Annotated in this window: 105 protein-coding genes, 12 tRNA genes, 3 rRNA genes, 3 pseudogenes, 1 riboswitch and 2 other annotated features (2 of these 126 only partly in view); of the genes and pseudogenes, 17 read left to right on the forward strand and 106 right to left on the reverse strand. The window is 39.7% G+C overall.

Going from position 1 to position 115,343, the window contains the following annotated elements; all coding sequences use genetic code 11:
• Positions 1 to 6, reverse strand: partial view of a YtpR family tRNA-binding protein gene (gene ytpR / locus ACSYTE_RS05150; RefSeq protein ID WP_491716392.1) — the start only. It extends 630 nt beyond the left edge of the window; the window shows 6 of its 636 coding nt (coding positions 1–6); the start codon lies at positions 4 to 6; the stop codon falls past the left edge of the window.
• Positions 7 to 28: 22 nt separating this feature from the next.
• Positions 29 to 349, reverse strand: a complete 321-nt coding sequence (locus tag ACSYTE_RS05155; RefSeq protein ID WP_491716393.1) for a thioredoxin family protein — start codon at positions 347 to 349, stop codon at positions 29 to 31.
• Between the two features lie 117 nt (positions 350 to 466).
• On the opposite strand from ACSYTE_RS05155, the gene ACSYTE_RS05160 reads away from it, so the two are divergent.
• Positions 467 to 778 (forward strand): hypothetical protein, encoded by a 312-nt coding sequence (locus ACSYTE_RS05160; RefSeq protein WP_491716394.1) that lies wholly within the window; start codon positions 467 to 469, stop codon positions 776 to 778.
• On the opposite strand, the gene trmB is transcribed toward ACSYTE_RS05160, so the two are convergent.
• Genes trmB through ACSYTE_RS05175 form a run of 3 tightly spaced genes read right to left on the reverse strand, consistent with a single transcriptional unit; the run spans position 765 to position 3,348 of the window.
• Positions 765 to 1,409 (reverse strand): tRNA (guanosine(46)-N7)-methyltransferase TrmB, encoded by a 645-nt coding sequence (gene trmB / locus ACSYTE_RS05165; RefSeq protein WP_491716395.1) that lies wholly within the window; start codon positions 1,407 to 1,409, stop codon positions 765 to 767. The genes ACSYTE_RS05160 and trmB overlap by 14 nt on opposite strands.
• Positions 1,410 to 1,420: 11 nt before the next feature.
• On the reverse strand, positions 1,421 to 2,617 hold the full coding sequence (locus ACSYTE_RS05170; protein WP_491716396.1) for an ABC transporter permease: 1,197 nt from the start codon (positions 2,615 to 2,617) through the stop codon (positions 1,421 to 1,423).
• Positions 2,617 to 3,348: an ABC transporter ATP-binding protein gene (locus tag ACSYTE_RS05175; protein WP_491716397.1), complete on the reverse strand. Its 732-nt coding sequence runs from the start codon at positions 3,346 to 3,348 to the stop codon at positions 2,617 to 2,619. Before ACSYTE_RS05175 ends, ACSYTE_RS05170 begins: the two co-directional genes overlap by 1 nt.
• A gap of 125 nt (positions 3,349 to 3,473) precedes the next feature.
• Here ACSYTE_RS05175 and ACSYTE_RS05180 point away from each other — a divergent pair, with 125 nt between their 5' ends.
• The 3 genes from ACSYTE_RS05180 (at position 3,474) to ACSYTE_RS05190 (ending at position 5,236) form a co-directional block, all read left to right on the forward strand.
• Positions 3,474 to 3,902, forward strand: coding sequence for an HIT family protein (locus ACSYTE_RS05180; protein WP_491716398.1), 429 nt, complete (start codon positions 3,474 to 3,476; stop codon positions 3,900 to 3,902).
• Between the two features lie 2 nt (positions 3,903 to 3,904).
• Positions 3,905 to 4,210, forward strand: a complete 306-nt coding sequence (locus tag ACSYTE_RS05185; protein WP_491716399.1) for a hypothetical protein — start codon at positions 3,905 to 3,907, stop codon at positions 4,208 to 4,210.
• 126 nt (positions 4,211 to 4,336) lie between these two features.
• Positions 4,337 to 5,236: a peptidylprolyl isomerase PrsA gene (locus tag ACSYTE_RS05190; RefSeq protein WP_491716400.1), complete on the forward strand. Its 900-nt coding sequence runs from the start codon at positions 4,337 to 4,339 to the stop codon at positions 5,234 to 5,236.
• A gap of 59 nt (positions 5,237 to 5,295) precedes the next feature.
• Here ACSYTE_RS05190 and ACSYTE_RS05195 read toward each other — a convergent pair whose 3' ends face one another.
• The 4 genes from ACSYTE_RS05195 to ACSYTE_RS05210 all read right to left on the reverse strand — a co-directional run bounded on the left by ACSYTE_RS05195 (position 5,296) and on the right by ACSYTE_RS05210 (position 10,576).
• On the reverse strand, positions 5,296 to 7,437 hold the full coding sequence (locus ACSYTE_RS05195; RefSeq protein ID WP_491716401.1) for a transglycosylase domain-containing protein: 2,142 nt from the start codon (positions 7,435 to 7,437) through the stop codon (positions 5,296 to 5,298).
• A 134-nt stretch (positions 7,438 to 7,571) separates the two neighbouring features.
• Complete coding sequence (gene argS, locus ACSYTE_RS05200) at positions 7,572 to 9,272, reverse strand: arginine--tRNA ligase (protein WP_491716402.1); 1,701 nt, start codon at positions 9,270 to 9,272, stop codon at positions 7,572 to 7,574.
• Positions 9,273 to 9,515: 243 nt separating this feature from the next.
• A tRNA-Gly gene (locus ACSYTE_RS05205) sits at positions 9,516 to 9,586 on the reverse strand.
• A 69-nt stretch (positions 9,587 to 9,655) separates the two neighbouring features.
• On the reverse strand, positions 9,656 to 10,576 hold the full coding sequence (locus ACSYTE_RS05210) for an L-lactate dehydrogenase (RefSeq protein ID WP_491716403.1): 921 nt from the start codon (positions 10,574 to 10,576) through the stop codon (positions 9,656 to 9,658).
• Between the two features lie 147 nt (positions 10,577 to 10,723).
• Between ACSYTE_RS05210 and ACSYTE_RS05215 the strand changes: the two genes are divergently transcribed.
• On the forward strand, positions 10,724 to 11,062 hold the full coding sequence (locus ACSYTE_RS05215) for a DUF1516 family protein (protein WP_491716404.1): 339 nt from the start codon (positions 10,724 to 10,726) through the stop codon (positions 11,060 to 11,062).
• Positions 11,063 to 11,101: 39 nt separating this feature from the next.
• Here the strand turns inward: ACSYTE_RS05215 and ACSYTE_RS05220 are convergent, their stop codons facing one another.
• Genes ACSYTE_RS05220 through asnB form a run of 4 tightly spaced genes read right to left on the reverse strand, consistent with a single transcriptional unit; the run spans position 11,102 to position 16,521 of the window.
• The gene (locus ACSYTE_RS05220) at positions 11,102 to 11,815 is read right to left on the reverse strand and encodes an aspartate/glutamate racemase family protein (protein WP_491716405.1); all 714 of its coding nucleotides are present in this window, start codon (positions 11,813 to 11,815) and stop codon (positions 11,102 to 11,104) included.
• A 5-nt stretch (positions 11,816 to 11,820) separates the two neighbouring features.
• A complete protein-coding gene (locus ACSYTE_RS05225; protein ID WP_491716406.1) occupies positions 11,821 to 13,071 on the reverse strand; it encodes a carboxylate--amine ligase in 1,251 nt (416 codons plus the stop codon).
• A 4-nt stretch (positions 13,072 to 13,075) separates the two neighbouring features.
• Positions 13,076 to 14,614, reverse strand: a complete 1,539-nt coding sequence (locus tag ACSYTE_RS05230) for a UDP-N-acetylmuramoyl-L-alanyl-D-glutamate--2,6-diaminopimelate ligase (protein ID WP_491716407.1) — start codon at positions 14,612 to 14,614, stop codon at positions 13,076 to 13,078.
• A 26-nt stretch (positions 14,615 to 14,640) separates the two neighbouring features.
• Positions 14,641 to 16,521: an asparagine synthase (glutamine-hydrolyzing) gene (asnB, locus tag ACSYTE_RS05235; RefSeq protein ID WP_491716408.1), complete on the reverse strand. Its 1,881-nt coding sequence runs from the start codon at positions 16,519 to 16,521 to the stop codon at positions 14,641 to 14,643.
• A gap of 249 nt (positions 16,522 to 16,770) precedes the next feature.
• On the opposite strand from asnB, the gene ACSYTE_RS05240 reads away from it, so the two are divergent.
• Positions 16,771 to 16,855 (forward strand) — tRNA-Leu (locus ACSYTE_RS05240).
• 37 nt (positions 16,856 to 16,892) lie between these two features.
• Here the strand turns inward: ACSYTE_RS05240 and ACSYTE_RS05245 are convergent.
• The 17 genes and pseudogenes from ACSYTE_RS05245 to ACSYTE_RS05325 form a co-directional block, all read right to left on the reverse strand.
• On the reverse strand, positions 16,893 to 17,414 hold the full coding sequence (locus ACSYTE_RS05245; protein WP_491716409.1) for an NUDIX domain-containing protein: 522 nt from the start codon (positions 17,412 to 17,414) through the stop codon (positions 16,893 to 16,895).
• Between the two features lies 1 nt (position 17,415).
• The gene (folP, locus tag ACSYTE_RS05250) at positions 17,416 to 18,483 is read right to left on the reverse strand and encodes a dihydropteroate synthase (RefSeq protein WP_491716410.1); all 1,068 of its coding nucleotides are present in this window, start codon (positions 18,481 to 18,483) and stop codon (positions 17,416 to 17,418) included.
• A gap of 1 nt (position 18,484) precedes the next feature.
• A complete protein-coding gene (locus ACSYTE_RS05255; protein ID WP_491716411.1) occupies positions 18,485 to 19,819 on the reverse strand; it encodes a bifunctional folylpolyglutamate synthase/dihydrofolate synthase in 1,335 nt (444 codons plus the stop codon).
• Positions 19,820 to 20,865 (reverse strand): annotated as a pseudogene (folE, locus tag ACSYTE_RS05260) (GTP cyclohydrolase I FolE).
• A gap of 5 nt (positions 20,866 to 20,870) precedes the next feature.
• Entirely contained in the window at positions 20,871 to 21,227 is a 357-nt protein-coding gene (gene folB / locus ACSYTE_RS05265) for a dihydroneopterin aldolase (protein ID WP_491716412.1), read from the reverse strand.
• 109 nt (positions 21,228 to 21,336) lie between these two features.
• Positions 21,337 to 22,587: a phosphoribosylamine--glycine ligase gene (gene purD, locus ACSYTE_RS05270; protein WP_491716413.1), complete on the reverse strand. Its 1,251-nt coding sequence runs from the start codon at positions 22,585 to 22,587 to the stop codon at positions 21,337 to 21,339.
• Between the two features lie 20 nt (positions 22,588 to 22,607).
• Entirely contained in the window at positions 22,608 to 24,140 is a 1,533-nt protein-coding gene (purH, locus tag ACSYTE_RS05275) for a bifunctional phosphoribosylaminoimidazolecarboxamide formyltransferase/IMP cyclohydrolase (protein WP_491716414.1), read from the reverse strand.
• A gap of 1 nt (position 24,141) precedes the next feature.
• Entirely contained in the window at positions 24,142 to 24,738 is a 597-nt protein-coding gene (gene purN / locus ACSYTE_RS05280; RefSeq protein ID WP_491716415.1) for a phosphoribosylglycinamide formyltransferase, read from the reverse strand.
• On the reverse strand, positions 24,713 to 25,747 hold the full coding sequence (gene purM, locus ACSYTE_RS05285) for a phosphoribosylformylglycinamidine cyclo-ligase (RefSeq protein WP_491716416.1): 1,035 nt from the start codon (positions 25,745 to 25,747) through the stop codon (positions 24,713 to 24,715). Before purM ends, purN begins: the two co-directional genes overlap by 26 nt.
• Positions 25,748 to 27,196, reverse strand: coding sequence for an amidophosphoribosyltransferase (purF, locus tag ACSYTE_RS05290; protein WP_491716417.1), 1,449 nt, complete (start codon positions 27,194 to 27,196; stop codon positions 25,748 to 25,750).
• Positions 27,172 to 29,397 (reverse strand): phosphoribosylformylglycinamidine synthase subunit PurL, encoded by a 2,226-nt coding sequence (gene purL / locus ACSYTE_RS05295; protein WP_491716418.1) that lies wholly within the window; start codon positions 29,395 to 29,397, stop codon positions 27,172 to 27,174. Before purL ends, purF begins: the two co-directional genes overlap by 25 nt.
• A gap of 5 nt (positions 29,398 to 29,402) precedes the next feature.
• Entirely contained in the window at positions 29,403 to 30,068 is a 666-nt protein-coding gene (purQ, locus tag ACSYTE_RS05300; RefSeq protein ID WP_491716419.1) for a phosphoribosylformylglycinamidine synthase subunit PurQ, read from the reverse strand.
• Positions 30,069 to 30,074: 6 nt separating this feature from the next.
• Positions 30,075 to 30,323, reverse strand: a complete 249-nt coding sequence (gene purS / locus ACSYTE_RS05305; protein WP_491716420.1) for a phosphoribosylformylglycinamidine synthase subunit PurS — start codon at positions 30,321 to 30,323, stop codon at positions 30,075 to 30,077.
• A 13-nt stretch (positions 30,324 to 30,336) separates the two neighbouring features.
• Positions 30,337 to 31,044 carry a phosphoribosylaminoimidazolesuccinocarboxamide synthase gene (gene purC, locus ACSYTE_RS05310; protein WP_491716421.1) on the reverse strand — a complete coding sequence of 236 codons (708 nt, stop codon included), beginning with the start codon at positions 31,042 to 31,044 and terminating at the stop codon, positions 30,337 to 30,339.
• A 13-nt stretch (positions 31,045 to 31,057) separates the two neighbouring features.
• Positions 31,058 to 32,179 (reverse strand): 5-(carboxyamino)imidazole ribonucleotide synthase, encoded by a 1,122-nt coding sequence (gene purK / locus ACSYTE_RS05315; RefSeq protein ID WP_491716422.1) that lies wholly within the window; start codon positions 32,177 to 32,179, stop codon positions 31,058 to 31,060.
• On the reverse strand, positions 32,163 to 32,648 hold the full coding sequence (purE, locus tag ACSYTE_RS05320; protein ID WP_491717302.1) for a 5-(carboxyamino)imidazole ribonucleotide mutase: 486 nt from the start codon (positions 32,646 to 32,648) through the stop codon (positions 32,163 to 32,165). Before purE ends, purK begins: the two co-directional genes overlap by 17 nt.
• Before the next feature lie 163 nt (positions 32,649 to 32,811).
• Positions 32,812 to 34,671 carry a S53 family peptidase gene (locus tag ACSYTE_RS05325; RefSeq protein ID WP_491716423.1) on the reverse strand — a complete coding sequence of 620 codons (1,860 nt, stop codon included), beginning with the start codon at positions 34,669 to 34,671 and terminating at the stop codon, positions 32,812 to 32,814.
• 314 nt (positions 34,672 to 34,985) lie between these two features.
• On the opposite strand from ACSYTE_RS05325, the pseudogene mscL reads away from it, so the two are divergent.
• Both mscL and ACSYTE_RS05335 read left to right on the forward strand, forming a co-directional pair.
• Positions 34,986 to 35,336: pseudogene (mscL, locus tag ACSYTE_RS05330) on the forward strand (large conductance mechanosensitive channel protein MscL); the annotation flags it as partial.
• 185 nt (positions 35,337 to 35,521) lie between these two features.
• On the forward strand, positions 35,522 to 36,157 hold the full coding sequence (locus ACSYTE_RS05335; protein WP_491717303.1) for a deoxynucleoside kinase: 636 nt from the start codon (positions 35,522 to 35,524) through the stop codon (positions 36,155 to 36,157).
• A gap of 67 nt (positions 36,158 to 36,224) precedes the next feature.
• Here ACSYTE_RS05335 and pepV read toward each other — a convergent pair whose 3' ends face one another.
• A complete protein-coding gene (gene pepV, locus ACSYTE_RS05340; RefSeq protein WP_491716424.1) occupies positions 36,225 to 37,631 on the reverse strand; it encodes a dipeptidase PepV in 1,407 nt (468 codons plus the stop codon).
• A gap of 115 nt (positions 37,632 to 37,746) precedes the next feature.
• On the opposite strand from pepV, the gene ACSYTE_RS05345 reads away from it, so the two are divergent.
• Positions 37,747 to 38,574: an NAD(P)H-hydrate dehydratase gene (locus tag ACSYTE_RS05345; protein WP_491716425.1), complete on the forward strand. Its 828-nt coding sequence runs from the start codon at positions 37,747 to 37,749 to the stop codon at positions 38,572 to 38,574.
• Between the two features lie 36 nt (positions 38,575 to 38,610).
• On the opposite strand, the gene ACSYTE_RS05350 is transcribed toward ACSYTE_RS05345, so the two are convergent.
• On the reverse strand, positions 38,611 to 40,287 hold the full coding sequence (locus ACSYTE_RS05350; RefSeq protein WP_491716426.1) for a putative polysaccharide biosynthesis protein: 1,677 nt from the start codon (positions 40,285 to 40,287) through the stop codon (positions 38,611 to 38,613).
• Between the two features lie 162 nt (positions 40,288 to 40,449).
• The gene (gene leuS, locus ACSYTE_RS05355) at positions 40,450 to 42,870 is read right to left on the reverse strand and encodes a leucine--tRNA ligase (RefSeq protein WP_491716427.1); all 2,421 of its coding nucleotides are present in this window, start codon (positions 42,868 to 42,870) and stop codon (positions 40,450 to 40,452) included.
• Positions 42,871 to 42,921: 51 nt separating this feature from the next.
• Positions 42,922 to 43,138 (reverse strand) — a binding site (T-box leader).
• Positions 43,139 to 43,202: 64 nt separating this feature from the next.
• Between leuS and mnmM the strand changes: the two genes are divergently transcribed.
• A complete protein-coding gene (mnmM, locus tag ACSYTE_RS05360) occupies positions 43,203 to 43,790 on the forward strand; it encodes a tRNA 5-(aminomethyl)-2-thiouridylate-methyltransferase MnmM (RefSeq protein WP_491716428.1) in 588 nt (195 codons plus the stop codon).
• 10 nt (positions 43,791 to 43,800) lie between these two features.
• Here the strand turns inward: mnmM and ACSYTE_RS05365 are convergent, their stop codons facing one another.
• From ACSYTE_RS05365 to ACSYTE_RS05440, 16 genes are all read right to left on the reverse strand, one after another.
• Positions 43,801 to 45,273 carry an MDR family MFS transporter gene (locus ACSYTE_RS05365; protein WP_491716429.1) on the reverse strand — a complete coding sequence of 491 codons (1,473 nt, stop codon included), beginning with the start codon at positions 45,271 to 45,273 and terminating at the stop codon, positions 43,801 to 43,803.
• A 62-nt stretch (positions 45,274 to 45,335) separates the two neighbouring features.
• Complete coding sequence (metK, locus tag ACSYTE_RS05370; protein ID WP_491716430.1) at positions 45,336 to 46,529, reverse strand: methionine adenosyltransferase; 1,194 nt, start codon at positions 46,527 to 46,529, stop codon at positions 45,336 to 45,338.
• 2 nt (positions 46,530 to 46,531) lie between these two features.
• Positions 46,532 to 46,613: riboswitch (SMK box riboswitch) on the reverse strand.
• 114 nt (positions 46,614 to 46,727) lie between these two features.
• Positions 46,728 to 46,812: transfer RNA gene (locus ACSYTE_RS05375), tRNA-Leu, on the reverse strand.
• 16 nt (positions 46,813 to 46,828) lie between these two features.
• A tRNA-Cys gene (locus ACSYTE_RS05380) sits at positions 46,829 to 46,899 on the reverse strand.
• A gap of 72 nt (positions 46,900 to 46,971) precedes the next feature.
• Positions 46,972 to 47,044 (reverse strand) — tRNA-His (locus ACSYTE_RS05385).
• Positions 47,045 to 47,056: 12 nt separating this feature from the next.
• Positions 47,057 to 47,127: transfer RNA gene (locus ACSYTE_RS05390), tRNA-Trp, on the reverse strand.
• 6 nt (positions 47,128 to 47,133) lie between these two features.
• Positions 47,134 to 47,216, reverse strand: a tRNA-Tyr gene (locus ACSYTE_RS05395).
• A 5-nt stretch (positions 47,217 to 47,221) separates the two neighbouring features.
• A tRNA-Phe gene (locus ACSYTE_RS05400) sits at positions 47,222 to 47,294 on the reverse strand.
• A gap of 46 nt (positions 47,295 to 47,340) precedes the next feature.
• A tRNA-Asp gene (locus tag ACSYTE_RS05405) sits at positions 47,341 to 47,414 on the reverse strand.
• 42 nt (positions 47,415 to 47,456) lie between these two features.
• Positions 47,457 to 47,528: transfer RNA gene (locus ACSYTE_RS05410), tRNA-Glu, on the reverse strand.
• A gap of 13 nt (positions 47,529 to 47,541) precedes the next feature.
• Positions 47,542 to 47,632 (reverse strand) — tRNA-Ser (locus ACSYTE_RS05415).
• A 5-nt stretch (positions 47,633 to 47,637) separates the two neighbouring features.
• A tRNA-Asn gene (locus ACSYTE_RS05420) sits at positions 47,638 to 47,710 on the reverse strand.
• 6 nt (positions 47,711 to 47,716) lie between these two features.
• A 5S ribosomal RNA gene (rrf, locus tag ACSYTE_RS05425) occupies positions 47,717 to 47,833 on the reverse strand.
• A gap of 71 nt (positions 47,834 to 47,904) precedes the next feature.
• A 23S ribosomal RNA gene (locus tag ACSYTE_RS05430) occupies positions 47,905 to 50,820 on the reverse strand.
• A 221-nt stretch (positions 50,821 to 51,041) separates the two neighbouring features.
• A 16S ribosomal RNA gene (locus tag ACSYTE_RS05435) occupies positions 51,042 to 52,617 on the reverse strand.
• The 16S, 23S and 5S rRNA genes sit together here with 10 tRNA genes alongside, the layout of an rRNA operon.
• A 301-nt stretch (positions 52,618 to 52,918) precedes the next feature.
• On the reverse strand, positions 52,919 to 53,509 hold the full coding sequence (locus tag ACSYTE_RS05440; protein WP_491716431.1) for a peptidylprolyl isomerase: 591 nt from the start codon (positions 53,507 to 53,509) through the stop codon (positions 52,919 to 52,921).
• Positions 53,510 to 53,684: 175 nt separating this feature from the next.
• Here ACSYTE_RS05440 and ACSYTE_RS05445 point away from each other — a divergent pair, with 175 nt between their 5' ends.
• Positions 53,685 to 54,323, forward strand: coding sequence for a VTT domain-containing protein (locus tag ACSYTE_RS05445; RefSeq protein WP_491716432.1), 639 nt, complete (start codon positions 53,685 to 53,687; stop codon positions 54,321 to 54,323).
• A 23-nt stretch (positions 54,324 to 54,346) separates the two neighbouring features.
• Here the strand turns inward: ACSYTE_RS05445 and ACSYTE_RS05450 are convergent, their stop codons facing one another.
• The 19 genes and pseudogenes from ACSYTE_RS05450 to ACSYTE_RS05540 all read right to left on the reverse strand — a co-directional run bounded on the left by ACSYTE_RS05450 (position 54,347) and on the right by ACSYTE_RS05540 (position 69,357).
• Positions 54,347 to 54,973, reverse strand: coding sequence for a TIGR01906 family membrane protein (locus ACSYTE_RS05450; RefSeq protein ID WP_491716433.1), 627 nt, complete (start codon positions 54,971 to 54,973; stop codon positions 54,347 to 54,349).
• On the reverse strand, positions 54,966 to 55,748 hold the full coding sequence (locus ACSYTE_RS05455) for a TIGR01457 family HAD-type hydrolase (protein ID WP_491716434.1): 783 nt from the start codon (positions 55,746 to 55,748) through the stop codon (positions 54,966 to 54,968). The genes ACSYTE_RS05450 and ACSYTE_RS05455 overlap by 8 nt, the downstream gene beginning before the upstream one ends.
• Positions 55,749 to 55,767: 19 nt before the next feature.
• Positions 55,768 to 56,340, reverse strand: coding sequence for a YutD family protein (locus ACSYTE_RS05460; protein WP_491716435.1), 573 nt, complete (start codon positions 56,338 to 56,340; stop codon positions 55,768 to 55,770).
• 14 nt (positions 56,341 to 56,354) lie between these two features.
• Positions 56,355 to 57,755, reverse strand: coding sequence for a bifunctional metallophosphatase/5'-nucleotidase (locus ACSYTE_RS05465; RefSeq protein WP_491716436.1), 1,401 nt, complete (start codon positions 57,753 to 57,755; stop codon positions 56,355 to 56,357).
• Positions 57,756 to 57,760: 5 nt separating this feature from the next.
• A complete protein-coding gene (locus ACSYTE_RS05470; RefSeq protein ID WP_491716437.1) occupies positions 57,761 to 58,369 on the reverse strand; it encodes a metallophosphatase in 609 nt (202 codons plus the stop codon).
• 102 nt (positions 58,370 to 58,471) lie between these two features.
• Positions 58,472 to 59,836, reverse strand: a complete 1,365-nt coding sequence (locus ACSYTE_RS05475) for an amino acid permease (protein WP_491716438.1) — start codon at positions 59,834 to 59,836, stop codon at positions 58,472 to 58,474.
• Positions 59,837 to 60,044: 208 nt separating this feature from the next.
• Entirely contained in the window at positions 60,045 to 61,238 is a 1,194-nt protein-coding gene (locus ACSYTE_RS05480; protein WP_491716439.1) for an acetate/propionate family kinase, read from the reverse strand.
• A 23-nt stretch (positions 61,239 to 61,261) separates the two neighbouring features.
• Positions 61,262 to 62,290: a class I SAM-dependent methyltransferase gene (locus tag ACSYTE_RS05485; protein WP_491716440.1), complete on the reverse strand. Its 1,029-nt coding sequence runs from the start codon at positions 62,288 to 62,290 to the stop codon at positions 61,262 to 61,264.
• 256 nt (positions 62,291 to 62,546) lie between these two features.
• Positions 62,547 to 62,987, reverse strand: coding sequence for a competence type IV pilus minor pilin ComGF (locus ACSYTE_RS05490; protein WP_491716441.1), 441 nt, complete (start codon positions 62,985 to 62,987; stop codon positions 62,547 to 62,549).
• Positions 62,953 to 63,138 carry a hypothetical protein gene (locus tag ACSYTE_RS05495; RefSeq protein ID WP_491716442.1) on the reverse strand — a complete coding sequence of 62 codons (186 nt, stop codon included), beginning with the start codon at positions 63,136 to 63,138 and terminating at the stop codon, positions 62,953 to 62,955. Before ACSYTE_RS05495 ends, ACSYTE_RS05490 begins: the two co-directional genes overlap by 35 nt.
• Positions 63,131 to 63,562 (reverse strand): competence type IV pilus minor pilin ComGD, encoded by a 432-nt coding sequence (comGD, locus tag ACSYTE_RS05500; RefSeq protein ID WP_491716443.1) that lies wholly within the window; start codon positions 63,560 to 63,562, stop codon positions 63,131 to 63,133. Before comGD ends, ACSYTE_RS05495 begins: the two co-directional genes overlap by 8 nt.
• Positions 63,549 to 63,860, reverse strand: a complete 312-nt coding sequence (gene comGC / locus ACSYTE_RS05505) for a competence type IV pilus major pilin ComGC (protein WP_491716444.1) — start codon at positions 63,858 to 63,860, stop codon at positions 63,549 to 63,551. Before comGC ends, comGD begins: the two co-directional genes overlap by 14 nt.
• Complete coding sequence (gene comGB, locus ACSYTE_RS05510; RefSeq protein ID WP_491716445.1) at positions 63,860 to 64,849, reverse strand: competence type IV pilus assembly protein ComGB; 990 nt, start codon at positions 64,847 to 64,849, stop codon at positions 63,860 to 63,862. The genes comGC and comGB overlap by 1 nt, the downstream gene beginning before the upstream one ends.
• Positions 64,842 to 65,822: pseudogene (gene comGA / locus ACSYTE_RS05515) on the reverse strand (competence type IV pilus ATPase ComGA). Before comGA ends, comGB begins: the two are co-directional and overlap by 8 nt.
• Positions 65,823 to 65,931: 109 nt before the next feature.
• Entirely contained in the window at positions 65,932 to 66,666 is a 735-nt protein-coding gene (locus ACSYTE_RS05520) for a YebC/PmpR family DNA-binding transcriptional regulator (RefSeq protein WP_491716446.1), read from the reverse strand.
• Between the two features lie 84 nt (positions 66,667 to 66,750).
• Complete coding sequence (locus ACSYTE_RS05525) at positions 66,751 to 67,308, reverse strand: cysteine hydrolase family protein (RefSeq protein WP_491716447.1); 558 nt, start codon at positions 67,306 to 67,308, stop codon at positions 66,751 to 66,753.
• A 20-nt stretch (positions 67,309 to 67,328) separates the two neighbouring features.
• Positions 67,329 to 68,336: a catabolite control protein A gene (gene ccpA, locus ACSYTE_RS05530; RefSeq protein WP_491716448.1), complete on the reverse strand. Its 1,008-nt coding sequence runs from the start codon at positions 68,334 to 68,336 to the stop codon at positions 67,329 to 67,331.
• Between the two features lie 139 nt (positions 68,337 to 68,475).
• Entirely contained in the window at positions 68,476 to 68,946 is a 471-nt protein-coding gene (locus tag ACSYTE_RS05535; protein ID WP_491716449.1) for a hypothetical protein, read from the reverse strand.
• A gap of 21 nt (positions 68,947 to 68,967) precedes the next feature.
• Complete coding sequence (locus ACSYTE_RS05540) at positions 68,968 to 69,357, reverse strand: DUF948 domain-containing protein (RefSeq protein ID WP_491716450.1); 390 nt, start codon at positions 69,355 to 69,357, stop codon at positions 68,968 to 68,970.
• A gap of 143 nt (positions 69,358 to 69,500) precedes the next feature.
• On the opposite strand from ACSYTE_RS05540, the gene ACSYTE_RS05545 reads away from it, so the two are divergent.
• Positions 69,501 to 70,388 (forward strand): mechanosensitive ion channel family protein, encoded by an 888-nt coding sequence (locus tag ACSYTE_RS05545; protein WP_491716451.1) that lies wholly within the window; start codon positions 69,501 to 69,503, stop codon positions 70,386 to 70,388.
• Between the two features lie 43 nt (positions 70,389 to 70,431).
• On the opposite strand, the gene ACSYTE_RS05550 is transcribed toward ACSYTE_RS05545, so the two are convergent.
• Together ACSYTE_RS05550 and murI are read right to left on the reverse strand one after the other, a co-directional pair.
• Positions 70,432 to 71,028 (reverse strand): XTP/dITP diphosphatase, encoded by a 597-nt coding sequence (locus ACSYTE_RS05550; RefSeq protein WP_491716452.1) that lies wholly within the window; start codon positions 71,026 to 71,028, stop codon positions 70,432 to 70,434.
• On the reverse strand, positions 71,028 to 71,840 hold the full coding sequence (gene murI, locus ACSYTE_RS05555) for a glutamate racemase (RefSeq protein WP_491716453.1): 813 nt from the start codon (positions 71,838 to 71,840) through the stop codon (positions 71,028 to 71,030). Before murI ends, ACSYTE_RS05550 begins: the two co-directional genes overlap by 1 nt.
• Before the next feature lie 154 nt (positions 71,841 to 71,994).
• Between murI and ACSYTE_RS05560 the strand changes: the two genes are divergently transcribed.
• Complete coding sequence (locus tag ACSYTE_RS05560) at positions 71,995 to 72,525, forward strand: YslB family protein (RefSeq protein WP_491716454.1); 531 nt, start codon at positions 71,995 to 71,997, stop codon at positions 72,523 to 72,525.
• 50 nt (positions 72,526 to 72,575) lie between these two features.
• Here the strand turns inward: ACSYTE_RS05560 and trxA are convergent, their stop codons facing one another.
• The 36 genes from trxA to ezrA form a co-directional block, all read right to left on the reverse strand.
• The gene (trxA, locus tag ACSYTE_RS05565; protein ID WP_491716455.1) at positions 72,576 to 72,890 is read right to left on the reverse strand and encodes a thioredoxin; all 315 of its coding nucleotides are present in this window, start codon (positions 72,888 to 72,890) and stop codon (positions 72,576 to 72,578) included.
• A gap of 77 nt (positions 72,891 to 72,967) precedes the next feature.
• Positions 72,968 to 75,331: an endonuclease MutS2 gene (locus ACSYTE_RS05570; protein ID WP_491716456.1), complete on the reverse strand. Its 2,364-nt coding sequence runs from the start codon at positions 75,329 to 75,331 to the stop codon at positions 72,968 to 72,970.
• Positions 75,332 to 75,344: 13 nt separating this feature from the next.
• The gene (locus ACSYTE_RS05575; protein ID WP_491716457.1) at positions 75,345 to 75,833 is read right to left on the reverse strand and encodes a CvpA family protein; all 489 of its coding nucleotides are present in this window, start codon (positions 75,831 to 75,833) and stop codon (positions 75,345 to 75,347) included.
• Positions 75,833 to 76,084: a cell division protein ZapA gene (locus ACSYTE_RS05580; RefSeq protein WP_491716458.1), complete on the reverse strand. Its 252-nt coding sequence runs from the start codon at positions 76,082 to 76,084 to the stop codon at positions 75,833 to 75,835. Before ACSYTE_RS05580 ends, ACSYTE_RS05575 begins: the two co-directional genes overlap by 1 nt.
• A 104-nt stretch (positions 76,085 to 76,188) precedes the next feature.
• Complete coding sequence (locus ACSYTE_RS05585; RefSeq protein WP_491716459.1) at positions 76,189 to 76,494, reverse strand: DUF1292 domain-containing protein; 306 nt, start codon at positions 76,492 to 76,494, stop codon at positions 76,189 to 76,191.
• An 11-nt stretch (positions 76,495 to 76,505) separates the two neighbouring features.
• Positions 76,506 to 76,940, reverse strand: coding sequence for a Holliday junction resolvase RuvX (gene ruvX, locus ACSYTE_RS05590; RefSeq protein WP_491716460.1), 435 nt, complete (start codon positions 76,938 to 76,940; stop codon positions 76,506 to 76,508).
• The gene (locus ACSYTE_RS05595; RefSeq protein WP_491716461.1) at positions 76,937 to 77,212 is read right to left on the reverse strand and encodes an IreB family regulatory phosphoprotein; all 276 of its coding nucleotides are present in this window, start codon (positions 77,210 to 77,212) and stop codon (positions 76,937 to 76,939) included. The genes ruvX and ACSYTE_RS05595 overlap by 4 nt, the downstream gene beginning before the upstream one ends.
• A gap of 182 nt (positions 77,213 to 77,394) precedes the next feature.
• Positions 77,395 to 80,040 (reverse strand): alanine--tRNA ligase, encoded by a 2,646-nt coding sequence (gene alaS, locus ACSYTE_RS05600; RefSeq protein WP_491716462.1) that lies wholly within the window; start codon positions 80,038 to 80,040, stop codon positions 77,395 to 77,397.
• A gap of 288 nt (positions 80,041 to 80,328) precedes the next feature.
• Positions 80,329 to 81,690: a DEAD/DEAH box helicase gene (locus tag ACSYTE_RS05605; RefSeq protein ID WP_491716463.1), complete on the reverse strand. Its 1,362-nt coding sequence runs from the start codon at positions 81,688 to 81,690 to the stop codon at positions 80,329 to 80,331.
• Position 81,691: 1 nt separating this feature from the next.
• Positions 81,692 to 82,648, reverse strand: a complete 957-nt coding sequence (locus ACSYTE_RS05610; RefSeq protein WP_491716464.1) for a DHH family phosphoesterase — start codon at positions 82,646 to 82,648, stop codon at positions 81,692 to 81,694.
• Positions 82,649 to 82,733: 85 nt separating this feature from the next.
• Positions 82,734 to 83,090, reverse strand: coding sequence for a preprotein translocase subunit YajC (gene yajC, locus ACSYTE_RS05615; RefSeq protein ID WP_491716465.1), 357 nt, complete (start codon positions 83,088 to 83,090; stop codon positions 82,734 to 82,736).
• A gap of 49 nt (positions 83,091 to 83,139) precedes the next feature.
• Positions 83,140 to 84,147, reverse strand: coding sequence for a Holliday junction branch migration DNA helicase RuvB (gene ruvB / locus ACSYTE_RS05620; RefSeq protein WP_491716466.1), 1,008 nt, complete (start codon positions 84,145 to 84,147; stop codon positions 83,140 to 83,142).
• A gap of 15 nt (positions 84,148 to 84,162) precedes the next feature.
• The gene (ruvA, locus tag ACSYTE_RS05625; RefSeq protein WP_491716467.1) at positions 84,163 to 84,780 is read right to left on the reverse strand and encodes a Holliday junction branch migration protein RuvA; all 618 of its coding nucleotides are present in this window, start codon (positions 84,778 to 84,780) and stop codon (positions 84,163 to 84,165) included.
• Positions 84,781 to 84,795: 15 nt separating this feature from the next.
• Positions 84,796 to 86,745: a DNA mismatch repair endonuclease MutL gene (gene mutL / locus ACSYTE_RS05630; protein WP_491716468.1), complete on the reverse strand. Its 1,950-nt coding sequence runs from the start codon at positions 86,743 to 86,745 to the stop codon at positions 84,796 to 84,798.
• A gap of 19 nt (positions 86,746 to 86,764) precedes the next feature.
• Positions 86,765 to 89,392: a DNA mismatch repair protein MutS gene (gene mutS / locus ACSYTE_RS05635; RefSeq protein ID WP_491716469.1), complete on the reverse strand. Its 2,628-nt coding sequence runs from the start codon at positions 89,390 to 89,392 to the stop codon at positions 86,765 to 86,767.
• A gap of 21 nt (positions 89,393 to 89,413) precedes the next feature.
• Complete coding sequence (locus tag ACSYTE_RS05640; RefSeq protein WP_491716470.1) at positions 89,414 to 90,217, reverse strand: TIGR00282 family metallophosphoesterase; 804 nt, start codon at positions 90,215 to 90,217, stop codon at positions 89,414 to 89,416.
• 92 nt (positions 90,218 to 90,309) lie between these two features.
• On the reverse strand, positions 90,310 to 91,869 hold the full coding sequence (gene rny, locus ACSYTE_RS05645; RefSeq protein WP_491717304.1) for a ribonuclease Y: 1,560 nt from the start codon (positions 91,867 to 91,869) through the stop codon (positions 90,310 to 90,312).
• Positions 91,870 to 92,049: 180 nt separating this feature from the next.
• A complete protein-coding gene (gene recA, locus ACSYTE_RS05650) occupies positions 92,050 to 93,120 on the reverse strand; it encodes a recombinase RecA (RefSeq protein WP_491716471.1) in 1,071 nt (356 codons plus the stop codon).
• An 85-nt stretch (positions 93,121 to 93,205) separates the two neighbouring features.
• The gene (locus tag ACSYTE_RS05655) at positions 93,206 to 93,682 is read right to left on the reverse strand and encodes a nicotinamide-nucleotide amidohydrolase family protein (RefSeq protein WP_491716472.1); all 477 of its coding nucleotides are present in this window, start codon (positions 93,680 to 93,682) and stop codon (positions 93,206 to 93,208) included.
• Between the two features lie 34 nt (positions 93,683 to 93,716).
• Complete coding sequence (pgsA, locus tag ACSYTE_RS05660) at positions 93,717 to 94,298, reverse strand: CDP-diacylglycerol--glycerol-3-phosphate 3-phosphatidyltransferase (protein WP_491716473.1); 582 nt, start codon at positions 94,296 to 94,298, stop codon at positions 93,717 to 93,719.
• Between the two features lie 53 nt (positions 94,299 to 94,351).
• A complete protein-coding gene (locus ACSYTE_RS05665; protein ID WP_491716474.1) occupies positions 94,352 to 95,230 on the reverse strand; it encodes a helix-turn-helix domain-containing protein in 879 nt (292 codons plus the stop codon).
• A 94-nt stretch (positions 95,231 to 95,324) separates the two neighbouring features.
• On the reverse strand, positions 95,325 to 96,614 hold the full coding sequence (gene yfmH, locus ACSYTE_RS05670; RefSeq protein ID WP_491716475.1) for an EF-P 5-aminopentanol modification-associated protein YfmH: 1,290 nt from the start codon (positions 96,612 to 96,614) through the stop codon (positions 95,325 to 95,327).
• Complete coding sequence (gene yfmF / locus ACSYTE_RS05675; protein ID WP_491716476.1) at positions 96,598 to 97,866, reverse strand: EF-P 5-aminopentanol modification-associated protein YfmF; 1,269 nt, start codon at positions 97,864 to 97,866, stop codon at positions 96,598 to 96,600. Before yfmF ends, yfmH begins: the two co-directional genes overlap by 17 nt.
• Before the next feature lie 89 nt (positions 97,867 to 97,955).
• The gene (locus ACSYTE_RS05680) at positions 97,956 to 98,807 is read right to left on the reverse strand and encodes an amino acid ABC transporter substrate-binding protein (RefSeq protein ID WP_491716477.1); all 852 of its coding nucleotides are present in this window, start codon (positions 98,805 to 98,807) and stop codon (positions 97,956 to 97,958) included.
• Positions 98,808 to 98,818: 11 nt separating this feature from the next.
• Positions 98,819 to 99,448 (reverse strand): amino acid ABC transporter ATP-binding protein, encoded by a 630-nt coding sequence (locus ACSYTE_RS05685; protein WP_491716478.1) that lies wholly within the window; start codon positions 99,446 to 99,448, stop codon positions 98,819 to 98,821.
• A 20-nt stretch (positions 99,449 to 99,468) separates the two neighbouring features.
• Positions 99,469 to 100,122, reverse strand: coding sequence for an amino acid ABC transporter permease (locus ACSYTE_RS05690; protein WP_491716479.1), 654 nt, complete (start codon positions 100,120 to 100,122; stop codon positions 99,469 to 99,471).
• A gap of 435 nt (positions 100,123 to 100,557) precedes the next feature.
• A complete protein-coding gene (gene minD, locus ACSYTE_RS05695; protein ID WP_491716480.1) occupies positions 100,558 to 101,370 on the reverse strand; it encodes a septum site-determining protein MinD in 813 nt (270 codons plus the stop codon).
• Positions 101,370 to 102,035, reverse strand: coding sequence for a septum site-determining protein MinC (locus ACSYTE_RS05700; RefSeq protein WP_491716481.1), 666 nt, complete (start codon positions 102,033 to 102,035; stop codon positions 101,370 to 101,372). Before ACSYTE_RS05700 ends, minD begins: the two co-directional genes overlap by 1 nt.
• A 12-nt stretch (positions 102,036 to 102,047) precedes the next feature.
• Positions 102,048 to 102,575, reverse strand: a complete 528-nt coding sequence (mreD, locus tag ACSYTE_RS05705; protein ID WP_491716482.1) for a rod shape-determining protein MreD — start codon at positions 102,573 to 102,575, stop codon at positions 102,048 to 102,050.
• An 11-nt stretch (positions 102,576 to 102,586) separates the two neighbouring features.
• Positions 102,587 to 103,438 carry a rod shape-determining protein MreC gene (gene mreC, locus ACSYTE_RS05710; RefSeq protein ID WP_491716483.1) on the reverse strand — a complete coding sequence of 284 codons (852 nt, stop codon included), beginning with the start codon at positions 103,436 to 103,438 and terminating at the stop codon, positions 102,587 to 102,589.
• A gap of 74 nt (positions 103,439 to 103,512) precedes the next feature.
• Positions 103,513 to 104,517, reverse strand: a complete 1,005-nt coding sequence (locus ACSYTE_RS05715; protein WP_491717305.1) for a rod shape-determining protein — start codon at positions 104,515 to 104,517, stop codon at positions 103,513 to 103,515.
• Between the two features lie 166 nt (positions 104,518 to 104,683).
• Complete coding sequence (locus tag ACSYTE_RS05720) at positions 104,684 to 105,988, reverse strand: bifunctional folylpolyglutamate synthase/dihydrofolate synthase (RefSeq protein WP_491716484.1); 1,305 nt, start codon at positions 105,986 to 105,988, stop codon at positions 104,684 to 104,686.
• Positions 105,989 to 106,062: 74 nt separating this feature from the next.
• Complete coding sequence (locus tag ACSYTE_RS05725) at positions 106,063 to 108,720, reverse strand: valine--tRNA ligase (RefSeq protein ID WP_491716485.1); 2,658 nt, start codon at positions 108,718 to 108,720, stop codon at positions 106,063 to 106,065.
• A gap of 51 nt (positions 108,721 to 108,771) precedes the next feature.
• Positions 108,772 to 108,986 (reverse strand) — a binding site (T-box leader).
• A 48-nt stretch (positions 108,987 to 109,034) separates the two neighbouring features.
• Complete coding sequence (thiI, locus tag ACSYTE_RS05730) at positions 109,035 to 110,252, reverse strand: tRNA uracil 4-sulfurtransferase ThiI (protein ID WP_491716486.1); 1,218 nt, start codon at positions 110,250 to 110,252, stop codon at positions 109,035 to 109,037.
• A 10-nt stretch (positions 110,253 to 110,262) separates the two neighbouring features.
• Complete coding sequence (locus tag ACSYTE_RS05735) at positions 110,263 to 111,408, reverse strand: cysteine desulfurase family protein (protein ID WP_491716487.1); 1,146 nt, start codon at positions 111,406 to 111,408, stop codon at positions 110,263 to 110,265.
• A gap of 118 nt (positions 111,409 to 111,526) precedes the next feature.
• Positions 111,527 to 113,263 carry a septation ring formation regulator EzrA gene (gene ezrA / locus ACSYTE_RS05740; RefSeq protein WP_491716488.1) on the reverse strand — a complete coding sequence of 579 codons (1,737 nt, stop codon included), beginning with the start codon at positions 113,261 to 113,263 and terminating at the stop codon, positions 111,527 to 111,529.
• Between the two features lie 142 nt (positions 113,264 to 113,405).
• Here ezrA and ACSYTE_RS05745 point away from each other — a divergent pair, with 142 nt between their 5' ends.
• The 4 genes from ACSYTE_RS05745 to ACSYTE_RS05760 form a co-directional block, all read left to right on the forward strand.
• On the forward strand, positions 113,406 to 113,867 hold the full coding sequence (locus ACSYTE_RS05745) for a GAF domain-containing protein (RefSeq protein WP_491716489.1): 462 nt from the start codon (positions 113,406 to 113,408) through the stop codon (positions 113,865 to 113,867).
• Between the two features lie 194 nt (positions 113,868 to 114,061).
• A complete protein-coding gene (gene rpsD / locus ACSYTE_RS05750; RefSeq protein WP_491716490.1) occupies positions 114,062 to 114,670 on the forward strand; it encodes a 30S ribosomal protein S4 in 609 nt (202 codons plus the stop codon).
• Positions 114,671 to 114,764: 94 nt separating this feature from the next.
• Positions 114,765 to 115,241, forward strand: a complete 477-nt coding sequence (locus ACSYTE_RS05755; protein WP_491716491.1) for a DUF1694 domain-containing protein — start codon at positions 114,765 to 114,767, stop codon at positions 115,239 to 115,241.
• A gap of 11 nt (positions 115,242 to 115,252) precedes the next feature.
• Positions 115,253 to 115,343: the 5' end (the start) of a replication-associated recombination protein A gene (locus ACSYTE_RS05760; protein WP_491716492.1), read on the forward strand. Its footprint extends 1,193 nt past the window's final position; the window shows 91 of its 1,284 coding nt (coding positions 1–91); its start codon is at positions 115,253 to 115,255; the stop codon falls past the right edge of the window.

A 115,343-nucleotide genomic window follows, 5' to 3' on the forward strand; every position in this document is an offset into this window, starting at 1 on the left:
TATCACTTTTGTATCATTCCTTCTAAAATTAGTTTAAAGAGCCGATAAAGTTTTCGACTTGCGCTTGCGTCTTGCGTTCCTTATTAACGTATCTGCCCACTTCTTCACCGTTTTCAAAGGCAACGAAGCTGGGAATGCCAAAAATATTTAATTCAGCAGCTAAATCAATGTTATCATCTCGATCAACTGAAAGAAAAGTGTATTCGGGGTGATTGGCAACAATTTCAGGCATTGCTGGTTTAATAACAGTACAGTCAGGACACCAACTAGCGGTGAAAAAAAGCATGTACTTACCGTTGGCAATCTTTTGCTTTAGTTCTGATAAGTTCATTGGTTGTAATTCTTCCATGGTTATTCCTCCCTTTAAATCCATGCTAATAATTATAACTTAAATCACAAGCAAATTATTCTGTTTTGATTATAATAATAGTATAGCGTCAAATTCAATAGAAATCAGGTGTAATTATTGAAAAATAGAACGAAAATGAAAATGGGGCTCAGCATTATTGCCGTTGCAGCTTTAGGATTTATCAAAGCAGGCGTGCACGCTAAAATTGAAAAAAGAATCTATCAACAACTCCACCGCCAGTTTGCGCTTCAAAAGATCTATGGAACATGGTTACGGCCCGAATATCAATTAATTACCGAAAATTATTACCTCGGTGGGATCAACATCTTAGATCATCAAACAATTATTGAATATCAATTTACTGCCAATCAACGAGGTCAAATCATCGATCTTTATAAAACAGATATACACCCAATTAAGCAGTTTTAAACGTTATCACAATTTTATAGATTGGGCCGTTTTGACTAAACTTAGCTTCGTATTCAGTTTCAACGTTTTCAGCCTGTTCAGGACTATTGTGTAGATCTAAGGATACAAACTCAAAGTTGGTCCCAAACTGATTGAACGAAATCAATGAATATTCAAACAGTCCCCGATTATCAGTCTTAAATTCAAGTTGATGACCAGCTTTTAATACGTCTCGATAGCTAGCTAAGAAATCAGGTGAGGTCAATCTACGCTTGGCATGCCGCTTTTTAGGCCAGGGGTCAGAAAAGTTAAGGTACATCTTATCAATTTCTCCCGCCTTGAACAGCGTATTGACCAAAGCTCCGTCGGTTTCCACTAATTGAACGTTGGTCAGACCCTCTTCGACTAACTTCCGCAAGGCGACCGCAATTACTGACTCTTGTAGTTCGATTCCGATGAAATTGATTTCGGGATTGCGTTTGGCCATTTCAATGATGAATTGCCCCTTCCCAATCCCGATTTCTAAGTGGATCGGTTGTTGCTTTGTAAAGCGTTGGTTCCATTTTCCCACCCATTCTTCGGCATTGGTAACGATTAGTTCAGGTTTAGATTCGATGTAGGGCTTGGCCCATGATTTATGTCTTACTCGCATTTGAAACTCCTTTAGTTTAACTTCTTGTTAATTTTATTAGTGATCAATTGATTCGTGAGCGCCCAAACCTCAGCAAGATTTAAAATCAAGCTAAGCCCAGCTGTGACGATTGAATGACTTCCAATCAAGGTCATGATCGAGAAAATAACGGCTGAAACCAGCAATAAGATTGAAATAATCCTTTTAAAACTGGCAATTTGGAGCTGGGGAGCAACTGGATAGACGTGGGTGAACACATTGTTAGCAAAGTGAAAATAAAATGGAATTAATTGAAAACCGATCAAGTACAGGAACAACAACCCAATTAAAATTGGGAGGTAGGTCCCACCAACCCCCACTAATAGGATTGCGCCAATCACCGTTAACCTAATGTGTAAGCCACTATATTCACCATTTCTGACGATTGAGCGCCCGTAAAGGTATAAATAAACGTTCTTGGGCGTCACTTTGATTCTATTGATCAAGAAATCAAGGTAGCGGCGCCGTTTAGTCGTCCCTTGAATGTTTGGAACATCAGTAAAGAGGTTGAAGAACTTGTAAAGCGCAAGCATTCGCGTATTTTCCATTTCGATTAAATAACGCCAATCAAGCGATTTATTAGCAAGGTGCCGTTGTTTAGCAGCTGTCATAACCAGATATAAAGCGCTGATCAGCATCCCTAAAGCGGGAATTAAAACTGTAATCCCTAGTGCAACCACGTTTAGCAGCCACTTAAGTCGCAGATGCGATTGGTGGTAGTAAGCTTGATTCAAAGCTCCATCAATGTCGGCACTCTTCAAGAAGACCATCGTCAATAAAACCCCCACCAGATCGAACAAACTCCAATTCATCGTTACCCGCATAAATGGTAATAACACGAACCAAATTGCTAATTGGGGGAGCAACGCCATTAAAATACTATAATTACGTGCTGATTTTAAATAATTGACCATTTCGGCTTCCCGTGGAATTAAGAAAACCCGATCAGCTGGTTTGATCAGCGTTGCGAGGTGACTAAAAACTTGGCCCATTAGGGTCACTAATAAAATAACGATTACTGACCACCAAAGCCCAGGGTGCAATTGCTTCAAGAGGTTCGAATATGATAGTCCCAGCCCCCCGATCAAAAACATCAGTGCAATCACAAAAAAGTCATTGAATACATAACGCATATACTTGGCCATTTCACCTAGATGGTGGGCTAAACGTTGTTTAAATAAATCGCTCATTACGCCTCACCCTTGGCTAGCGCAAGATAGATGTTGTTCAAAGAATCGCCCGCATTCGGGAATGCTTCCTTGATTTTAGCTAGGTCCCCTTCAATCTTAATTTGACCATCGTTGATCAATACAAAGCGATCACAAAAGCGTTCGGCAGTGTCTAAAACGTGTGTTGACATTAAAATACTGCAGCCCTGTTTTTTACGATCTTTAATCAACGCCAATAAATCGTTAACTGCCAGCGGATCAAGCCCTAAGAATGGTTCGTCGATCACAAACATCTTGGCATCGGTCATAAACGCACAAACGATCATCACCTTTTGCTTCATCCCCTTGGAAAAGTCAACGGGGAACCATTCCAGTTTGTTATCGAGTCGAAACGTTTTTAATAGCTGGTGGGCCTTTTCCCACGCCTGATCATGGTCAAGTGAATACGCCATGATCGTCATTTCAATGTGTTCACGCAGCGTTAATTCGTTATATAACACCGGAATTTCTGGAATGTAGGCGAGCTGTTGTTTATAATTTTCATTATTGTTGGTAATTTGATACCCGTTAATCTCGATCGACCCTGAAAATGGGGTTAATAACCCGATAATGTGGTTGATCGTAGTGGACTTTCCAGCTCCGTTGAGCCCGATCAATCCCACTAGTTCACCGTCTTGAACGTCAAATGAAACATCCTTTAATACGGGAACTTGCGAATAGCCCCCAATTACGTTTTTTACCTCTAAGGACAATTCAATTCCTCCTCTATTTTTAGTTTAACTATATTATAGCATAATGCAAAGATGACCCTTTATTTTCAAAAGCATTTTTGGATAGTGTATAATTAACTTAATAAATAATAAGGTAGGTAATTAATATGACTGATTGTATCTTTTGTAAAATTATCAACGGGGATATCCCCAGCTACACTGTTTATGAAGACGACATTGTCAAAGCGTTTTTAGACATCTCACAAGCCACTCCTGGCCACACGTTAGTGATTCCTAAAAAGCACGTTCCAAACATCTATGAATATGATGCTGACTTTGCCAGCCAGGTCTTTGCCCGCATCCCTAAGATCGCCCGTGGAATCCGTAAGTTCAACCCTGATATCAAGGGGATGAATATCGTCAACAACAATGGTGAAGTGGCCTACCAATCCGTATTTCACTCCCATTTTCATTTAATTCCTAGATATTCAAATAAAGACGGCTTCAGCATGAACTTTGCGGATAATTCTGGGCAATACGATGACGCTAAATATAATGAAATTGCACATGCAATTAAGGAACAAGTGGAGGAATGAGCATGAAGGGATTAGCCAAGTTAGTCGGTGTTTCAGCTGGTGCGCTGGGGGTCTATTTAGTGGCAAACCGTGAATCACCTCAACAATTCTTTACGAATGTTAAAAATTTTGCAATTCAAAAAACTGAGCAAGCCAAAAAATTTAATCATGACCGCGCTCAATTCACGGATGCGTTGAATAAATTCAAAGCTGAATTAACCAGAAGTCAAAAAACAATTAATGACGTTCAAACTATCATCAGCGAATATTCATTTGAAATTCAACCCCACCTCGATATCATCAATCAAACGATCAAAAAGTTAAAATAGTCGTTTCATTTAATTTTTGTTTAAGGTCAATTTTGCATGTGTCGATGAAATCCGAATTGTGTTATATTGGAACATGTTGAATATCAATACTTATATTAATTTTGTACGAATGGATGTGTTTTTTTTATGAAAAAATGGCTAGTTGGAGTAGCCGGAGTATTTTTGAGTTTAACCTTAGCAGCCTGTGGTAGTTCCGCTGTTGCAACTACTAATGGTGGTAAGATTACTCAAAGCCAATACTACAGTAGCTTGAAGGAAACTTCTAATGGTAAACAAGTCCTTCAACAAATGATTTTGAACAAGGTACTTGAAAAAAACTATGGTAGCAAGGTTAAAGATTCACAGGTTAACAAGCTATTTAATCAATACAAGTCCCAATATGGATCACAATTTAGTGCAGTTCTTCAACAACAAGGACTTACTAATTCAACTTTCAAGGGCCAAATTAGAGATAACCTCTTGTTAGAACAAGCAGTTCGGGCTAACACTAATTTCTCCGATTCAGCACTTCAAAAGCAATTCAAGAGTTACCAACCTAAGATTACTGTTAACACGATCTTAGTTGCTAAGAAGTCAACCGCTGAAACTGTAATTAGCCAACTTAAGAGCGGCACTAGTTTCGCTACCTTAGCTAAGAAGTACTCTACTGATACTTCCACTAAGAACAAGGGTGGACGGCTACCAGCATTTGATAACACTTCATCATCTGTTGACTCCGCATTCAAGAAGGCAGCATATAAGCTTGAAAAGAAGGGTGATTACACTACTACCCCTGTTAAGACTCAATATGGTTACCAAGTAATTCAAATGGTTAACCACCCTGCTAAGGGGAGTTACAAGGATCACGTTAGCGAATTGAAGGATCAAATCGTAACTTCAGAAATGTCAGATAGTACTGTATTACACAACATCGTTGCGAAAGTACTTAGAAACGGTAACGTTGACATCAAGGATAACCAATTAAAGGATATTCTAGCTAGTTACATCACTTCAGAAAGCTCCGATTCATCAAGTAGCAAAAAATAATTAACCAAAAAAAGTCCTACTGAATTTAATATTCAGTAGGACTTTTTTAGTCCGTAATTTTACTTGCCACCAAGGAATTGTTTAGCATCATTGAACCATTTACTAGTTTGTTTTTTCACTTTATCAAAACCACTTTCAATGTTCTTACTAATGCTATTGCTGCCATTCTTAACATTATCCCAAATGTTAGAACTACTATTACTGTTATTACTACTGTTTCGTTCATCAATAATCGTTTGGGCATCCTTAACGTCAAATTGAGTCTGCTTAGTAGTCGGAATGATTGAGGTCATTTCACTCTTAAATAGAGGCCCAATTCCAGTTCCACTAAGGTTTTCAAGATGATGATTGCTATTGGTATCATCAAAGCCTTCCCAAGTAGCGACCACCGCATTCGGCGTATAACCAATGATCCACTTATCACGAGTTGCATCAGCATCGGCTGTCGAATCGGCCTCTGTACTACCAGTTTTTCCGGCCACTTGATAGCCATATGGCTTTGCATCGACTCCGGTTCCGTTATCAAAAACGCCTAGCATCATACTAGTCATATTTTTAGCGGTCGTCGCAGACATCACCCGCGTCCCCTTTTGTTGCGCAGTATTATCAATCACTACGTTCCCAGAGGCATCAACGATTTTACGAATATAGTAAGGTTTGGTAGCTACCCCATTATTTGCAAACGCTGTATATGCACCAGCCATTTGTTGGGGAGAAACCCCAGTTGAAAGTCCACCTAGTGCTAATGAAAGGTTCTTATCACTATTAGAAAGCGGAATTCCAAATTTCTTTACCGATTCATAACCACTTTGAATCCCGATCTTGTTTAATAACCAAACTGCAGGCGCATTCATACTTTGGGCCAATGCTTCATACATTGGGACCTTCCCTGTATATTGGTCGTCATAATTTTGTGGGGTATATTTATTTTTACCATACGACTTCTTTGCGTTTACTAGTTCTGAGTCAAAATTATAGCCATTCTCCAACGCTGGAGTATAGACCGCAAGTGGCTTCATGGTCGAACCAGGTTGACGTTTCATCTGGGTAGCACGATTATAACCCCTAAAAACATGTTTACCACGACCACCCACTACTGCATTTACGCCCCCAGTTTGTGGATTGACAGAGATCGAAGCCGCTTGGACCTTGGTTCCATCAGCAGCATTGTTCGGGAACATGCTAGGATCATTAAAGTTATTTTGCATTGCAGTTTGCTGACTTTGGTTCAAGTTAGTATAAATTTTATATCCACGGTTCATAATATCAGCTTCACTCAGCCCATACTTACTAATCGCTTCATTGATAACTGCATCAAAGTAATAAGGATAACGATAACTATCCTTATAGGTATAATTATCCTTAACTTCAATTGGTTGCGCCTTGTACCTAGCGGCTGCCGCCCTAGTCAGTTTGCCATTTTCGACCATTAAGTCCAAGACGGTATTCCGACGTTGTAAAGCTAATCTAGGGTGATCAATCGGATTATAACCACTCGGATTCGTCAACATCCCTGCTAACACCGCTGCATCTTGAACTGGTAGGTTCTTGACCGATGTCCCAAAGTAACGCTCTGCGGCATCGCTGACCCCATAAACACCATTACCAAAGTAAGCATTATTCATGTACATCGTTAAAATTTGATTTTTAGAATAGACGTTTTCAACCTGAATCGAAATAAATAGTTCCTTCAATTTTCGAGAAAAGGTTTGTTCTTGTGATAGATAGGCGTTCTTCACTAGTTGTTGGGTGATCGTACTTCCCCCACCACTAATGTAATCATGCCCTAAAACTTTATTTTTTACCCACAAGAGACCAGCGCGACCGAACCCGCTAACTGAAAAACCATGTTCACTATAGAAATGCCGATCTTCGGTAGATAGGATCGCATCTGGAACGTTTTGCGAAATGTTTTTCATCCCAACATAGGTTCCCTTTTGCGAATATAACTCCCCGGCCTTTTTATCACTAACATCGTAGATAACAGTTGAACGTTTTAACGATGAATTAAGATTTTGAACATCCATTGTTTTGGCAACGAACGTTAAATAGGTGCTCATCGAAAAAATAATTCCCATTACGACCATAATAATCCAACGATTAATATGATAACGATGCCAAATGTACTTTTGCACTTTTCTAAATTTTTGCCAGTAGGTGTGTGTTAATTTCCCCACCGCACTAGATTGATTCTGTTTCATTAAAGGCATTTCGCCTCCTTCAAATATTAACCTTAATTGTACCATAATTAAGATATTTGATATGATTTTGGTAATAATTTTAACGATTTAAACCAAAAAATCTGCCATTATAAAATGACAGATTTTTTAATAAATTACATTTCATCGGGTGACTTAACACCTAATAATCTTAATGATTCCTTCAATACGATCGAGACACTCTTAACTAATGATAAACGGGCATTTAACATTTGCTTATCATCAAGGATGCGAGTATGGGCGTAATATTTATTGAACGCCTTTGCTAATCGTAAAGAATACTTCGCAATTACTGATGGTTCAAAGTCAGCACACGCATCCTTAACAATCATTGGGAAGTCATTCAATAATTTGATGATCTCCCATGATTCAGGATCGTCTAAGTCGCGGCTGCTACTGTCTGCATTGAATTCAGGAACCCGTCTTAAGATACTTTCTGCCCGCACTCTGGAATATTGAACGTATGGACCAGTTTCTCCTTCAAATCTTAATTGATCTTCTAGCACAAAGTCGATACTATCCATCTTATCGTTCTTCAAGTCACCAAAGATAATGGCCCCCACACCGACTTCTTGAGCCACTGCATCCTTGTTCTTAAGATCTGGATTTTTCTCTTCGATTTGTTGCTTAGCCAATGCAATCGAATCATTCAATACTTCGTCCAATAGGATGATCCGCCCGGAACGCGTCGAGAGCTTTTTACCGTTCACGGTGATCAAACCAAATGGAATGTGGTGTAAGTCCTTAGCAGAAGGCACGTCCATTTCTTCTAAAACGGCCTTTAATTGCTTGAAGTAGTAAGTTTGTTCTGAACCAACCACGTAGAGGTTCATTGCTGGATGGTATTCACGATCACGGTAAATCGCAGTCGTAATATCACGGGTAATGTATAGTGAAGCCCCATCACTCTTTAAGATCAAGGCAGGGTTTAAGTTATACTTGCTCAAGTCAACGATTTGCGCCCCCTGTGATTCCTTTAAAAGATGCTTATCTTTTAACATTTGAATCACTTCTGGCATCTTGTCATTGTAAAATGCTTCCCCATTATAGGTATCAAACGTAACACCTAATTTAGCGTAAATTTGGTTGAAGGCTTCCAATGATACGGAGCGGAACCACTTCCATAGTTCAGTCGCTTGCTTATCACCATGTTCTAGCTTACTGAACCATTCCCGAGCTTCATCGTCTAATTCTGGGTGTTCAACGTCTTCCTTATGGAATTTAACGTAGTATTTCACTAAGTAGTTGATTGGATCGCGTTTAACGTCTTCTTCGTTCCCCCACTTCAGATAAGCGGTGATCAACTTACCAAATTGAGTCCCCCAATCACCTAAATGGTTATCCTTGATTGGGTGATAACCGTTCTTAGCCAAAATGTTGGCAACGGCGTTTCCAATTACAGTTGAACGCAAGTGCCCCATTGAAATGGGCTTGGCAATGTTTGGTGATGACATATCGATTGGCACGTTCCCATTTTGACCATCTTGATTTTGACCGTAATCTGCTTTTTGGGATAGAACGGTCGTTAAAACATCACGACTAAATTCAGGCTTGCTCAGGAAAAAGTTAACATATGGTCCCATTGCAACGACCTTTTCAAAACCAGTTGCATCGATCTTATCAACTAGGTCCTTGGCAATCATTTGCGGTGCCTTGCGTAAGACCTTTGCCAATGTAAAGGTAGGAAAGGCAAGGTCCCCCATCTTGGAGTCCTTGGGCCGTTCGATTTTTTGTAATACGGTTTCTTGGTCTAAGCCAGATTCAGCATCAAGTGCAGAACTAATCAACGCAGCAACTTGTTGTTTGTATTTATCCATGTCATTTCCTCCTGAAAAATTAAAAAGTCCCTTGCAAATAAAATTTGCAAGAGACGGATGGTTTTATAATCCGCGGTACCACTCTAATTGATATGATTATCCGCTTAATATTCAAAATTTAAAATCTAAAAAGCACGCCTTCAAGACCATGGATAATTCGGCTCGCACCATCCCGAAATCGCTACATATTCATAAGTCCCTACTACTCTTTTATCATTGATTGATTTATCGAAGATTCGATAAAGCGGGTAACGAGAATCGAACTCGCGACCTAAGCTTGGGAAGCTCATATTTTACCACTAAACTATACCCGCATTACAATAAAATATTGTAACACATTCAAAATAAAAAGTCACTACCTAAATGGTAATGACTTTTTATTTTTAGCTATACTTCTTTACGTTCCCCTTGATAAAGTCAGCTGATTTTTGTAACTTGGCTTGTTCTTCAGGAGTTAAGTCTAATTCAACTCGTTTTACAACACCCTTCCGACCAACAACGGCTGGATATGATAAGTAAACGTCTAAATCAGGTTGATAGTTAGAAACTGGTAACACGCTCAATGAATTGGATAAAACAGCATTGGCTAATTTAACTGCGGCAGTGGCCACCCCGTAATTAGTGTATTGCTTCCCCTTGAAGACTTCGAAACCACCCTTACGAGCACCATCATCTAAAGCATCTAGATCTAGGCCGTTTTCAGCAGCTAATTCTGTGATTGGCTTATCAAAAACGGTTACGGTCGACCAAGCAGTAAATTGAGAATTACCGTGTTCCCCTAAGTTGTACCCATGAACTGAATGGGGGTCAACGTGTAATTGTTCACTGACTTCACGTAACATTCGTGCTGAGTCCAATAAAGTTCCAGTCCCGATCACTTGATTCTTTGGTAAGCCAGTGTATTTTTGATAGAATGAAGTAATTACATCACAAGGGTTAGAAATATCAACTAACACCCCGTTAAAACCAGATTCTTTAAGGTTTTCAGCAACTTCTTTTACCTGAGCACTGGTAAATGGTAATTCAGCAAATCGGTCTGAAGATTCACTACTTTGTAAGCTAACCTTCCCCATTGCTGAGATCACTACGTCGGCATCCTTTAATGCTGAATAATCATTAACCGTAATATTTGTATGGAATGGTAAATTAGGCATTGCATCTCTTAAATCAACTGCATCTGAGACGACCTTGGCTTCATTGGTGTCGATCATCACCAATTCATCCGCAAATCCTGCTGAAACTATGTAATGGGCAACCGTTGAACCAACGTGCCCACTTCCGATTACACCGATTTTTCTTGTCATAAACAATCACCTCAAAAATTAATTTTTAATTAGAATACAGTAACAATATAACACTTATATTATTATTTTGCACGCATCCTTTAATAATTCTTAAATTTAAGTGTGCTAAAATGAGAATATAATTTAATTTTAAAGGGGGCCATCTCGATGTGGGTCACATTGAACTTTGTGCTATGGGGATTATTGATTATTTCACTCATCACTGGTTTCACTCGCGACTATGCAAAACGAATTATTCAATCGCTGATTTGGTCCAGGATCTTTTATTTTTTGATCATCAGTAGTCAATTCGTGATTAGCATTCGGATCTTTCACCATAGTGCGATTTCCGTTATCATTAGTGACGTGCTTTGCATTATCTCAGTCGCAGTGATCGAACGGAGTTATCAAAAATTAGAATCACAAGTCCTAACGCGCTTGGATACACTTGGATTATCTTGCACTATTTTAGCGGCAATCATTGCCCAATCACTTGCACTAAGGTAAAAAAAGATCCCAAAAGTTATTTCAACTTTTGGGATCTTTTTATTTTGCTTTTCGATACTGTTCAGCTAGTGCGATCGTGCGATCTACTAATACTGATTGCGCATCCATTACGGGATAGGAATGGTTACCAGCCCGTTCTTCAGCAACAGATAACTCGGTACAGCCCAGGATGACGATGTCACTTTTTAATTCGTTGACCATTCGATCTAAAATATGGTGATAACGCTCCTCATTGACCGTCCCGTTTTCCTTGATGTCATGATAGATCAGGTTCATGGTCTCATTTCTGATCTCATCAGTAGGCTTCACAACTGTTAAACCGGCCGCCTTAATTTCATGGTCATAAACCCCGTCATGTAGCGTTCCGTTAGTGGCAATCAATCCGACACGCTTAACAGCTGGATACTTATTTTTGATCTCCTTTACCGCTTCACGGGGCATGTGTAAAATTGGCACGTCCGTTTGCGACTGTAACTCATCAAAAAAGTAGTGCGCCGTATTACAGGGTAACGTAAAAAAGGCGGGATGCAACTGTGATTGTTGTTTAATATCTTCAATTAAATCAGGGAGCGGACTGGGTTTGGTATGGTCCAAAATGTACTCAGTCCGATCTGGGACCGTCGCATGGTTGACCAAGATATAATTTAAATAGTCTTGGTCGCGATGGGCCGGTGTCCGTTGATTCAAAAGGTGGATATAACTTTCAGTCGCTTCGGTCCCCATTCCCCCGATAATCGAAAAAAAGTGCTTCATTCGAACTACCCCTTATTAATTGCAAAGTACTTCGCAAAATTCTTACTATAATTGTGGAACATCCACTTCATCAATGCCCACCGTTTTAAATTGCGGTCCTTGGAATACCAGAATGTCGTGCCGTATTGATGCTTATCAATCAGTTTCAGCGCGGCATGCTTTTCAACATTGTCCTTGGCGTATTGCTTGAAAACTGAAACACTGACCCCTAACCAGAGGTAATATTTTTCAGGATCATCATTCGCATAGACGGTTGGCTTAGTATCGAGGGAGTCAAAGGCGTAGTCTTGGACGACCCAATCCGCTAAATTATAGCCATTCAAGGTAACAAAGAAACTACTCCGCCCTTGCCGCAGATTAATTTCAAATAACTTGAACGAACCATCCCGCACGTCGTATTTCATATCAAAATTAGCGTACCCAGTAAAACCAATCTTTTCTAAAAACGTTTTAATTTGATCATAGATGACCTGGTTGTACTCTGGAATAATCGCAACGTAATTGCCGATCGCAGATGGTGCACAATCTTCTAATAACGGATGACCTAAACACATCATCTTAACATGGTGGTTCTTATCCACATAGGCATTCAAGACCCGCATATTACTGTCGTCACCCGGAATGAAGTCCTGCAAGATCAAATCAGATTGGTACCCATTATCATAAATCTTGCCAACGATTTCATTAAATTCCTTTTCAGACTTGATCGTAAACGCCTTTTTGCGTCCCTCGAAGTGCACATCGAGCCATTCCACACTGTTCGTCGGTTTCAAAGCGACTGGATAGCCAAATGGTTGCTCGATTGGCTCAGCGTCTTCATACATATCCTTGCTGATGATCTTAGTCTTTGGGTAGGGCAGGTCATACTTATCACAGGTCTTGTAAAAATTTTCCTTACTGTTCAATTGCCGAATCAAATCATAATCTACGTACGGACAAACGAACACATCTTCTAACTCTTTTTTATGCTTCGAGATCAATTCAGCATAACCATCCCCACACCCAATTAAGATGACGGGTTCTGGATGATTAGCATAACGTTCTTTTAATTTTAACATTGCTTGGATCCATGCTGGATCTTCACTAAAGCCTGGAATCAGCTCTAAATCAACGATCTTAGTGAACCGTGTCGGCGCTAACTGAATTTCGGCATACGCCTTCACTGGTTTACCATACTTTTCATAAAGTGAGCGTGCCATTCCATAACAATTAAAATCACTCCCCAACAAAATCGGGGTAAATTCTGTTTCACTCATTATTTTAGAATCCCTTCAAGATATTTTTAACTACTACCGAATCGGTTTCGTAGGGCACATCGACGCCATTGATCTTTTGATATGGATCGCGTCCCTTACCAGCGACTACGACCATGTCGTGTTCACCAGCTGCATTGATTGCCCGTTCAATCGCTTGTTTGCGGTCCATTTCAAAGTGCACTTCAACTCGGTGATGATCAATGTGGGCATCGATTTCATTTGCAATTGCTTTTGGATCTTCAAATGCTGGATCATCAGTCGTAAGAAAAGCCACATCGGCGCTTTCGGTCAAGGCCTTGCCAAACCCTTCACGCCGATCTTCACCCTTATTCCCAGGACTACCGACCACAACGATTACCCTCCCTGCTGGATTTTCACGCTTTAAGAATCCTAACAGGGCATGCATACTAGCGTAGTTATGGGCATAATCAACGTAAACCGTTCCATGGCCATTAGCATGATAACTTTCCATTCGTCCAGGAATCAAAACGCTAGCCAGCCCGCGATCGATCTGCTCTGCATTGGCACCAGCCAAAGCAGCGGCAATGATTGCAGCCATCGCATTCGATTCATTATAATCACCAGCAAGCGCTAGTTGATAATCAGCTGCAATTGATAATCGCTTTGCCCGTTCATCATTTGCAAATACCTTAATTGCATTATGTTCCAGGGTATCAGCAGTACTGATGTAACTAAAATCGATTGGTAACGGTAATTGAGTTTTAGCATGTTTACGCGCGAACAAATAGATATCAGCTGGTTGAGAAGTCGCCTTGGCAGTTTGATAAACGTCATTCAAGTAATCAGTCTCAGCATTAATAATGCAGACCTTCGAATTGACCAATAGTTGTTCTTTGCAATGCAAGTAATCAGCAAACGTCGGGTGTTCATTGGCTCCGATATGATCTGGTGAAATGTTCAAGAAGATTCCGACGTCAAAGTGTAATCCATAGACCCGATTTTTCTTGTATGCTTGCGATGATACTTCCATCACCAAAGTTGTCATCCCGTTAGTAACTGCCATTCGCATATGCTTAAAAACATCTAGTGATTCTGGAGTAGTCAGATGGGACTTAAAACGTTGACTCGCTTTGGGTCCAACGACCGTATCAATGGTTGAAAACATTGCGGTCCGCCCGTTCGTTACTTCCTGCAAACTAGCATCGGTAAAGTAAGAAGCAGTCGTTTTCCCCTTCGTCCCAGTATAGGCGATAATGAATAGCTCATTTTGGGGATAACCATAAAATGCCGCTCCTAATAAGGCCATTGCTTTTTGCACATCACTGACAATGATTGCAGGTAAGGAAGCCGCAGCAGTGGGCAGTTCTTGTTCAGCTAAGTAACCAGTGGCACCATTGTTAACGGCAGCCGTCAGGTATTCGGGTTTAAAATTGCCCTTGCAACAGAATAACCCATTGGCTTTGATCGCCCGAGAGTCATATTCAATATTTGTAAAGCTAACTTGGTCGATCGGCCCAACGACCTTGGTCAACAGTGCGTGCTCTTGTAGTAGTGTGATAATTTCCGCGCTTTTTAAAGCCACTGCAATTCACCCTTCCTAAAACAAAATTATTTTGTTTTATGAACTTTTTTAATCGTATCAGCAGATGTATTTTCTGGGAAAAACACTTCGTACCAAAGAATGAAAGTATAAATTGTGAAAATCTTTTGCATATTTGATTTTCCGCTTGCGTGTTCCTTTACGATTCGTTGTAATTCATCAACATTAAAGAACCGTTGCGCAACGTCAGAAGTGAACGCTTCTTCAATTTGTTCGTGGAATTTAGGCATGTTCATCCATGAAGCAATTGGGGATGGGAAACCTAATTTTTCCTTATTAGCAACCTTTTCGGGTAACGCAGCCATTGCTGCTCTACGCAATGAGACCTTAGTTTCACCCTTATGGATTCGCGTCTTGATTGGCATCGTAGCAGCAAACGCAGCCACTTCACGATCGACCAATGGAGTCCGCACTTCCAAGGAGTTACACATGCTCATTCGATCGGCCTTGTGCAAGATATCAAATGGTAACCACGTATTGATATCGAAGTATTGCATTTGCGTCATTTCATCCTTACCACTGACTTCATCAAAGATGTGCTTAGTGAATTGTCCTGAATCCTGGTTGAGCGATGGATCCTTCAAGACTTTCGCACGGTCATCGTAGTTAAAGACGTAGTTGACCCGATAGTAACGTTCACTAAGTGGTTGGGCCCCTCTGATCAAGAAGCGGCGACCATGGAACCGTGGCATTTTTTCAGCCACTGCAGCCAAGCCCTTCCGAACTGCCTTAGGAACCCATTTTTGGTAGCGTTCAAACGGAAATGCTTCTAAGTAAGTATTGTAACCACCGAAAAATTCATCGGCTCCTTCACCAGATAGTGCGGCTTTTACATCTTGGCGCGTCCGCTTGGATAAGTAGTAAAGTTGGACGGCGGATGGGTTGGAGAGCGGTTCGTCCATGTAATACATCATGGTTGGTAAGAAATTAAAGTAATCATCCCCATTAATGTATACGGGTGTGTTCTTTTGACCAATTTCCTTCGCAAATTCTGTTGACCATGCTAATTCACTGTACTTAGAGTTTTTAAAACCAAGTGAAAATGATTGAATTGGCTTTAGCTTCGAAGCCTCATTCAATACGTAACTGGAATCAACACCACTTGATAAAAAGCTCCCCACTGGAACATCTGAGATCATGTGTTTTTCAACGGAGTCCTTAACGATCTTACTAATTTGCTTAGCGTCACCATCAATGGTTTGATTTTCATCAACGTGATCGTAATTAAATCTAAAGTAGCGGTGCAATTCAGTCTCGCCGCCAATGTGGTGAATAAAGTATTGTCCTGGCAATACCTTATAAACATTTTTAAACATGGTATCGCGAGATGGAATAAATTCAAAACTTAAGTGGATTGGCAACATATCAATATTTAACTCTTTATTGAACATTGGGTTATCCAAGAAAGCCTTAATTTCTGAACCCCACATGAAGGCATCACCATCATCGTAGTAATAAAGCGGCTTAATCCCAAAGTGATCACGAACCCCAAAGATTTCTTGCTTCTTGCTATCATAGATAACAAATGCGTACATTCCACGGAGCTTTTTAAGTAGTTCTGGACCCCATGCTTCATAACCGCGAATTAAAACTTCAGAGTCAACGTCAGTATAGAACTTGTAACCCTTTTGCTTTAATTCTTCTCTGATTTCTTCATAGTTATAAATTTCACCATTAAAAGTCAAGACCTTAGTATTGTCCTCACTAAACATTGGTTGCCCACCATGTGCTAAATCAAGGAAGGATAAGCGCCGAAATCCCATCGAAATATGATCATCTTGAAAGTATTGTTCGTCATCAGGACCTCTATGTCTGATCCGATTTGCCATATTAACGATCGTATTGCTAGGGACATCCTTTTGATTTACATAACCAGTGAATCCACACATATTAATTTTCCCCTTTGTTATTATCAATTCTTATTTATTTTTAAATTAAGTTTAAATATTCTTCAAATACTAATTGTATCAAAAAATAGTTTAGCAAACTACCAACGTTGCCATTTCTTAACAAAAGTTGAAAAGCAGTTTACCATAATTCCTAGTTATTTATAATAACCATTTCTCGTAATTTAGCAACTAAATTATGATAATCAGCTTTATTTTATTTCCAAACTATAGTAAAATGAATGTTGCTTTGCCCCAATGGCGGAATTGGCAGACGCGCAGCGTTCAGGTCGCTGTTTGATTTTATCAAGTACAGGTTCGAATCCTGCTTGGGGCATTCTAATAAAAAGGAGAAGACAGTTGTCTTCTCCTTTTTATTTTCGCTGATCAAAATATTTATGAAATTCGCATGGCGCTTCACAACGATCAATCAAAAAACTAGGCAGCTCGGCCTGGGCCCGTTGTTGGGAACTAATCGCTAATTCATACCGCAAATCAACGTGAAAATGAGCTCCCTCATTTTTTAATGGATTAGCAGGAATCGAAATAATGTTTAAATCCCGCAAGCCATTCAATGAATCATTGATTGGATGGGTCGCAAAGCCAGTCTCTTCACGATACTCACGCTGCGCAGTCATTAATGGGGTCTCACCCAATTCGACGTGCCCCGCTGGTAATAAAATCGTGTGAAGGTAGGGATGCTTAATGAACCAAATCGATTGGTCCTGCCAAGCAAACGCACTGGCGCTAAAGTGACCGTGCATGTTTTTACGATCGAACATTGCGGTTGGATTTTGTTGAATGAATTGCCGCGCCGTTTGGTAAGCAGTCTCTTTAATCTGGTATTTAGAATCATGGAGCCGCTCAATTAATTGAAGCATTGCAAACGCGTCCATCCTATTGATCGCTCCTTGGAAATTCTAGTTGCTTACGCATCTGTAACATTAGGTTAGTCTCTTCATAATCGTGTACTCGAATGATTTGGCCCCCCATGTGGACCATCATTAATTCTGCCACCAGGGTGGACCAAATGTTTTGCGAAGCATCTATGCCAAACAACTTCTTGAACATGCTCTTGCGCGAGATGGCAATTAACGTTGGGATGTTCATTTCACTCAATTCCCGAATCGTTCTGATCAAGTCGATATCTGTAGCCTGACTATCCTTAGCCAAGAACCCAACTCCTGGATCAATGACCCAGTTATCATCATGAATGCCAATTTCATCGAACGTCTTTTTCCGATTAGCAAAGAACTTCGGTAGTTGGTCTGGTCCCCATTGACTAATCCGATTATTATACATCGCAACCAATGCAGGATGGTATTCTTCAACCAATTTTAGCTTGGCGGGATTATCTTCAAATCCGTTCACATCGTTAATGATGTCAGCCCCAGCATCCAAGACAGCCTTAATTACATCGGGTTTATATGAATCGACAGAAATGATGGCCTCAGGGAAGGCTTTTTTGATCATTTTAATGTAGGGAACGGTTCTTTTAATCTCCACTGCGGGAGTGATCTCTTGATAACCAGGGCGCGTTGATTGGCCCCCTAGATCAATAATCTTAGTGTTATTAGCCATAAATGATTCGACCTTGGTCAAAATCTTTTGATCGTTTAGGGTCGCATCGCCGTCAAAAAAGGAATCAGGACTAGTATTTAAAATGGCCATTACCGCAGGATCGATGGTAAGGTCCAACGCAAAGTTAGCCCCCCGCAGCATAATTTGGTGACGTTTGTAAATGGCGGTCAGCTCAGTAACTAAATCGGGATGCAAGATTTCCTTGCTGTTTAGGAGTTGGTGTAGTTGAACCTTGCTAATCACCATTGATAGTGGATCGGCCCCCCAGTTGTTAATGTGTAAGAGCTGCAACAAATTACGTAGTCGCTCATTCACATAAGCTTGTGGAATCTCAATGTTGATTAAATCATTTTGGTTTTGCATGGGTACTTCTTTAACTGGCATGTTAAGCTTCCTTTCCGTTGATCACTTCCATCACGCCCCTGACCGTATAAAAGGAGCCAACGACTAATTTTAAATCTTCTGATTTGGGATCAATTTCATCAAATGTTTTGGCCGCCTCAGCAATGGTTTCCACATTAAAGACCGAATTGGTACCAAATTTGACTTCCGGTTCATTTTGGAACAATTTATATAGTTCTTCGGCAGGTAAGCTGCGATCTGGATTATCAGGTGTCACGGTCAAAAAAATGGCGTGTTTGATCCCCTGTAATTCATGAACACATTGTTCGACTTCCTTATCAGCTAAAAAACCGACCATAATCAATTTAACTTGTTGTGTCCCTAACTCATTAACGGTATCTACGAATGCACGGATGGCATCTCGATTATGAGCCCCGTCAACGATCCACCCATTCGAAAGGGTGCTAAAGCATCCGAGCTTTTTAGTCACTTCAATTCCTTTTGATAATTGCCCCCTATCAATTGAATCGGGGTGATCACGTTCATAGACTTCCCACCACTTAATGGCCAGCTTGATGTTTTCAGACTGTGCCCTGCCGTGTAAATTAGTGGTGAGTGGCAGCACATAATCATGATAGACCAATAATAAAGCCATGAAATCAGTAGGAGAACTCATTATCACATCGAATGTTTTAATATCATTAGCAACGTTAACCGAAGCGTGGCGGGCATTGGCCACTTGGTCAATAATTTTCGCCACTACGGGAGGCTGATTCGGATAACTGATGACCTGTTCACCTTCACGAATCATCCGCGCCTTCGTTGTCGCAATCTGTTCGAGCGTGTCCCCCAAGAATTTAAAATGGTCCAACCCAATCAAAGTAAAAATGCTATAGTCCGAGTGGTCAATCGCATTGGTCGCATCCAACTCACCACCCATTCCACATTCCAAGATCATGAAATCAACCTTGGCCATAATGAACGACTGCACCGCAATCAAAAACCAGGTCTCAAATTCAGAAATGTCATTTTCAAAATCGATTCCCAGTTGGCTTACCTTCGTTCGAACTGCTTTTTCGGCTGATAAGAATTGATCTGAAGTGATTTGGTGGCCCTGCAAATGAATTTGTTCTAGGGGATCTAGAATGTATGGACTGGTAAATAGCCCGACTGATTTGTTAGCTGATAATAAAATGTTATTGATCAGCTGAGCCGTGCTTCCCTTTCCATTAGTTCCAGCCACACGGATAACGGTTCTTTTCGGCTGATTTTCAACTATCTTATTAACAATTTTACTGAGCAGGTCGATCCGTTCCATTCCATCGTATTTCATAGTGTGGTTAATTTGATTGAGTCCATCTTGATATTCCTTATTCAACTAGTTCAGCCTCATTTCTTCTAACAATTCACGTTTAGTGGTTGGATCCTTAAAAATGCCTCGATAATAAGTGGTTCTAGTGCTGCCGGCTTCTTTTTTAACCCCCCGCATCTCCATGCACATGTGGCGAGCATCGGCAATTACGGCGACCCCCTTCGGATGAAGAATGTCATCTAGTTGGACCCCAATTTGGTGGGTAATGTTTTCCTGGACGCTGGGCCGACTAGCCACAAAGTCGACTAAGCGCGGAATCTTGCTTAAGCCGATAATTTTACCATCCCGTGGGACGTATGCCACGGTCACCTTGCCAAAAAATGGTAATAAGTGGTGTTCGCACATCGAATAAAATGGGATGTCGCGGACGATCACGGTCCCGTTATCCTCAACGTCTGAATTAAAGACCTTATAATTAGTAAACTGGTTATTAAGGGATGAAAAAACCTCCCCGTACATCTTGGCCACCCGCTTGGGGGTTTCAACTAGTCCCTCACGATCGGGATCTTCGCCGACCGCTGTTAGGATGTCCCTAACTGCTGATTCGATTTTATTTTGTTGTTCTTCATTCATAACTTGATCAAACTTCCAATCCCTTCAATTTCTTGGCCATCGATTCGATCATAGGCCGCTTGTAATTTAGTAGCATCACCGTCATAGATCTGCATCAATGGTCGTAAAACAAACTTACGATTATTCATTTCTGGGTGGGGAACCACCAGTGTCTCGCTAACGATATGTTCGTTGCCGAATAAAATAATATCAATATCCAACGTCCGAGGTCCCCAGTGAATTTTTCTGACCCGATGGAGTTTTTGTTCGATTGAATGAATCAAACTCAAAAGCAGTTCGGCACTCAAACTGGTCTGAACTTGGGCCGCAATGTTATAAAAGTCATCCTGCTTCACTCCACCGACTGGCGATGTTTGATAAACATCAGAGACCTTAGTAACGGTGACATTAGCAGCTTGATTCAATAGGTCGATAGCTTGTTGAAGCTCGTTTAGCTTATCGCCTAGGTTACTCCCTAAACTTAAATATGCAGTTGTCAAAATAATTACCTTTCCAATTCAATTTCCACGTTATCCAAAACCCCGTCGATTGGCAGGGCGATTTTTCTGATTTTGACGATCAGGCGATCCAATTGCGCACCGTGGTGCTTTTGAACCTCGGCAATGATGCTTGCCCCTAAGGTTTCAATTAATTCGACACGGCTGTTGGCCACTACGGAAGCAACCTCATCAAATACCAAACCGTAATTCAAAGTATCCTTTACGTCATCAGATGTTACTAGTTGTTTAAAGTTGGTTTTCATTATCACATCGATTTGAATATCCTGCCCGACAACGCGTTCTTCAGGCAATACCCCAATGTGGGAATGAAATTGCATGTTGTTCAAACGAATCGTTTCCATTTTTTCACCCACTAATTTTGTTTATATACAGTCTATCATGCCAAATCATAAAAGAAAAAACAACAAAAAAAGAAGCTAGATTTTAAAAAATCCAGCTTCTTTTGGATTATTATTTAAAAGCTTTACTACCAATATCAGTTCGGTACTCATAGTCATTAGAATTAACAAATTGGCTCAGTGCTGAATTTACTTTGGTTTGAGCTTGCTTTAAGTCTGAATCGTTGGCAATGACCATCAACACTCGGCCACCATGGCTGACGAGTTTGTTATTAACTTCAGCGACCCCGGCATAACTAACGCTGATCTGATCATCATTAAAACGTGGTAATGGTAAGTGGTCCTTGTGTTCAGCTGGATAACCGGCAGCGGCAATCACTGCTCCTAAGTAGTATTGACCAGTCTGCCACTTTGGTTTCACAGTTTTCCCTGCCATTAATTGTTCAATTACGGACCCGAAGTCATCCTCTAATTGGGGTAAAATAACCTGGGTTTCTGGATCACCCATCCGCACGTTGAATTCGATCACCTTAGTATCGGTCTTAGTTTGAATCAAGCCGGCGTAGAGAAAGCCGGTAAAAGGATGCCCCTGGGCCTTCATTTCTTCTAAGACGGGCATGATGATATCCTTCATTGCCCCATCCACTACGGACTGGCTAAACTGTGGAACGGGACTGTAAGCCCCCATCCCACCGGTGTTAGGTCCTTGGTCGTCGTTTTTGAGCCGCTTGTGATCTTGGGCAATCCGCATTGGGACCACATTAGTACCGTTCGCCATTACGATAAAGGAAAATTCTTGCCCCGCCATGAATTCTTCGATCAATACTTCAGAATCAGGTTTGAGTTCAAAGAGGTGATTAATCGAATCCACGGCAGTCGCTTCGTCCTTAGCGATGATGACACCCTTCCCAGCGGCAAGGCCGTTCGCCTTGATCACCACCGGAAAGCTGCCCTTACGAACGTATTCGATTGCTGCAGCTGCCGATTGAAATTCCTGGTAGGCAGCAGTAGCCACGCCACGGTTTGCCATGATCTGCTTTGCATAGGCCTTGGAGCTTTCCAATTGAGCAGCAACCTTAGTGGGACCAAAGATGTTAAGACCATTTTCCCTAAAAACATCCACGATTCCCATCGATAATGGGGCTTCGGGGCCCACAATCGTCCAGTCAATGTGATTTTGCTTTGCAAATTCCACCAGGGCTTGAAAGTCCATTTCATCAATGTCAACGGTCCCCACGTTTTGAATTTGATTCATCATTGGGTTTCCTGGAGCTACGTAAACGTTTCGATCGCCATTTTCAACTAACTTCTTTGCGATTGAATATTCACGACCACCAGAACCAACCAAAAGCCAATTTTCCATCCTAATCTCTCCCAAATATATTAGTGCTTAAAGTGACGGGCGCCACTGAATACTAATGCGATACCGAGTTCATCGGCCTTTGCAATTGAATCTTTGTCCTTGATACTTCCACCTGGTTCAACGATGGCCTTGATTCCATGTTTAGCAGCAAATTCAACACAATCATCCATTGGGAAGAATGCATCGGAAGCTAAAATGGCGTTGGCAAAGTTAGGCTTGTCAGCAGCTTTTTCGATCGCAATCTTAGTTGAATCGATTCGGTTCGGTTGCCCAGCCCCTACTCCTAGGGTTTGGCTATCAGTCGTAACAACGATGGCGTTACTCTTAACGTGTTTAACGGCGTTTTGGCCGAATGCCAATGCCTTTAATTGAGCTGCGGTTGGTTGAACCTTGGAAACAACCTTGAAGTTAGCTGGCGCTTCGTGAAGGAGGTCGCGGTCTTGAACTAACATCCCACCGAGCACACTCACTTCGTCCTTGCCCTTAGGATCGATTGGTCCAAATGGCAACGTCAATAGTCGAATGTTCTTCTTCTTAGCTAAGACGTCGTAAGCTTCATCGGTAAATGAAGGAGCAATGACGATTTCTAGGAAGATTGCGTGCATCTTTTCAGCAGTGGCTAGGTCGACTTCGCGGTTCAAAGCGATGATTCCACCAAAGATGGAAACAGGATCTGATTCATAAGCCAGGTTCCAAGCAGTTAATAGGTCATCAGCAGTCCCGATTCCACATGGGTTCATGTGCTTTAATGCCACTACCGCAGGCTTTTCTGGGAATTCAGCGATGATCCGCAGTGCAGCATCAGCATCACGGACGTTGTTGTATGATAATTCTTTCCCATGGAGTTGCTTGGCGTTTGCAAGTGAGTACTTTTCAGGAATTGGTTCACTGTAGTAAGCAGCCTTTTGGTGACTGTTTTCACCGTAACGCATGTCTTGAACCTTTTCGTAAGTTAAAGTGAGCTTTTCTGGGAATTCTTCCTTGGTTAAGTATTGAGCGATCAAGGCATCGTATGCTGCAGTGTGACGAAAGACCTTCGCAGCCAAGTGGCGATGGTAAGCAGCATCTAATTCATCGGCGTCGTAGCGCTTAATGAATTCAGAATAGTCGTTCACGTCGGTAATGACGATCACATCTTGGCTGTTCTTAGCAGCTGCTCTTAACATTGAAGGACCACCAATATCGATGTTTTCGATTGCATCAGCATCGGTTACGTCTGGTTTTTCAATCGTTTCTTTGAATGGGTAGAGGTTCACACATACTAAGTCGATTGGATCGATGCCTTGATCTTTAATTTGTTGCATATGTTCTTTGTTATCACGACGCGCTAAGATTCCAGCGTGAATGCGGGGGTGTAGAGTCTTAACCCGACCATCAAGCATTTCATCAAAATTCGTAATTTTTTCAACTGAGATTGCGTCAACCCCACCATCCAATAATGCTTTCAAAGTTCCGCCAGTGGAAACCACTTCGTAGTCACGTTCTTCCAGTTGTTTGGCGAAATCGACGATTCCAGTTTTATCAGAAACACTTAATAATGCTAACTTTTTCAATTTAGAGCACTCCTTTTTTTATTAGTTCAAAAATTGTGTTTGGATATAGTTGATGTTCAACATCATGGATCCTAGTTTCTAAATCTTCAATCTTATCATCTGGGTACCGATCAACACTTTGTTGGGCGATAATTTGACCCGTGTCGACCCCAGAATCAATATAGTGAATTGTCACTCCAGTTTTGGAAACGTTGGCTGCATAAGCATCCTCAATTCCGTGCAATCCTGGAAAATTAGGCAGTAATGCCGGGTGAATATTGATGATTTTCTTGGGGTAAGCATCCAATAAAGTCGGGCCAATGATGCGCATGTAGCCAGCTAAAAAGATGGCCTCGACCCCAGCGGCCCGTAAGTGGGTCAACATGATCGATTCGCGATGTTGCTTAGTAACACCCTTCTTTGCTTCCACCACCAATGCTGGGACGCCGAACTTAGCGGCCCGCGTTAAAACGTATGCATCATGGTGATCACAGATCAATAGTTTAATATCGATCGGTAAATCAGCCTTCGCAATCGCTTCAAAATTGGTCCCGTTCCCAGAGGCGAAAATGGCGACTGGAAGGGGCTTGGCATTAGTTGATTTCGACTGCTGCTGCATTGCGTTTCACCACCTTACCAATTTGATAATATGCTTGTGATTGTGCCGCTAAGTTCTTTTCAACGGCGGCCACGTTTGTTTTTGGAACCACTAATACCATTCCAATTCCCTGGTTGAAGACCTGGTCCATATCACTTGTGTCCAAGTGACCCCATTCTTGCAGTGCCTTAAAGAGCGTTGGGACTTGCCAGCTACTGCGGTCAATCTGGGCGGTCAAGTCATCTGGAATGCTGCGTGAAAGGTTATCAGCGATCCCCCCACCCGTAATGTGGGCGATCGAGTGAATCAAATCGGCTTGAATCGATGGGTTGACCGCATGGTAGTAGAGCTTAGTGGGTTCTAATAACGCGTTGATCAACGACTGATCGAACCCAGGATAGGTCTTATCAACGTCTAGCTTTGCGTCTTTGATGATCTTACGGACCAACGAAAAACCATTTGAATGCACCCCGCTAGAAGCCAGGCCAATTAAGACGTCGCCTTCCCTAACGTTGTCAGCACTCAACAATTCGTCCTTATCACCAATCCCAACGGCAAACCCACTTAAATCGTAGTCACCATTGGTGTAGATACCAGGCATTTCAGCCATTTCACCACCAATTAGTGATAAGCCAGCTTGCTTACACCCATCCGCGATTCCAGAAACAATCTCCTTCATTTGAGCAGGGTCTAGTTTGCCGACCCCGACATAATCCAAGAAGAAGAGTGGTTCTGCACCCTGGGCCAAAATGTCATTTGCACACATTGCAACTAAATCAATTCCGATCGTGTTGTGGAGGTGGGCTTGAATTGCTAACAACAACTTCGTCCCCACCCCGTCAGTTCCAGAGATCAAAACTGGGTTTTTGAACTTCGTAAAGCTGTCCTTCAAACTATATTCGGCACCAAACCCACCGATGCCACCAATCACATTTGCATCCTGGGTGGATTTTACGATCGATTTGATCTGGTTAACCGCTTGGGCGCCACTTTCAATGTCAACGCCCGCTTCTTTATATTGGTCGGCCATCTAATTCATCCCTTCATATAGGTGTAAACGCTTTGCTTCCTTTGCATACATTTCTTCATAATCATAAAGTGGGGTGGGGTACTTACCATCAAAGTAGGCCGTACATAACCCGTGGTACTTGTTATTAGACTTCAAGCCGATCGAATCGATCAACCCTTCTACACTAAGGTAGCCGAGTGAGTCGGCCCCGATTTGGTCACGAATGCCATCAACACTGTAGTTAGCCCCAATCAATTCACTTGGCTTTTGAATGTCGATTCCGTAAAAACATGGGAACTTCAAGTCAGGAGACGCAATCCGCACGTGAATCGACTTCGCACCCGCATCCCGCAATAATTGCACGATGTAGCGACTAGTGGTTCCCCGCACGATCGAATCATCGACTAAGACGATGTCCTTGCCTTCAATAACGGGCTTGACCACGGATAGTTTCATTGAAACCCCGCGTTCACGCTTCTTTTGGGTTGGTTCGATGAAGGTCCGAGCAACGTATTGGTTCTTGATCATTCCCATATCGTATGGGATTCCACTTTCGTTGGCATACCCAATCGCAGCGGAGAGTGATGAGTTGGGCACCCCGATTACGACGTCAGCCTTAACGGGATGTTCGCGGGCAACTTGGGCTCCCATGCGCTTTCTAGCTTCGTGGACGCTGACCCCGTGAATTACGGAGTCTGGACGGGCAAAGTAAACGTATTCCATCGAACACACTGTTAATTCGGTGTCAGTTGTATAATGGTCGATCTTAATCCCGTCGTTGTCGACCTTGATCAATTCCCCTGGTTCGAGGTCACGGATAAATTCGGCCTTGACTTGGTCTAATGCACAGGTTTCACTACAGATCACGACACTACCATCGGCACGCTTCCCCATTACCAATGGCCGTAAGCCGTTAGGGTCACTGATCGCATACATTGCATCGGTTGACATCAAGACGTATGCAAAACCACCGTGCATTCGGTTCGCAGCATCCTTGATTTTGTCAGTGAAGTCATCCATTTCAGAAACTTCGATCAAGTCCCCGAAGAGTTCACTATCGGAGTCGGATTGGAATTGAACACCCTTGGCCTTTAATTCCTTCTTTAACGTATCCGCATTCGTCAAGTTCCCGTTATGCGAAATGGCGAAGTGATTCTTGGTGTTTTCAAATAAGAATGGTTGGATGTTGTTAATGCTGTGACTTCCAGCAGTGGCATAGCGAATATGACCAATTGCTGAATTTCCATTCAAGATTTCCAACGTTTGTGGGTCTTCAAATACTTGGGCCAATAAACCTAAACCGCGGTATCTATGAAGTTGGTTATGGTCATTAGAGGCAATTCCAGCCCCTTCTTGCCCCCGATGTTGTAATGCATGTAACCCGTCGTATGTTAAGCGAGTTGCATCAGGAGTCCCCCAGATTCCAAAGACACCACATTCATCATTTAAGCTTTTGACTTCATTAGCCATGAGAGTCCCTCTTTCCAAATTTGATTCATTTCATTTACATCTAATTTTAAATTATCGTTGCTTAATGCTAGGTTCAATTCATGATCATCAGTGGTCGTCCCTAATAATGTCGCGTGATTGCCAACTAGTTGTTCAAATGCTGCTTGGTCGGCTTTGGCAACGGTGATCACAAAGCGGGATTGGGTTTCCGCAAATAGTTGTTCACGGGTCAAGTCAGCCTTCCCGTTAAAGCCGAGACCGTTTGCAAACAGGGTTTCTAAGAGGGTCACGATCAGTCCCCCTTCGCTAACGTCATGGACACTGTCAACGAGCTTGTTGACAATTGCTTCATGAACGAGCTTTTGGTTTTCAGCCTCAGTTGCTAAGTCAAAGTGGTCGATCTTACCACTGATCTTACCAGCTAATAACTTTTGAATTTCTGAACCACTGTAGTCATCAAAGGTTTTGCCGACTACGTAGACGAGTTCATCAGCAGCCTTAGCATCCGACTTAGTAATATTGTCGTTTGATTCGATCAACCCGACCATCCCAATTAATGGGGTTGGGTAAATCGCTTGATTATCAGTTTCATTATAAAGTGAAACGTTCCCGCCAATTACGGGTGCATCGAATTGTTCACAGGCCTTTGCGATTCCTTCAGCAGACTTGCTCATTTCGAAGTAGCTTTCAGGATCATCGGGGTTCCCAAAGTTCAAACAATCGGTAATCCCAATTGGCAGTGCGCCACTCGCCACGATATTTCTAGCGGCTTCGGCAACGGCGATCTGACCCCCTTGGAATGGATCCAAGTAGATGTAACGGGCGTTACAATCGGTCGTCATCGCAAGCGCCTTCTTAGTGCCACGGATCCGAACCACTGCGGAATCACTTCCGGGTGCTAAGACGGTGTTGGCTTGAACCCGACTATCGTATTGGCGATAAACAGACTGCTTCGAAGCAATCGTTGCTTGGCCTAAAATTTGCTTGACCATTGCCCCTAAATCATCAAATTCAGGTGTAAATTCAGCAACGGGGGCTTTGAGCCGAGCTGGTTCAACTAGTGGGTGGGTGTATTCTGGAACGTCATCGACTAAGGTCTTGGTTGGAATATCACAAACCAATTGACCGTGTTGAGAAAGTCGATACTGGCCATCATCATTAACGTTCCCAATTACGACTGCATCTAAGCCGTACTTTTCAAAAACATCTAAAACGACTTGTTCATGGCCCTTCTTAACACAGAGGAGCATTCTTTCTTGTGATTCGGAAAGCATGATTTCATAAGGCGTCATTCCCTGTTCACGTTGGGGCACGAGGTCTAAGTTCAAATCGACTCCACTGTCAGCCTTGGCAGCCATTTCAGCAGAAGATGAGACCAACCCAGCGGCTCCCATATCTTGAATCCCGACTAGGATATCACTGTGGTTGTGCGTAATTTCGAGACAGGCATCGACCAAGAGCTTTTCCATGAATGGATCCCCGACTTGAACGGCAGAACGGTCGGATTCTTCTTCCTTACTGAATTGACTAGAAGCAAAGGTCGCACCATTGATTCCATCGCGCCCAGTCTTTGCACCAACATAGATGATCGAGTTCCCAGTTCCATGAGCCCGCCCAGCTTCAATATCGGCTTGATCCATGATTCCGACACACATAACGTTGACAAGTGGGTTACCATCGTAGCACTGGTCAAAACTAATTTCACCACCGACGGTTGGAATCCCGATACAGTTACCGTAACCGGCAATTCCAGCTACGACCTTATCTAATAAAAAGCGGTTCTTAGGGTTAGACAATTCACCAAAGCGGAGGCTATCGAGTGAAGCAATTGGCTTGGCACCCATTGAGAAGATGTCACGGATAATGCCACCCACTCCGGTCGCAGCCCCTTCGTATGGTTCCACGAAACTTGGGTGATTATGACTTTCGGCCTTGAAGACAACGGCTTGGCCATCGTTAATGTCTAACACCCCAGCCCCTTCACCAGGCCCTTGAATCACGCGGGAGCCCTTGGTCCAAAACTTACGTAGAATGGGCTTGGAGTTCTTATAAGAACAATGTTCACTCCACATTCCAGAATACAAACCAGTTTCAGTAAAATTTGGGAGGCGTTTTAAAAGTTTTTTGGAAATTAAATCATATTCGCCATCAGTTAATCCCCAGTCACGATAAATTTTTTGATCTCTAATTTCTTCGGGGGAAAGTTCAACTTGTTTTTGCACTGCTATTAGCTCCTCACTTGATTTAAGATTGATTGGAATAAAGTTAGGCCGTCGGTCCCACCTAAGATGGCTTCAACCGCTCTTTCAGGATGGGGCATCATTCCCAAAACGTTCCCTGCTTTGTTGGTAATTCCAGCAATGTTTTCGTAACTGCCGTTCGGATTATCTTCGTAAGTAAAGACAATTTGATGGTTATCCTTTAATTCTTGTAACGTTGCATCATCACAGTAGTAATTTCCTTCCCCATGGGCGATGGGAATGTTAATGACTTGATTTGGTTGATAGCCGTTCGTGAACATCGTGTTGGGGTTGACCACCTTCAAAGGGGCCCAATCAGAAATAAATTCCATGCTAACGTTATTTTGCAGTGACCCTGGTAATAACCCAGCTTCAACTAAGATTTGAAATCCATTGCAGACCCCAAGGACTGGCTTACCAGCATCTGCTAATTTCTTGACCGCTGGCATAACGGGTGCAAAACGAGCAATCGCACCACTTCTTAAGTAGTCACCATAAGAAAAGCCACCAGGAATCATTACGCCATCGTATTGATCCAAATTAGTTTCATCTGATCTGACCATGTCAACATCTTCACCAAGCGCATCTTTAATTGCGTAATACATATCCCAATCACAGTTAGAACCGGGAAAACTAATTACAGCGAATTTCATTGGTCTCTATCCTTCCTCTACTTCATAACGGTAGGTTTCCATGTTTTGGTTCACTAACAAATCTTTACAAATTGATTCGATCGTTTTAACCGCAGCATCCTTACTATCAGCCTTGATCTTTACTTCAAAGAACTTTCCTTGTGAAATGGATTCGATTGAAGTGTAATCCAAACGGTGTAAAGCATTCTTAACAGCTTCACCTTGTGGATCTAGAATTGATGGTTTGTGCGTAACATAGATTTTAGCTAAATACATTTTAAAAATCCCCCTATTGTAGCGCTGCTTGTAATTTTGATAGAATTTCGCGATAACCAGTCATCATGTCACCAGTTTGCTTTCTGAACACATCCTTATCTAGGGATTGCTTTGTGTCAGCATCTAAAAGACGACATGAATCGGGTGAAATTTCATCAGCAAGGATAATTTGGCCGTCATCAGTGATCCCAAATTCAACTTTAAAGTCAACTAGGATGATGTTCATTGATTCAAATAGTTGCTTCATTAACTGGTTAACCTTTAAGGCGGTCTCACGCATCGTTACCAATTGGTCTTCACTCGCAATATCAAGTGCTTCGGCATCAGAATCGTTAACCAATGGATCGTGGAGTTCGTCGCTCTTAAAGAAGTATTCTACGACTGGCTTCTTTAGGGCTTGTAAATACTTAGTTCCAAACCGTTTTTGGAAATGCCCTGAAGCAAGGTTTCTAATTACCACTTCTAGTGGAATCATGTGAACGCTCTTGTTCAATTGATCAGTGGCGTCCAATTGTTTCACGAAGTGGGTCGCAACGCCCTTGGAATTCAAGTAGCCAAAAATCAAACTCGAAATTTGGTTATTGACTGCTCCCTTATCTTCGATCAATTCATTTCTTTCCCCATCACCTGCAGTGGTGTGGTTAGTGTAGTGAACGCGTAATACTTTCGGATCGTCTGTAGTGTATAATTCTTTGGTTTTTCCTGAAGCAACTAATGCCATTTGAATGCACTCCTTATTTAAATTGGTTAACTTGTGCTAATAAATCGTCGAATGAATCCCCGATTACGGTGATGTGGCCCATCTTGCGACCTGGTCTAATTTCAGCCTTCCCATAATCATGGAAGTGCCATGCGGGGTTCGTTGGTAAACCTTCGCGCGCTTTTGTAAGGTTATCACCTAATAAATTGACCATCACTGCTTTGTGGTCTTGGGTAATTGTGGGAATTTCGAGTCCACAAATACTTCTGATGTGGGCCTCAAATTGTGAAACATTGCAGGCCTCGATCGAATAATGGCCTGAATTGTGGGGACGTGGTGCCAATTCGTTGACCAATAGTCGTCCATCAGCCATTAAGAAAAATTCAATCCCTAATACCCCAACGAGTGCTAAGCCATCGGCAATTTTAGTTGCAATTTGACTGGCTTGTTCGTGCACTTCTGAATCGACGCGCGCTGGAACGATACTGGTATGAAGGATGTGGTGTTTGTGGATATTTTCACTCAATGGGAATGGAATGATCTTGCCACTAGCATCCCTTGTGACCATGATTGAAACTTCCTTTACAAATGGTTGTTTCTTTTCAAAGATCCATTCACGATCGTTCAACTGGCTAAGCGCTTTTTCAACATCTGATTGATCATTGATGTCGATTTGGTCATGGCCATCATAACCACCCTCACAGGTCTTGAGAATGCCCGGAAAACCAATCGTCGCAACCGCTTGTTTTAGATCATCAGCCGTGTTGACAGCGGCAAATTCAGTCACTGGAACGCCATTATCCTTTAAGAAATTCTTTTCATGCAGCCGATGACTAGTAATCGTTAGTTCATCAATTGCTTGGGGGACATCAGTTAAGTTCGTCACTTTTGAAAGGGCTTTTTGATCAACGTTTTCAAATTCATAGGTTAAAACGTCTGATTTTTGAGCCAATTCTTCGAGTGCGGCTTGATCATCATAATCAGCCACGACTTGAAAGTCAGAAACTTGGGCTGCAGGTGCCCCTGGGGTTGGATCTAAGATGCCCACTTTATATCCCATTGACTTAGCGGCTAGTGCCATCATTTGGCCTAATTGGCCACCCCCTAAGATTCCAATGGTGGCTGGTGGCAAAATAGTCTTAATTGAGTTGGTCATTACTCTTGATAGCCTCCTCGGTTTGTTCATTTCTGAACTGAACTAGTTTTTGATTTACATCTTGATTGTGTAATGCAATGATCTGAGCAGCTAAGATTGCTGCGTTCTTAGCACCAGCATTACCAATCGCAACGGTCGCAACTGGAACTCCAGATGGCATTTGAACCATTGATAACAATGAATCCATCCCGTTCAAAGCCTTGGTCTGAACTGGGATTCCAATCACTGGAAGCGTAGTATTAGCAGCCATCATCCCAGGGAGATGGGCAGCACCGCCAGCAGCAGCAATAATCAACTGATAATGTTCGTCTTTTGCTTTAGAGCCAAATTCCTGTAATTGTTCTGGCATCCGATGAGCAGAAATGACGTGCTTATCACAACTAACTCCTAATCTATCAAGCATTTCAGCAGTTTGCTTTACTACTGGCCAATCTGAGATTGATCCCATTACGAGTGCAACTTCCATCAAAAAGTCTCCTTTATTAATTTGGTACTTTAATGATACCAATTGAATGGAAATCCGTCAACAAAAACACGAACAATTAGAAATAAAGATCATCTTAAAGTTCGGTTTACTGTAAAAAGGCTGTAAAAATATTGTAAAAAAATAACGCCCATCATGGGCGTTATTCTTATTTTTGATTGCTAAAGGCAGTATTTAATTTACCAAAGTCAACCGTTCCTAATCCAGTTGCTTGGTTATATAATTTACCAGGTTGTCCCGTATAGTAAAGATTATTATTATTAGTCGCGCTATCTAACGGGGTAAATGGTGAGTTAGAAGCCGCTGCAAACCGATAAATTTGCGGATTCCAAAAGCCCATTCTTTTCCCCTGCGCACTGTTGATAACAGCAGCCATCCCTGCAATTTGGGGACTGACCACGCTAGTGCCACCTGTAACGAACCATTTTCCATTATGATAAGAAGAATAGCCTGTATTTGGATCAGCATTGGCAGAAATATCAGGAAGGTTCCGTCCTTCACGAGTTCCAATGATCGTTTGGGGATTATTTAAGCGGTTCAAATAGCCCTTACTATATTCCCAAATTTGACTCGCCCGAAATGTTCCAACCCCACTAAAGCCAGATTGGTAATCAGGGACAGAATTGAGTGTACTAAAGCCCCCACCACCACCTGAAAAGTAACTTGTTATCCACTTGGCAGGGTTCTTAGTAGGTGTTAACGTTGGTTGATTATCAAATTTAGGATATAGAAAGTCATTACTCCATGCTCGTTCTTGAGCAACAGTATATTTCTTTCCATTAATAGTGTAGTTTCTTGGTAACGTTGTTCCACCAACTGCAGTTACATATGGTGAGTTAGCTGGTGTATCAACCGTTAACTTCGGGTACCGATTCTCACCCATCCCATCATAAGCACCGTTATCACCAGAAGAAGCAAATACGCTAATCCCTTGAACCGCAGCTTGTTGGAATAATAAATTCATAATTTGATTATAGTTAGCTGGTAGTAGCCCACTTTTAATCTGACTTTTAACCTGGTTTTCACTTTGTCCCCAACTAACCGATAGGGTGCTGACCACATTTTTGGAAATCGCAGTTGCAAATGAATTGATCATTCCAGTTGCGGATGGATTGCTTACGTAAACATTAATATTGGCTTTAGGAGCAACTGCACCAGCTTGCTCAACATCCATTGCTGTTTCATCCTCACCATTATAGGAACTCTTCCCAATTTGATAGGTTTTAATTCGGTTCGCCTTGGCAGGAATTCCTTCTGAGTCCCAAAACTTATTTGCATCGCTAGCATGGAACTTCGCAAATGAAATAATTCCGATGGTTTGCCCTGCGCCAACGTGGTTATTCTTATAAAGCGCTCCCGCATTATAGGTATCCATAAATTTTTGAGGCGCTCCCTGATAAGTATTAATTTTGCTTTGTTGACTAGATAGTTTTGCAGTGATTGTTTTTTCAGGATTAGTATAAGTATTATTATTCAATCCAAATATGCCTAACGTCTTGTTGTTAATATTGTTAGGTAACTTATACTTATGATTAGTTTTTTGATAACTATCCCCAGTTACCTTAATATTATTTAGCTTAACTTTGAATGCCTTTTCAACATTCTTAGTTTTACCGGTAATCTTAACGTTTAAGTTCCCAGAATACACGGTCGTCTTAAGATGATACTTTTTAAAATACTTAGTAATAACGTTAATCGTCCCACTAGACTGACCATATGTTTTAGCAAACTGTTTGGGGGTTAAGTACTTACGGTAATTATCGTTACCCGGCGTAACAGTGCGATCGATATAATTACTCAGTTGATTTTCAGAGCGTGGTTTTAAAATTAAGTTAATCGTTTGGCTTTGATTACCATTAACGGCTGTTACCACTTTTTTAGTTGTAACTTTTTTAGCGTAAACACTAGTTTCTAAAACTGAAAAAGTCGTTACACTAAAAGTAGCGATTACTCCGAATCGCATGAACGACTTTAAAATTTGTGAATATTTATCTTTAATTTTAATCATTCCTCATCTTCAGATTTATGTTGCTGTTTTATTTTTTGTTTAGTTTTGATAATAATTACTGAAGTTAAAGTAATCTGTAACAAAATACAAACAATTACCCACGTTGTAATGATTTGAAATTCGCTAATGTTTAAATTCATCGTGATTACAAAAGTAGTAATTACCACTATCAATATGAAAACAATTAGCCAAATATAATCCTTTTTATTCAATAAACCACCATTTCTACATTTTATTATAAGATTTACAAATTATCTGTTAGAATATAAATATATTATATAATATCTAGCTATGCTAAACAAAGGAGAGTCATTATGCTTAAAGATTTTAAAGCTTTTATTGCTAGAGGAAATGTAATTGATTTAGCCGTCGGGGTCATTATTGGATCTGCATTCACTGCTATCGTTAAGTCCCTTACTTCTGACTTGATCAATCCATTAATTGGAATTTTCTTAGGAAAAATTGATCTATCCGGAATCGTGTTCACAGTGGGCAAAGCCCACTTTAAGCTAGGTTCTTTTATTAACTCCATCATTAACTTCTTAATTATCGCATTTGTAGTTTTCATAATTGTTAAAGTCGTTAATAAACTTGTTAAACGCGATACTAGTACTAAGATCAGTACTACCGATCAATTATTAACTGATATTAAGGGGTTAATTCAAACGAATGGTCAAAACCCAAATGGAGATTCTAATGCTGACTCTGCTAGTAATGCTTCAAGCAGTGCTGCTGATTCATCATCAGCAACTAGTCAAAACTCTAGCAAATAGCCCATTAAAAATGGCATTTAACTAATTAAATTGGTTAAGTGCCTTCTATTTTATGTTGTTAAGTAAAGGAAGGTTAAATTTTGATAATTACTTCTGGAATGATCGGCGTTGGTAAAACGACCCTGACCGGTAAACTTGCTAAGCACTTCAATAGCCGCCCTTATTATGAACCTGTAGGTGACAACCCCGTATTACCATTATACTATCGTGATCCAAAGCGATATGGTTTTCTACTACAAATTTTCTTTTTGAACAAACGTTTTAAGATGATCAAAAGGGCATTAAAACAAAATCACAATGTTTTAGACCGTTCAATGTATGAAGACGCCCTGTTTACAAAACAGAATAATATCGATGGTAATATCTCAGATACTGAGCTTGCGGTCTATAATGAACTATTAATGAACATGCGCAGTGATCTTTCTTCGATTCCCAGTCCCCATCAAGACCTCATGGTATATGCTTATGCTGATTTTGACACGATTCTTAATCGGATCAAAAAAAGAGGGCGTGAATATGAACAATTTGATAAGAACCCCGAATTAAAGAATTATTATTATCGATTATGGGAAACATACCAAAATTGGTTTATTGAATATGATGAAAGTCCTAAGATTAAAATCGACCTTCAAAAATATGACTTATCAAATCCAAGTAATCTGCCCATTGTATTAAAACAAATTGATGCTGCCGTTCTAAAATTTAATGTTTAAAAATTAAAATCCGTCTAAAGTTGAATTCACCATGAATTTAACCTTAGACGGATTTTTGATTTAGTTATTATTCATTCAGTTTAGCTAAAGCACTACCATAAATCGCCATTGCTAACATTAAATCATCAATTGGCTGAAATTCATTAGCTTGGTGCATCGTATTCTTAGTCCATGGGAAAAGGGCTCCGAAAGCGACCCCTCTTTCCATTAGCCGTGCAAATGATCCTCCACCAACAACGTGTGGCTTTGCTTCATCATCGCCACTTAGGTCTTTGTATACAGAGACCAATGTTTTAACGATTGGATCATCGGCTGATACATAGTGGGGACCCATATCATCTTCTTGGGTCACTTTGCCACCCTTAGCACCTGCATTTAACCCCTTCATAATATCAGCGGGTCCCATGCCCTTTGGATATCTGAAATTAGTGTTGACCATTCCACCATCCTTAATATCGAAACGCATGATTCCAATGTTCATTGTTAGATCACCCATTACATCGTCAGTTAAGTTAATCCCTAAATGGTGACCTCTGGAATCATCGTGCAGTTTATTAACAATAAATGAAATAAAGTTATTTGCATCACCCGCAAATTGGTATTGACTGAGGAACAGTGCTAAATAAGTCCCCGCATTTACACCATCGTCTGGTTCCATTCCGTGAGCAGATTTACCAATCACGTGCAATTGCAAGCCCCCATCGGTAACTTGAGAATCACCGCTAACTGGGTATGAATCCAAGAATTTAGTAAAATCATCTGAAACCTTTTCATTATTATCAGATTCCAATACTGCAAACGCATCTCTTGGGACCATATTATCACGTAATCCGGATTTAAAACTACGGAGGGTAAATTCGGTATCTTCTTCACCATTATTATTACCACTAAATGTGGTTACAAAAGTAGTGTTTCCCTTCTCACCATTAATGACTGGAAATTCAGCATCAGGAGAAAAGCCAAAGTCAGGTGCTGGTTCTAATGATAAATAGTGTTTGATTCCAGTCCAGTTACTTTCTTCATCAGTCCCAATTAAGAAGCGGATCTTAAATTTAGGTTTAATCCCAGCATCTTTTAACATCTTTAAGCCATAATAAGCTGCTAGTCCGGGGCCCTTATCATCAGAAGTCCCCCGCCCGTAAAGAACGTTATCCTTAGTCGTTAATTCAAATGGATCGGTGTTCCAACCTTCACCAGCTGGCATTACATCGGCGTGCACAATGATTCCTAGGGTCTGATCACCATCACCGTATTCAATATAACCAGCTAAGTTATCATAGTTTTTGGTTTTAAAACCATCCCGTTGCCCAATTTCTAAGTACTTAGCCAATGCAGCTGCAGGACCTGGTCCAAGTGGAAATTCATCAGTTGCGTGTTCATCATCACGTTCACTATCAATTGATACGAGTTCCTTTAAATCTTGTAAATAATCTTCTTGATAAGCCTTTGCTTTTTGTTTCCAATCAACAGTCATAAAGATTAACCTCCTAAATTTATGTAGCTATTTCAATTTTAGCATAACTTAAAATAGTTGACATGTTTAAAGCAGCTAAAATAGAATGGTATAATAAATTCAAGAGGTGGAAACAATGAAATACATTAATAAATCGATCGTCGAACAAACGATTAGAGTTAGACCTGATAATAGTTTTAAGGGTACGTACGGCCATATCACGCTAGTTGGTGGCAACGCTAATTTCGGTGGTGCGATTATTATGGCCACAATGGCCGCCGTCTATTCAGGAGCGGGATTAGTCACGACTTTGACCGATCCTATCAATCGCACCAGCATTCACTCCCAACTACCAGAAGCAATGGTGGCCGATTATCATGACTCGGCTACTTTAAAAACCTCAATAAGTGGTGCGGATGTAATCGTAATTGGGTGCGGACTTGGTACTGATGATGAAGCGTTAGCGGTTTTAAAGGCGGTTTTTGAAACCGTTAAGCCGAACCAATTTTTAGTGATTGACGGATCTGCGATCACAATGGTAGCTAACCAACACTTATCCTTGCCAGATGCCCACTTGATCTTTACTCCCCATCAAGTTGAATGGCAACGATTATCTGGAATCAAACTTGCTGATCAGTCAGATACTAATAAGAACCGCTCCGTTCGCGATCAACTAAATGCCATTGTTGTTTTAAAGTCGCATCGAACCCAAGTCTATACTAAAGACGCGGTTTATGAAAATACAGTTGGTACTCCTGCTCAAGCCACTGGTGGAATGGGTGATACGCTTGCTGGCATGGTCGGTGGTTTTGTTGCTCAATTCGCTAATAAGGAAAATGCCGTCGTTGCTGCAGTTTATGCCCATAGTGCCATTGCAGATCAACTAGCTAAAAGCCAATACGTTGTTTTACCACATCAAATTATTCATCACATTCCCCAATTTATGAAGACGTACGAAGCATAATAAAAATCCTCCTAAGCCATTAGCTTAGGGGGATTTTTATTTAATGTGTAGCGTCGTTCTTAAGCGCCCGATGCGAGCACCTAGGACTTGATCTGCGATACGCGTCTTTAAGGTTAAGTATAAATAAACAAAGCCACCCAGGCAGACAGCAAAAAGGGTCACGATTCCACTCCCCACCGTGGATTGAATATTCATAAAGTGTCCTAATGACCAGTTAAGCGCAAAAACTGATATCAAAGCAGTAACGTATGTCAAAATCGAAAACAGCAAAATTTGATTAGTTCTCTTAACCACTAGCCGATAACTAATATGAAATTGGCGCGTCAAGGAACGCAGAATTAACCAATTTGTTACTAAGAAGCCCAGCAAAGTTGATACTAACGGCCCGAAAGTTCCAAACATTGCAACTGCTGGAACCTGACAGATTAATTTGACAATGGTCCCAATGATAAAGAACTTAACCGCCAATTTATTTTGATAAATCCCCTGCATGATAGCAGAAATGACCGTGAATAAACCAAGTACGATCGAGACAATTGAATAAAACGAAAGGATATTAGCAGATAAATGACCATAACCAGTTCCGTTAAATAAACGGTTCAACGGTCCTGCAATGGCAGCCATCCCCAACGCTGATGGAATCATAATAAATTCAAATAGAATCAATCCACTAATAATTTCACGACGAATTCCGTCAGTATCATTATTAGTATAAGCTTTAGACAGCAACGGTACTACTGTAATTGCCAATGCAGAAGCTAATGAAATCGTAATCATCACTAACTTATTAGCATTTCCCGCATAAATGGCAAACAGTTTTTGTAAAACAACTTCTGGATAATTCCTAAAAATCCGCATTAAATCAAAAAAGGTAAACTGATCGATCAATTGAAAAATCAAAACGCCGGCTCCCAATATAATGAATGGAACGGCTTGGGTGATGATTTCTCGATATAGTTGAATGGTCTTAACTTCTAATTGATTGTTACTATTATCAACTAGGCGACGGTAGTAATTCCGCCGTTTAAAATAGTAATAACCTAAAACTAACAATCCCGCTACCGCACCCATAAAGGCAGCAAAAGTAGACTGAGACACAGCGGTGATCCAATCACCCTTGATCACGCCAAGATGCATAATCAATAGCGCTGTTACCAACATGTAAGCAACCCGAACTAATTGTTCCACGAATTGCGAAATTGCTGAAGGCGCCATGTCTTGATACCCTTGAAAAAAGCCCCGCGTTAAACTCATTGTAGGAATGATTAAGATTGCCCACGCTAACGCTCGCATTACCGGAATTACATTTTGATCGCCATTATCTAAAAACGGTGCTGCAAAGTATAACAATCCCGCAAAGATGACTCCGGTACTGATCGATAATAACAGCCCCCGTTTATAAAGCTTAAAGCCGATTCCATATTCATTTAAAGTATTATAATGAGCCACCTGTTTAGCAACCGCAGATGGAATCCCTGCAATGGCTGCAATCAATAACACTCCATAAACGTTATATCCCTGAACATAGAGGGCGTTCGCCTGAAAGAAGAATCCTGCAAACCAAATTCGCCATGGAATGATGTACACTGCTCCCAAGATCCTAGATAAAATACTACCAGCGGTCATCCAAGCGGAGCCCCTTAGCATTGTATCTCGCGATTCTGTATCCCCAGAAGCTAATTCCACTTCAGATTCCCTTTGACTTTCTTGCATTTTTATTTCCTACTTTCTAACCCGATTTCTTGATAAAAAATTACATAACTTGTTTATTCTAATCAAAAAAGCAAGCGATATCAATATCTATTTGCCATTTGATAATAAAGCTTAAATAAAAAAGTCCACCATTTGGCGGACTTTTAAAAAATGAAAATTATTTTAATCAGTGACGATATTAACGATTTTACCAGGAACTACAATTACCTTTTGAACCGTCTTACCATCAGTAAATTCTTTTACCTTTGGATCTGCTAAGGATTGCTTTTCAACTGAATCCTTGTCAGCATCCTTAGATGTCTTGATGTGGGCACGGACCTTCCCGTTGACTTGAACTACCATTTGCACAGTGGATTCAACTAACTTACTTTCATCATAAGTTGGCCATTCTTCGTATGCAATTGATTCATCGTTACCACACTTGCTCCATAGTTCTTCAGCAATGTGGGGAGCAATTGGTGAAAGCATCTTAATAAAGCCTTCCACATAAGCAAATGGTAAACTATCAGCCTTGTATGCTTCATTGATGAAAACCATCATTTGTGAAATTGCAACGTTAAACCGCATCTTTTCAATGTCATTAGTTACGGTTTTAACAGTTTGGTTATAAACCTTATCTAATTTACCATCATTAAAGTTCGTTACCCGATCACGGAGATGGTTATTATCATCCATGAATAACCGCCAAACACGGTTCAACCAACGATATGAACCTTGAATTCCTTCGGTACTCCAAGGTTTGGCTTCAGTCAATGGTCCCATGAACATTTCGTAAAGCCGCAGCGTATCAGCACCATATTCCTTCACGATATCATCAGGGTTAATAACATTTCCCTTGGACTTGGACATCTTTTCGTGATTGGTTCCTAGGATCATCCCTTGGTTAACTAACTTTTGGAATGGTTCCTTGGTTGGAACGACGCCGAGATCGTACAATACCTTGTGCCAGAACCGTGCATACAATAAGTGCAAGACCGCATGTTCAGCTCCACCAACGTAGAGATCAACTGGTAGCCAGTACTTTAATTTTTTAGGATCTGCTAGTTGCTTGTCGTTATGCGGATCGATGTAGCGTAAGAAGTACCATGAACTCCCAGCCCATTGTGGCATGGTGTTGGTTTCACGCTTCCCCTTCCGACCGTTTTTATCAACAACGTTGACCCAGTCAGATACATTAGCAAGTGGACTTTCACCAGTTCCAGATGGCTTTAGATCACTGACATCTGGTAGTTTCAATGGTAATTCATCTTCTGGTACTAAAGTGGTTTCACCATCTTCCCAGTGGATAACTGGAATTGGTTCTCCCCAATATCTTTGCCGTGAGAAAATCCAATCACGAAGTCGGTAGTTGACCTTCTTATGTCCAGCATCATGTTCAGTTAACCAATCAATGGCGGCCTTAATGGCGGTCTTTTTATCCATTCCATCTAAGAAGCCTGAATTAACGTGCTTTCCATCACCAGTGTATGCTTCCTTAGTGGTATCGCCACCTTCGATGACTGGCTTAATTGGTAAATCAAACTTCTTAGCGAATTCATAATCACGGTCATCATGGGCAGGAACAGCCATGATGGCACCAGTTCCGTATGATGAAAGAACGTAATCACCAATCCAAATTGGCACTTCTTCACCGTTAATTGGGTTGATTCCGTAAGCTCCAGTAAAGACCCCGCTCTTATTCTTGTTCAAATCGGTTCTTTCCAAATCGGACTTGGTTGAAACTTCCTTGCGGTATGCAGCAACGGCATCCTTTTGGTCAGGGGTGGTAATTTGATCAACTAAGTCGTGTTCTGGAGCTAAAACCATGTATGTAGCCCCAAATAAAGTATCTGGACGGGTGGTAAATACTTCTACCTTCTTGTCTTCATGGCCCTTAACCTTAAAATCAACACTCGCTCCAACGGAACGGCCGATCCAGTTACGTTGTTGTTCCTTGATGCTTTCAGGCCAATCCAAGTCGTCTAAGTCATCGATCAAGCGATCAGCATAGGCAGTAATTCGTAAGACCCATTGGCGCATTGGAACCCGATAAACAGGGAAGCCACCCCGTTCGGTCTTACCGTTGATTACTTCTTCGTTGGCAACCACGGTCCCACCCATTAAATCAGGTGCCCAGTTTACTTCGATTTCATCTTCGTAGGCTAAGCCCTTCTTATATAATTGTTCGAAAATCCATTGGGTCCACTTGTAGTACTTAGGATCCGTGGTATTCACTTCACGATGCCAATCATATGAGAAACCAAGCGATTTAATTTGTTTTTTAAAGGTTTGAATATTCTCTTCAGTAAACTTACCAGGATGGTGGCCAGTCTTCATTGCGTATTGTTCAGCAGGGAGCCCAAATGCATCCCACCCCATTGGATGTAAGACGTTCTTACCCTGCATCCGCTTCATCCGCGCCATAATATCGGTAGCGGTGTATCCTTCTGGATGACCGACATGTAGTCCTTTTCCAGATGGATAAGGGAACATATCCAAAACGTAGTATTTTTCTTTATCATAATCATCACTGGTTGCAAAAGTATCATGCTTATCCCAGTAGCGTTGCCATTTCTTTTCAATATCTGTGTGATCGTAAGGCATTTATATTCCTCCCTTTTCTTAAACAACAAAAAAGCCCCATAGAAAAAAATTCTATAGGACGATTATTCCGCGTTACCACCTAAATTCTTTACCCAAAAAGGCAAAGCACTCGAGTCCTTAACGCGGAAAACGTTTTAATCTACTTATTTATTAGTTTCAATTAAGAATTAATAACGATGAGTTCGTCGGTTAATTATCTAAATTCACACTAACCATTTAGTCTCTGAAAAAAATTAAGCCCACTACTATTTCGTCTAATTTATGTTGTTCAATTTAATGTTATAATAGCAAAGTTAACTCATAAAAGCAAGCGAACTACTCATTTAATTTTAATGAAGGGACGAATCGTTATCATGAAAATCAAACCCGCTTTATATTACAGCCATTCATTACTCCAAACGGTCGTTGAACACGGTGACACCGTTATTGATGCGACCGTAGGCAACGGCAATGACACAGAATTTTTAGCAAATTTGGTAGGACCCAATGGAATGGTTTATGGTTTTGACATTCAAGAATTAGCAATTGAGCATACCAATAAACGACTGGCAGAGCAGAATTTATTGAACCAAGTAAAACTTTATCATCGCGGTCATGAACAAATAAATAATACCCTTCCACCTGAACAACTAATTCGGGCTGCAACCTTTAATTTAGGCTATCTGCCAGGTAGTGACCATAAAAAAATTACTACTGCTAATACAACCATTCCAGCAATCAAGGCGTGCCTAGCACGGTTACAGCCAAATGGTATCATAACGATCGTTTTATACTATGGACACCCTGGGGGTAAAAATGAAAAAGAGCTTGTAATTCAATTTTCTGAACAACTCGATCAAAAAGAGTTCACAGTATTAAAATATCAATTCATCAATCAGGTCAATAATCCACCCATTTTGATTGCCATCCAAAAAAGATGATGCCTAAATTCTAGGCAACATCTTTTTTACGATAGGTAATATTAATAATTAAAGCTAAAGCCACAATAACCGTCCCCACTAAAAAGACATCATGCAGGGAGTTATACAAAATATTTTTTAAATTAGGGAGTAACTTAGCCGGAAGTGTTGCTGCTGTGACTGGATCCATTAACTTGTTAATCATTTTAATTGAAGTTCCAGAAACTTGCAGGGTCCCGACCCTTAATGAAGTATTCATAAAGATTCCAAAAATTGCAATAAATAAGGTTTGTCCAACCGTTCGACACAAAACATTAAATGAAGTAGCAGCCCCAACATTATTGTCAGCAACTTTATTTTGTACTACGACAATCGGATTCGTAGTGGCAATCCCAAATCCTAACCCACAAATTGATGTTAATAAGATAAATAAATTAAATGCCATTGTTTGTGGAGCAAGCACTAATCCAAAAGCACCTATTAATACTAAAACGATTCCAATGGTCGTAACATCTCTGGAATGTAATCGCGTAATTAACCAACCTGATACAAATGAACCTAATATCCAAAGAATCGAGCTAGGTGTAATTGCTAATCCAGCAAGGGACGCCCTTAATCCCATTAATCCTTGAATCCAGTTGGGAACATAAACTTCAATACACATTACAAAGCCACTAATAAAAAACGTTACAATATTTTGAGCAACAAAGGAACGATGTTTAAACATGCCCATCGGAATAATTGGTTCGACACATGAATGTTCTCTTCGAATAAATAAAATAAAGCTAACGAACAAAATAACAAATAAAAACGCTAGTCGACCTAAATTAATATTGCGATCACCAATGAGTTGAATCATTGCCATCAAGGATAATAGAATTACTGCTAAATAAATCGTCCCTAAGTAATCAATATTCATTGTCTTTCGATCATGATCTTCATTCAAATAGAATGCAATTACCCCTAATATAATTAAACCAATTGGAATATTTAATAGAAAAATCCAACGCCAATTAAATGTATCAACGATAAATCCTCCCAATAATGGTGCAATTACAGCTGAAATCCCCCACCCCGCTCCGTTTAAGCCAATTACTTTAGAACGTTTGGAAAATGGATAGATATCAGCAATTATTGCATATGAAATGGGTAAAATCACGCCCGCACCAATTCCTTGAATTGCACGCCAAATAATCAACATTTGCATACTGGTAGCTAATCCAGATAATAGTGAACCAGCAATAAAGACACTCAAGCCAGTAATTAAAACTCTTTTTCTGCCAAGTTGATCAGATAATTTCCCATAAATGGGGGTTGCAACTGAACTGGTTAATAAATAAATAGAAAAGACCCAATTCATTAATGAAACTCCATGTAGTTCTCCAACGATCGTTGGCATTGCTGTTGACACAATTGTTCCTTCGATCGAGCTTAAAAAAGTTCCAACAAATAACGCAATTGTAATAATTAAGGTATTCTTTTCACTATTTTGTTCGTTATTCATATTTCCACCTATCTTAAATAATAAAAAGCCCACCCGTTAATATAGGTGGGCTTTTTATTTAATTATTTATTAAATAATGATTTTAATTCATCAACTTTATCTGTGTGTTCCCATGGTAGATCAACATCAGTTCTACCAAAGTGTCCATAAGCAGCAGTTGGTTCATAAATTGGTCTTTGAAGATCAAGCATTTTAATAATTCCAGCAGGTCTCAAATCAAATACCTTTCGAACAGCTGTCGTTAAAGCTTCCTCTGAAAATTCACTCGTGTCATAAGTATCAATTGAAATCGAAACAGGTTCTGCAACCCCAATGGCATAAGCAAGTTGAATTTCAACTTTATGAGCAAGCCCTGCTGCAACGATATTTTTAGCAATGTATCTTGCAGCATAACTAGCAGAACGGTCTACCTTAGTAGCATCCTTACCTGAAAAAGCTCCTCCACCATGATGAGCAGCCCCACCATAGGTATCAACAATAATCTTTCGACCAGTTAAACCAGCATCACCCTGTGGACCACCAATTACGAAACGACCAGTTGGATTAATGAAATACTTGGTTTTATCATCGAGTAAATCATTAGGGATAACTACTTTAATGACTTTATTTATAATATCTTCCCTAATTTGATCTAAATTAGCCTCTGGACTGTGTTGAGTACTAATAACAACTGTATCAACTCTAAATGGTTTATCGTTGTCATCATATTCGACCGTAACTTCAGCCTTAGCATCAGGTCTTAAATAAGAAATGGTACCATTTTTTCTAACTTCTGCAGTTTTGCGCATCAATTTATGGCTAAGTGAAATTGGAAGTGGCATTAATTCAGGAGTTTCGTCAATCGCATACCCAAACATAATTCCTTGATCACCAGCACCAATTTTATTTAAAATATCGTCGTCTGATCCTTCACGGCTTTCAAGAGCATCATCAACCCCTTGTGCAATATCTGGTGATTGTTCATCAATTGCAACCATTACAGCACAAGTATCAGCATCAAAGCCTAAAGAACTGTTAGTATAACCAATTCTTCTAATTGTATCTCTAACTACTTTCTGAATATTTACATATGCAGTCGTAGAAATTTCACCAAATACAAGCACTAATCCAGTTGTGACTGAAGTTTCACAAGCAACCCGTGCATTTGGATCCTTTGCAAGTAGTGCATCTAAAATTGCATCACTAATCTGATCAGCAATTTTATCTGGATGGCCTTCAGAAACAGATTCTGAAGTAAATAAATGTCTTTCTCTCATAATATATTAATTCCCCCTAATTATTTTGGTTACAAGGCAGCTTCACTGAATGTGAATCCTATCGGGAATAGACTCATAACTATATAAGAGTATCATAAAAGTAATCGAATTAAAAGAATGGTATGATTCAATTGTTCAAAAATTAATCAAAAGCACAAAAAAAGATTCTCATAGTAAATATGAGAATCTTTTTTAAGATACCGGAGGTGGGGTTCGAACCCACACGACCTAAACGGTCACTGGATTTTGAGTCCAGCGCGTCTGCCAATTCCGCCACTCCGGCAAAAAATATAAAACAAAGGCGGTAACCGGATTTGAACCGGTGATAAAGGTTTTGCAGACCTCTGCCTTACCACTTGGCTATACCGCCATTTCAAACTATTAAAGAAAGTTATCACCATGGGATAAAGCCTAATAATCAAACTATTTAGTTTGAATTAAGGGCGGTATGTGGGAATCGAACCCACGCGTGTCGGATCCACAAACCGATGTGTTAACCACTTCACCAATACCGCCATAGCATTAAACAGGGATAGTAGGAATCGAACCCACATCAACGGTTTTGGAGACCGGTATTCTGCCCTTGAACTATATCCCTAAATTATGGAGGGGAGTGGATTCGAACCACCGAACCCGAAGGAGCGGATTTACAGTCCGCCGCGTTTAGCCAGACTTCGCTACCCCTCCGTAAATGGCGCGGGACAGAATCGAACTGCCGACACACGGAGCTTCAATCCGTTGCTCTACCAACTGAGCTACCGAGCCAAAAAATTGCTAGGGTAAATATTTAATTTTTGAATTAATCAAAAAACGGTCCGTACGAGACTCGAACTCGTGATCTCCGCCGTGACAGGGCGGCGTCATAACCAACTGGACCAACGGACCATTTTTTTGCAATTTTATATCATTAGTAAAATTAATTACTAATGACCCGTACGGGATTCGAACCCATGTTACTGCCGTGAAAGGGCAGTGTCTTAACCACTTGACCAACGGGTCATACAACATAGTATGGAGAGTGAGGGATTCGAACCCTCGAAACAGGCTTTAACCCGTTTACATCATTTCCAATGATGCTCCTTCGGCCTCTCGGACAACTCTCCAAGAACTCCGGCAGGCGGGCTCGAACCGTCGACAACCTGATTAACAGTCAGGTGCTCTACCAACTGAGCTATGCCGGAATAATTGCGTGGCAACGTCCTATCCTTGCAGGGGGCGATCCCCCAACTACTTTTGGCGTTCAAAAGCTTAACTTCTGTGTTCGACATGGGAACAGGTGTATCCTTCTGGCCATCATCACCACACTATTTAACTGCGAGAACTTCGTTCTCTCAAAACTAGATAATATCTTATTCTTCCGTGAGAACAACCTTACTTGGTTAAGTCCTCGACCAATTAGTACTGGTCCGCTCCATGCATCACTGCACTTCCACTTCCAGCCTATCTACCTGATCATCTTTCAGGGGTCTTACTTCCATAAAGGAATGGGAAATCTCATCTCGAGGTGGGTTTCACACTTAGATGCTTTCAGCGTTTATCTCATCCATACATAGCTACCCAGCGATGCGCCTGGCGGCACAACTGGTACACCAGCGGTATGTCCACTCCGGTCCTCTCGTACTAAGAGCAGCTCCTCTCAAATTTCCTACGCCCGCGACGGATAGGGACCGAACTGTCTCACGACGTTCTGAACCCAGCTCGCGTACCGCTTTAATGGGCGAACAGCCCAACCCTTGGGACCAACTACAGCCCCAGGATGCGATGAGCCGACATCGAGGTGCCAAACCTCCCCGTCGATGTGAACTCTTGGGGGAGATAAGCCTGTTATCCCCAGGGTAGCTTTTATCCGTTGAGCGATGGCCCTTCCATACGGTACCACCGGATCACTAAGCCCGACTTTCGTCCCTGCTCGACCTGTATGTCTCGCAGTCAAGCTCCCTTCTGCCTTTACACTCGTCGAATGATTTCCAACCATTCTGAGGGAACCTTTGGGCGCCTCCGTTACTGTTTAGGAGGCGACCGCCCCAGTCAAACTGCCAACCAGACACTGTCTCCCACCACGATCAGTGGTGCGGGTTAGAGTGTTCATACAGCGAGGGTAGTATCCCACCAATGCCTCCATCGAGACTAGCGTCCCGACTTCTATGGCTCCTACCTATCCTGTACAAGCTATACAAACACCCAATATCAAGTTACAGTAAAGCTCCATGGGGTCTTTCCGTCCTGTCGCGGGTAACCTGCTTCTTCACAGGTATCTCAATTTCACCGAGTCTCTCGTTGAGACAGTGCTCAGATCGTTACGCCTTTCGTGCGGGTCGGAACTTACCCGACAAGGAATTTCGCTACCTTAGGACCGTTATAGTTACGGCCGCCGTTTACTGGGGCTTCGTTTCTGGGCTTCGCCGAAGCTAACTCATCCACTTAACCTTCCAGCACCGGGCAGGCGTCAGCCCCTATACTTCATCTTACGATTTTGCAGAAACCTGTGTTTTTGATAAACAGTCGCCTGAGCTTTTTCACTGCGGCTGCACATAGTGCAGCACCCCTTCTCCCGAAGTTACGGGGTCATTTTGCCGAGTTCCTTAACGAGAGTTCACTCGCTCACCTTAGGATTCTCTCCTCGACTACCTGTGTCGGTTTGCGGTACGGGTAGTTAACTACTAACTAGAAACTTTTCTCGGTAGTGTGACATCAACGACTTCCCTACTAAATTTCGGTCCTCATCACACCTTGTCAACACGGTATTAAGCATTTGACTCAATACCTGACTTAGTGCTTGAACATCCATATCCAACAGGATGCTACGTTTAGCCTCCTACGTCCTTCCATCGGTCAAACATAGTTAACTAGTACAGGAATCTCAACCTGTTATCCATCGCCTACGCCTCTCGGCCTCGGCTTAGGTCCCGACTAACCCTGGGAGGACGAGCCTTCCCCAGGAAACCTTAGTCATTCGGTGGATCAGATTCTCACTGATCTTTCGCTACTCATACCGGCATTCTCACTTCTAAGCGCTCCACCAGTCCTTACGGTCTGGCTTCATTGCCCTTAGAACGCTCTCCTATCACGCAACATAAGTTGCGTCCACAATCTCGGTAATATGCTTAGCCCCGGTAAATTTTCGGCGCAGAATCACTCGACTAGTGAGCTATTACGCACTCTTTAAATGGTGGCTGCTTCTGAGCCAACATCCTAGTTGTCTATGCAACTCCACATCCTTTTCCACTCAGCATATATTTAGGGACCTTAATTGGTGGTCTGGGCTGTTCCCCTTTCGACGGTGGATCTTATCACTCATCGTCTGACTCCTGGATATAAATCAATGGCATTCGGAGTTTATCTGAATTTAGTAACCCAAGACGGGCCCCTCACCCAAACAGTGCTCTACTTCCATGATTCTCGACTCCAAGGCTAACCCTAAAGCTATTTCGGAGAGAACCAGCTATCTCCAAGTTCGTTTGGAATTTCACCGCTACCCACACCTCATCCCAGCACTTTTCAACGTACACGGGTTCGGCCCTCCGGTGTGTTTTACCACACTTTCAGCCTGGACATGGGTAGATCACCTGGTTTCGGGTCTATCACAACATACTATATCGCCCTATTCAGACTCGCTTTCGCTACGGCTCCGACTTTTCATCTTAACCTTGCATGTTATCATAACTCGCCGGTTCATTCTGCAAGAGGCACGCTATCACCCATTAACGGGCTCTAACTGCTTGTAGGCACATGGTTTCAGGAACTATTTCACTCCCCTTCCGGGGTGCTTTTCACCTTTCCCTCACGGTACTGGTTCACTATCGGTCACTAGGGAGTATTTAGCCTTGGGAGATGGTCCTCCCGGATTCCGGCAATGTTTCACGTGTATTGCCGTACTCAGGATCCTGAACTGAGGGAATTAGATTTCGTCTACAGGGCTATCACCTTGTGTCGCAGAACTTCCCAGATCTTTCGACTATCTAATTCTTTGGTAACTCAAATGTTCAGTCCTACAACCCCACCGAGTAAACTCGATGGTTTGGGCTGTTCCCCGTTCGCTCGCCGCTACTGAGGGAATCGAATTTTCTTTCTCTTCCTGTGGGTACTTAGATGTTTCAGTTCCCCACGTCTGCCTTTCAATGAGTATGAATTCGTCATTGAATAATAAACGATTAAATTTATTGGGTTTCCCCATTCGGAAATCTCCGGATCAAAGCTTACGTACAGCTCCCCGAAGCATATCGGCGTTAGTCCCGTCCTTCATCGGCTCCTAGTACCAAGGCATCCACCATGCGCCCTTAATAACTTAACCTATTACCACGTAGTGGTATTTGGTTAATTGAGTAAATACGAATAAAACTAATTTAAAAAACTCAAAATAACGCGGTGTTCTCGGTTGAAATTGTATTTAATACAATTCAATAATTTGGAAAAATTAAAATATTATCTAGTTTTCAAAGAACCAAGTTTGAGAGTAGACCTCTCAAAACTAAACAAAACTATGACTGTGCAAGGTTCCGAATTATTCCTTAGAAAGGAGGTGATCCAGCCGCAGGTTCTCCTACGGCTACCTTGTTACGACTTCACCCTAATCATCAGTCCTACCTTAGGCGGCTAGCTCCTCAAAAGAGGTTACTGCACCGACTTTGGGTATTACTAACTCTCATGGTGTGACGGGCGGTGTGTACAAGACCCGGGAACGTATTCACCGTGGCATGCTGATCCACGATTACTAGTGATTCCAACTTCATGCAGGCGAGTTGCAGCCTGCAATCCGAACTGAGAACGGCTTTAAGAGATTAGCTTGACCTCGCGGTTTCGCAACTCGTTGTACCGTCCATTGTAGCACGTGTGTAGCCCAGGCCATAAGGGGCATGATGATTTGACGTCGTCCCCACCTTCCTCCGGTTTGTCACCGGCAGTCTCACTAGAGTGCCCAACTGAATGCTGGCAACTAATAATAGGGGTTGCGCTCGTTGCGGGACTTAACCCAACATCTCACGACACGAGCTGACGACAACCATGCACCACCTGTCATCCTGTCCCCGAAGGGAACGGCTAATCTCTTAGCTTTGCAGGAGATGTCAAGGCCTGGTAAGGTTCTTCGCGTAGCATCGAATTAAACCACATGCTCCACCACTTGTGCGGGTCCCCGTCAATTCCTTTGAGTTTCAACCTTGCGGTCGTACTCCCCAGGCGGAATGCTTAATGCGTTAGCTGCGGCACTAAAGGGCGGAAACCCTCTAACACCTAGCATTCATCGTTTACGGCATGGACTACCAGGGTATCTAATCCTGTTTGCTACCCATGCTTTCGAGCCTCAGCGTCAGTTACAGACCAGACAGCCGCCTTCGCCACTGGTGTTCTTCCATATATCTACGCATTTCACCGCTACACATGGAGTTCCACTGTCCTCTTCTGCACTCAAGTTTCTCAGTTTCCGATGCACTTCTCCGGTTAAGCCGAAGGCTTTCACATCAGACTTAAAAAACCGCCTGCGCTCGCTTTACGCCCAATAAATCCGGACAACGTTTGCCACCTACGTATTACCGCGGCTGCTGGCACGTAGTTAGCCGTGACTTTCTGGTTAAATACCGTCAAAGCTTGATCATTTCCTATCAAACTTGTTCTTCTTTAACAACAGAGTTTTACGAGCCGAAACCCTTCTTCACTCACGCGGCGTTGCTCCATCAGACTTGCGTCCATTGTGGAAGATTCCCTACTGCTGCCTCCCGTAGGAGTATGGGCCGTGTCTCAGTCCCATTGTGGCCGATTACCCTCTCAGGTCGGCTACGTATCATTGCCTTGGTAGGCCATTACCCCACCAACAAGCTAATACGCCGCAGGTCCATCCTAAAGTGATGCAAACGCATCTTTCAAACAAAAGCCATGCGGTTTTTGTTGTTATGCGGTATTAGCACTTGTTTCCAAATGTTATCCCCCGCTTTAGGGCAAGTTACCTACGTGTTACTCACCAGTTCGCCACTCACTTCGATGTTAAGTCAAGTTAATGCAAGCATCAACTATCATTAACGGAAGTTCGTTCGACTTGCATGTATTAGGCACGCCGCCAACGTTCGTCCTGAGCCAGGATCAAACTCTCATCTTATGATGAAAAGCTTAACGTTAGCTCTTCTTAATTTTGTTACTTTTTAAAGCGAATTGACTTCGCATAAGTTTTTTGTACTTCATTTAAAATGAAGTTCCTTACACATTTTTTGTCATAATTTTGTTCAGTTTTCAAAGATCTACTTCAGTCAGCTTCTTTTATGATTTGAAACTAACTATTAAATGTTATCACAAAGTGTTGATTAATGTCAACATCTTTTGAATTTATTTTATAAATCAATCGATGTCTTTATGACAACAAAAAATATCTTAACAAGATTAACAGTTTAAGTCAACCCTTTTTATTTAGAAATTTTAATTTGATCAATTAAAACATCTTGCAATGGTTTGTCAGCTGAGTCAACCTTAACATTAGCTATCTTGTCAACAACGTTCATTCCACTAACCACTTGGCCAAAAACAGTGTGTCTAAAATCTAACCACGGGGTCCCACCATTCTTCTTATAAGCATCAATAATTGGTTTTGGAAAATTAGCGTCTTCAAGTTGATTTAATATTTCAGCATTGATTTTCTTACTTTGAACAATAAAGAATTGACTTCCATTTGTATTCGGACCAGCATTAGCCATCGATACTGCACCACGAATATTATAGAGTTGATCAGAAAATTCATCTTCAAATGGTTGATGCCAAATACTTTCACCACCATTACCCGTTCCGGTTGGATCGCCAGTTTGAATCATAAAATCATTAATCACCCTATGAAAGCTACAATGATCATAATAATTAGCATTAGCTAATTCAACAAAATTTTTTACAGTATTAGGGGCTTCATCAGGAAATAGTTGAATTTTAATGTTTCCCTTGCTGGTTTCGATAGTAGCATATAACCCATTTGCTTTATTCGTTTCTAATTGTGGGTATTCAGTCATTTTAATCCTCCTACTTGTTCAAAATTAATTAATCAAACACTAAATATTATCCATGGTTTTGCAGATAAAATCAAATGCTATCTTTTATTTTTTTATAAATTAGATTGCAAAAGCGAATCGGCTATTACCTTTTCTGCTAGAATGTAATTACTAAAATTTATGAGGAGCGAGTCTTTTGGGACAATTAATCGATTTCACACTAAACATTGATAAACATATTATCAATATTGTTAACAACTTTGGAAACTGGACTTATCTAATTTTATTTCTAGTCATATTAATTGAAACTGGTGCAGTCATCCTACCGTTTTTACCGGGGGATTCATTATTATTTGCTGCTGCAGCACTATCTGCAAATGCTAGTTATTCTTTAAATATTTGGATTTTTATTGGATTATTTTTAATTGCATCAATCGCTGGAGATTCAATTAATTTCTTAATTGGTTCGAAAGTAGGAACAAAAATGCTAAATAACAAATGGGTGCAAAAAGTAATTAAACCAGAACAGATCGAAAAAACAAACTACTTTTTTAAAAAGCACGGTTCTGCAGCAATCTTTTTAGCTAGATTTATGCCGATCATTCGGACATTAATCCCATTCGTTGCTGCTAGCAGTAAAATGAATTACAAACGATTCGCTATCCACAACATTCCTGCATGTTTCACCTGGGTATTAATCTGTTGCGGTGCTGGATACTTCTTCGGTAATATTCCTTTTATCAAAGAACATTTTTCAGCAGTTATTTTAGGAATTATTTTGATTTCATTAATGCCAGCGATCATTGGGCTAATCAAAGAAAAAATTAGTAAATAAAAACCACCGTAACGGTGGTTTTTTTATTTTAGATCGCGTTTACCAAGATAATATAATAAGCAATTTAAAACGGCGATGAAAATAATTAATAGCAAAAATGATTGAACGAAAAAACCAATTGGCAGTGCATTAATAATGGGATCGTAATCAGGATTAAAAATCCAATCTTGGTTTCTAAAAACCAATTTGTGAAAAAGGATAAACCACTTATCAAAATTAACTAATACAACCGTTACCAATGCTAATAACGTAATCATTAACACCTTAATCGGTACCATCATTCTCCATCGTTGCTTTAACAATGATAATTTTATTATTCCCCTCAAAGTAAACAACCCTGAAACAACCATAAAAAGATTGTTGAAAATAATTAAATGTTTAACATCACTAAAATGCTTGATTCCATTAGCAGTTGAGGCAAAATGATGAAATTTTAAGTGTTGATAAAAAGGATTTTGAATATAGTTTATGATTCTTAAATAATCACCCATAATAAAATTCGCTTTGATTCCAGTTGACCGTTCTAAATTCATTAAATGAATATCAATCCAGTAAAGCGGTGTTAAATTAACGACTAAAAAAATTGCTAAACTTAAACAAAAAAGCTCTAATAATAGGCAAAAAAGATAATCTCGCCAATTGCTAATCATTAGTTAATTTCCAATCATCCAAAGAATTAATTTGCCAAGTTGGCTTAATATCCTTTTGAGCAATCTGTTCTCTAGTTGATACTCCTGTATATACTAATAAAGTATCAATTCCGAAGTTGATTCCAGCCGAAATATCAGTCATATAGTTATCACCAACCATCACCACTTCTTCTTTTTTTAAGCCAATAATTTTTAAAGCATTTTCTAAAATGATCGCCTTAGGCTTTCCGATCAAAGTGGGAACAGTTTGAGTTGCATAACGAACTAAGTCTACTAATGATCCAGCGCCTGGCAACATTCCGCGTTCATTTGGGATATTAGTATCTGGATTGGTTCCAATGAACTTAGCCCCATGTTGAATCGCAAGGGTCGCTACACAAAATTTTTCATAAGTGACCTCAGTATCTAATCCAACTACTACATAATCAGGATTATCACTAGTAATTTCAAAATTGCGGGCTTCAAGTGCATCTACCAAACCGGTTTCCCCAATTACATATGCCTTACGATGAGTAGCATCTGCATCATCATTCATAAAATCAGCAGTCGCTAGCCCAGCTGTATATACATTTGATTCATCAACATGAATATCGTGGTTTTCTGATAAATTTGCGACCACATCCCTAGGTAACTTGGTCGTATTATTAGTAACAAATAAAAACGGAATTCCTGCTGCCTGAAGCCGCTCAATAAAACGCTTAGCCGCTGGAATCCTTTTTTTACCAGCATAAATGGTCCCGTCTAAATCAATAAAGTATCCCTTATAACGTTTCATAAATTAAATTGATTCTCCTTTACTTTTGCTTCTGTCTAATTTTGAAATGTCGTTTGCCCTTTTCTTTTGATTCAGAAACGATCATTGACTTTCGTTTTTCCAACGGCGGCTTTCTTTTAGTCACTTTCTCCTCAATAAAAGCATGCTTAGCACTTGTCCTCCGACTGCGGCCTCGATTGCTATTGGTTGAGCGACTATTACGATTACCCCTCCGTTTAGTTGGTTTTACTCTCTTTACCTCTTGATTGTGTAAAATAAAATATGGAGCACCAAAATTACAATATTCAACTAAAAAATCGCTTACTGCACTAATCTTATTAGTCGGATTAACATTTCGATCATCAGAATAAAAACCCGTTAAACGTAGTTGACCATATCCAATATCACCCAAAATATAATCATACTTACTAAAAAAGGTATTGTAAGCAAGCCTTAATTCTTCAATATCGAACGCTTCGCCCTTATTCGTAACTAATTGATAATGATAGCCATTAATCAATAAATCCGTATCATTAGTTTGGCTAATTTCTGCCAATGGTTTTCGACTGGTTCGACTTTCTTCAAATAGTTCTTCAATTTTGTTTCGGTCCAAGATACTCCTCCGCTCTAATTTTTATTCAGTGGATATTGAGTTGCTAAATAATCACTGAAGACATCCCGTAATGGTTGATCATAATACATGTGATTCTCACCCGCAATTGATACAGTTGGAAAAAATGGAATAAATAAATAGTGGTCCAACAATGCGATCGAGTAGCGTTCTTCATTTTTTACCACTGTCCCATCAAATTTTACAATATCATTTTTAGCATCATATTCAATCCCTGATAACTCTATTTTACCAAAAATATCACCTCGAAAGCCCATTCCCTTTTGCGGAAAACGACTTAAAAAGCGTTTATTTTTTTCAATTTCCCTCATCAAGCGCCATAAGTTATAGCCACTTAACGTCGTTTTCATTACATGCATAGAATGGGGCAGCAATTTATGAATTTGATTTTTATCAACTACCCCCGCTGGTAAATCGGTCAAAAATAAACCCGCATTGATAATTGCCGCCTTAGTGCCTGCCTTGTGTTTCATTGCAGCGAGCCCAATTTGACTGAATTCTCCACCATGAACCCAGTCCATCTTCATCTGATGGTCAATTGCTGCTACTTTGCGGTTAGCCAAGAGTTGCTCGCCCTTTAGTTCATATCCATCAATTTCGGCTTGATCACTAGCCAGTGCCGGTAAATCAGCTGTTTTTACAACGGAAGCCGATTTACTTATGACTTTATGATCATCGCCAATTTCTAGTTTTACCGTTCCAACATAATGACCCCACTTTTCACAACCAGTAAGGAGGGTATCATTATCCAATTCACCATTTACTAATAAGTGATGCGTATGTGAACCGAAAATAACATCAAATTGAGGATACTTAACTGCATTGGAGCGATCATTTCCAATCCCTAGATGCGATAACATAAACAAGACATCATATTGACCCTTATATTGTTCAAGCATTTTTTGAATGGCCACTTGCTCATTAATAGGCTGCCACCCCACTAGCGGATAGGTCAATACGTATGGAGCTGTGAACCCCATAATCAATACTCGCGTACCCTGCTTCGTTACGATTTTCTTGACGGGTTTAGCCCATTTAGGTTGTTCGCCAGTCTTTAAATCCTTTAAATTGCCCAACACAACGTCAAAATTCGCATCATCATAAAGATGATTCATTTGAGAATGTGTATTCGTGAGCCCCTCGTTATTACCAATCGTAACGGCATCATATTTAACTTCGTTCATTAGATGGATGTTGGCTTGACCGTTAGTCGCTTCCGTTAGTGGGTGGGCCCGATCAAAAGCATCTCCAACGTCAAAAACTAACACCTGATAACCATCAGCCTCTAATTTATTACGCTGGTTATTGATGTAACGTCTAATCTTTGGCCAATTTTCAAAATGTGAATGCATATCATTGGTATGCAGAATTGCTATTTTTTCTGTCAACGAAATCATCCCTTCTAATGTCTTTTTGCAAAATCAATTGCCTTTTGCTCAATTATCGTTTCGATTTCTGCTTCAGATAATGGGGCGCCAAATGGGGGGCGCTTTGCCAGGTAATCCAATTCTGGACTATCAATGCCGACGTTAATGTTCTCCTTAATTGGAACTGCGTAATGATGAATATGCCCATGTAAATTAATGATTTGATGAACAATTCCTAACATCATTGGGTAATGCGTCATATAGTATTGCCGATGATCGAACTTAATGATTACGCCTACGTCATGGAATTGAAACTTAGGTTTTCCATTCACAATAAAATTATGTTTATCTAAGTACTTAAAAAAATCACGACTATCATGATTACCCTTGATCAAAATTAAATTACCGTTTAATTGTTTAAGCACTTCAAAAATCTGTCGATAGGCTTCTTTTATGGGCTTAATAAAATATAGGGCAATGTCACCTAGATGATAAACGGTATCGGTTGGCTTGACGCGTTCATTCCAGTTTTGAATAATGGTTTGATTCATTTCAAAAACATCTTTAAACGGCCGTGGTGCAAAGTCATTAAAACCTAAAATATCCTTATGAAAAAAATGCGTATCTGCTGTAAAATAATTCATCTCAATCACCCTCATATTTAACATTATATTACATCGTTTTCGGTTTTTTCAAAAAGAAGCTACAAAAAAACTACTTTCCAAATTGAAAGTAGCTTTGCAAAATTATTTATTTCTTTTGGTACCGATCACGTAAACCATGTAAATTACGATCAACCAAATAATCGAACCAACCAACGCAATTAAAGTATCAAATTTAAATAGTAACACAACTGCGACCATTCCTAAGAATGCAATTACAAAATAGTCGGATAACGGGAACCAAGGGGTCTTAAATTTTAGTTTATCCTCTTGATTATCAGCCTTGACCTGCTTTCTGTACTTAATATGAGTAACTACGATTGAGCCCCAAATAAAGATGAAACAAGTCGTTGCCACACTGGCGATGAACGTAAAGACTCCTTCTGGAATCACCATGTTCAAGATTACGGCAATCGCAATGATTAAAGTCGAAGCTAAAATGGCGTTGCTCGGGACCTTTTTCTTAGAAAGTCGATGCATCTTTCTACTGAACCGATTTGATTCGTTGCCAGTCAAAGAATAAAGCATCCGCCCAGTGGTAAAGACCGCACTGTTACATGCCGAAGCAGCGGCGGTTAAAACCACGAAGTTAATGATCGCAGCCGCAGAAGTAATTCCAATGTTTTCAAATACTTGGACGAACGGACTGGCATTTTGACTAATATCGTTCCAAGGATAAATCACCATCAAAGCCATTAATGATCCAATGTAAAAGAGCAGGATTCTAACTGGTACCGAATTAATACTCTTTGGAATGACCCGCTCTGGATTCTTCGTTTCAGAAGCGGTCATCCCAATTATTTCAATTCCCACAAAACTAAAGATCACCATTTGAAAGGAAAGAAAGAAGCCCGCTGCCCCGTTGGCAAAGAACTTACCATGGGTTAAATTACCAATGCTAACTGGTCCCACTGAAGTTTGGTAATGGATCAAAAGTAATACGACTCCAACAACAATCAGAGAAATAATTGCCACCACCTTAACGATTGCAAACCAAAATTCAGTTTCACCAAAAGCAGATACGGTAATCGAATTTAATAAGAATAAAATAATCAAAATTACCAACGCGGGTAGCCATTGTGGCATCCACGGAAACCAGAATTTCATATACAAACCAGCGGCAGTGACTTCCGCCATCGCAATTGCAATCCATGAGACCCAATAGGTCCATCCAGTAATGAATCCCCATTTAGGACCCAAGTATTTAGCAATAAAATCAATATATGAGGTACTATCAGGATTGGACATCAATAGTTCCCCTAGTGAACGCATTAAAAAGAAACAGGCAATTCCAGCAACTATGTATGCAAGTAGAATTGATGGCCCAGCAAAATGAATTGACTGACCAGCTCCTAAAAATAGTCCCGTTCCAATCGTTCCGCCAAGCGCAATTAGCTGAACATGGCGTTCTTTAAGTTCTTTGGACATTTGTTCATCTTTTTGTCCCATTTTAAACACTCCTTTATAATGTAAATTAGTATAAACTGGGTTCATAAAAAATCACAACCAAGTTAAAAAAACGCTAGCACCAAGCGAGAGAGTAATTTAGCGTTATATCAATAATAATTCACTTTATAAAAAGTTAAATGAATTTATTTCACTTTTAGTTGAAATAAAAAAAGTAGCCGATTAGCTACTTTTTTTATTTGATAATGATTTAGTTCTTTTTCAATCTTTCAACATCCCGAACAATCATTAATTCTTCATTAGTAGGAATCAACAAAGTCTTAACCTTAGCATCATCAGTACTAATATCACGTTCTTCACCGCGAATATCATTCTTCTTTGGATCAACTGCAATGCCAAAGTAGCCTAATTCGTCGGTAACTTCTTGTCTAATCATGATATCATTTTCACCAACACCGGCAGTGAATACGATCGCATCAACACCATTCATTTCAGCAATGTATTGACCGATGTAGCGAATGATTCTATTCTTGTACATTTCTCTTGAAAGATAAGCCCGATGATTCTTATCTTGAACCCCTTCGATTTCACGCATATCAGCAGAAACGCCTGATACACCAAGTAATCCAGATTTGTTGTTCAAGATCGTGATCATGTCACTAAGCTTATCAATGCCTTCCTTTTCCATTACGTATGAAAGAACGGAAGGATCAACATCCCCAGAACGAGTGGCCATCATCACACCAGTAAGTGGTGTGAATCCCATTGAGGTATCGTATGACTTACCACCCTTAACGGCACACATTGAAGCTCCTGCACCAATATGCATGATGATCAACTTAAGGTCTTCAACTGGCTTACCAAGCATTGCGGCAGCTCGTTGGCTAACGTAACGGTAACTAGTTCCGTGAGCACCGTACTTACGAGCACCATATTTTTCATAATATTCATAAGGAATTCCATAGGTATAGTTCTTTTCAGGAATTGTGGTATGGAATGAAGTATCAAACACAGCAACACTAATAACGTTTGGTAAAATCTTCTTAAATGCCTTAATCCCTAAGATATTAGCAGGTTCATGAAGTGGTGCTAATTCTGATAAGTCTGCTAGCTTTTGTAAGACATCATCATCAATAACAACTGAATCTTTAAATTCTTCTCCACCAGCAACGACCCGATGACCAACCCCAGTGATTTCATTGTAATCACTAATAATGTCAAGGCTCAATAGCTTGTCTAATACCAACTTGATTGCTTCTTCATGGTCCTTAACATCTAGGGTATCCTTATATTTCTTTCCGTCTCCATACTTAATCGATACGGTTGAATCGGGCATCCCAATTCTTGCGATATCCCCACTAGAAATTAATTTTTCAGATGGCATTTCGAACAATTTGTACTTCAAAGTTGAACTACCAGCGTTAATTGCAATTGATTTTCCCATAATTATTCTCCTTAAAAATAGTATTATGACTTAGCTAATAAATCCTTTTGTTCCCATTCAACGATTTCTGCAATAAATTTTTGAAATGCAGATTGATCCTTGAATGAAGGAAATTCACCAATCATGATTTTATTCACTTGCTTTGCACCATCACCGTGGCGTTGTAAGATCATAATTGCCTTTTGAGTATTTTGATTTGAAAATAGCTCACGAGGCAGGTTCAACATCCCTTGCAGGTATGCATTATCTTGCATCCACTTCAATAGTGTTTTTGACTCCTCAGTTTGAAATAAATTACTAGGAACCAAGAATACCCCAAAACCACCTGGTTTAACATGGTTCATTCCCTGCTCGATCAATAGATGATGGGCGAAAGAATGACCATTTTTAGAACTAGTGGCATAATTTCGTACGTTTTCATCAATCGGATAATATCCAATTGGTAGATCTGAAATTACTAAGTCCACATTGTTTACCAAAATGTTATTGATCGAATCTTGGTGGATTAATTCTACTGGTAATTGTTGCATCTCAGCGTTAATCCCAGCAATTGATAATAGTGAATCGTCATTATCGATTCCAATGCCATGCACATCCGCATGTAATTCAGAAGATAATTGATGCATCACTGCCATTAATAAATTCCCACTACCAACTGCTAAATCCAAAATATTAATCTTAGACTGGGACTTAAAGATCCGCGTAAGCAAATAGCCAATGATGAACGCAATTGTATCAGGTGTTAATTGGTGGTTAGCCTGAATTTTATCCTGAACGACTGCCTTAATCATAATCATTTGAATGGCCTTACGAACATCTTCAGAATCCATATTTTGATAATCAACCTGTTCATATAGTGACTTTAATTGGTCAGCAACATCGGAATTTGGTTGATCATTTTCAATATGAACATTATTATTATCTAACATGTTATTTCCATTTTCAATAAATGAATCTAGATAAGATAAATTCAATGCTTTTTGCAATAACTCAGTCGATTGATCCAATACCTTAAAAAGAGTCTCAGTATCTTTTTTAGCCAGTATTCTCAACCTCCTTAGGTAAAGTGATTAGACAATAACCAACATCAATATTACCAGAAAATTGTGAATAAATTCAAGATTGACAACGATTTAATTATTTTTGCGATTTTAAAACCAATTCCACCCGTTTTTGATAGTCGAGACTAATTGAGTTATTAGTACGAATCTCCCCATTGATTGCCTTAATTTGAAAATATAGCAGTGTTGTCATTAACAATAAAATAATTATTGCAATCAAAGTCATTGAAGCTGTTCTCATTATTGACTACCCCGTTTTTGGTAATAATGATCTGGCATTAAATACATCCCCATTTTCCATTATTAACTTACTTTTTAAAATTCGATTATGATAACTCCATTCAACACGACTAACCCCATCGATTAATGGGACGTATCCACCATGATCGGTAGTCATTTTAATACTATTATTTGATAATGAAAGCTGATATTTTTTATGGTGAGCAGTTAAATTAAGCCTGTCTAATTCATTTGAAACGTACTTAAATCGATATTCATCAGATTCGAGCATTTGTAAATACATATGAAAAGCAGTCAGATGATTCTCCTGCTGGCGTCGATTCAAGCTATAGTTGATAATTATTCCACAAAGTAAAACCACCATTGAGGCAATCATCAATGAAATAATACTTTCTACGATGGTAAAGGCGTTTCTAGTGCCTACTTTGTTCCATAATAACTTTTTCATACCGTTCCCGTTCTCGTTCCATTCTAATCCTACTATTCATCAATTTAACATTAATCGTTTGCAAAAACGTCAAATAAAAGGTTACTGCTGTGCTGATGATCAATAACGCTAATAATGAATCGGCTAAAGTAAATCCATCCCTATTATTCATACTTGATTCGATAAACTCCCCACCCTAATTGAAAAGTTTGTTTGACTTTTCGTTGATAATTTTGTGAATCCCAATTAATCGTTTTGGGGCTAACGTGCCCATTACTTTTGATAATCACTTCTTCTCTTGGCTGTAAATTAACCAGTCCCTTTGGGTAGTTCAGTTGTTCTAATGGCGTATCATTAGCATAAATAAACTGTAGCTGATGTTTATAAAAAACAACCCTTACCTTAATTTGTTTTTCAACCGCTAAGCGTTCTGAATATTGCCACTGTTTTTGAAAAGATTGCCAAAAGATTCGTTCTTGCATTCGACCAGCGCTATGACCATTCACACCAATTATTCCAATCATTAATACCATAATTGCAATCACCATTACGATCAAAGATTCTAGCAGTGTGAATCCAGATCTATTTTTGAGCATTATTGTCAACAATTCGAATCCCATTTTGCTGGGCTTGTTTAGCTTGTTTTTCACTTAAGTATCCATTGCTTACTAGCATTGCATAGGTGACCTTATCATCACTGTTTTCATTCAAATAACTATCAATTTGGGTTTGCACCACTGATTCCATCGCAGTACCATGAATTGATTTGGCATTGTTTCTTTGGTTGGTTAAATTCGGAATAACGATTAAAATCAAAAGGGAAATAATGAATAACACGATCGTCATTTCAATTAATGTGAATGCTTCTCTTTGGCTTTTAAATTTAAATTTCATTACTTATAAACCTCGCTTAATGTATCGTACATCGGTAACAACATATTTAAATAGGTGATTACGATTACCGCTCCAATCACCACAAAAATAACTGGTTGAACAATTGAAATGAGGCGTTGAGACTGATTCCACATCTTATCAAAAGATAATTTAGAATAAACAGCTAGTTTCTTAGCAACTAACTGAGCTTGATCGCCATGATCAAAGAATAGTCCCGCCTCATTCGGTAAAAAAGCATGTCGTTCAATAATACTATTAATTGAGCGACCAGACTGAATCGATAATTCCAACTCCCTGCCAATTTCAAATAAAATTGAATTAGCTTGAAATCGTTTTAAAACAGTGGCAATCGATCTGGCTTCTAAACCACTGGCCATTAATAATGAAATGTTACTTGCAAAAAAGTATGCATAATATGATTGAATGATTCCACCAATAATAGGCACCCGCGCATAAAACTCAGCTCGCTTAATTCGAGTTTGTTGGCGCAGCCACATTCCAAAACAAATTAGGCTGCCGCAAAAAAGCGGTAACAATAGCCACCACCAAATTTGACCATTATTTTTTATTGAATCTGAACCACCAATCATGCTTAATTGGGGACTTACGAATAACTTAATTCCCACAATAATGATCATCAATAAGCCCACTAGGAAGAACGGATAAATCAATAGTGCATTCAGTTTAGTTCGCTGCTTATTACGTTCTTCAATAAATTTTTGGATGCTTTGAAGGGTATTAACTAGCTGTCCATGTTGTTCAGCAATTTCAATTTGATTAACGATATCAACTGGAATGTAGTTAATCAATCCGTTGGCAAAGGATTCCCCAGCATTCAATTGATTTATTATGTTATCAATAAATTGATCCTTAACATGTAATTCACTGATTAATTTAATTGCCTCACCAATCGAAAATCCGTTTTGTAAAAGTGCATTTAAGGATTCAAAAAATTGTAATTGCTTTTTAATTGAAAGTCGCTTATCCATACCACACCCGCTTTCGCTCCTCATCACCAATTAGTTTAGCGCTCACTAGTTGATCTAAATCAGTGCGCCAGGTTTTAATTGAATCGGTTTGGGTTAAATGTTGTTCAAAAATGTCTTCAGCCGTGACTAAATTAAAGAGGGCCTTAGGTTGCTCATCGTTGCTAAACAAGAGCCGTTGATATGAAATTGTATTTAAACATTGTTTTAAATAATCGAGCTGCACCCCTAAATTAGTTAAACGCTCGATCACGCCTAATGGACTTTTAGCATGCAGGGTGGTCAACACTAAATGACCACTTAAAGCAGCCTGAACTGCTGCTTAAGCGGTACTGGCATCACGAATTTCACCAATGATAAATATATCAGGTCGATTTCTAAGTCCTACCTTTAACAGTTCTTGATAGCTCATCAAAGCATCCGAATTAACCTGTAGCTGTAAAAAACTAGGTTCGTAAACTTCGACTGGATCTTCGATTGTCATAACCTTTTGATTTACGCTATATTCACGTGCCAAATGATAGATCGTAGTCGTCTTTCCAGAACCAGTGGGCCCTGCAAAAACAATTAACCCTCTTTGAACGGACCGCTGCTTTAAACTTTGGTATTGTTCAGGTTTTAAAAAATGAAGCGAATGGCTATCCAGCGGATAAATAAGTCTAATTACCATTGCTTCACGACTTTTAAAATCCCCAACGGTTGAAAATCGTAGATAACAATGATAATTTTCATGGTGCCACTCCATTGCTCCCATCTGCGGACGGCGATGTTCACTAATTAACATGTTCCCATTATATTTAAAGTAATTAATTATTTTCAGTCCAATTGATTTAGGAATTGATTTAACAGTGATGATTTGATTATTATAATGACGTTCGATCGTGTAATTAGTTTGCTTGGGTACAATATACACATCTGCTGAGCGCGCTTGATAAGCTTCTATCAAGACTGAAGTAATCAGCGTTTTAACATCCATAATATCCCCTCCTTAATAATTAATTACGCAATTTATATTTATCCCAATCAAAAAATCCCCAACCAACTAAAAAAGTTGATTGGGGATTTACAAATAAATATTAAGTTAATTATTCAACGTTATCTGGTAATTCAGCGGCTTCGTAAACATCTTGAACGTCATCGTTTTCAGATAGTTCATCGATTAAGCCAGTGTATTGTGATAACTTAGCTTCTGGAACTTCGGTTGTTGTATTTGGAATCATCTTCACTTCAGCAGTATCTAAATCATACTTTTCTTGAAGTGCATCCCTAACTGCTTGCATGTTCGATGGGTCGGTGAAGACTTCAAAACGATCATCGCTAGCCTTCATATCATCGGCACCTGCATCCAAAGCATCCATTAACATCGTATCTTCATCCACATCTAAACCATCGCGAAGGATCACAATGTATCCCTTACGGTCGAATAGGTATGAAACGGAACCAGAGGCACCTAATGAACCACCATGGTGGGTGAATGCAGAACGGATTGCAGAAGCAGTCCGATTCTTATTATCAGTCAAGGCGGAAACCATTACGGCAGTTCCACCAGGTCCATAACCTTCGTAAGTAATTTCTTCGAACTTAGCTCCACCAACACCGGAAGCCTTGTCCAATGCACGTTGAACGTTTGCCTTTGGCATATTAGCTGCCTTAGCTTTGTCCATTTCTAGCCGCAATTGGGGGTTACCGTCTGGGTCAACACCACCAGCCTTCGCAGCTTGGTATAAGTTACGTGATATTTTTTGGAAAATCTTTCCACGCTTAGCATCTTGAGCACCTTTACGTCCCTGGATGTTATGCCATTTTGAATGTCCTGACATAAATTAAGCACTCCTCTCTTTATAATCCTAAATTAAACAAATACAATTATAGCAATATCTAAAAAGCTAATCAAGGTAACAACCCTAATCAACCACTTTTGCGCCTAAACAATTTTGAAAATGATTCAAAGCCCAACTCTGCGCTTCATCTGACAGTGTTGCCACACATGATTTGTGAACTACTAAATTATAACAACGATTGTACGCATCCATTGCCGTGTGTAATACACAAATATCAGTACAAACTCCCGTTAAGTGGAGCGTATCAACATGGCGTTCACGTAACCTTAAATCAAGGTCAGTCCCAGCAAACGAACTATAACGGGTCTTATCAAAAAGGTGAACCTTTTCATCCCCTTGATTTTGTTGATACCAATCATCAACATGCCCGAATAACTGTCGACCCCATGAATCGCGAACATTATGGGGTGGGTATAGCTTAGCTTCAGGATGGTAAGGATCATTAGGGGTATGAACATCGGTCGGAAAATAGATCCAAGCCCCTTGTTCCTTCATTTCATTAGCTAACTGAACAATTGAATCGTCAAGTTCTTGAGCTGGCTTTCCACATGTCAAAGCACCCTTATCAGCTACAAAATCATTTGTGTAATCAATAATCAATAGCGCCTCATTTGATTTCATAATTATCATTCCATTCTAAATTAATTTGACTTAGTTGAATCACGTTTAATAATTTGGTGAGAAAGTCGTACGTTTTTTTCGTCAACCTCATCATGATTCATCAGCTTAGTTAATAATCGCATTGCGACTGCCCCAATATCATAAAGAGGTTGAACTACTGAAGATAATTGAGGGCGCACAACACGAGTAAACTTAGTATCATTACCAGTTATAATTTGAAAATCATTGGGAACTTTAATCCCATTATCAGTTAGTCCATTCAAGATACCAGCTGCTAGTTCATCATCACTAACAAAGACCCCTTCGATTCCCGCTTGAACTAAGCGAAGTGCTAAATCATAACCAGATTGATAACTTTCATCCGTAGAAAAAATAAAATCACTATTAAAATGGATATCATTGTCAGCAAGTCCCATCCGATAACCAACTACTCGATAATCAGCATTGATTGCATAATCTAGTGAACCACAAACCAGCCCCACCTTAGAACAACCATTTGCCACTAAGTTACTAACCGCTTCTGAAGCAGCTGCTTGATAGTCAATATTAACGCTTGCTTCTAGTTGATTTTTACTAACCGTTCCAGCCAATACGACCGGAACAGTCGATCCTTCAAATAGACCCCTAAGCGTCGGTTCAACATCATGACCCATAAAAATAATTCCATCAACTTGCTTAGTCATCAAAGAATTAAAGACCCGCTTTTCCTTTTCCTCATTCCCGTCGGAACTAGCTAAGATAATATTATATTTGTACATTGCAGCAATATCATCAATCCCACGGGCTAACTCAGAAAAATAAATATTAGTAACATCTGGTACAATTACCCCAATAGTAGTGGTTTTCTTACTGGCTAACCCTCTTGCAACTGCATTAGGATGATAATTTAACTTTTTAATTGCACCCAATACCTTATCACGCGTATTTTTACGAACATTACTATTTCCATTTACCACCCGTGAAACAGTTGCCATGGAAACATTTGCTTCCCTAGCAACGTCGTATATGGTAACCGTTTGTTTTTCCATGAAATAGCCTTCCTTTTCTTTATAATAGCGCTTACATATAAATTAATCCTTTTTAATATAACAAATATCATCACTGCAATCAATTTATAAATAAAAAAGCCTCTCAATATTGAGAGGGCTTGAAACTAAGTATATTAAGTTATTTGGAAGTGCCATTGGGATAAAAGGTTTCCACTTTTTTGTCATTTTTGAAGACATCATCAGCATTAACAACGATATCATCTTGGGCATCTTCAGATGTACTCCCTAGTTCGTCTCTTAAACGATCTGCGGCAGTGTGAAATTGAGTAGTGTTACTTTCATCATTATCATCATCAGAAGCCTCTTGGAAACGATCATTAATCTTATCAGTAGCGGAGTTAAACGCTTGCTTTGCGTTATCGGTAACTTCATTTGTTTTTTGTCCTAACGTTTCCTTGGCATCGGAAAGCGCATCGTTAGCATAAAATGCATAGTCAACTGCCCGATCCTTTAAATCATGGGCAGTATTATTTACCTTTGTAACAATTTCCTTTTGTTTGGCTGGGTCTAAACGCTTAAATGCAAAGTATGCAGCGGCACCAGTCAATCCTAAAAATAAACCAAATCCGAATCCTGCTTTTTTACTCATAACAAACACCTCTAAAATTGATTATTTTTTACTTTTCTTTTTCTTGTTACCAAAAGCGGACTTACCAACTAAGCTTAAGACTTTTCCACCAAAGCCTAATTTACCACCATTTTTAACCCGGCTTGTAAGGTTTTTAGTAGAATCATTTAATTCTGAAACACTAACCCCTAAGTCAGCTGCTGCTTGAAAGACAGGATCAATTGTATTGACCTTGTCGTTTAAATCCTTAAGCATTGAATTAGAACTTGCCAAAATCTTTTCAGTTTGATTAGAAAGTACGTCCACATCATTGGTAATTGATTTTAAGCTTTGATTAACTTCATTTAAGGTCGTAACCAATTTCAATAAAAATACACCAATGAAAATTACTAATAATAGAAAAGCTAAAGCGGCAATAATACCTGCAGTCATCTAAATCCCTCCCAACAATTAATTATTAAACCTACAATTAAGAATATCATTTTAACCAAAGTTTGACAATTAAAGTTAATTACTAATTATATTGATAAATCTGTGTTAAAATACTGTTATTATATCTAAGGAGGAATTAGTTAATGTTTTTCGCAGAATCTGTGATTACTAAAAATAGTTCATTTATTCAAAAATACTTAGCAACATTCAAATGGGATAAAATATTAAACAACTTAACTAGTACGATTTTTTCAGTCGTTATCATTTCGATTTTTTTCATTATCATTAGTCGGTTGGGAAAGTTCTTTATCAATAAGGCTTTTAAACAATATGGAAAAAGCAATAACACTAAAAATTCAAGCAAGCGAATCACGACCTTACACGTAGTTGCCAAGAACTCATTTCAATACGGATTAGTGTTCTTCTGGATCTACTCGGTACTATCCGAAGTGGGCGTACCAATCGGTACCTTACTTGCCAGTGCTAGTATCTTCAGTGTGGCAATCGGGATTGGGGCTCAAGGACTGGTTACCGATATCGTTACTGGATTTTTGATCCTATTCGAAAAACAAATCGATGTAGGTGAATACGCAACCTTGACCCTTACCAACGGTTCATCGATCGAAGGAACGGTAACATCAGTTAATTTAAGAACGACTGAATTAACTAGTTTTAATGGATATGTTAACTACATTCCAAACCGTCAAGTTGCTGCGATCACTAATCGGAATCGGAGTGAAACACGGGCCATTATCCAAATTAGAATCAATGGTAATACTCCAGTAGAAAAAACGATTGATATCATTAATAAAGTCAATGATGAATACGTTAAGCAATATCCAGACATCATCGCTGCTCCAGATGTTTGGGGAGCTACCAACACTCCTGACGGTAACGTTGCAATTCAAGTCAACATCCAAACTAAGAATGGTCAACAACTATACATTCAACACGAATTCTTAGGGCACTACTTAGATGCAATTTCAGATGCTGGCATCGAGTTACCAAAGAGTCCATTAGTATTAAACTAATTAAAATAACCAATAAAAAAAGACGATTTAAAATCGTCTTTTTTTATTGGTTATTTTTCCACCATTCGTCAATTTGATCCACTAATTTTTGAGTAGCTCGGCCCCGATGACTAATCGCATTTTTTTGATCATCAGTCATCTCACCCATTGAAAGCTGCTTTTCGGGAACGTAAAATAGTGAATCATATCCAAAGCCATTGTTCCCACGCGGTGATTCTAAAATTTCTCCATGAATATCACCATTTACAACTAATTTAGCGCCACTAGGCTTGAACAACACTAAACAAGTCCTAAACGTTGCCGAACGGTCTTGTTTCCCCTTTAAATTTGCCAATAATTTGCGATTATTAGCTTCGTCATCATGATCACCTGCATAACGCGCTGAATAGACACCTGGAGCATTATTTAGGGCTGCTACTTGCAGTCCTGAATCATCAGCTAAAACAGAATGCCCAGTAATTTTAGCAACTGTACTAGCCTTAATGGTCGCGTTTTCCTCAAAAGTAGTCCCGTTTTCTTCAATTTCACCAATTGATGGAAAATCAGCTAAAGTCTTAATGTTAAATCCATGCGGGGCAAGCATTTCCTTAAATTCTCGAGCCTTGTTTTGGTTATTAGTGGCAATGATTAAATCCGTCATTATTCATCCTCCAATTCTGTTAATTCAACATGACTAGCGGTAATTGAACGTTGAAGCCAATCTTCGGCAATCGTTACAAATTTATCAATTGAACCAGTGGTAAAAAATTGATAAGTTGCCAAATGATCTGCAGGCGCTGAAAGGCCTGACTGGCGTAACACCTCAACTACTTGTTCACATACCGCTATTCCTGGATCAACTAATTTAATATCATTGCCAATTGCTTTTTGAATCAACGATCGCATAATGGGATAGTGAGTGCACCCCATTATTAAGGTATCAATATCATGGCCTAGCATCGGCTTGACATCAACATCTACAATTGATTGATCTAACGGGCTATGGTACTTACCGTCCTCAACCATGGGGATAAATCGTGGACATCCTAGACTAAAGACATCCACGTTCTTGTTCAACCTTTTTAATTCCTGCTCATAAGCATGGCTCTTGACGGTTCCATTAGTTGCAATTACCCCAATGCGATTATTTTGCGTCGTTTTAACTGCTAATTGACTTCCGGGATCGATCACACCAATTACTGGAATTGACAGTGCGCGCTGTAAAACAGGAAGTGCCTGAGCAGTAGCTGTATTACAAGCGACCACCAACAGCTTAATGTCTTTTTTTATTAAAAAATGTGCAATCTGCATTGCAAAAACTTGAATCTGTGATTGGCTTTTTTCACCATATGGTAATCTGGCTTCGTCACCGAAATAAACAATTGATTCGTTCGGCAGCTTGGTAATGACCTCTTTGGCAACCGTCAGGCCACCAACTCCAGAATCCATGAATCCAATTGGTTGTGAATTCATTGTTGATCCCTCTTTCGAATGTTATGAAACTATATTATCTAACATTTTTAACCAACCTTCAAGATATAAGATAGTTTAAAAGGTTCGCCAAAAATGTTTTAGTGCGTGTATAATGGAATTCATAAATGAAAAAGAATTGAGGTTGAGAACGGATATGACTAAAGAATTATATCAAAAATTCATTACCAATCCGAAAATAAAAAATAATTGGCCAGCAGCTTTCCTACGCGATGAAGTAATTACTGACCTGCTAGGTGATGACGTTCATAGTATTCTTTACTGGGCTGGCAAACGAATGGCGCGCAAATACGCCACTAATAATCAATCCGAATTGGCCATCTTCTTTGAGCAATCAGGACTAGGCCATCTTACAATGAATAAGGAAAGTGAAAATCTAATTGAGTGGTTAGTGAGTGGTCCAATCGTTGATGCTAGAATTAATGCTGATCATGATGCCGATTTCATGTTTGAATCTGGATTCTTAGCCCAATCAATTGAACAACAACGTGGATTAGTCACTGAAGCAGAGCTTGATAAAAAGAAACTTAAAAAGGGACAAGTAATCGTTAGCGTTCATATTGATCCCCAAAATACCACTGATGAATTTGAAGCAGTTGCCCCATTTGATGTCATTTCAGATCAAATTCAAGAAAATAACGATTCTGAAGATAGTGAGCAAGAATAAATAAAAAAATCATGACTAACATTAGCCATGATTTTTTATTTATTCAATAATTAATCAACGTATTGATCCAATACCTTAGCAAGTTGTTCTTTACTATGGTACCCAACAATACTATCAACTACCTTACCGTCTTTTTTAACCAATAGGGTTGGGATACTCATAATCCCAAATTTTTGAGGCGTTTCTTGGTTTTGGTCAACATCCATTTTATTGAACGTAACCTTATCACCCATTTCCTCAGAAAGTTGATCAACAACTGGTGATTGCATTCTGCAAGGACCACACCATGTTGCCCAAAAATCAGTTAGAGTAACACCCTTAGCAGTATCTTGTTCAAAGGTTTTATCAGTCGTTTCCGTAACCATCAAATTACCTCCTAAAATTCTTATTTTTAACTAGTTTAACACGGTTTCAATTAAATGCAATTAAAAAGCATTGTACACTATTTAAATTTAACAACGGTCGAACCATCCCCACCTGCATTAGCTGGTGAATAGCCAAAACTCTTTACCCGTCGATTGCGCTTTAAATAGTCGGTAACACCCTTTCTAAGTGCACCCGTCCCCTTCCCATGAATGATCGTCACAGACGGATAACCAGCTAGTAGCGCTGCATCAATATAACGATCAACTTCATGCATCGCCTCATCATACCGATGACCCCTAAGGTCTAGCGAAGAAGACATTCCTGAAGACTTAGTCCGTCTAACTGTATTGTATTGACGCTTGGGTTCTTTTTTGGGTTGGCTCAACTTTTCTAGGTCGGATTCGTCAATTTTCATTTTAAGAATACCCATTTGGACTTCCCAATTATGATTACCAATTTTATCAACTAAAACACCAGGTTGACCATATGATTTAACCATCACATCGTCACCCTTGTGAAAATCATGCTTAGCCTTTTCACGTTTTAAAACTCGGTTATTCTTCAAACTCAAATCATTATGCAAAGAGTTTAACTTTCCCTTAGCATCCATTAATTCATTTTCCTTAACGGCTGTTTCAGAAAGGTGCTTTTGCTTTTCATGAAGCTCGGCAATAATTTTATCCGCTTGCTTCTTAGCTTTAGCAACCACCTCATTAGCTTTTTCTTTTGCGGATTGATTCAACCGTTCACGTTGGTGCTCGTATTGGTTAAACTTATCGGTCAATTCTTGGTGTAACTTAGTCGCATCGTTCAACTGGATCCGTAGTTGTTCAGCATCTTCACGAGCCTGCTTAGTTTGATCAGCTAGTTGTTTAATCATATTATTGATTTCTTGACTACTTGTATCAGTAAATGAACGGGCCTCTTGAATAACGCTTTTTTTCATTCCAAGGCGTTCTGCAATATTTAGCCCATTACTTTGCCCAGGCACTCCCACCAAGAGATGATATGTGGGCTTGAGCGTTTCAATATCAAATTCCATTGAGGCATTAATCGTCTGGGGACGATTATAAGCATACGCCTTTAGCTCAGGATAATGAGTCGTAGCAATCACTTCACTATCGACGACTCCAATTTGGTCTAAAATGGCAATTGCTAAGGCCGCACCTTCCTTAGGATCGGTTCCAGCACCCACTTCATCAAGCAGAACGAGACTGTTTTTAGTGATGTTACGCAAAATTTTAATGATGTTATCCATATGGGAGGAAAAAGTACTCAAATTATTTTCAATTGATTGTGCATCCCCAATATCGGCAAAAATATTATCAAAAACAGCCACCTGACTGCCCTCATTAACAGGAATAAACAAACCTGATTGAGCCATTAGTTGTAGTAATCCAACCGTTTTAATCGTAATTGTTTTCCCACCAGTATTAGGACCAGTCACAATAATTGCCCGATACTCATCACCAAGCACAATCGTATTACCAACGACTTTATTAACATCGATCAATGGATGTCTAGCATTTTTTAGATTTAAAACATTCTTTGCAGAAATTTGTGGCAAGGTAGCCTTAATTTGTTTAGCATAACGAGCCTTTGCATTAATCAAATCTAAATGACCAATGATTTTGAAATTAGCAATAATTTCGTCTTGGTACGGAGCGACCATCGCGGAAAGTTCAGCTAAAATCTTAACTTCCTCATGGCGAGCAGCCAATTGATCACGCCGTAATTGATTATTGAGCTCAACTACTGCAGCAGGTTCGATGTATAAAGTCTGTCCAGAAGCACTTTGATCATGAACGATTCCGCCAAACTTAGATTTGGCTTCAGCTTTCACTGGAATTACATACCGTTCGTCACGAATTGTAATGATCGATTCACTAAGGAACTTAGCTTGATTGCCCCGCAGGTATTTGCCCATCCGATTACGAATGTTATTTTCAGTCCGTGAAATTCGCTTTCTTAAGCCATATAGTTCCTCAGAAGCTGAATCCAAAAGCCGTCCATCAGGGTTTAAAGCTTTTTGCAACCTTGTTGTAATTTCTGGAATCAACGCAAACGATTGAATCAAATCATAAAGACGATGAAGTTCCACTTTATTTGCCTGTAAATTATCAAAAAAAGTCATTAATCGATTAACAGTGATTAATACTTGCATAATTTGAGCTAGTTCAGTTCCATTCAAACTAGCGTTAATCGTTAAGCGCTTCATATAGGGACGAATATCATTTAACGTCACTAATGGCATTGCTTTTTGTAATCTTAATATATGTGCACCATCATCAGTTTCTAATAGTGCGGTTTTGATTAGCTTTCGATCACTAATGGGTTTTAAGCGACGCAATTCGCTATTCCCAGTACTAGTTGATAAAAAGCCATGAATCGCTTCTTTAATTTTATTATACTCAAGGGTATCAAGAACCTTTGAATTCATAATTCAATCCTCCTTAATTAGAGTTTAACCAGTGATAAACTACATTAGGGGTAATGATTGGGGTTTGATTTACAATCATTTGGGCAATTCCAGAGTTAACGTATTGAGTTGCAAACCAAGTTCCATCAGCCTTTAATAACAAGTTTAAAATGATCAAAATCATTCCATAGCACATTAAAAAACCACTAAATGCACCTAAAATACCATCTAGCTGTTTTAAAATCGGTAGTTTCGTAATGGTTCGTAATATTCGTCTAATTCGCATCATTATTAAATAGCAAACTACAAAAGTCCCCAAGAATGCAATTATACTAACTATTGATGAATCAGCACTATTGAAAATAGCTAAAATCCAACTTTTAGGGTATTCAGCAAAGTGCAATGCGATCCAAAATGAAACAATGTAACTAGCAATCATAAATAAGCTAGCCACCAATCCCCTTCTATAACCAATAATGGTACTAATAAATAGTAATAGTAATATTATAATCGTCAACATCATTATTCATTTTTTGATTTGGATTCAATTTGATCCAATTGTCCTTGTAATTTTAATTGATCTGAAATTGCATTAAAGGCTAGTAATACCATTGCATCTTCATAACTAATACTTGAAGATAGTTGATTTAATTGGTTCAATTGCTTATTCATCAAATCTGTTACTGCATGCATATGCTCCATTGAACTTTTGCCAACGAACGTATACGTTCGATTACCAATCTTAGCTTTGAACCGCTTTTTAGTTTCACTCATTATTAAATTCCCTCCAAATACTTCATGCATTATTTTATCATGAAACATTATTGCAGTTAGTAATTCACAAAAAAACTCCCAACAATTAGCTGGGAGTCGTTATATTATTCGTCTGAATCATTATCTAAAAATGTATTTAGAACGGATTCAACAATATCCCATTCTTTCTCAGACTCAATCGGCATTAACTGGCCACCTTGAGGATCAGCAGGATCTTCACCCTTTGGTAGTGCATACGCCTCAATGTCCACTTCATCGTCATCTTCTTTACCAGCAGGGTAAACTAAGATGTAGGACTTGCCCATATCTTCTGATTCAAATGTGAATAAAATCGTGTAAAGCTCCTCATTCCCCTGGTCATCAACTAGGGTAATTTGTTGCTTACCATCTTCATTTGTTGTTTCAGTCATTATATTCTCCTTTATTCGTTCGTTAATTTTCCCTTACGGTCTAAATAACCCTGCAGAATTAATTCCGCAGCAACTTTATCGATTACTTTCTTACGCTTTTTTCTAGAAGTATCTGCTTCTTCAACTAGCATTCTTTCGGCTTCTACGGTCGTTAATCGTTCATCTTGAAAATCAAATGGAATGCCAAATCGCTGATTAGCCATCCATGCATACTTTCGACAAGCATCCACCCGTGGGCCAGAAGTGTTATTCATGTTTTTAGGGAGGCCAATAACGAATCCAGTCACCTCATATTTAGCAACTAGTTCCCCTAAACGATGCCACCCAAACTCTTGATTATCTTCATTGATCGGTATAATTTCAACACCCTGTGCTGTCCAGCCGAGCGGATCGCTAACCGCAATTCCAACGGTTCTTGAACCAACATCTAATCCCATTAACCTCATTTATTTATATCCTCATTTTTTTTATTCTTATCAAGATAAAAACGCACTAATTCTTCAATGATTTCATCACGTTCATGACGTCGAATCAAATTTCGAGCATCGTTAAAACGAGGAATATATGCTGGATCTCCTGAAATTAAATAACCAACAATTTGATTATATGGATTATAACCCTTTTCTTCTAGGGTTTTGTACACAATTAAAAGTGTATCATGTACATCTTTCGGTGCTTTATTAAAATCGAAGTACATCGTTTTATCTAAAGAAGACATCTACAACACCTCACAAATTATAACATTCAACTTAATTTTACTAAAAATCAATATAAATCTCAAATTGAATCAAAACATTAATTAATTCGTTCATTATTAACCAGTTGTCTTATTATAGCATACATAACGAAAAAAACTCTAATGGTTGAATGATTTTCAACCATTAGAGTCTTTTTATTTAACTATTTTTGTTCTTTAAGCCAATCTAATGCAGCACTCATCGCGTCGTTTAAACCAGCAGGATTCGTCCCACCAGCTTGCGCCATGTTAGGACGGCCGCCCCCACCACCATTGATGTTAGCAGAGATTGCCTTGATCAAATCGCCAGCCTTTAAGCCAGCCTTGACCTTTTCATCACTAACGGCAGCGATTAGGTTCGCCTTATCCTTACTGTTAGTTCCAAGCACTAATACATCGGACAGACCCTTTGTCCGCCAGGTATCAGCTAGTTGACGAAGTTGGTTCATTCCAGAATCCTTAATAATCCCAGTAATGATCTTAACGCCATTAACATCCTTTACATTTTCAAAAACGTTGTTAGCTTGTTGACCAGCAATCTTAGCTTCAAGGGATTCTTGCTTTTGTTGTAGTTCCTTAACTTCTGATTGAAGTTGAGTTACCTTATTTGGCACGTCCTTGATTTGCTTAGTCTTCAATTCAACTGCAATCTTGTTCAATAGGGATTGTTTGTCATTCAGAAATTCGTATGCTTCTTGGGAAGTAACGGCTTCGATTCTCCGCACTCCAGCACCAACTCCTGATTCTGAAACGATCTTGAACAAGCCAATTTCATTCGTGTTCTTAACGTGATCACCACCACAGAATTCGATTGAGAAATCTCCAGCACTAACCACTCTGACCTTCTTACCGTACTTAGAACTAAATACGGCTACGGCACCCATTTCCTTCCCAGTCTTTGGATCAGTTTCGATCGTGGTCACTGGTAGTTCCGCAAAGATCTGGTCGTTGACCATTTGTTCAACCTTCTTCAAGTCTTCATCAGTCACAGAACCAAAGTGGTTAAAGTCAAACCGCAAGTAGTCTGGTTCCACTAGTGAACCAGCTTGTTGAGTATGACCACCAAGTACGTTTCTTAATGATTGATCCAACAAGTGGGTTGCCGTATGGTTCTTTTCCACCTTGCTGTGGAAGTGACGGTCAACGACTAACTTGTAAGTCGCACCCTTTTGCATTGGTTCAAATAGTTCAACGGTGTGTAAGTTTTGGTTGTTCGGTGCGTGTTGGACATCGAGCACCTTGGCAACTAGGTTCCCATCGTGATCTTCGATGACCCCTTGGTCGGCCACTTGACCACCCATTTCAGCATAGAACGGCGTCTTATCAAAGATAATTTCAGCCTTCCCCGCTTTGACTTGATCCACAAGCTTTTCATCAAACACGATGTCTTCGACCTTCGCGTTTTCGACGATCAATTGGGTGTAACCAACGTATTCACTAGGGGTCTTAATGTCAACTAGCAAGTCGCGTTGAACACTCATGGCATTGCCATCGTCACGGGCGTTACGTGCCCGATCCTTTTGCTTTTGCATTTCATTCTTGAACCCTTCAGCATCCACGCTCATTCCAGCGTCAGCCAAGTATTCTTGAGTCAATTCAAATGGGAATCCATAGGTATCGTAAAGCTTAAATGCATCGGCTCCACTCATTTGCTTACCATCTGAAGCCCGCACTTGATCCATCAAGTCGTTCAAGAGGTTCAAACCATCTGATAGGGTGTCATTGAAACGATTTTCTTCTGATTTGATAACCTTTTCAATGTAATCAGCATTCTTCAATACTTCTGGGTAGAACGCCTTCATAATTTCACCAACTACGGGAACGAGCTTGTAAAGGAAGTTTTCAGTAATCCCAAGATCTCGACCAGCGACGATTGCCCGCCGAATCAATCGGCGAATCACATATCCACGGCCAACGTTGGATGGAATCGCACCATCATTGATGGCAAACGTAATTGCCCGAGCGTGATCAGCAATGATCTTAAATGAAATATCATCAGCGTGCACCTTACCATATTCACGGCCATCACTGAGTACTTGCGTCTTTTCAATAATTGGTAAGAATAAGTCGGTTTCAAAATTCGTAGGTGCATCTTGGAAAATCGAAACCACCCGTTCGAGTCCCATCCCCGTATCAATGTTTTTCCGAGGAAGTGGTTCGTAGGTATCATCTGGTTTGTGGTTAAATTGGGAGAACACGATGTTCCAAACTTCAAGGTAACGTTCGTTTTCCCCACCAGGATAGTTTTCTGGATCATCGGGTGCTAAGTCGTTGAACTTTTCACCACGGTCATAGAAGATTTCTGAATCGGGACCTGAAGGCCCTTGGCCAACATCCCAGAAATTATCTTCCATGTCGATCAAATGACTAGGATCAACTCCTGCTTCGATCCAAAAGTTTCTGGCATCTTCATCTTCAGGATAAACGGTCATGTAAAGCTTATCTTTATCCCAACCGAAATACTTTTCTGAAGTTAGCAATTCGAACGCCCAATGGATGGCTTCTTTTTTAAAGTAATCCCCCACTGAGAAGTTCCCTAACATTTCAAATAGCGTTTGATGCCGAGCAGTCTTTCCGACATTTTCGATATCGTTAGTCCGAATACTTTTTTGGGAACTAGTCATCCGACGATTCTTAGGAACAACCCGTCCTTCAAAATACTTCTTCATGGTGGCAACCCCAGAGTTAATCCATAATAATGATGGATCATCAACTGGAATCAATGATGCACTTGGCATGATCGTGTGACCACGTTCTTCAAAGAAGTCCAAGTACATTTGGCGAATTTCACTACTACTTAATTTTTTCATCAATAAACCCCTCCAAAGGCACAAAAACACCGTTGCTAGTAAAGACGCTTTTAACGCGGTACCACTTTACTTGCAACGATGTTTTCGTTTACCTCTTTAATTCTCAATAACGCTGAGTAGCGTAACTTTGAAATGGATAGCCCGCAATCTAAACTTGCAGACCTTGCAATAACCGACCTGTCCCTAATTTCCATTTAGATTTTGGATGTTCCAATTTGTTATTTGTATTTTTATTCAACTCAATTATACAATATTTTTAACTATTGAGCCAACTTTTGCACTGAAAAATTAACGGTATCGTTGGGAACTTTGCTTCTTTTGCTTCCGTTGTTGACGGGCTTCATTACGTTGTTCAACCCGCCGATTAAATTCATCATTTCGTTTAATGGCGTTCTTAATGCGCCGCTTGTAGCCCGGCTTGACCTTCCGCTTATTCTTCTTCACCATCCCAATCATAGTTGGTTCTAGCTTTTTAGAACGATTACGGTGGGTCTTACGGCGATTACGGTCATATGAATCAACGATTTCATGGTCCTTAATCGCCTTAGGTTGAAACTTAATTCCCATGTTTTCAAGTTCAGCAACGCGTTCTTCTTCACCAGGTTGATAAAGCGTAATGGCAGTTCCAGCCATCCCCTTGCGACCAGTTCGACCAACACGGTGAATAAAATAGTCCAAGTCCTCTGGGATATCATCGTTGATCACGTCAGAAACCCCATCGATATCGATCCCTCGTGCAGCTAAATCAGTCGCTACTACGAACTGAAATTCAAGGCGTTGGACCTGCTTCATGATGCGCTTGCGTTCTCGCGGCTTCATGCCCCCTTGGATCATTCCGACTTTGAGTCCCTGTCCTACTAAATAGTCGTGGATTTCTTGGACCCGTGTTCTGGTATTAGCAAAGATCAACACCAAATACGGTTCACCAATCGTTAACAGTTGATAAATCAAATCATTTTTATCCTGACCCTTAGTAGAAATCAAAAAGTTATCAACGGTAGGGCTAATCACTGATTCGACTGGGATTTCTTCTGAGACTGGTTGATTCATGTACTTCTTCAAAAATGGTTCTAGTTTTTGTGGAATCGTAGCTGAAAAGACCATCATTTGTAGGTCATCGCCAAAACTAGCCGCAATTTTGTCCACTTCGCCTAAGAACCCCAGGTCTAGGGTCATATCAGCTTCATCGACTACTAAACGATTCGCAGTGTGTAAATCGAGGGCTTGGGTGTTAACTAAGTCCAAGATTCTCCCAGGCGTTCCAATAATAATTTGAGGTTGTTCGTGCTCTAATTTTTCAATCTGGCGTTGCTTATCAGTTCCACCCACGTAATTAGCAATGTGAATTGGCTTGTCGCTATGGCTAGCTAACTGCTTAGCATTTTCATAGATTTGATAGGCTAACTCCCGACTAGGGGTGGTAATTACAGCTTGAACAACCTGCTTATCTAGATTTAATTGATCAAAAATTGGAAGTAAAAAAGCGTGGGTCTTACCGCTTCCAGTAGCGGATTGACCAATAACGTCCTTCCCCTTTCTAATCACTGGAATCATTTTAGCTTGAACCGGTGTTGGTTCGGTAAATTTTAATTCTTCCAATGCTTCGTTAATAAACGGCTTGAAGTTGAACTGTTTAAAAGTGGTACTCATATTAGGCAATTACTCCTTTATAATTCTGTGCAGCATCACTGATTGCTGCAATTACCTGCTTAATTTCTGCATCATCTTTAGCAACCGCACCACTCGCTAATGGATGGCCACCCCCACCGAAATGTTTCGCAATTTCATTGATCACGGGACCCTTAGAACGCAACCGCACCCGATAGGTTTCATCTTTTTGTTGAACGAAAATGGCCCAGTTCTTCACTTCCTTAAGCTTACCTGGGAGTGGAACTACTGCAGATGTACTTTCGTCACCTAACTCTAAATCCTTTAAAATTTGGTTGGTCAAGATAATATAACCCGCACCACTATCCAAGATTTGAAGATTTTGGTAAACATATGCAGATAGGCGCGCTAATGGTAGATCGATTTCATCTTCAATTTGATTGACATCACTAGTTGAAAAGTCTAATTGCGCAAGTCCAGCGGCCACGGCGAACGTATGGGCAGAAGTAGAAGGATACTTAAAACGACCGGTATCGCCAACGATTCCGGCATACAATAACCGTCCAGCTTCAGCATTGATCTTTAAATCAGCACTTGCGCTGTAAAGATCATAAACAAGCTCACTAGTACTGGAGGCTTCTGGTTGGACCCACATTAAATCACCAAATTGGTCATCATTGGGGTGGTGGTCGATCTTAATCAACATTTTCCCCTTAGTGTAACGATCATCGTCAACGCGGGGTTGATTAGCGGTATCTAATACCATTACCAAAGCATCTTTATAAACATCATCATCAATCTCATCAACAGTCCCTAACCAATTAAAACCTGTGTACTGTTTTCCAACACAGTACACATGCTTATTTGGAAATGACTCCTTAATAATATTGGCTAGTCCCATCTGTGAGCCAATCGCATCTGGGTCTGGATGTTGGTGTCGATGGATAATAATTGTATCGAATTGTTTAATTGCATTAACGATTTTTTCTTGAGTATTCATAATGCCATCCTTTTTTATTTGTTAACTGAATTATAACATTAAAAAAAGCCTGAGTAACTTCAGGCTTTCCAAAGGTCAATTAAAATTATTTTGCTGATTCATCTGACTTAGCAGCACTATCATCAGCAGCTGAATCAGTATCATTTGATTCTGATTTTGAATCATCTTGACTAGCAGCTACTGGAGCAGCAGTAACACTAGCAATTGCGTTTAGATCGAATTCAAGAAAGATGCCGTCACAATCCAATGTTACGGTCTTATTTTCTCGATCGATAGAATCAACGACACCGTGAAGACGACCAATGGTTACAACCTTGTCGCCTTGCTTAATGTTATTAATAGTTTGTTGGTGTTCTTGTTGCCGTTTCTTTTGTGGCCGAATCATGGTGAAGTACATCACAACAATGATTAGCGCGATAAAAATAAAACTTGAATATTGCATAATTAATTACACTCCTTATTTATATACTACTTTAACAAAAATCAGCCAATTAGTCTACTGGTTTTAAGTGAAAATGCTCATAGGCCTCATTAGTAACCATTCGACCGCGAGCAGTCCGTTTTAAAAATCCAATCTGCAACAGGTATGGCTCATACATTGACTCGATCGTATCGGATTCTTCACCAATATTAGCAGCAATCGTATTCAACCCGACCGGACCACCATTATAAATCTTGATCATCGTAGTCAACAGTTTTTTATCGGTTGCATCAAGGCCCATTTCATCAACTTTTAATAACTCTAATGCACGCGCTACAACTGGTAATTCAATACTTGATTGACCAGAAACCTGTGTAAAATCACGAACCCGTTTCAATAAGCGATTCGCTATCCGTGGCGTTCCGCGTGATCTTCTAGCGATTTCATGGGCGGCTTGCTCTTTAATCTTTGTATGAAAAATATCAGCAGTTCGCTTAACAATTTCCTGTAAATCAGCAACTTCATAATAATTCATATGTTCTATGATTCCAAATCGATCCCGCAACGGGGCTGCTAAAATTCCAGCACGGGTCGTAGCTCCTACTAACGTGAACGGTGGCAGTGGAAAGTGAACTGGATGGGCGGTTGGCCCCTGTCCAACAACGATATCGATATAAAAGTCCTCCATTGCCGAGTACAACATCTCTTCCACTACCTTAGGTAACCGATGAATTTCATCAATAAACAAAACATCCCCAGGCCGCAACTCATTTAATAGCGCCACTAAATCGCCAGGTTTTTCAATCGCAGGCCCACTGGTGGTTTTAATATTAACCCCCATTTCACGTGCGATGATCATTGCTAAGGTCGTTTTCCCCAGTCCAGGTGGTCCGTACAACAATACATGATCTAATGACTCCTCTCGTTGCTTAGCCGCTTGAATATAAATTGATAGTTCATGCTTCAATTGTTCTTGACCAATATATTGGCTTAACGTTTGTGGGCGCAACGACTTTTCAACTGCAGATTCATCATTTCCTTGAGAACTACCAGATACGATTCGATTATCATCTGCCATCATAAATCCCCCCTTCTAATATTGAGTTAACAGTTTCAATCCTTCACTTAAATACTGATTGGTATCCATGGGTTCATTAAATGCCAATAGTTGCTTTTCAACCCTTTTTATATCCCTAGCAGAATACCCTAGTGCACTTAATGCACCTAAGGCGTCCTTTAATTCCTTAGTATCATTATTAGCTAACGAATCATCTGCAGAATCCGCAGGCGTTGATTCCACCGCCTGAAACAAATCATCAATTTTACCCTTTAAGTCTAAAACGATTTGCTTTGCAGTTTTTTTACCAACTCCTGGAAACTTCGTCAAAAAGGTAATATTTTCTTCGTTAATTGCCCGCAAAAGGCCCTGATTTTGATTGCCCGCCATAATTGCATTCGCACTTTTGGGGCCGATTCCAGAAACGTTAATCAACTTTTCGAACAATGCTTTATCATCGCGGCTTTGAAAAGCGTATAGCGATTGAAATGAATCCGTTACAACCTGATGAATGTAAATTCGGACCTTCGTTTGGGTATCAACTTGATAGCGGTATGGATCAGCAGTGAACAATAAATAACCAACGTCATTTACGTCCAATACAATGTAGCTGGGGGTAACGACTGTCACGTAGCCGTTCAAATATTCATACATTTAATTTTACCTTCCTTAATCCCGTTTATTCTGGCTTTGATGTGGGTCTTGAATCCGTTTGAACATTTTTTCCATATCGTAATTCGTAAAATGAACCAACACCGGACGACCATGGGGACAATTGAATGGATCTTCGGCTTTCTCCAGTTGTGCAAGTAGTGATACTGCTTGTTTACGATCCAAATGATGGTTAGCCTTAATTGCCTGTTTACAACTCATCATAATTGCAGTTTGAGCCCTAAATTGAGCAACCGTGATTTTACCATTATTCAAAACGCTATCCACCATGTTGCGAATCGTTGCCTCTTCTTGCCCAGCAACGAACCAAGTCGGGTGATGACGAATAATAAAGCTATTCTTACCGAAGGGTTCCAAAAAGATCCCAATTCCTTGAAGTAAATCTAAACGTTCAGACAATTTAATTGCTTCAGTTGTGGAATACTCCAACACAATCGGCACTAATAAATCCTGTTGATCATTGGCAACATTCCCTATCGATTTACGAAACCGTTCATAGTTAATTCGCTCTTGAGCAGCATGCTGGTCAACAATATACAGCCCATCATCAGATTCTGCCAATAAATATGTTCCATGCATTTGTCCAATGTAAATCAAATTCGGAAACTTAGTTGATGAATCGACATTATGAACCTCACTTGACGTTTGGTTGGGGTTTGACTGCATTTCAGCAAACGGCCTAGTCATTGCCAATGGTTCATTCCGATAATGTTCAATAAAGTTATCAACGGCGGTGCCAAATAAATCTTTTCTTGTGTTGATTTTTATCAGCTTGGGAGGCGTTGTTTGCTGGTCTGGTTCAATAACCGTAGGATTTATATTCTCTGCCTTGGCTACCGTTTTAGAATCATGGTCTGTATCAACATGATAATGTTTAGGCTGACGATTAAGATCAAATGCTGTTTGATCATTATGGTAGCGTGGCTTTACCGAACGCTCACGGTTCATTACATCTGGAATTAAATTTTGATTTAAGAACCGCTTCGCAATCGTATTTGTAATTAGATTACAAAGTGCATCCTCCTTGCTGACGCGGACAGTTTGCTTCGTTGGATGAACATTCACATCCACTAGGGTGGGGTCAACTTGAATGTTAATTACTGCGATCGGGTAGCGACCCACCATTAATTTAGAGCCATATCCGGCAACAATGGCTCTGACGATTTGATAATTTTTAATGAAGCGCCCGTTCAAAATCACCACTACGTAATTCCGATTTGCCCGCGTCAATTCGGGCAGGCTGAAATAGCCACTAATTTTAAAATCTAAATCATGACCCTCAAAGGCAAGCATTTTTTGTGCTTTTTTAGCACCATAAATGCCGCCTAGGACTTGAAGCTGATCTCCCCGTCCAGAGGTTCTGAGCAACTCTCGACCGTTGTGCACCAAGGAAAATGAAATTTCTGGATGCCCCAGTGCAATTTGATTTAAAACATCGGTAATTTTTGATAATTCCGTAGAAGGCGTCTTCATATACTTCAGCCGTGCGGGCGTATTAAAAAATAGGTTTTGCACTATTAGGGTAGTCCCGCGCCGTAGTTCGGCTGGCTTATTATCAATTTCTTTGCCGCCGCGAACATGATATTCGACTCCCTGGGTCCCGTTAGAAGTCTTTACGATTACATCAGAAACGGAGGCAATACTTGGTAGGGCTTCACCTCGAAACCCGAGCGAATGCACGTTAAATAAATCACGACGATCGCTAATTTTACTAGTTGCATGACGAGTAAAAGCTAAGGGCAGATCATCTGGATCCATTCCCTTACCATCATCAATCACTTGGATGCTATTAAATCCAGAATCAGTAACGTTGATATCAATTTGGGTACTATCCGCATCGATTGCATTTTCGACTAGTTCCTTAACTACAGAAGCTGGTCTTTCAACTACTTCCCCAGCTGCAATTTGGTTCGATAAAATTGGTGATAATTTATGAATCGCTCCCATCGAACTGCCCCCTTCTTAATTAATCATTCAACCGTTTTTTCCATTGGTAAACCTTATTCATAATATCCATTGGTGTCATTCCCATTAAATCAGTTTTAGCTAAATCGACCAAAACTTGCTTTTCAATTTTACTATGCTTAACTAATTTATCATCAGCTAGTGGTTCTGAAAATAACGCCAGTTGCTGATCTTGTTGTGCTAACTCATCTGGTTGCGGCTGTGGTTGTGCATCCAATGTAGGAGAATTTATTTCTTCATGATTAGAGTGTGCCTCTAAGTCCTTTAAAATCACGTCTGCGCGTTTTAAAAGCGGGCTTGGTAGTCCAGCAATTTTAGCAACATGAATTCCGTATGACTTATCAGCTGCTCCTGGTTTTACCTTGTGTAAAAACACTAGTTCACCATTTTTTTCACTAGCCCCCACATGCACATTTTTCAGATGTGGAAGCTCCTGGTTCAAGGCTGTTAATTCATGGTAATGAGTGGAAAACAGGGTCTTCGCATGAATTTGATCATGAACGTATTCAATAATCGCCTGTGCTAAAGCCATCCCGTCGTAGGTCGCAGTCCCCCGTCCTAGTTCATCAAATAGGATTAAGCTATTGGGCGTTGCCTGTTGCAAAGCTTGATTAGATTCCTTCATTTCGACCATAAAGGTACTTTCGCCACTAATTAAATCATCAGCTGCACCAATTCTAGTAAATATTTGATCAAAAATTGGCATTTGTGCTGATTTGGCGGGGACAAAGCACCCCATCTGAGCCATTATAACCGTTAATGCTAATTGACGCATATAAGTGCTTTTCCCAGACATGTTAGGCCCTGTAATCAATAACACGTTTGTATCATGATCCATCTCAATGTTATTAGGAACATAAACTTGCCGCCCCATTACCTTTTCAACTACCGGATGGCGTCCATCAATAATTTCTAAATCATGATTATCATCCAAAGTGGGACGGACCCAACGATATTCCTCACTAATGCTAGCAAAGCTTTGGAGTACATCTAACGTGGAAATTGCATCCGCTAATTTTTGAAGCCGTTGAATCGATTTTTTGACCTGTTCCCTAATTTCAGAGAATAAATCGTACTCTAAACTCTTTGATTTTTCCTGAGCTTCTAAGATTAACGATTCCTTCTCCTTCAATTCTGGTGTAGAAAAGCGTTCTGCATTGGTTAAGGTCTGTTTTCGTTCATAGCGGTCGCGTGGTAACTTATTCAAGTTCACCTTAGTCACTTCAATATAATAACCAAAAACATGGTTATAGCCAATCTTTAAGTTATTAATACCAGTTGCCTTTCGTTCACGCGCCTCTAAATCAGCTAACCATTGCTTACCGTTTTTCATTGCATCTCGATACTGGTCCAATTGACGACTGTAGCCATCTTGAATCACCCCACCCTCGGTAACTGAGATCGGTGGTTGTTCAACGATTGCAGCATCAATCAAGTTCGCAACATCGTCAACAGGTTCGATATTTTGGTAAATCCCTCCTAATACTTTGGGATTGAGCTGTTCTAAGCAATACTTAATTTGTGGAATTTGATTCAGAGAAGTTTTTAATTGAATTAGATCACGACCATTAACGTTTCCAAAAGCCACCCGACCAGAAAGGCGTTCTAAATCATAAACCTTAATCAAAGCCTCTTGAAGTTGACTCCGTTCAAAATAGTGGTCCAGTAGTTCTTGAACTGCATTTTGTCGCTCAATGATCGCCTGTTTCTTGATCAGTGGACGCGTTAACCACCGCTTTAATTTCCGTCCACCCATTGCTGTTTTAGTGTTATCCAGTAACCACAATAAAGTTCCGGACCTTTTCTTCGTTCTAATATTTTGTGACAGTTCCAAATTATACTGAGAATTATGATCCATTTTTAAAAAATATGAAGGTTCATACGAAATTGCCTGCTGGAGATGGGCTAGATCCCTTTTTTGCGTTTCAGTAATATATGTCAAAAGAATTGCGACGCTTCTTTTTTGAACATCAGTCGGCAATTTTTGGGTTAGATAGCTAGTTTCAGCCATTTTTTTGACACCCTTTTGGTGTGAAACTAAGATTCCTAACTTTTCGAATTTCTTGATCAATTCAGCGCTAACCATATCATCAACAACAATTTCCTTGGTTTGTAAGCTAAGGGACTCATTAATAATGGCGGCTTCACTATTTAAAGCACTTGCACGTAGCTCCCCAGTTGAAAGCTCAGAATATGCAAAACCATATTGATTGTTCTGAGCATCGTAAACTAACGAAGTAAGGTAGTTATTATTTTTGGCATTCGCGACCCCTGATTCAGTTCTTGTTCCTGGTGTAATCAACTGGGTTACTGAACGCTTGACCATTCCCTTAGCTGATTTAGGATCTTCCATCTGTTCACAGATCGCGACCTTATAACCCTTATCCACTAAAATATCAACGTAGTTTTGAATCGCCCGATGTGGCACCCCACACATTGGAATGGGGTCTTTAGAATTACGGTTGCGACTAGTAAGGGTTAATTCTAAAATTTGTGAGCCTTTAACAGCATCATCATTAAACAATTCATAAAAATCCCCCAATCGATACATCAAAAAAGCATCTGGATATTGATCCTTAACTGCTTGGTATTGCTGCATCATCGGCGTTAGTTTCGCTGCACTTGCCATTATAAAGTTCCTTTCATTCTGTTATTTATCATATGGGTGATCTGGATTGATTAGGATGGGGCGAATTTTTGTAGCAAGACCAGTACGATCACTAATATCGATAACACAACCAGATAAGATTCCAGCTCCATTTTCTTCAACAGCGAATCGTACTGGCCGCTGAGTAATAAACCGCTTCAAGATTAAATCAGTCTGCATCCCTAATACGCTATCGTATGGACCAGTCATCCCAGCATCACTCATAAACGCAGTTCCACCAGGTAAAATACGATAGTCATTAGTTTGCACATGGGTATGCGTTCCAATCAATGCCGAAATGCGCCCGTCCAAGTAGCGTGCAATTGCTGTCTTTTCGCTAGTGGTTTCAGCATGAAAGTCAATCAAACAATAATCAATATCATTTTTAAGTGCATCTAAAATCCCATCGATCGTATCAAATGGATTGTTTAGATTATCCATAAAAACTAACCCCTGCAAATTAATCACAGCCACTTTTTTACCATTTACGTTAATAACGGTATAACCCTTTCCGGGGACATCTGGGCCAGGATAATTAGCTGGACGAATTAAGTTGGGCGTATCATCGATAAAGTCTAACAGCTCAGCATTGTTCCAGGCATGGTTTCCTAAGGTGATCACATCTGCCCCAGCATTCATAATTTGCTTGTATCCCTTGTGACTAATTCCCCTACCCACTGCAGTGGAATTTTCTCCATTAACAATGGTAAGCTGCGGCTTTAAGTCCTTCTTTAACTTTGGTAGATATTCTTGTAGCATCGACACTCCGATATTACCAACAGTATCACCAACAAATAATAATCTCATCTAATCTGGGTCCTCGTTTCTTTTTTCGAAAGCATTTTATTTAATTTTAACACGGAAGAAAGTAAATAAAAAAGACCACTGCATGGTCTTTTCTACTTAGCATATTCAACTGATCGAACTTCACGAATAATCGTAACCTTAATGTGACCTGGGTATTCCATGTCAGACTCGATCTTACGTTTAATATTGCGAGCTAACACAACAGCTTGGGTATCTGAAACTTTTTCAGGATTAACGATGACCCTAATTTCACGCCCAGCTTGAATTGCATAGCTTTGTTTTACTTCTTTAAAACTATTACTAATTTTTTCTAAACTATCCAAACGGTGAACAAAGCTTTCTAATGACTTACTCTTTGCTCCTGGTCTGGAAATCGAAATCTTTTCAGCAACGGCAACTAATTCTGAAATCACATAACGTGGTTTTGTCGAATTAGTACTGTCATCAGCTTGAATAGAATCGATAATCACTGGACTTTCGTGGTATTTTTTAGCTAAATCAGCACCGATTTTAACGTGCGATCCATCAGCTTCGTGATCCACAGCCAGTCCAATTTCGTGTAATAATCCTGCGCGTTTTGCTAATGTAACATCCTCACCCAATTCAGCAGCTAATACTCCAGTGAGCTTTGCTACCTCAATCGACCGACTTAAAGCATTTTGTCCGAAGTACATTTTATACTTCAATTTACCAACTAACTTAATCAATTCGTGATTCATTGAATGAATTCCTAAGTCAAAGATGACATCTTCGCCAACTTCTTGAATGTGTTGATCTAATTCACGACGACTTTTCTCAACCATCTCTTCGATCCGAGCTGGATGAATTCGGCCATCCTTAATCAATTTTTCCAAGGCAATTTTGGCAACTTCCCTTCGAATTGGATCAAAACCACTTAGGATAACGGCTTCTGGAGTATCATCAATTACTAAATCAATTCCAGTTAACGTTTCAAAAGTCCGAATGTTCCGACCTTCGCGTCCGATAATCCGTCCCTTCATGTCATCACTTGGTAAGTTAACTACAGACACCGTTGTTTCTGAAACGGTATCAGCAGCGCTTTGTTGAATTGCCTGAACGATCAAATCCTTAGCATTTTCATTTGCATCATGATGCGCCTGATCATAACTAGATTTAATCATCTTGGCTCGCTCGTCAGCTAATTGATTCTTGGTCTCCTTGATAATCAAGTCGCGTGCTTCATCTTGTGATAGAGATGAAACCCTTTCGACTTCAAGTTGACGTTTTTCAACGAGTGATTCTGCTTCTTGTTGTCGCTTGGCAATTTGTTTTTCGTCTGCGTTAAGACGGGCTTCCTTTTTAGTAAACCAATTGTCACGTTTCTCTAATGATGATTCCTTGCGATCGAGGGAATCTTCACGTTGTAATAATCGATCTTCTTGCTTTTGAATTTCAGAACGGCGATCCTTTAATTCTTTTTCAATTTTTGATCGATAGTCATTACTTTCTTCACGTGCTTCAAGAATTGATTCTTTCTTAGTAGTCTCTGCCTGACGCTTTGCCTCAGCTAAAATGTCATCGACATTTTGATGGGCAGCGTTAAGACGCTTTTCAGTTGCACTTTGATGCACTGCTTTTCCAACAAAAAAACCAACGATAATAGCGATGATTGCGACGAGGATTAAATAAATAAATGGCACTATAACACCTCCGCATCATCAAACAATGATTAATTAATCAGTATTTTAGATGTTATTGATTACTATCACACTTACCCATTTTAAATTTTAGAAAGCAAAGTGTCAACTAACTTATAACCATTTCAAAATAAAAAGGTAAATTAAGTTAACTCAATTTACCTATCTTATTATTTATTTATCTTTTTGATTATCGGCATCAGACTTAGCATTACCATCCTTAGGAGTGCCTTCAGCAGCTTCTTTTTCAGCAGCACCGCCCATATTATAAGCTACGCGAACCTTATTGTAGATTTCAGCTTTAACATCAGGATGTTCAACTAAATATTGTTTAGCATTTTCACGCCCTTGACCAATACGATCTTCTCCGTACGAGTACCAAGAACCAGCTTTATTAATGATATCCTTATCAGCAGCCATATCAATTAATTCACCGTCTTGAGAAACCCCTTTTCCATACATGATATCCACTTCACAACGCTTAAATGGAGGAGCAACCTTGTTTTTGGCAACTTTGATCTTAGCGCGACTTCCGATAATATCAGTACCATCTTTAATTTGTTCACCACGCCGAATTTCTAGGCGGATCGTGGAGTAGAACTTAAGGGCCCGTCCACCAGGGGTCGTTTCTGGGTTCCCGAACATCACGCCGACCTTTTCACGAATTTGGTTAATAAATAATGCAATCGTTTTGGTCTTATTGATCGTCCCAGATAGCTTTCTTAAAGCTTGTGACATCAAACGCGCTTGTAAACCAACGTGGGTGTCACCCATTTCACCTTCAATTTCAGCTCTTGGAACTAGTGCAGCCACTGAATCGATTACCACGATATCAATCGCTCCACTAGATACTAGGGCATCGGCTATTTGTAACCCTTGTTCACCCGTATCAGGTTGGGAGAGCAATAAGTCATCAATATTAACCCCTAAGTTAGTTGCATATTCAGGGTCTAAGGCGTTTTCTGCATCAATGTATGCTGCAGTCCCACCTTGCTTTTGAACTTCTGCTACGGCTTGCAAAGCAATCGTAGTTTTACCAGAACTTTCAGGTCCATAGATTTCAACAATCCGTCCACGTGGATATCCACCTACACCAAGTGCATTATCTAAAACTAATGAACCTGATGGAACAGTCGAAATCCGCGTATCACCACGGTCTCCCATCCGCATAATGGAACCTTTACCGAACTCCTTCACAATTCGCTTTAATGCACCGTCAAGTGCTGCCTTGCGTTCGTCAGCCATTCATTTTCCTCCTTATCGTTTCCAAAAAATCATCTTTATATACTATACTAATCAATTATCAAAAATGCAAACAAAAGTTCGTTTTTTATTGTTCTAATCGTTGAGCAAGCATTTCAAATCCCTTTGCAACCGCTGATCTTCTAACTTCGTCTCGATTGCCTTGAAAGTGATAAACGCTAGCAATCGTTGGATGGCCCACAAAACTCAGGCCAATCCAAACCGTTCCCGCAGGATTTCCTTCCAGTGAATCTGGCCCAGCGACTCCCGTAAATGAAACTGCGACCTTAGTATTTAAAATCTGACTCGCCCCACTTGCCATCTCAATTGCAGTTTCTTCGGAAACGACCCCAAATTGCTTGATTGTTTCATCATCAACCCCAACTAACTGATGTTTCACTTCATTAGCATAGGTAACAAATCCGCCCGGAAAAATCGCTGATACGCCAGCGACATCCCCTAACGTGCTTTGAAACATGCCAGCAGTCAAACTTTCTGCAGCTGTGATGGTAAGGCCAGAAGCAATCATCTTTTTAACTAACTGTGTTTGAAACCGATTTGCCATTTTATCACCCTCAATATTTAAATACGTAATAATTTTAAATTGAATTTTTAAATACAGATCCACTTTTAATAAAGTATTCCACACCAGAGTAAACGGTAAAAAACAAACAAATATATAGTAAAATTTCACCAATCGGCACTTTAATTAAGCTAAAAATAAAGTTATTCATAAATAAGAAAATGATCGAAAACATCTGTGAAGCCGTCTTAATTTTACCAGGCCAAGCTGCAGCAATCACTTCACCGTCGTTTTCAACTACGATCAATCTTAACCCCGTGACTGCAAGTTCGCGACAAACAATAATTGCTGCAACCCAAGCTGGAACTTTGCCATATGAAACTAAAATAATAAAGGCACTCATCACGATCATTTTATCAGCTAGTGGATCTGCAAATTTGCCAAAATTAGTAACAAGATGCTGTCTTCTTGCAATTTGACCATCTAAGAAGTCAGTAATTGTTGCCACGGCAAAGATTATTGCCCCAAGCAAGCTATTAATCGCAATCGTACTACCTAGAATGGTAACTGACCCCCAACTAATCGGCAGTACTAAAACTAAAATAAAAATGGGAATTAAAAAGATTCTTAACAGCGTTAATTTATTTGGTAAATTCATTAAAAAACCTCCAAATAAAAAGCCGGGTAAAACTACCCCGCTTTTTATCAATATTATTTACTAAAGTTAAAAGTAATGTTTTGAACTTGTGAATTGCTAGTTAATTTAACAGCTTTTCCGTTAATGTAAAGCTTAGTAGCAGTTGCATTCCCTAAGTTAAGGGTTGCAGAAGTCGTGTTACTTGGTAGCTTAACGGTATGGTTAACGTTTGCATCTTGTGATGCTTGATAAACATTACTACTATTTGCATTAATACTTACCCATGCCTTAGCAGAAGTTTCAATCTTGATTTCACTAGCGGACTTCTTAGTCGTAACACTATAAGTCCCACCATCAGTAGATGTACTTTCAGATTTGATCGTAGTATTTGATGCAGGTGCTTTTTTAGTTGTCTTTTTAGTCACCTTTTTGGCACTGCTGGATTCACTACTAGAACTAGACGATCCAGAAACTGAAACCGAACTACCACTATTAATGTTAGTTTGTTGAGAATTCTTAGAACTCTTGGCAGCAGCAAACCAAATCACTAGGATCACTAGGACCACCGCAACAGAAATGATCGTCACTGGAATGTATCTTCTAATCGTCATATTACGATCGTCTACTTTCCGTTGTGCCGTTCTGCTAGCGATTTTATCTTCACTGACTTTATCAACATATTCTGGGTTTTGAGTTTCAGGAAGTGCCTCATCGAATTGTTTCAATAATTCGGTGCCATCTAACCCAACAGCATCAGCATATTGCTTAACAAACGCCCGAACATAAAAATCACCGGGTAGTTCATCAAATTTATCTTCATCAATTGCAATTAAGTACCGCTTTTGAATTTTAGTATTATTTTGAAGATCATCAATTGTAAGTCCCTTTTTCACACGGGCATCGTGTAATGTTTGACCAATTGATGTTGTTCCTTTTTTATCTTCTTCACTCATCAAAATTACCTCAATATATTTTAAATTTTCACATTATTAAGTATATCATAACAATTGTTGCTAGATAACACTAGTTTGTAGATTGAACAATTTCTTAATCAAAAATATTAGTTGTAACTGCTTTTAAGTCAAATAACTGATCAGCAGCAGCCTTTATATCGGATATTTGAATTGAATTTGTAATCTCTATTTCATCATATAGATTCGTGAAATCATTCATTTGATTGCCTAATCTTGTGGCAATTGTTTCTAGTGAGTTCATCATTAAGACCCGTTGGCCAAGCTTTTCTTTTTTAATCAATTCAAAATCAGCTTTCAAGTCATCTAAGTGAGTATTTACATTTTTAATCACTTCTAAGATGCGATCGATAAATGCTTGTGGATGGTTAGTATTAACGGACAAAAATAAAAAGTAAAATTCACGTTCACAATCTAATTCATAACCAAATGAATCGTCAATGATTCCCTCATCGTATAGTTCAGAATATAACCGCGAATTTTCGGAGAATAATACGCTCAAAAGTAGGGTCATTGCAATTTCTTGTTTGGCTTCGTTTGCTCCCTTAGCGAGTGGTTGAATCCCCTTAATCGCAAGTGCGACTTTGGGTCTTGATATTCCAATATGTTCATGGTGTGAAGCTAAAAATTGGTAAGGGGCTTGTTTTGGAAAAATTCGTTCGATCTTGACAGGGGCTGCAAATTGCTTCTTTGATTGATCAGCTTCAATAAATTGAATAATTTCTGCAAAATCAACGTTACCAACGATTTTAAGCGTCATATTGCTGGGTTGATAAAAGACCCGATATGCCAAATTTAAATCTTCAGCAGTGATTTTAGCAATTGATTCGACCGAACCGGCAATGTCTTGATTCAATGGAAAATCGGGGTAGAGGTTCCGTAACGTTTGGAAAAAGATGCGTGAGTTCGGTTCATCATTGTACATTTGAATTTCTTGGCCAATAATCCCCTTTTCCTTCTCCACTTTTGCTTGGGTAAAGTATGGAATTTGAACATAGTCCAATAGGATCTTTAAATTTTCTTTCACGTGATTAGTCGTTGAAAATAGGTAGTTCGTATCCGTAAAACTAGTGTAAGCATTGGCATTACTTCCGTATTTATTAAATAGGTCGAATGCATCGTATCCATCTTTATCGAACATTTTATGTTCCAAGAAGTGCGCGATTCCAGCTGGAAGCTTCACTGGTTTGCCTGTATCAGGATGAATGAACTCGTTATCAATTGAACCATAATTAACCTCAAGCGTAGCATAGGTCCGATGGTAATCAGGCTTTGGTACCACAATTACCAATAATCCATTTGCTAAGCGCTTGGAGTAAACAGTATCTCCATATACAGGGTAGTGTTTTTTATTCATCGTCATCATCAGCCTGCCCTTCTAAGAAATAAATCGCTTGCATTTCAACTTGTTTGGCCACTTTAATAATATCCGCCTTGGTTACATTATTCACACGGTTACACCATTCCGAAACAGAAATATTTTGATGGGTCAAAGCATCCGAACTGGCCTTCCCAATTAGGTAAAACGGGCTATCTAAACCAGATAACCGTCTGCTGATCAACTCCGCCTTGCCACTTTCGATATCTTCATTGGTAAAATCACCGTTCTGCATCGCAGTTAGTTGTTCAGCAATAATTTTTAAGACCTGATCATAATTCTTAGCGTCAATTCCAGATTGAACGATCACAATCCCATAAGCAGCAGTATATAAACTATCTGCGTAATATGCCAAACTATTCTTTTCTCGAACGTTCTTGAATAGCTTTGAATTAGGCGTTCCACCGAACAAACTGTTAAATAACATCGCGGCGTATTTTAAATCGTCATCATATAAAACAGGAAGGTAGTACGCAATATCCAATTTACTTTGATTTATCTTTTGAACTTCAGTCTTTTTACGAACCGATTGAACAGGCTGGTATGAAGTCTTTAGGTCTAACTGCTCTTCATTTCGTGGCGTAAAATCCATTTTAGTGAACGCTTGTTGGACCTTTGATTCTTCAACGTTACCCAGTACATAAATTTGAATCTGTGAATTAGCTAGCGCTGATTGGTAGATTTCAAACGTTCTTTTCGGATCTGTATCCATTAACTGATCCACCGTTCCATATAATAATTGAGCATAATCAGGATTATCTTGATAGTACAAATCCATTAACTGATTGGATGCGTAGTATTGCTTATTATCTGGAATCGACTTTACATAATTAATGATGTTTCGCTTTTTAATTTCAAAAGCATCTGAATCAAACGCCCCATTCTTGGCAAGTGGTTTAAAAATGACGGCATTTAAAAAACTAACCGCCATTTCAAAAATTGATTCATCTGTTGGTAAGTATTTTTGGTTCGGAAAAGACATGTTGATTCTCAATACATGCAAATGACCACGCCTAAGGACATCCGTCTCAAAGTTAGCCCCGTACATATTCGAAAGCTGCTTTGCTAATAAGGATTGTTCTGGATATTCTTGGTTCCCACTATGCATCATTTCCGAAATAATTGAAAACGCTGCAAATTTTTTATGATCGAGAGGTTCGATAAAATCAATCATAATGCTGTTACTCTTAAACTTATCATTTGAAATTACTTCTAGGTTTACACCATTAATCAATTTCAAATATAATTCCCCCTTTAAAAACTACATAATGTAATATTAAATTATGCCCCATGAAATATCAAACAAAAAAACGAGCAACCGCCCGCTTATTATTTATCGTATTTATTAAGTAATGGTGAGTTATATTGATTTCCAAACCATTTTTGCGTGATTTTCTTGAGTTCACCATTTTTAGCCATGCGATTCAATGATTGGTTAATCTTATTTCTCAAGGTTTTATCACCCTTCCGAACCCCAACCGCTAGCTTAGATTTAGGAAATGACCCAACATAAGTATTATACTTATCAGGCGACGCCTCATGATTAATATAGTAGTTAGCATAAGTACTATCAATCAACAAACCGCTGACCCGCTTAGCATTTAGATCAATGAATGCATTGGTAAATGAATCATACAAGATTGGTTGTTTATTTTTGATCTTATCCTTCAAAATTTTTGGTTGTTGGTCTAAACTGATAATTTCAGCAGATCCAGTCTGAGTTCCTAATTCTTTGCCCTGCATCTCATTAAAATTCTTAATATTAGAGCTCTTTAACGTTACCAACTCTTGATCATTATAAAGGTAGGGTTCCGAAAATGAAATATTTTTAGCCCGCTCTGCGGTTACAGTCAACCCATTCCAAATTAAATCAATCGTTCCATTCCGTAGTTCAGTTACATTCATAGACCAGTCGATTGGCTGAAAATCCACCTTAATGCCATACTGCTTAAATACAGCTCTAGCAAGATCGATATCATAACCAGTTATTTTACCTGCCTTGGTTTCAAAACCAAATGGAACAAAGCTGTCATCTAATCCAATCACAATTTTCTTTTTCTGATTGATTTTATTCCATGTATTTTCTGTATTAGCACGCTGGGTCACTGATTCACAACCGCTCAGACTAATCGCAGCAACCAATATCAGGGCAATTGATAACCATTTATAAATTTTTTTCATGTTATCCCTCCCTACTTAATTGGTTGAACCTTCAGCATATCATCTGCAACCTTCTTAGCAAAATCCATATCATGAGTAATCACGATTTGGGTCACTTCAGTTTGTTTTAAATCAATAATAATTTTAGCAACTTCATCCCTTAAATTAGGATCAAGCGCAGACGTTGGTTCATCATAGCAAATAATCTTTGGATTCATCGCAAGGGCCCGAACAATTGCGACCCGTTGCTTTTGCCCACCAGATAGTTGGAATGGGTAAAGCGATTCCTTACCATCTAGGTTCAATTTATTGATTAATGCCTGTGCCTTTTCACGTGCAGTCGCCTTATCTTGTTTTAAAACTAACTCGGGAGCTAACGTAATGTTTTGCATTACCGTTAAATTAGGAAATAGTTGAAAATCTTGGAAAACGACCCCCACTAAATTATTTTCAGTTGCTGATGGATCAAATCGTTGCCCATCTAATATAAATTCGCCGCCATTAATTTTTTCTAATCCGCTAATACAACGTAGCAAGGTCGTTTTCCCAGCTCCAGATGGTCCTACGATACACATAATCTCATTATCTTTGATTTCAGCATTTAAGCCATCAATAATTGTTCGATCACCATATTTTTTAGTAATATTTTTTAATTCAAGCATTTGTGATTCCCCCTTTTTAATTATTTCCAGTAACTATAGTGTTTTTCAACCCGCCGTAAAATGAACGTCAAAATGGCAGTTAAAGCTAAGTAAATAATGGCAACTAGTACCAATGGTAATAAGGTAACGTCACGTGCAGATGCAACGTTTCCGGCTCTAAGTAAATCTCCGATTCCAATGACATAAACCAATGACGAATCTTTGACGAGGTTAATTACTTCGTTACCAATCGATGGAATTACAATTTTAACCACTTGTGGCACGATAATCTTTCTAAATGTTTGCCAATATGATAATCTCAATACCCGTGCGCTTTCGTATTGGCCTGCAGGGATCGATTGTAATCCCCCTCTAAAGATTTCGGCAAAGTATGCAGTATAATTCAAAACAAAGGCAAACAGTGCCGCATCAAATCGTGGAAAAACAATTTGAATCCCAGGCATCATTGGCAATCCATAGAATACAAAGATCAATTGTAGTAGTAGTGGGCTTCCCCGCATGATCCAAACATAAAATTCCAGTACCGCTTTTAACGGCTTAAATTTGGAAATTAATCCAACCCCAGCAACGATTCCTAATGGAATTGAAAAAATAAGGGTCAAAAAGAAAATTTGGAGGGTCATTTTAACCCCTGATAGTAGTGATGGTAAAATCTCAATAATATAATTAAGCATTTAATTAGCTCCCTTCTATAAATAAAAACGTCCTCCTAGAAATTAATCTAAGAGGACGTGTCCAACGTGGTTCCACCTCAATTTATAGCCTGCTCAAGCAAACTACCTTAGTGAGTTTAGTAAATAAAAAAAGTCCTCTTAAGTCAGGGACTTAAGAGGACGATTTAATCGTGGTTCCACCTCAGATTTTTCCATTGCTCACACAATGAAACTCAATGAGTTTATTTACTAAACTACAACAATAACGCGTTAAAACGGTAATCTCCTAATAATTTTCAGAGATAACGACTCACAGGCGTGAAAGATTCGCATTATTCATCTACATCTCATCATCGTAGATTTTCTGTGGAATAATGATGAACAAATTCCTGATCAATGTCTTTAATTTAATTAATGGAATTATAAAACATTATCATCATTTCGTCAAGATTTACCTTAATCTTTTTTAGAAAATAGGTTCCCTAGTTTATTCCAAAATGATTTTTTGGACCCACTCGTTTCTTCAATTTGCATTAACGGAACGGTTTCACCATTAACCCTTCTTGCAATGTTTCGATAACCCTGTGAAGCTTGATTATCAGGATTCATTACAATTGGTTCGCCATGGTTAGAAGTACGAATTACGGCATCATCATCGACAACAATTCCCAACAATTGAATGCCCAAGTGTTGAGTGATTTCATCAATATCCATTGTATCGCCGTTTTCCATCATGTTTTTTCTAATTCGGTTGATAATCAGCTTTGGTTGTTCCTTAAGTGGATGTTGTTCTAATAGTCCGATTACTCGATCAGCATCCCGAACCGCAGAAATTTCTGGAGTCGTGACCACAATTGCACCATCTGCACCCGCAACTGCGTTTAAGAATCCCTGTTCGATCCCAGCAGGACAGTCAATAAATACGTATTCAAATTCCTGTTTTAATTCAGAAACGATTCCCTTAACTTGTTCGGGATTTAAAGCGTTTTTATTGGTATTTTGTGCTGCAGGCAAGACGTATAGGCTATCGAATCTTTTATCCTTAACTAATGCTTGACGTAATTTAGCACGACCGCTAGCAACGTCAACAATGTCATAGATAATTCGATTATCTAACCCTAAAATAACATCTAGATTACGTAATCCGATATCCAAGTCCATTAGACAAACTTTTTTACCCATCAGGGCTAAAGCTACCCCCAGGTTTGCAGAAGTGGTCGTTTTACCAACCCCACCCTTACCAGAGGTAACGACGATTGCTCTCCCCATTACATAATTCCTCCAATTCGATTGTAAAATTTAGGGTTAATTTTTTTTAACTCCTTTATTTTACCATAATCTAATGTGTGCAAATCATTTACATATGCAACATTTTGAAAAGAACCACCAATTTGTTTATCAGCAACGATATCAAATTGTTCACCAATTCTTATTTGTTGCGCATTATGTAAATCACCAACGATTAATCTATCTTCAGAATTAGGGAAACCAGCTTGAACGATTCCATAAACGCTTCCTAAAACATAGATATTACCGTTAGTAACTAATTTACCACCTTCATGAATCGTTCCCAAGAATAACACATCACCAGTTGCTTCAAAAACCTGGCCATTTCTAATCGTTTGCACAATAACATGAACGTTTTCCGATTCCTTAATTTGATTAGCACGTTCAATCGTAATCACTTCACTGCTAATTTGATTGATCAATAAGTGCTTATAATTATTAAATAGTTGCCGAATGTTATTCAATTGTTCTTTAGAAAGTAATCGTTTCCCAGTAACAATGTCTAAATGCATTCGCTTAGTTGGATAATCATGATCCAATTGGTTCAGCATTACTTCTAATTCACTAAGAATCGCTGTCATTGACGCCGATTCATCTAACACTACTTCATAACCATTTTTAGTCCCTTTTAAGCTAACTGCTTTCAAATCAATTTCCCCCTATGACTTTTCCCGATAGCGGTTAAATAACACTGAAATCGGGTAATAAGTGATAATAAATAGAACTAGATTAAATGCAAGGCTAGGTCCCAAAACAGACACTAAAAAATTGGATACCGTAATATTAGCTAGATGAACAAAGCGATTTGCAAAAAATGAAAATGACATTGTCAACGTAAGCCCAATGAAATAAATTAAAAATCCAGAAATAAACGTTGCCGATAGATAACGATATAGGAATCGGCTAATGTAAATTGTAAGTGGGAGGATAAATAAAAAGACCCCCAACGTTCCAAAGTAGAACAAGTCCATTATAAATCCAACCAAAGCTGCCCATAATCCCAAGTGTAAATTAATTTCATTTTCAAATAGCAAGCCAAAGATCAACCATAGTAATGTTAAATTGGGAACAAACGACTGGGCACCAAATAACTGTTTACTAAAAATTTGACTAACTGATCCATCTAAGCAAAATGCAACGTATAAGCCAATGGGAAATAAAAACCTTAGTGGTGAATTCCTTAGCATTTCAATCCCCCCTACTGAGCACGACTAGCTACTGTCACTGCTTCGATATCATTTAGATCGGCAGCAGGGCTAATATAGATCTTGTATGACAAACCATAGTCATCAGTTGAAACCTTAGCCACTTTTCCAATGTATAGACCCTTAGGTGTGATTCCACCTAATCCACTAGTATATGCCCGTTGGCCAACTTTAATCTTAGATTTAGTCGTAATATTGCCCATTTCAACTAACCCAGTTGTTTTATTGTAGCCAGAAATAATTCCGTTGACGACCTTTCCGTTAGTGGCATTCACCTGAATCGCAAAACGGTTCGTCGCTGCATTATTATTAGTAATCAATTCAACTTTACTATTAGTTTTATTGACTTCAGAAACCCGTCCAGCTAATCCAGTATCGACTAATACTGGCATATTTTTTTTAACGCCCGCATTTGCACCACGGTTAATAATAATTTGATTTTGCCATGATGAAGGGGTTCTCGTAATTACAGCTGCATTAATCGCTTTATAGCTAGTAAGCGTATCGTTTAATTTTAATTGACTCTTTAATTTGGCATTTTCACGTTGTAACGCTTCATCACGAACCTGAGTTGAAGTAATCTCGTTAACCCGTTTACTTAGAATTTGGTTTTCTTGATAGGTGTTCAACAAGCTACCGATCGAACCAAATCCATTGCTTATAATATTCACTGGTGTTGACACGACAGTATTAGTGAATCCAGCAACGTCATTACCAAATTGTTGGATTAACGGCGGAGTGGCTTTACGATTCCGCACCGCAACTGAAAACGTCATTAAGCCAATACTGATAACAACGCACACCATGACAATTACCAATTTTCGATTGGAGAAAAATTTGTGCATAATTGCCCCTCCATAAATTTTGATTTATAAAAACAAAAGCGGGAAGCATAAGCCCTCCCGCAGTGATTGTTTTTTTATTTTTTCTTCATTACGTCAATACTCTTTAGTGATTCACCAGTTCCGATTGCGACACAATCAAGCGGGTCTTTAGCAATTGATACTGGAACCTGAGTTTCATCTGAAATAACTTCAGCAAGATTTTTAAGTAATGCACCCCCACCGGTAAGTACGATCCCATGATCGATAACATCGGCAGCGATTTCTGGAGAAGTTTCTTCAAGCGTTTCCTTAACGGTTCCGATAATTTCCAAGATCGGTTCATGAATGGCAGTCGAAATGTCTTCAGCTGATATTTCAACGGCCTTTGGTAAACCAGTAAGCAGGTAACGACCACGTACGGTTGTTCCTTCGATGTTCTTAGCATCTTCTAATGATGCAGAACCAATTTCCCATTTAAGCCGTTCGGCAGTTCTTTCACCGATCAATAAATTATGCTTTTTACGAACATAAGTAGCAATCGCTTCGTTAAGCTTGTCACCAGCAACACGAACTGAGCGGCTAGAAACAATTCCACCCAGTGAGATTGTAGCAACGTCAGTAGTTCCACCACCAATATCAACTACCATGCTACCAGTTGGATCCATGATTGGTAATCCAGCACCAATCGCAGCTGCAAATGGTTCTTCGATTACATAAGCATCACGAGCTCCTGCAACCCGAGTAGCATCAATAACTGCACGTTTTTCAACTTCAGTAATCCCACTTGGTACACAAACCATAACATATGGCTTACCACTTGAATGCCCTAAGGTCTTAGCGATGTAGTACTTCAACATAGCTACAGTGGTATCGTAATCAGCGATTACCCCATCTTTCATTGGGCGAATTGCCTTGATACTAGCAGGTGTTCTACCGATCATATTCCGAGCTTCTTCACCAACTGCCACAATTGAGCCAGTTTTAGTATTTTTAGCAACAACGGAAGGTTCTCTTAAAACAATTCCCTTTCCTTCAACATACACAATGGTATTAGCTGTCCCTAAATCAATCCCAATGTTTTTTGTTCCAAATCCAAACACGACGTTCATCCCTTCGTATTCATATATACTAATATGAATTTATCATTTTTAGTATATCATATTTTCTTCAACTTGAATTAAATCACTCGTGATTAATTTTAACTAAATTAACACTAATAATAAAAGGTTTTTCAAATAACTTAATCTTAAGTTAAACAATTAGTTATCAATCTGTAAATAATGCTCGCACATCAGATATAAAGTACAACGATCCAGTGATCAATAACACATCATCTTGGCCCATTTGACTAGTCACTCTTAAAATGGCTTCCTTCCAATTATTCACGAATTCAATTTGATTGACCGATTCAACTTTACTAACGATTGTTGATAAATCTGCTGCGGAGCGCTTATTAGGTCCCTCAAATTCGGTTAAAACTAAATGCACATTTTTAATTTGTGCAAGCGCTTCAATCATTGGTAAATATTGTTTATCTGCTAATATAGCAAGTATAATATAAATTTCACGATCTGAAAAATGATTTTTAATATTTTTTTCAATTTCTTTGATGGCGGGCATATTATGAGCTCCATCAATAATCACTAGGGGCTGATCGTTTAATTTTTCAAACCGTCCTGCCCACTGGGTATTTAGGATGCCCGCTTTGATCATTTTATTGTTAAACGGAGTCTTTTGCTTATTCATCAAGGTGATAAACGCTTCAATCGCTACTGCTGCATTATCGATCTGAAAATCACCCATCATATTCAAAACGATCCCCTTGATTTGTTCATTCTCACTCGCGAAATCAAATTGTTCATGCCAACCTGCAATCGAATGGGGATGAACATCAAAATCGGTCCCTAACATCTTAATGTCAGAATGTTCATCCGTGGCACGGTCGATAATAACCTTTCGGGGCCCAGGTTCAATCCTACCAATTACCACGGGAACGTTCGGTTTGATAATGCCTGCTTTATGCCCTGCAATCGATTCCAATGTATTGCCCAAAAATTGCATGTGATCATACCCGATCGTGGTAATCACTGATAAGTCAGGAGTGATCACATTCGTTGAATCATTATCACCACCGATACCGACTTCGACAATCACAACATCTGCATGGCCCTCCGCAAAGTAAGCAAACATCATTGCGGTCAAGACTTCAAATTCGGTCGGTCCTTCGTTTGGCATTGCTGCATCGATTTCTGCAACGATTGGCTGTACCTTTTCAACTAAGCGCACAATTTCATCATCACTGATCGGGGTGCCATCAACACTGATCCGCTCGTTGAACCGCACTAAAAACGGCGAGGTGAACGTGCCGACCGTAAGTCCGCTTTCTTGAAGCAGATTACTTAAAAATGCTACGACCGAACCCTTCCCATTCGTACCAGCAACATGGATCGCATGAATTTGCCGCTCTGGATGACCAAGTTTTTCCATTAATATTTGCATTCGTTGCATCGTCGCATCTTTGTGTGCCTTGACCCGTCCGTGAATGTAGGCTAGTGCTTCTTGATAGTCCATTGTTTTTCGTTCCTCCCTACAAAAAAGCCCCGTAACATCGACTGCCCGGGGCTTAGTTGCTAAATCATAATTAATTATTGTGCTTTTAGATCGGCTTGGCGTTGCTTGGTTGCAGCTAACTTCGCCTTGTTATCTTCTAGCTTTTCACGTTCTGCATTAACCACTGCTTCGGGGGCGTTTTGCACGAAACGTTCGTTCGCTAATTTCTTTTCAGCACGTTGAACTTCAAAATTAAATTGTTCAATTTCACCATCCAAACGCTTGATTTCATCGTCTAAATTAACTAATTCTGCTAATGGGATGCTGACTTCAGCATCAGTCATCACACTCGTCATCGCTAACTTAGGCACTTGAACGTCACTACCGACTTCTAGGGTCTTAGGGTGACAGAAGCGTTCGATGTAGCCTTGGTTGCCTTCAAAAATGTCCTTTAGGTTTTGGTTGTCAGTCTTAATTAAGATGTCGACCGCACTAGACATTTTGGCGTTGGCTTCGGAACGAATATTTCTAACAGCCTTGATCAAATCAATGAGGCTATCCATATCAGCTTCTGACTTAGGATCATTAAAGTCAGGGTGGTCAACTGGGTATGCAGCAACCACTAATGACTTGCCTTCATGTGGCATTGTTTGCCAGATGTTTTCAGTTACGAATGGCATAATTGGTTGCAATAACCGTAATGTTTGGTCTAAGACGTAGGCTAATACGTTACGGGTGTTTTGCTTAGCTTCTTCATCGTCACCAGTAAGGGTTTCCTTACTCATTTCAATGTACCAATCACAGAAATCATCCCAGATGAAGTTGTAAAGCGCCCGCCCAGCTTCACCAAAGTTGTACTTATCAAATTGATCAGTCACTTGGTTGACAAGGCCGTTTAGCTTGCTTAGAATCCAGCGGTCAGCCAAGTTCCATTGGGCTGGGTCTGGTAATTCAGGTTTTTCCATGTCACCTAAGTTCATGATAACGTAACGACTGGCGTTCCAGATTTTGTTAATGAAGTTCCAAGCGGATTCGATCTTCGCGTAACTGAACCGCACGTCTTGTCCTGCCGTAGAACCATTAGATAAGAACCACCGCAATGCATCGGCACCGTACTTATCGATCACGTCCATTGGATCGATCCCGTTACCAAGCGACTTACTCATCTTGCGACCCTGTTCATCACGAATCAAACCGTGGAGTAAGACATCCTTGAATGGCCGGCGACCGGTAAATTCAAGACTTTGGAAGATCATCCGAGAAACCCAGAAGAAGATGATGTCATAACCAGTAACTAACGTGTTGGTTGGGAAGTAACGCTTGAAGTCTGGGGAATCAGTGTCTGGCCAACCCATGGTTGAAAATGGCCATAGTGCCGATGAGAACCAGGTGTCTAAGACGTCGTTGTCTTGTTCCCAGTTTTCGATATCCTTAGGTGCTTCTTCACCAACGTAGGTTTCACCAGTCTGCTTGTTGTACCAAGCAGGAATCCGATGGCCCCACCATAGTTGACGGGAAATAACCCAGTCATGGATGTTGTCCATCCATTGTTCGAAGGTGTGTTCGAATCTTTCTGGCACGAAGTTAACCCGATCATCTGTTTCTTGGTTCTTCAAGGCTTGTTCAGCAAGTGGTTTCATCTTAACGAACCATTGGGTCGAAAGGCGGGATTCAACTTGGACCCCGGTTCTTTCGGAATGCCCAACAGCGTGGACGATTGGGTCGACCTTTAACATGTAGCCGCCAGCTTCCAAGTCGTCAGTCATCGCCTTACGAGCTTCAAAACGGTCCATGCCCTTGTACTTACCAGCATTTTCATTCATCGTAGCGTCTTCGTTCATCGTGTTGATCCGCTTCAAGTCGTGACGGTTACCAACGTTAAAGTCATTGGGGTCGTGGGCAGGCGTGATCTTAACCATCCCAGTCCCAAATTCCTTATCTACGTATTCATCGGCAATGATTGGAATTTCACGATCAACTAATGGCACTCGAATGTGCTTGCCAACGATGTCCTTGTAACGTTCATCGGTTGGGTTAACGGCCACCGCCACATCCCCAAACATCGTTTCTGGACGGGTGGTTGCGATTTCGATATAGTCCTTACCGTTGAAATCAGTTCCATCGGTGAATGGATACTTAACGTGGTAAAAGGCACCCTTGTCATCCTTATGGATAACTTCGATATCGGACAATGCGGTCCGCGCCTTTGGATCCCAGTTAATGATGTATTCACCACGGTAGATGAGACCCTTCTTGTAGAGGGTCACGAACACCTTGCGCACGGCAGCTGATAGACCATCATCTAACGTGAAGCGTTCCCGACTATAATCAAGGGAGAGGCCTAACTTACCCCATTGTTTCTTAATGGTTGCGGCATAGTCATCCTTCCATTCCCACACCTTTTCGATGAACTTTTCGCGTCCTAAGTCATATCTGGTGATGCCTTCGCTATTGAGCTTAGCTTCAACCTTCGCTTGGGTCGCAATTCCAGCATGGTCCATCCCTGGCAACCAGAGTGTATCATAGCCTAACATCCGCTTTTGGCGAATTAAAATATCTTGTAAAGTCGTATCCCAAGCATGGCCTAAATGCAGTTTTCCAGTAACATTAGGCGGCGGAATTACGATTGAATATGGTTTTGCTTTTTGATCACCACTAGGTTTGAAGACATCTTCATCAAGCCATTCTTGGTATTGGCCATCTTCAACTGCATTATGGTCATACTTTGGTGGCATTTTAATATCCTTAGTCATAAAAAACACCTCATTTAATTTTAAATTTTGCAAACAAAAAAGCACTTCGTCGAATAGGACGAAGTGCTTCGCGGTACCACCTAAATTAAACCGATCAAATCGATTTCTCTCATGTGACAGCTTAACGGGGTCAACCGAATTTACCTACTAGGCTTCAGTAAATCAACTCCCAAGGTACCTTCATTTAAAATGATGAAAACCCTCGCAACGATGCAGGTCTCTTTCTGGACACCAATTTAAATTACTCTCTTGTTCGCAGTATTTTACTTCTTGGTAACTATCATAATCAATCAGAGTCTAATCGTCAACTAATTTTATAATAATTCTGAAAATACATCTTGATTTTGGTTTAAGAATTCTTCGCCTGGCTTGATATCAGTAACCTTAATCCCAGCAATGGCCTTCTTGGTCAAAGCATCCACGTCAATGTAAGTTTCATAATGACGGGTCTTTTCAAGGTCTGGCTTGGTTTTAGGCGAAGGCGGCGTGAAGATGGTACAACAATCTTCAAATGGCATGATTGAAAGATCGTAAGTGCCAATTTTTTCAGCGATTCGGATAATTTCAGTCTTATCCATCGATACCAGTGGCCGTAATACGGGCAGGTTCGTCACGTCGTTAATGGCCATCATGCTTTCTAAGGTCTGCGAAGCTACTTGCCCTAATGATTCACCAGTAAAGACCCCTTTACAGTGCCGATTGCGGGTGATTTCAGAAGCAATCCTAAGCATCATCCGCCGTTGAATCGTCATCAAATAACCTTCTGGGACCTTTTCCTTCACCGTTTCTTGAACTTCCGTGAATGGCACCTCGATAAATTGGATATTACCACCGAACTTCGCCACTTGAGAAGTTAGTTCCTTGGCCTTTGCTAAGGCTTGCGGGCTAGTATATGGTGGACTGAAGAAATGGATCATATCGACCTTGACCCCGCGCTTCATAGCAAGGTAGGTCGCCACTGGTGAATCGATCCCACCAGATAGCATCATTGTTGCCCGACCACCTGTTCCAACTGGTAGTCCTCCCGCACCCTTGATCGTTTCACTGGAGAGAAAGATTCCATTCATCCGAATTTCCACTCGAATCTCAATGTCTGGTTGCTTCATCTTGGCCTTGATGCCCTCAATATTCTCGATGATGTAACCACCCATTTTATCGTTAATATCATAGGTATCTAGTGGATAGTTCTTGTCTTGTCTGATCGTGTTGATCTTAAAGGTCATGCCTGGTTGGTATTGGTCCTTGACCATTTGAAGCGCCACTTCCTTGGCATGGTCAATATCTTTATCCAACTTGATCGAAGGTGACAGTGTCTCAATTCCAAACACCCCTTCGAGCCGTTCGATTACCTTATCGTAATCCTCTCCATGAAGATCCACGTGCAAGCGATCTTGTTGGGGATTAACGTGGATATCCTTGAAATCATGCAACACATGGCGAATGTTCTTCCCTAGTTGCTTAATAAAGTCTTTCCGATTCTTACCCTTGGTGGATAATTCACCGTATCTGACCATAATTTCACTATATTGCATTAGTACCTCCTTAGCTTAATTTGCTAAATTTCTTGTATAGTTGATCAAAAACGCGGTTAAATTCAACTGCTTCTTCGATTGTATTATTTGCATCCAATGATACACGCACCGCACTAGTACATAGTTCTGTCGGTTCTTGCATTGCAGTCAACGTCGCTGATGGCACATGATCCTTTGAAGAACATGCACTCGTCGTCGAAATGTAAATATCATGGTCTTCGAATGCATGGACGATCGTTTCACCACGGACCCCTAAAATTGAAAAACATAGAATGTGGGGAGCGAAATTAGGTTGATTTTTAGAAAAAATCGTTACCTTATCAAAGTCCTTAATGTGGTTATAAATCGTTGATTTAATATCAGCTTGTTTTTTGGCCTTGGCTTTTTCATCGGTCAACAAGAGTCGGACCGCCTTAGCCATTGCAGCGATTGCTGGCAAGTTTTCAGTCCCACTTCTGAGGTTGTGTTCTTGGCCTCCACCAGTCATTAATGGCGCAATTTTCTTTCCAGCGCGCTTGTAGATAAAGCCAATTCCTCGAGGGGCATGAAACTTGTGGCCGGAGAACGTGATAAAGTCAACGCGGTCATTCATGATCAAATCAGAAATGCCCTTTCCGATTCCCTGCACGGCATCAATGTGGTAATGAATACTAGGGTAGTCATTTAACACTTCAGCCGCCTCTTTAATTGGCTGAATCGTTCCAATTTCATTATTAACGGCCATGATCGACACTAAAATCGTATCCTTGCGAATCGCCGCTTTTAGATCAGCGATTGAAATCCGCCCCTCCTTATCAACAGGAAGGTAGGTAACATCATACCCTAATTGTTTGAGTTGTTCACAAGTTTCATGAATCGCTGGATGTTCAACAGCAGTCGTAATGATATGCTTACCAAACTTCCGTTTTTCAATGGCAGTCCCCTTTAAGACCCAATTATCACCCTCAGTTCCACCACTGGTAAAAAAGATTTCATTTGATTGAACACCTAATAAATCAGCAATTTGTTTGCGTGATTGATTCAATAAATTAAATGCTTCTTCACCAAAGCGATGTAAACTAGAAGGATTCCCCCAAATCTTATCACTTACTTGATCGTAAGTATTTAATACTGCAGGATCAACCTTAGTAGTTGCACTATTATCAAAATAAATCATAATAAACCTTCTTTTAAATTATTAGTCCGGCCAATTTAAAATTCTAACTTTATATTATAACAGAAAAAAACCATTTATGTTATTAGATTAACATAAATGGTTACTTTTAGTTAGCTAATTATTTATGACGATAATAAGCATCTTGAATTCTTTGATAAATCGAAGGATCGATCGTATTCAAAGCCGTTACGATTACGTTTAAACTTTCTTCGTACTGATACTCCCTATCGAATAAATAATGAGCCCGTTGACTTGCTTGTGCAATATCAGGATGGCTATTGCGATAGCGGTTCGCATATTGCATCATTTGCTCAGATAATACTGCGCTATCTAATAGCGTATTCGTTCGTTCCAATAAATTATCGACGTCGGACTTAATTACACTAATTTGCTCGTTGATGGTGTCCATACTAATTTTAGTTTGATTCATATCTTGGGATAGTTGTTGAATTTCGCGACTAACCAATGTATAGGCATCCATATAATCATCTGGAATCCCAGGCAAATTGAGATTTTCCATTTTTCGCTTCATGGTGTGCATTTGCAATTCAAAATTTTGGATGGCATTTACGGCTGCTTCTTCTTCTTCGTTTAAATTAGAAACGGAAGCGTCAATTTCTCTTTGTTGAGCCTCAATTTGACTTAACGCTTTTTTAGCATCACTAATGTGTTCCGAAATTTTAGAATAAACAGCATCATTATCAGCAATTGATTGTAAATCATTTTGATTCGTGATGTCGATTGCTTTGATTTGTTCTGCTAATTCACGGGTCGTTTCAATTTCTTGATGATCTAAATCATAGTTCTTATCAAGTTGTTTCAACTCACTCATCAAAGCAATATTTTGCTTTTGGGCGTGTGAAATAAACGCTGAAATAACATCAATTTGTTTTTGGACGCGCTTTTTAGAAGTGATTTCTAATTCCATCGCATCGTAGAGTTGATCGATCATTTTATCAATTTGATGATTGCTGCTCTTAGTTTGGGCTAACTCTAAATCCTTTAAGTTATCTAAGCTCTTTTGAATTTGTTGATTAACAAATTCAATCGCTCCCTCAATGTTATCATCAGCAAAATGATACCCAGCAGCGACCATCTCTTGATGCCCCTGCTTAATTTCTGCAACTTGTTCTGGATACTCAGCGGTCAAACTTTTGTAGATCTTAGGAATTTCATCTAAAAAAGCCTGTAATTGATCAGTTTGCCCAGATAATTCTGGTAATTGCTTTTCAGCACTTTCATAATCACCAGATTCAGATAATTCCTTAAACTGACTAAACTTTTCTTCCGCCTTAGTCAAACGAATTTCCAAGTTGTCAGTAGTGGGACCATAAAGATAGTTCTTACTAAGCAATGTTGAATGCATCTGCTTGTATTTTTGATTCAAATCCTGAATGATTTTTTGATGACGCTTATCCAAATCCTTAATTTGAGCTAATCCCGCTTGAATCATTTGCACCCGCTGGGTAACATCACCGATCAATCGATTGATTGAATGGTAAATTTGATTCGTCCGTAAGAAATTCAAAGTCTTGCTAATCTTGATTGCTTCTTTTAGATGTTCAGTAATCGTAACGAAATCATCACTAATGATTTCTTTGTACCCTTCATCATATCCATTCAATTGCTCCAGGGTTTCTCCGGATAGATTCATTTTTTTAGCATCATCCAGTTCATCTTGAATTGGCACTGATTGAACCTGCTCGAACTTAGCTTCAAGCACCCTCATTTGTTTTAATATGTAATGTTGGTAAGCAACAATTGCAAGATAGATGACTAGGACTACCACTACAATCGCAACCAATATCCCTACAGCTGAATTTTCCATATACGCTCCCACACCTTTGTTAAACATAAATAGCCGTTTTAGTTTATTTCTCGTCCGTAAATTGATACTATTCATTATATTATAGCCAATATTGAGATAAAAATCACTAATCAATTAAAATTATAACATATGATATTTTTTTAAGTTTATTTTGGAGGAATTTAAAATAATGAGTTCTAAATCAATGCTTGTACAACAACTAGATGCACTATTAACTAACGAAACAGATTCCGTCGCCAACATGGCTAATGCATCCGCTCTTCTCTTCGAATCACTTGATCAGATCAACTGGGCGGGCTTTTATCGCTACGTCAAGAAGAACAATGAATTGCTGTTAGGGCCATTTCAGGGAAAGGTCGCATGCGTCCACATTCAAAATGGAAATGGGGTCTGTGGAACCGCATTCAAAAATAATGAAATTTTAAGAATTGCTGATGTTCATCAATTTCCAGGACACATTGCATGCGATGCAAATAGTAAGTCTGAAATCGTGCTACCAATCAATTTTTCGAACGGTGAACCATTTGGGGTTTTGGACATCGATGCGCCAGTTGAAAATCGGTTTTCAGCTCAAGATGAAGACGTCTTAAGTCAATTTGTAAGTACTTTTGCTGAACATTTGACAAAATAGTTAGATCCAGATACAATAGGTAATTGTGTAAAATAATGCAGCAGTACACGGTAAGCTCGTCAACATATTGTTGCCACTCTGGTTCAATAAGTAACCCTCCGGCTGCTGAGGTGAACATTGCAAAGCAATATGCACGAATACTAAGTGTATATACGGATTATTTTACTCCAAAAAATAATTGGAGGAATTTATTTATGTCAAGATATACAGGTCCAAGTTGGAGAATTTCTCGCCGTCTTGGTGTATCTTTATCAGGAACTGGTAAAGAATTAGCTCGTCGTCCTTACGCACCTGGTGATCATGGTCAAGGTCGTCGTCAAAAACTTTCAGAATATGGTACTCAATTACGTGAAAAGCAAAAGCTTCGTTACATGTACGGTATGACTGAACGTCAATTCTCAAACTTATTCGTTCGTGCGGGTAAGGTTAAGGAAGGAACCCATGGGGATAACTTCTTAATCCTTCTTGAACGTCGTTTAGATAACGTTGTTTACCGTTTAGGTTTAGCAACTACTCGTCGTCAAGCACGTCAATTAGTTAACCACGGTCACATTACTGTTGATGGTAAGCGTGTTGATATTCCATCATATGAAGTAGAACCTAACCAAGTGGTTGCCGTTCGTGAAAAGTCAAAAGACTTACAAATCATCAAGGATGCTGTTGAAGCCGTTGTTGGTCGTCCAGCATACGTTACCTTTGATGCAGATAAGCTTGAAGGTTCATTAAACCGTTTACCACAACGGGATGACCTTAACGCTGATATCGATTCATCACTTATTGTTGAATACTACAACAAGCTATAGGATGAATTTCGATTCAAAAAAGTGTTTCGCTTTCGCGAAACACTTTTTTTGTTATACAATCTAACTATCAAATAAATTAAAGCGAGGGATTCAAATGTCAGATAATGATAACTCAGTAAACAATCGATTAGAGCAATCTTCAGTTGGTACTCCAAAATTAAATCCAGATGAACAAAGAAAGTACCTTGGAACATTTAGAGAACGGGTTTCTTTAGCAATCACCATTCAAGATCTAGGGACACAACAGGCCCAACAAGCACTCCAAACTGAAATTAAGAACCATCCTGATTACCAAGTCTTGGTAAACGGACAGGCTGGCCAAGATGCCATTGGCCCATTCATGAAGATTGCATCTCAAAACAACGTAAAATTCACAATTAGAAACGATTCGTTTTACTTCAATAAACCAGATAGTTACGGAGTCATTTATGCCGCTTCTGATGCAATCAACGTTAGCCCCGTTGAACTACGTCAAAAGTACCCTAACTTATTTAATTCCGAACAATCTAATAATAATCAAGATCAAAAACCAACTTCATTTATTGATAAAATTAAAAATCTATTTAAGTAGGAGGCCATTTTTTGCAGCAACCCTTAGCATATCGTATGCGTCCTCAAAAAATTGAGGACATTGTGGGCCAACAAGGCTTAGTTGGCCCAGGCAAAATTATCA

The sequence above is a fragment of the Nicoliella sp. ESL1120 genome (assembly GCF_058508515.1).

Coding starts and splice junctions, on each gene's coding strand:
- ACSYTE_RS05155 (WP_491716393.1), bottom strand. CDS start 349: ATGGAAGAATTACAACCAATGAACTTATCAGAACTAAAGCAAAAGATT.
- trmB (WP_491716395.1), bottom strand. CDS start 1,409: ATGCGAGTAAGACATAAATCATGGGCCAAGCCCTACATCGAATCTAAA.
- ACSYTE_RS05170 (WP_491716396.1), bottom strand. CDS start 2,617: ATGAGCGATTTATTTAAACAACGTTTAGCCCACCATCTAGGTGAAATG.
- ACSYTE_RS05180 (WP_491716398.1), top strand. CDS start 3,474: ATGACTGATTGTATCTTTTGTAAAATTATCAACGGGGATATCCCCAGC.
- ACSYTE_RS05185 (WP_491716399.1), top strand. CDS start 3,905: ATGAAGGGATTAGCCAAGTTAGTCGGTGTTTCAGCTGGTGCGCTGGGG.
- ACSYTE_RS05190 (WP_491716400.1), top strand. CDS start 4,337: ATGAAAAAATGGCTAGTTGGAGTAGCCGGAGTATTTTTGAGTTTAACC.
- ACSYTE_RS05195 (WP_491716401.1), bottom strand. CDS start 7,437: ATGAAACAGAATCAATCTAGTGCGGTGGGGAAATTAACACACACCTAC.
- argS (WP_491716402.1), bottom strand. CDS start 9,272: ATGGATAAATACAAACAACAAGTTGCTGCGTTGATTAGTTCTGCACTT.
- ACSYTE_RS05210 (WP_491716403.1), bottom strand. CDS start 10,576: ATGACAAGAAAAATCGGTGTAATCGGAAGTGGGCACGTTGGTTCAACG.
- ACSYTE_RS05215 (WP_491716404.1), top strand. CDS start 10,724: ATGTGGGTCACATTGAACTTTGTGCTATGGGGATTATTGATTATTTCA.
- ACSYTE_RS05220 (WP_491716405.1), bottom strand. CDS start 11,815: ATGAAGCACTTTTTTTCGATTATCGGGGGAATGGGGACCGAAGCGACT.
- ACSYTE_RS05225 (WP_491716406.1), bottom strand. CDS start 13,071: ATGAGTGAAACAGAATTTACCCCGATTTTGTTGGGGAGTGATTTTAAT.
- asnB (WP_491716408.1), bottom strand. CDS start 16,521: ATGTGTGGATTCACTGGTTATGTAAATCAAAAGGATGTCCCTAGCAAT.
- ACSYTE_RS05245 (WP_491716409.1), bottom strand. CDS start 17,414: ATGGACGCGTTTGCAATGCTTCAATTAATTGAGCGGCTCCATGATTCT.
- folP (WP_491716410.1), bottom strand. CDS start 18,483: ATGCCAGTTAAAGAAGTACCCATGCAAAACCAAAATGATTTAATCAAC.
- folB (WP_491716412.1), bottom strand. CDS start 21,227: ATGGAAACGATTCGTTTGAACAACATGCAATTTCATTCCCACATTGGG.
- purD (WP_491716413.1), bottom strand. CDS start 22,587: ATGGAAAATTGGCTTTTGGTTGGTTCTGGTGGTCGTGAATATTCAATC.
- purN (WP_491716415.1), bottom strand. CDS start 24,738: ATGCAGCAGCAGTCGAAATCAACTAATGCCAAGCCCCTTCCAGTCGCC.
- purM (WP_491716416.1), bottom strand. CDS start 25,747: ATGGCCGACCAATATAAAGAAGCGGGCGTTGACATTGAAAGTGGCGCC.
- purF (WP_491716417.1), bottom strand. CDS start 27,196: ATGGCTAATGAAGTCAAAAGCTTAAATGATGAATGTGGTGTCTTTGGA.
- purQ (WP_491716419.1), bottom strand. CDS start 30,068: ATGAAATTCGCTGTAATTAGTTTTCCCGGTTCTAACTGTGATTGGGAT.
- purS (WP_491716420.1), bottom strand. CDS start 30,323: ATGTATTTAGCTAAAATCTATGTTACGCACAAACCATCAATTCTAGAT.
- purC (WP_491716421.1), bottom strand. CDS start 31,044: ATGGCATTAGTTGCTTCAGGAAAAACCAAAGAATTATACACTACAGAC.
- purK (WP_491716422.1), bottom strand. CDS start 32,179: ATGACCAACTCAATTAAGACTATTTTGCCACCAGCCACCATTGGAATC.
- ACSYTE_RS05325 (WP_491716423.1), bottom strand. CDS start 34,671: ATGATTAAAATTAAAGATAAATATTCACAAATTTTAAAGTCGTTCATG.
- pepV (WP_491716424.1), bottom strand. CDS start 37,631: ATGACTGTTGATTGGAAACAAAAAGCAAAGGCTTATCAAGAAGATTAT.
- ACSYTE_RS05345 (WP_491716425.1), top strand. CDS start 37,747: ATGAAATACATTAATAAATCGATCGTCGAACAAACGATTAGAGTTAGA.
- ACSYTE_RS05350 (WP_491716426.1), bottom strand. CDS start 40,287: ATGCAAGAAAGTCAAAGGGAATCTGAAGTGGAATTAGCTTCTGGGGAT.
- leuS (WP_491716427.1), bottom strand. CDS start 42,870: ATGCCTTACGATCACACAGATATTGAAAAGAAATGGCAACGCTACTGG.
- mnmM (WP_491716428.1), top strand. CDS start 43,203: ATGAAGGGACGAATCGTTATCATGAAAATCAAACCCGCTTTATATTAC.
- ACSYTE_RS05365 (WP_491716429.1), bottom strand. CDS start 45,273: ATGAATAACGAACAAAATAGTGAAAAGAATACCTTAATTATTACAATT.
- metK (WP_491716430.1), bottom strand. CDS start 46,529: ATGAGAGAAAGACATTTATTTACTTCAGAATCTGTTTCTGAAGGCCAT.
- ACSYTE_RS05440 (WP_491716431.1), bottom strand. CDS start 53,509: ATGACTGAATACCCACAATTAGAAACGAATAAAGCAAATGGGTTATAT.
- ACSYTE_RS05450 (WP_491716433.1), bottom strand. CDS start 54,973: ATGATTAGCAATTGGCGAGATTATCTTTTTTGCCTATTATTAGAGCTT.
- ACSYTE_RS05455 (WP_491716434.1), bottom strand. CDS start 55,748: ATGAAACGTTATAAGGGATACTTTATTGATTTAGACGGGACCATTTAT.
- ACSYTE_RS05465 (WP_491716436.1), bottom strand. CDS start 57,755: ATGATTTCGTTGACAGAAAAAATAGCAATTCTGCATACCAATGATATG.
- ACSYTE_RS05470 (WP_491716437.1), bottom strand. CDS start 58,369: ATGAATTATTTTACAGCAGATACGCATTTTTTTCATAAGGATATTTTA.
- ACSYTE_RS05475 (WP_491716438.1), bottom strand. CDS start 59,836: ATGGGACAAAAAGATGAACAAATGTCCAAAGAACTTAAAGAACGCCAT.
- ACSYTE_RS05480 (WP_491716439.1), bottom strand. CDS start 61,238: ATGGGAAAATCAATTGCAATTAACGCTGGTAGTTCAACTTTGAAGTAC.
- ACSYTE_RS05490 (WP_491716441.1), bottom strand. CDS start 62,987: ATGAAAAAGTTATTATGGAACAAAGTAGGCACTAGAAACGCCTTTACC.
- ACSYTE_RS05495 (WP_491716442.1), bottom strand. CDS start 63,138: ATGAATAATAGGGATGGATTTACTTTAGCCGATTCATTATTAGCGTTA.
- comGD (WP_491716443.1), bottom strand. CDS start 63,562: ATGCTCAAAAATAGATCTGGATTCACACTGCTAGAATCTTTGATCGTA.
- comGC (WP_491716444.1), bottom strand. CDS start 63,860: ATGAAATTTAAATTTAAAAGCCAAAGAGAAGCATTCACATTAATTGAA.
- comGB (WP_491716445.1), bottom strand. CDS start 64,849: ATGGATAAGCGACTTTCAATTAAAAAGCAATTACAATTTTTTGAATCC.
- ACSYTE_RS05520 (WP_491716446.1), bottom strand. CDS start 66,666: ATGTCAGGACATTCAAAATGGCATAACATCCAGGGACGTAAAGGTGCT.
- ACSYTE_RS05525 (WP_491716447.1), bottom strand. CDS start 67,308: ATGAAATCAAATGAGGCGCTATTGATTATTGATTACACAAATGATTTT.
- ccpA (WP_491716448.1), bottom strand. CDS start 68,336: ATGGAAAAACAAACGGTTACCATATACGACGTTGCTAGGGAAGCAAAT.
- ACSYTE_RS05535 (WP_491716449.1), bottom strand. CDS start 68,946: ATGAGTAAAAAAGCAGGATTCGGATTTGGTTTATTTTTAGGATTGACT.
- ACSYTE_RS05540 (WP_491716450.1), bottom strand. CDS start 69,357: ATGACTGCAGGTATTATTGCCGCTTTAGCTTTTCTATTATTAGTAATT.
- ACSYTE_RS05545 (WP_491716451.1), top strand. CDS start 69,501: ATGTTTTTCGCAGAATCTGTGATTACTAAAAATAGTTCATTTATTCAA.
- ACSYTE_RS05550 (WP_491716452.1), bottom strand. CDS start 71,028: ATGACGGATTTAATCATTGCCACTAATAACCAAAACAAGGCTCGAGAA.
- murI (WP_491716453.1), bottom strand. CDS start 71,840: ATGAATTCACAACCAATTGGATTCATGGATTCTGGAGTTGGTGGCCTG.
- ACSYTE_RS05560 (WP_491716454.1), top strand. CDS start 71,995: ATGACTAAAGAATTATATCAAAAATTCATTACCAATCCGAAAATAAAA.
- trxA (WP_491716455.1), bottom strand. CDS start 72,890: ATGGTTACGGAAACGACTGATAAAACCTTTGAACAAGATACTGCTAAG.
- ACSYTE_RS05570 (WP_491716456.1), bottom strand. CDS start 75,331: ATGAATTCAAAGGTTCTTGATACCCTTGAGTATAATAAAATTAAAGAA.
- ACSYTE_RS05575 (WP_491716457.1), bottom strand. CDS start 75,833: ATGATGTTGACGATTATAATATTACTATTACTATTTATTAGTACCATT.
- ACSYTE_RS05580 (WP_491716458.1), bottom strand. CDS start 76,084: ATGAGTGAAACTAAAAAGCGGTTCAAAGCTAAGATTGGTAATCGAACG.
- ACSYTE_RS05585 (WP_491716459.1), bottom strand. CDS start 76,494: ATGACTGAAACAACAAATGAAGATGGTAAGCAACAAATTACCCTAGTT.
- ruvX (WP_491716460.1), bottom strand. CDS start 76,940: ATGAGGTTAATGGGATTAGATGTTGGTTCAAGAACCGTTGGAATTGCG.
- ACSYTE_RS05595 (WP_491716461.1), bottom strand. CDS start 77,212: ATGTCTTCTTTAGATAAAACGATGTACTTCGATTTTAATAAAGCACCG.
- alaS (WP_491716462.1), bottom strand. CDS start 80,040: ATGAAAAAATTAAGTAGTAGTGAAATTCGCCAAATGTACTTGGACTTC.
- ACSYTE_RS05605 (WP_491716463.1), bottom strand. CDS start 81,690: ATGAGTACCACTTTTAAACAGTTCAACTTCAAGCCGTTTATTAACGAA.
- ACSYTE_RS05610 (WP_491716464.1), bottom strand. CDS start 82,648: ATGAATACTCAAGAAAAAATCGTTAATGCAATTAAACAATTCGATACA.
- yajC (WP_491716465.1), bottom strand. CDS start 83,090: ATGCAATATTCAAGTTTTATTTTTATCGCGCTAATCATTGTTGTGATG.
- ruvB (WP_491716466.1), bottom strand. CDS start 84,147: ATGGCAGATGATAATCGAATCGTATCTGGTAGTTCTCAAGGAAATGAT.
- ruvA (WP_491716467.1), bottom strand. CDS start 84,780: ATGTATGAATATTTGAACGGCTACGTGACAGTCGTTACCCCCAGCTAC.
- mutL (WP_491716468.1), bottom strand. CDS start 86,745: ATGGGAGCGATTCATAAATTATCACCAATTTTATCGAACCAAATTGCA.
- mutS (WP_491716469.1), bottom strand. CDS start 89,392: ATGGCAAGTGCAGCGAAACTAACGCCGATGATGCAGCAATACCAAGCA.
- ACSYTE_RS05640 (WP_491716470.1), bottom strand. CDS start 90,217: ATGAGATTATTATTTGTTGGTGATACTGTTGGTAATATCGGAGTGTCG.
- recA (WP_491716471.1), bottom strand. CDS start 93,120: ATGGCTGACGAACGCAAGGCAGCACTTGACGGTGCATTAAAGCGAATT.
- ACSYTE_RS05655 (WP_491716472.1), bottom strand. CDS start 93,682: ATGGCAAATCGGTTTCAAACACAGTTAGTTAAAAAGATGATTGCTTCT.
- pgsA (WP_491716473.1), bottom strand. CDS start 94,298: ATGAATTTACCAAATAAATTAACGCTGTTAAGAATCTTTTTAATTCCC.
- ACSYTE_RS05665 (WP_491716474.1), bottom strand. CDS start 95,230: ATGAGTGAAGAAGATAAAAAAGGAACAACATCAATTGGTCAAACATTA.
- yfmH (WP_491716475.1), bottom strand. CDS start 96,614: ATGATGACGATGAATAAAAAACACTACCCTGTATATGGAGATACTGTT.
- ACSYTE_RS05680 (WP_491716477.1), bottom strand. CDS start 98,807: ATGAAAAAAATTTATAAATGGTTATCAATTGCCCTGATATTGGTTGCT.
- ACSYTE_RS05685 (WP_491716478.1), bottom strand. CDS start 99,448: ATGCTTGAATTAAAAAATATTACTAAAAAATATGGTGATCGAACAATT.
- ACSYTE_RS05690 (WP_491716479.1), bottom strand. CDS start 100,122: ATGCTTAATTATATTATTGAGATTTTACCATCACTACTATCAGGGGTT.
- minD (WP_491716480.1), bottom strand. CDS start 101,370: ATGGGGAGAGCAATCGTCGTTACCTCTGGTAAGGGTGGGGTTGGTAAA.
- mreD (WP_491716482.1), bottom strand. CDS start 102,575: ATGCTAAGGAATTCACCACTAAGGTTTTTATTTCCCATTGGCTTATAC.
- mreC (WP_491716483.1), bottom strand. CDS start 103,438: ATGCACAAATTTTTCTCCAATCGAAAATTGGTAATTGTCATGGTGTGC.
- ACSYTE_RS05720 (WP_491716484.1), bottom strand. CDS start 105,988: ATGGACTATCAAGAAGCACTAGCCTACATTCACGGACGGGTCAAGGCA.
- ACSYTE_RS05725 (WP_491716485.1), bottom strand. CDS start 108,720: ATGACTAAGGATATTAAAATGCCACCAAAGTATGACCATAATGCAGTT.
- thiI (WP_491716486.1), bottom strand. CDS start 110,252: ATGCAATATAGTGAAATTATGGTCAGATACGGTGAATTATCCACCAAG.
- ACSYTE_RS05735 (WP_491716487.1), bottom strand. CDS start 111,408: ATGATTTATTTTGATAATAGTGCAACTACTAAGGTTGATCCTGCAGTA.
- ezrA (WP_491716488.1), bottom strand. CDS start 113,263: ATGTTTAACAAAGGTGTGGGAGCGTATATGGAAAATTCAGCTGTAGGG.
- ACSYTE_RS05745 (WP_491716489.1), top strand. CDS start 113,406: ATGAGTTCTAAATCAATGCTTGTACAACAACTAGATGCACTATTAACT.
- rpsD (WP_491716490.1), top strand. CDS start 114,062: ATGTCAAGATATACAGGTCCAAGTTGGAGAATTTCTCGCCGTCTTGGT.
- ACSYTE_RS05755 (WP_491716491.1), top strand. CDS start 114,765: ATGTCAGATAATGATAACTCAGTAAACAATCGATTAGAGCAATCTTCA.